We start from the raw sequence: 99,513 nt of genomic DNA, 5'->3' as shown, positions 1-99,513 counted from the left end.
AGTTACGGCGGCCATAGCGGAGGGGAAACGCCCGGTCCCATTCCGAACCCGGAAGCTAAGCCCTCCAGCGCCAATGGTACTGCACCCTAACCAGTGTGGGAGAGTAGGACACCGCCGAACACAATTTGAGAACTGTGGCCCCCGAAGGCAATTCGGGGGCCACAGTCTTTTGTGCGTTCAGCCGTTGTTCGTCCGTGCCTGTTGCGGCTGACAGGACATCAGCCATTGGACGATGTCTGCGGTGAGTGCGCCCGGTGCGTCGAGGTGGATCAGGTGACCGGCGCCGGCGATCTCGGTCAGTGTTGCGCCGGGAATGAGTGCGTGGAGCCGACGGGCCCGGTCGACAGGAATCCAGGTGTCCTCGCGTCCCCAGACGATGTGGGTCGGGATGTCGAGCGTCGGGTAGAGGTGCTCGATGTCGTCGGTGAACTTCTGGTCGGCCTGCGCGATCTGGCGATAGAAGGCGGCTTGTCCGGTCTCGTCGAGCCACGGTGACATCAGCATGTCGAGATCATCTGCCCGTAGTTCGCGGTGGGCGGCGCCGCGAATGTAGGCCTCGAGGGCACCGCGATGGATGGCGGCCGGTAGTGCGGCGAACACGTCGGCGTTGTCGTGCACCAGACTGAAGAAGGGCGAGCCCCAGGGCCTCAGCGCGACGACGTCCACGAGACAGAGTGAGCGATAGTGGGCGCCGTGGAGAAGGGCCGCACGCAAGGCGACGGCTCCACCGATGTCGTGGGCGATGACGTGAGGTCTCTCGAGCTCCCAAGTGTCGAGAAGATGGGCGAAGAGCCGGGCCTGCTCGCCGATATCGACCGGGTGCCCGGGTTCTTTCGACGAGTGTCCGTACCCGGGCATGTCCCACAGGTGCACGGTGAAGCGCGGGGCGCATGCGTCCGCGGTCTCACGCCAGACTGCGGACGACCACGGGGTCCCGTGCAGGAACACCACTGGTTCTCCCGTGCCGAATCGGTCCCAGACCACGGTGCGACCCTCCCACCGTGTCGGTCGCGGCCGAGTGGAATGGGAATGGGGATGGGTGGATGCTTGTGTCGGGTTGTCGGTCACCGGGTCAGTGTCGCAACATCAGCGATCGATGAGCGAGCTCTCGTCGACCAGGGCCGGCGTGTCGCGCCGAAGGGTGCGACCGGCGAAGAAGTCGGGCGATACGGCCCTCATCACGAGCATGAGGATCACGCCGAGTCCGAGGAGCCCGAAACCCATGTAGAAGACGAGGCCGATGCCGAAGATCGACGCGCCACTGCCGTTGTCGGGGTTCATGCTCTCGCGGACGGAGATCACGAAGACCGTGGCGAGCATCAGACCGCCGAGCAGTGGGAACACGAGTTTGAAGACGGTGTTGCGCACGCTGGTGAACAACTCGCGACGGAAGAACCAGACGCAGGCAAACGCGGTGATCCCGTAGTACCAGCAGATCATGATCCCCAGTGCGGCAATGGTGTCCAGGAGTGTGTGCTCCGACAGCAGACTGACGATGGTGTAGAACGCGCCGGTGACGACACCGGCGAGGACAGTGCTGTACGTCGGCACCAGGTATCGCGGGTGCACCGAGGCCAGGCGTTTCGGGAATGCGCCATAGGCTCCCATCGCCAGCATCGTGCGTGCCGCGGGCAGAAAGGTCGTCTGCAGGCTGGCGGCTGACGACGCGAGAATCGCCAGGAACAGCAGAGGTCCCGCCCAGCTCCCCATGACGGGATACGCGAGCGCGCCGAAGACGTTCTCCGAGATCTCGTCGTTGCCGAGCCCGATGCCGGTGTCGCCGACGCCGGCGTACATCATGACCGCCACCGCGACGAGGAGGTAGGTCAGCAGGATCGAGATCACGCACAGCAGACCCGCGCGGCCGGGAACCTTTGTCGGGTCCTTGGATTCCTCGCCCAGCGTGAGGCAGGTGTCCCAGCCCCAGAACGCGAAGATGGATCCGGTGACGCCGATGACGAACGCACCCAGTGCGAGGCCGGTGAACGGATTGAACCAGTCGAGGCTGAAGCTGAGATCCGCGGGAGCGTCCCCGTTCACGGATTCGACGATGGCGGCGATGGCGAACGCGACGAGCACGATCATCTGGAAGCCGACCAGGATGTACTGGACCCGCTCGCTGGTCGTGATGCCGCGGCCCGAGATGTAGGTGGCGACGGCGATGAAGACGAGGGTCGTCACGATGTTGATCGCCTTGTTGTCGGCGAGGTCGGCGATACCGGGGCTGTTGAATACGCGGGCGATGAACAGATAGCAGAACTCGACGGCGATCGCGGCGAGGTTCGACAATACGATGATCGTCGCGAGCACCATGCCCCAGCCACACATCCACCCCACGTACGGTCCGAATGCCTTGGTCGACCACGTGAACGAGGCCCCGCAATCGGGCGCGCGGGAGTTGAGTTCCCGGTAGGCGTAGGCCATCAGGAACATCGGGATGAACCCGGCGATGAAGATCGCCGGCATCTTCAGTCCGACGGCGGCGACGATCAGACCGATGCTGGCCGTCAGGGTGTAACCCGGTGCGACACATGAGATGCCGAGCACGGCACCGGCGAAGGTGCCGACCTTGCCCGACGCGAGTCCCTTGTCGACGAGATCTGACGAACCGCCCTGTGGACCCGGCGTCCCTCCGGCCGGGCCGCTCATGGTTGTGCCTGCCGCGGCACGACGATCATCGGTACGGCCAGGACACGGAGCATCTTCGCTGCCGTCGAACCGAGGAAGAGTTTCCGTGGTGCGGCCAGTCGGCTCGAGCCGACCATGATCACGTCTCCGTCGTGCCAGTCGACGGTCAACACGGCGTCCTCGATGTTGCGGCCCTCGGCGACCGCCGAATCGAGTTCGGTCCCCTCGGGAAGGCGTGACCGGGCCTCGTCCAGGGCTCGCCGCGCCAACTCCACTCCGCGGTCGACGGCCTGCTGCTCTTCCTCGGCCGAGAGCTTGGGCGGCCAGTCGTCGCGCGACACGAGCGACATCAGTCGGAGCGGGATCTTTCCCTGTGCGCTGAGGTCGACAGCGGTGTCCAACAGGATCTCCGCTCCCGGCCGTCGACCGATGGCGGCGGTGATCTCGCGGATCCGCTGGGGACCGGTGCGGCTGAATCCCCGGGGCGCGAGCGCGACGGGGACCGGGGACGAATGCAGGAGATCGTTGACGACCGAACCAAGGGAGTGCCGACCGATGAGGCCACCGCCCGACCCGCCGACGACGAGCATCGTGGAGCCCAGCCGATCGATCTCCTTGAGGATGCCGTCGGCCGAATTCTCGTCGACCGCGACGTGAGTTCGGACGGTCACGTCGTCGGGAACGAGGGCCGCGGCCTGTGCGAGCCATTCCTTGGCGGCCTCGTCGAGGACGTCGGCGTAACTGCCGGTGGCGGCGAACGCCTCCGGCTTGTCCGGAGGGATGACGAGCGAGACGTCGAGCGATGCGTGAAGAGTCCGGGCGAGGCACGCGCCCAGCGCGACCGCATCCTCTCCGCCGGGGGTGGCCAGGTACGCGACCAGCAACCTCATCGTGCACTCCGATCGTGAGCTCTCGGGAAATCAGCAGGTGAACTCACTGTGCGCCGGTCGCCGGGGGCACGCATCCGCCAACATGGCGCACATCCGGTCGGCGAGGTGGACACGGTGGCGTGCTCGTCGGGACGCCCGGACACACCGCCAGCGACGAGCCGGACCCGCTCACGGCAGACCCGGCCCGTCGACATGGGGCTCAGCTGAGGTGGTGGACTTCCTGCAGCCCGTATACCGGGGTCGGGATGCCCTCGTAGCGTGCTTTCAGCTGCAGTGCCAGGTACAGCGAATAGTGCCGCGACTGATGCAGGTTGCCGCCGTGGAACCACAGGCCCGGTTGCCGCGTCGGCTTCCACATGTTGCGCTGCTCGCCCTCCCACGGACCGGGGTCCTTGGTGGTCTCCGAACCGAGGCCCCACACCTTGCCCACACGGTCGGCGACGTCCTGGCCCATCAGATCGGCGGCCCAGCCGTTCATCGATCCGTAGCCCGTCGCGTAGACGACGACGTCGGCCGGCAACTCGGTCCCGTCGGCGAGCACGACGCTGGTCTCGGTGAGGTGATCGACCTGTCCGTGTTCGAGCTTGATGGTGCCGTCGGCGACCAGTTCACAGGCACCGACGTCGATGTAGTAGCCGGAGCCACGGCGCAGGTACTTCATGAACAGTCCCGAATCGTCGTCGCCGAAGTCGAGGTCGAACCCGGCCGCCTCGAGCCGGCTGTAGAACTCCTTGTCCCGTTCGCGGATCTGGTCGTAGAGCGGGATCTGGAACTCGTGCATGATCCGGTACGGCAGCGACGCGAACGTCAGATCGGCCTTCTTGGTCGTCATGCCGGACGCGACGGCCTGCTCGCTGTAGAGCGCGCCGAGCCCGATCTCCATCAGCGAGTCCGACCGCACGATGTGGGTCGACGACCGCTGCACCATCGTGGTGTCGATCCCGTTCTCCACCAGCGCTTTGCAGATGTCATGCGCCGAGTTGTTCGATCCGATGACCACCACCTTGCGGCCCGCGTAGCGATCCGGCCCGGGGTGCTCACTGGAGTGATGCTGATCGCCGGCGAAGATGTCCTGGCCCGGGATCGTCGGCACATTGGCCTTGCCCGACATACCGGTGGCCAGCACCAGTTGTGTCGGGTGCAGGGTCATCGTCTCGCCGTCGCGATCGAGTTCGACGGTCCACTGTCCGAGCGCTTCGTCGTATGTCGCCGAGCGGCAGGTCGTCTTGCTCCAGTATGGGACCTCCATGACCTTGGTGTAGAACTCGAGCCAGTCGCCGATCTTGTCCTTCGGGGCGAACACCGGCCAGTTCTCCGGGAACGGCAGATAGGGCAGGTGGTCGTACCAGACCGGGTCATGCAGGCAGAGGGACTTGTACCGCTTGCGCCACTGATCGCCCGGCCGCTCGTGACGGTCGACGACGATCGACGGCACGCCGAGTTGCCGCAGCCGCGCGCCGAGGGCGATACCGCCCTGGCCTCCTCCGATGACCAGGACGTACGGCTGCCGGGTGCGACCGAGTTCCGCCTCCTCGTCATCGCGCTTCTCCGCCCACGACCGACGGTCGGGATCGGAGCCGTGGACCGCACCGAGCACGCGACCGGGACCGGACGGCTCTTCGTGGCCCTTGAGTTCTTGCAGCGTGGTCAGCAGCGTCCACGCGACGTCGTCGCCGGTCTCGGGGTCGGGCCGCAGCCGCAGATGACCCACGCCGCGACCCGTTGCCGTCTCGAACTCGATGAACGCGGTCACCACACCGTCGTCGTCGGTGGGCGCTTCGCTGGTGCGGAACCCGTGGGGATCGGTGTCGGCCACGCGCTCACCGAGCATGTCGGCGATCTGCTCGCGGCCCTCGACCGTCTTCAGGTTCCACGTGAAGGACACGAGATCCCGCCAGAAGCTGTCGGTGGCGAACATGCCGGTCACGCGGGCGATGTCTCGGTCGGCCAATGCCGCAGAGAAGTCCGCGAGCCAGGCATCCGCCCGGCGCTGCGCATCATCGACGGCCACCTGGGCCGGATCGGTGTCGGTGGGTTCGAGGGTCTGCGTCATGGTCTTCTCCTTGGACGGATGCGGTCATCTCGATGTGAGCCACAGCACACCGTGGAATCATGGTGGTGAGCAAGGGTTGCATCGGGTTGCGGGCACGCGGTGCGTCCCTAGCCCACCGGGGTGCAACCCCGTGCAACCCCCGGATGGTCTTTGCGGCGAACCTGTGATCCGGAGCACAATCGGGGTGTGTCGGTGCCAGAGAACCACGGCGGTCCCGAGCCCGCGATGTCCGCGGGCGACGATCCGCGCCACTACGCCCAGCTGTTGTCCGCCGTCTATGACGCGGCGATGGCGGGGGAGAAGATGCCCGCGCGTCCGCGGTCGGTCATCAGCGAGTCCTGGGACCGGGTGTTGACCGCGGGTGTCGACCCGGACGTCGGTGCGCTCGACGACGGCCTCGACGTGTCCGAACTCGAGGCACGTCGTCTCGACTCGGGGCTGTCGGTGGTCCTGGAGGATCTGACCCGCGGACTGGAGTCGGTGATCGCCGACGGTGACAACATCCTCGTCGTCGCCGACGCGAACGGTCGGGTGCTCTGGCGCAGCGGCGCCCCTCGGGTCCTGCAGCGTGCCGATCGCCTCGGATTCGTCGAAGGAGCGGACTGGGGCGAGAACACGGTCGGTACCAACGCGATCGGGACCGCACTGATGTCGCGGCGGGCGGTCCAGGTGTTCTCCGCCGAGCATTTCGTCCGGACCCACCATTCCTGGACCTGTGCCGGCGCACCCATCCGCGATCCGCGGACCGGCGCGGTGCTCGGTGTCGTCGACGTCAGCGGCCCCGCGGCGACGATCCATCCGACCACGGTCGCGCTTGTCGACGTGGTCGCCAAGCTCGCCGAATCACAGTTGCGCGATCACCATCGGCGGTCGCTCGATCAATTGCGGTCGGTGGCGGCGCCGATGCTCGCCCGACTGGCCGGTCCGGCTCTCGCCGTCGACAACGACGGTTGGGTGGCCGCGCTCGACGGCATCACGCCGCGCACACGGTTGACCCTGCCCCGCCAGACGGCACCCGGGCGCACCATGCTGCACAGCCTCGGTGAATGCGATCTCGAACCCCTGCCGGGTGGCTGGCTGGTGCGCATCGCCGAGGCGGAGTCGCACTCCCCCGGAACCGTCATCGACCTCGATCTCCGCGATCCGCGGAATCCGTCGATCACCGTGTCGGGCGGCGCCGGACGGTGGACGATGCAGCCGTCCCCGCGGCACACGGAGATCCTGACGCTGCTGGCGCGTCACCCGGCCGGCCGGAGCGCGGCCCAGATGTCGGAGCACCTGTTCGGGGTCGGTGATCGGACCATCACCGTGCGTGCCGAGATGTCGCGGTTGCGCAAGCATCTCGGCGGCCTCCTCGCCGCCAACCCCTACCGGTTCGCCGACGGTGTGCAGGTGCACGTCGGTGCCGACTGATCAACCCAGGTCGTCGTCGATCACCTGCGCGGTGCGCTTGCCCATCCGGATGGCACCGTCGACGTGCTGATACCCGGCTCCCGCGATGTCGGAGCAGGAGAAGTGGATCGGCCCGACCGGCGTGCGCTGATCGCGGCCATAGCGATGCAGTCCGCCGAGGTCGAAGCTCGCGGCGTATGCGCCGCGGGTCCATTCCTCTGAGCCCCAATCGGATTCGTAGTACACGACGGGTTCGCCTGCCTTCGGGCCGAGGAACCGCGCGATCGACGCGAGGATGTGTTTGCGGCGCTCGTCGGCGGGCAACTCGAACATGGCGTCGGCCTTCTGGTCGGAGACGAATCCGACGATCGTGCCGCGCTCGTCACCGTGATTGGTGTTGTCGTAGACCTCCTGCACGAGCTCGGACCCGCTGAACCCCGTGCCCGACAAGCCGTCCGCACGCCAGAACGGGGTCTCGTAGACCGCGTGCACCTTGATGACCAACCCCAGCGACTGATGCTGATGCATCTGGTGCTGGCGGCGTGGCAACGGTGGGTCGAACGAGATCCGGCTGTACAGATTGGGCGGCACCGCCAGGATCACCCGCTGCGCATGGCATTCCAGGCCGCCGTCGGCGATGACGGTGACGCCGCCCTCGGGATCCCATCGGACTGTGCGGACCGGCGAGCCGAGGAACACGTCGTCGCCGAGACGCTCGGCCAGGCGCTGCGAGACCTGCTGCATGCCGCCGACGACGCGGCGGTCGAGGATGAAGTCCTCGTCGACGAGGTTGCTGAACGATCCGGCCGATGCGGCCATCAGTACTGCTTGCAGCACCGAGAACGCGTGTGCCGGTTTGGTCAGCATCCCGCCGGCGACGAACAGGCCGATGTTGTCGATGGCCTCGGCGTCGTCGGTGAGCCCTTCGAGCCAGACCCGGAAGGACACGGTGTCCAACTCGGCCGCCCGCGGATGTGCCCACGGCTCCTCGGCGCCGATCTGAGCGGCGAGGTCGTCGATGATCCCGATGAGTCGGTTCATCTCGGCGAGTGTGTGTTCGCCGACGGGGAAGTCGTCACCGTCGTAGACGATCCGCTCACCCGACGGGGTGACGTACACCGAACTGCCCTCGCGGTGGCGCGGGTAGGTCTGCAGACCCAGTTCATCGAGCATCTCGTACAGGCCGGCCTGATCGGGCGAGACCCACTGCCCGCCGATCTCCAGCACGGCACCGTCGATGGTGTCGGTCCAGGTGCGTCCGCCGACGCGGTCGCGGGCCTCGACGACGGCGACGCTGCGGCCCGCGGCGGCGAGGTGGTGGGCGGCGGTCAGGCCCGACGGCCCGGCGCCGACGACGATCACGTCACGATTGATGGTGGTCATGTGGTCTCCTCGAATGCGAGATGTGGTGTGCGACGGCATATGCCGACCGTGCTCCGACGGCGCGGACGGTGGTCAGGCCTGCGCCGCCGGCTCGTTCTGGGTGATGCAGTGGATGCCGCCGCCACGGTCGAAGATCGGACGCGCGTCGATCGCGACGACCGCTCGGCCGGGGTACGCGGCACCGAGGATCTCCGCCGCCTGCGCGTCGTTGCGATCGGCGAAACCGCACGCCACCACGACGCCGTTCGCCACGTAGTGGTTGATGTAGCTGTGGTCGACGAATCCGTCTGCATCGGTGAGGGTCTCGGGTGCGGGGACCTCAACGACCTCGAGGGTCCGCCCATCGCTGTCGGTGGCGCTGCGCAGGATGTCGATGATCTCCTGTGACACGGCATGATCCGGATGCGAGCGGTCGCGCTGTGCATGCACGAGGACCGTGCCCGGCGAGGGAAGGGCCGCGACGATGTCGACGTGTCCGCGGGTTCCGTATCGTTCGGAGTCCCGGGTCAACCCGCGCGGCAGCCAGATCACCGTGTCGGCACCGATCGTGCGACGCAGTTCGGACTCGACATCGGAGCGCGTCATCCGCGGATTGCGTCCCGGATCCCGCTGCACCGTCTCGGTCACCAGGACGGTGCCGGCACCGTCGACCTGGATGCCGCCGCCCTCGTTGACCATCGTCGACGAGATCGGCGTGACGCCCTCCCCGTCGCGGCCGCGGCCCGCATGCGCCAGGACGAGGCGTCCGATGTGTTGATCCCGGTCCCACCTCGCCCAGTCCTGGGCGCCCCAGCCGTTGAAGACCCAGTCCACACCGCCGACACGACCGTCGTCGTCGAGGACGAAGGTGGGGCCGATGTCGCGCATCCAGGCGTCGTTCAGCGGAGCTTCGACGATGTCCACGGATGCGGCCAGATACCGCTTGGCGGCATCGATCTCGTCCGGGTCGACGACGACCACGACCGGCTCGAAGTCGCTGATCGTGTTGGCCACCGCGGCCCACGCCGTGCGTGCCTCGTGGTGCTCCTCGGCCGTGTCGCCGAGAGAGTAACCGGCGCTGGGGAACGCCATCCACGTCCGCAGATGTGGTTCGTGCTCGGCCGGCATCCGCCACGCCATCAGACCCTCCCGGTGGGATTCTCGGTGTCGACCGGCTCGGTCAGGCGTCCGTAGGTGTCCGGGCGGCGCGTGGCCAGGAAGGGGAACAGCGTCAGCCAGTCGCGACGCTGATCGAGGTCGAGATCGGCGATGAGGACCGCGGATTCGTCACGTGGTGCCTGGACCAGGACGCGACCGTAGGGATCCGAGATGAACGACGATCCGTAGAACGTGATCGCGCCTTCGTCGCCATACCGGTTGGGGGCGATCATGAACGTGCCGTTGGCGATCCCGTTGCCGACGATGACCTGCTGCCACAGCGGCTGCGTGTCGAACTCGGGGTGATCGGGTTCGGAACCGATCGCAGTCGGGTAGACGATGATCTCGGCGCCCGCCAGCGAGTACATCCGGGCGACCTCGGGGAACCACTCGTCCCAGCAGGTCGGCATACCGATCCGTGCGCCACCCAGCGCCTCGGGTGTGTGCACCGTGTAGGCCTCCGCGGATGCCGGGCCGCCGCGGAAGTACGTGTCCTCGTAATAGCCCGCGGTCACCGGGATGTGGAGTTTGCGCGTTCGGCCGACGAGGCCGTCGGGTCCGACGAGGATCGCCGTGTTGAATCCGAGGCCGTCGTCGGCGGCACCGGGCGCGTCGTCGGCGGACTGGGCATGTTCGTACAGGGACGCATGTATCAGGATGTCGTGCTTCTTGGCCGCATCGACCGCGAACCGGTGAGTCGGGCCGGACAACAGGTCCTCGGCGTGGGCGCCGGGGTTCTCGCCACCCCGTACGAACGCTGGGTATCGGCTCAGCGTCAGCTCGGGCAGGAACACGACCTGCGCGCCCTGTTCGGCGGCCATCGCGATCCCGTCGGCCAGCTCTGCCTCGAGTGCGCTCGAGTCCTCGTGCCAGCGATGCTGCACCAGGGCGACGCGCAGCGGCGGCCGCGCAGGGACATCGACACGCGCCAACGACGGGGGTGGGGTGAGTGCGGTGATGATGTTCATGGGTTCCATTCTTCTCGGGCAGCTCGTGTCGTGGGGACGATCAGCGCAGTGAGGTCGACGACTCGGCCGTCGTCGACGTCGTGTCGGGCTCCGGCACCGACCGCGGCAGCGTCTCGGACCGGAAGAACTCGGGGCGCAGCGCGCGCAGCACCAGCATGACGACACCACCGAGGATCAGCAGCCCGAACCCGATGTAGAAGACCAGGCCGACACCGAAGATCGATGCGCCGCTGCCGTTGTCGGGGTTCATGCTCTCACCGACCGAGATGACGAAGACGGCGAGCAGGGCGACCCCGCCGAGCATCGGGAACACCAGTCGGAAGATCACGTTGTGCAGGTTCGCGAAGAGCGTGTGGCGGAAATACCACATGCAGGCGAATGCGGTGATGCCGTAGTACCAGCAGATCATGATGCCCAGCGCGGCGATGGTGTCGAGGAGTGTGTGCTCGGACAGCACGGTCACCGCTGTGTAGAAGACCGCCGTCACGATCCCGGCGACGAGGGCCGCGAAGGACGGCGCGAGGAACCGGGGATGGATCTCGGCGAACTTCTTCGGGAAGGCGCCGTAGCTGCCCATGGCGAGCATCGTGCGTGCGACCGGCAGGAAGGTGGTCTGCAGACTGGCGATCGACGACACCAGGATGGCGAGGAACAGCAGGATGCCTCCCCACTTGCCGAGGATCGGTTCGGCGAGCGCGCCGAAGACGTTCTCGGCGTTCTCGGGGTTGCCGAGACCGACGCCGTCGGTGCCGACCCCCGCGTACATCATCGTCGCGACGGCGACGAGAAGGTAGGTCAGCAGGATCGAGACGACGCACAACAGACCGGATCGTCCCGGGGTTCGCTTGGGGTCCTTGCATTCCTCGCCCAGCGTCAGGCATGTGTCCCATCCCCAGAACGCGAAGATCGAACCGGTGAGGCCGACGGCGAACGCGGCGATCGTCAGGCCGGTGAACGGATTGAACCAGTCGATGTCGAACTGCAGGTGGCCGGGTGCCGCGCCGTCGCCGACCCGGACGAGGGCGACGACCGCGAACGTGATCAGCACGATCATCTGAAACGCCACCAGCACGTACTGGATTCGCTCGCTGGTGGTGATCCCGCGCATCGACACCCAGGTGGCGATCGCGAGGAATACCAGGGTGGTGACGATGTTGACGGCCTTGTCGTCGCCGAGTCCGGAGAGCCACGCGGAGTCGAAGGTCCGGCCGAGGATCAGGTAGAAGAACTCGACGCCGACCGCGGCGAGGTTCGAGAGGACGATGATCGTCGCGATGACCATGCCCCACCCGCACATCCATCCGACGTAGGGGCCGAAGGCCTTGGTGGACCACGTGAACGACGCGCCACAGTCCGGGGTGTCGGAGTTCAGTTCGCGATAGGCGTACGCGGTCAGGAACATCGGGATGAAGCCGGCGATCAGGATCGCGGGCATCTTCAGCCCGACGGCCGCGACGATCAGTCCGATCGAGGCGGTGAGCGTGTAACCGGGTGCCACGGTGGAGATCCCGAGGACGGCGCCGGCGACGACGCCGATCTTGTCGGTCGCCAGGCCCTTGCCCGGCTCGGTGCCGGGCGGTTGCGAGGTCACGCCGGTGAGCTCTGCGGTCATGAATACTCCTGTCAGGCTGTCAGGGCGATGTACTTGGTGGTGAGGTACTCGGCGATGCCCTCGCTGCCGCCCTCGCTGCCGAGACCGGATTCCTTGACACCGCCGAACGGGGCGGCGGGGTCGGAGATGATGCCGCGATTGACGCCGACCATGCCGGCGTTCAGCGCCGCCGACACCCGCAGGGTGCGGTCCAGATCGCGGGTGTAGAAGTAGGCCGCGAGTCCGTACGGGGTGTCGTTCGCCGCGGCCACCGCCTCGTCCTCGGTGTCGAATCCGGTGATCACCGCCACCGGACCGAAGATCTCCTCGGCGAGGATGTCCGAGTCGGTGGGCAGGTGGTCGAGCACGGTGGGGGCGTAGAACCATCCATCGCCGGCGATGGCCTTGCCACCGGTGCGCACGACGGCGCCGGACGCGACCGCGTCGTCCACCAGTGCGGCGATGCGGCTCCGCTGCCGCTCGTTGATGAGGGGACCGACCTCGGTGCCGTCCTCCCGGCCCGCGCCCACCCGGAGTGCGTCCATGCGGTCGGCGAGTGCTGCGGTGAACCGCTCGCGGACGGCGTTGTGGACGAGGAAGCGGTTGGCGGCTGTACAGGCCTGGCCGCCGTTGCGCATCTTCGCCGCCAGGGCACCCTCGACCGCGGCGTCGATGTCGGCGTCGTCGAACACGATGAACGGCGCGTTCCCGCCCAGCTCCATCGACGCCTTCATCACGTGGTGGGCGGCCTGCCCCAACAGGATCCGGCCGACCTGGGTGGAGCCGGTGAACGAGATCTTGGCCAGTCGGGAATCCGCCATCAGGGCGCCGATGACGCCGGCCGAGTCGAGCGTGGGCAGCACCGACAGCACACCGTCGGGCAGGCCCGCGTCGCGGAACAGCCGCGCGAGCAGCAGCATGGTCAGCGGGGTGTCCTCGGCCGGTTTGACGATGACGGTGCAGCCGGCGGCGAGGGCGGGCCCGATCTTGCGGGTCCCCATCGCCAGCGGGAAGTTCCACGGCGTGACCGCCAGACACGGCCCGACCGGTTCCTTGGTCACCAGGATGCGTCCGTTCCCGGACGGCGCGGTCGTCGTTCGACCACCGATGCGGACCGCCTCCTCGGCGAACCAGCGCAGGAACTCACCGCCGTAGGCGACCTCACCGCGGGCCTCGGCCAGCGGTTTGCCCATCTCGAGCGTCATCAGCAAGGCGAGTTCATCGGTGTGTTCGACGACGAGTTCCCATGCGCGATAGAGGATCTCCGAGCGCCGACGCGGCGGTGTCGCGGCCCAGCGCGACTGCGCGGCGACGGCCGAATCGAGCGCCTTCGACGCGTCGGCGACACCGGCGTCGGCGACCGAGGTCAGCACTCCTCCGGTGGCCGGATCGGCGACATCGAACCGGGCGCCGGACACGGACGGCAACGCGTGTCCGTCGATCCAGAGGTCGGTCGGAGTGTCTGCGGGGAGGTCGGGGCGGTCGGACATGATGCTCCTCGGTGGGTCGGTGCGCGTGTGGGTCGAGGCGCGCAGTGGCGCGGTGGATCAGTTGCCGGCGGCACGGATCGCGGTCTCGAGCACGTCGAGACCGTCGGCCAACAGGTCGTCGTCAATCACCAGCGGCGGCAACAAGCGGATGACGTTGCCGTGGGTCCCGCAGGTCAGGATGATCACGCCCTCGGCGAGGCAGCGGGCGGCGACCTTCTTCGTGAGGTCGGGATCGGGTTCGGCGGTGCCGGGCCGCACGAGTTCGATGGCGATCATCGCGCCACGACCGCGGACATCGCCGATGACGTCGACCTCGGCGGCGAGCGCGCGAAGGCGTCCGAGCGCGACGTCCCCGATCGCCCGTGCGCGGCCGCGCAGATCCAGTTCGCGCATCGTGTCGAGGGTGGCCAGCGCGGCGGCACACGCGACGGGGTTGCCGCCGTAGGTGCCACCGAGCCCACCGACGTGTACCAGATCCATCAGATCGGCGCGTCCGGTGATCGCCGACAGCGGCATGCCGCCGGCAATGCCCTTCGCCATGGTGATGATGTCCGGCACGACACCCTCATGTTCACAGGCGAACCAGTCGCCGGTACGGGCGAATCCGGTCTGGACCTCATCCGCGATGAACACGACGCCGTTCTCGCGTGCCCATGCGGCGAGGGTCGGCAGGAATCCCGGTGCCGGGACGATGAAGCCGCCCTCACCCTGGATCGGTTCGATGATGATCGCGGCGATGCCGTCGGCGCCGAGCTGCTTCTCCATCGCGGTGATTGCGCGACGGGCCGCCTCGGGGCCGGTCAGTCCGTCGTCATCGCGGAAGGGATAGCTCATCGGCATGCGGTAGATCTCGGGGGCGAACGGACCGAAATCGCGCTTGTACGGCATGTTCTTCGCCGTCAGCGCCATCGTGAGATTCGTTCGGCCGTGGTAGGCGTGGTCGAAGGCGACGACGGCGTTGCGCCCGGTGGCCAGTCGGGCGACCTTGACGGCGTTCTCGACCGCCTCGGCCCCGGAGTTGAACAGGACGGTCCGCTTCTCGTGATCGCCGGGGGTGAGGGCCGAGAGTTGCTCGGCGACCCTGATGTATCCCTCGTAGGGTGTGACCATGAAGCAGGTATGGGTGAAGTGGCCGACCTGGTCGCGGACCGCTTGCGCCACCCGCGGATCCGACGCACCGACGTTGGTGACCGCGATGCCCGAACCCAGGTCGATGAGTGAGTTGCCGTCGACGTCGACGATGACCGCGCCGTCGGCGTCGGCGGCGTACACCGGCACCGACGAGCCGACTCCGGCCGGGATGACCGACGTACGGCGCGCGGCCAGCTCGCTCGATCGCGGGCCGGGCAATTCGGTGACGAGGTGGCGCTTCTGCGGCAGTCGGTAGGTGATGTCGGTCATGGTCGCTCCAAGGTGTTGTGTGCGTCGCTGTCGTCGAGTGTTTCGTGTGTCGTCTCGAGCGGACAGCGACATTTCGGTGTGCTGATCGGCGGAATCGACTCCATTTCGGAGTATTGACGATGGCGCCGGGGTCTGATGCCGGGTCTGATGCGGGTGTCCGCCGTCCGTGGTCAGGCTTCGTCGTCGCGCGGGACGATCACCACCGGGACCGCGAGGCTCCGCAGCATCTTCGCCGCCGTCGAGCCGAGGAAGAGTCGGTGTGGCTGGGCGAGGCGGCTGGAACCGACCATCACGACGTCGCCGTCGTGCCAGGACAGGCCGTCGACCGCCGCCTCCACCGACCGACCCTCGCCGATCTGTACGGTCACCGGGATCGATTCCGGCAGTGCGGATGTCGCCTTCGCCAGCGTTTCGGCCGCGTGGTCGTTCGCACGCCGCCTCCGATCGTCACCCGCGCGCGCTGCGCGGTCGACGGCGACAAGTGACACGAGTCGTAGCCCGACCCCGGAACTCGCTGCGACCCGGACCGCGGCGCCGAGGAGCTCCTCGGAACCGGGCAGGGTGCCGATCGCGCACGTGATCTCGCGGATCCGGTCTGTCGCCGAGTGTCGCGCGCCGCGGGGTGCCAGGACGACCGGAATCGTCGAGGCGTGGAGGATCTCGTTGACGACGGATCCCAGTGAATGGCCACCGGCGATCCCTCCGCCGGAGCCGCCGACGACCATCGCGCAGGCTCCCAGGCGCTGCGCTTGATCCATCAGGCCCTGGGCGGGTGAGTCGTCGACGATGACATGGGGTGTCGCGAAGACGTCCGCGGGCACCAGGTTTATCGCCTCGGCGAGCCATTGTCTGGACTGCTCGAGCAGCACGTCGTCGTAGTTGAGGCCCGGGAGCACGGATGCGGACCGATCGCCCGGGACGACCATGCACAGGTCGAGGTCGGCACCGATGCTGCGCGCCATCCGCACCCCGAGCGACACCGCATCGGCGCCGCCGCTGGTGGCGAGGTAGGCGACGAGCAGGCGCGGGGTGTTCTGCTGCATGGTGTCCTCCCGCATGGCGTCCTCCCGCATGATGTCCTCCACTGTGTGATCGGGGTGGTCCGTCTCTGCGTGAACGACGGACGGGTGACGGCCGGGGCTTGCCGCGGCCGTTCTCACTGTGCTCTCCTGCACACGGCCCCGCATGTGCCGAAACGGCGGTGCGCAGGGCCGTCGATTCGACAGATCGGAGTGGGCGATGGGTGTGCCGGTGCGGTGGCTGCTCGGGCGGCGCGAACTCGGTCTCCGCCGGGTGGCCGGCGACGACGCGGACAGCGCCGAGATCACGTTCGTCGTCACGTCCGAACTCGCCCGGCCCGGCGAGTGGCTGTCCGGCGGCGAGGCGGTGCTCACCACCGGGATCGGCGTGCCCCCCGACGATGACGGCCGACGGCGATACGTGGCGGAGCTCGTCGAATGTGGCGCGGCTGCACTGGGTTTCGGCCTCGGTCTGCGACACGACGAGGTTCCTGTCGCGTTGGTTGAGGCCGCCGAGTACCACGGGTTGACGCTGTTCACGGTGCCGCTGCCGACGCCCTTCGTCGCGGTCGCGAAGACCGTGACCGACCGTCTCGCCGAATTGCAGTACGAGGCGGTGGTGCTGGCCTCGCGCGCGCAGCCGCGGATGACCCGCGCGGCGGTCAGCGGCGGACCGTCCGCGCTGCTGCGCGAGCTGTCCGTGGCCTGCACCGCGGCAGTGGTGCTCCTCGACACCGAGATCCGCGTCGTCGACACCTACCCGGCCGGGCTCGCGACCGAGGTGGTCGCATCGGTCGTCGAGTTGGTGACCCGGGATGCCGAGACCGCCGTGAGCAGCGTCTCCACCGAGGAGGTGGGTGTCGTCGTGACCCAGTCGATCCGGGTGGACAAGCGGGTGCACGGTCACCTCGGTGTGGTGTTCTCGACAGACCCGCGTCCGACCGATCAGGTCCTGATCGGACATGCCAACTCGCTGCTGGCGCTGGATTTCGAGAAGCCGCGCCGACTCCACCTGCAGCAGAGCCGCATTCATTCGGCCGCGCTGCGCATCCTGTTGTCGGGCACGGTGGATCTCGGCATGGCGCGCGACGTCGTCATCGCCGCCGCGGACGAACAGGACGAGGTCCGGGTGCTCACCGTCCTCGATCTACCTCAGGACGTCGAGTCGATCACGTGTGTGCTCGACGACGCACTGGTCGCGGCGGCTCGACCCGTGTTCCTCCTCGAGGACTCCGCGGCGCTGCTCGTCCTGGTGCGTGGTTCGGACACGGTCGAGTTCGCGTCCCGGCTGTTCGAGCCGCTGACCCTGGGACGGCGTCGGGGCCTGCGCATCGGGCTGAGTTCCGCGCATCGCATCGACGATCTTCCCGCGGCCGTCGAGCAGTCGCGGATGGCGGCGGCGTCCGCCGTGCGTCGTGGACATCCCGAGGAGGCGAGTGCTCTGGCCGGTCGCGCTCTGCTGTCCTTTCCCGAATCCCGCCGGGTGCTCGACGGACTCGCCGACATCCTGGTGGCCCCGGTCGTGGAGTACGACACGCAGAACGGCACCGAACTCCTGCCGTCCATCCGTGCGTACCTGGAGGCCAATGGTCAGTGGGAGGCGGCGGCCTCCGCACTCGGGGTTCATCGTCACACCCTGCGCGGACGGATCGCGCGCGCGGAGGAGGTGCTCGGTGTGGATCTCTCGATCGCGCGGGTCCGCGCCGAACTACTGCTGGCGATCATCGCGCGGGCGTGACGGCGCGACGCAGCAGCAGCGCCACCTCGGCGACCGCGACACCGCCTGCCGCGCCGGTCATCCGACCGTCGAGCATGCGCGCGAGGGTGTCGCGGGTCCGCGCCACCGCGGTCGCGTTGACCGACGACCACGTCGCCACGGCGTCGGACACCCGCATGTCGTCGGCGTCCGCGAGTGCCCGGGCGGCCAGGAGGAGGTGCACATCGGCGAGATCGTCGGCGATGATCGCGACCGACAGCGCCTCCCAGTGATCGTGGGTCACGATCGAACCCAGCGACGCGGCGATGGCGCCCAGATGCAGATCATGTCCGACCCGGTGCCACGCCTCGGCCAGACGCGCGGCGTCCACGCCCACGCGCACCGCGAGATCGCTCAGCGCCGGTGCGTGCGCGAGCAATTCGTCGTCGATGTCGGCTGCGAGGATCTCGCGCACTCCGGGGGCGAGCCGGTCGATCTGTCCGGCGACGTCGAGCCCGCCTCCGGTGCCCGCGGACCAATCCTGACGCAGGACCCACCCGGTGGCCTGCTCGACGGCCGAGCGTACGGTGGCCAGCTCCGCGAGCCGGACATCGTGGCCGATGTCGGTGCGTGTGGCGATCCGCTCCCACTCGTCGCGTACCCCGATCAGCGTGGAGGCGAGGGCGTAGGCGCGGACGATCTCGGGTGTGCTCGCGCCGAACCGCTCCTCGGCGCGGTACACGAAGCCTGGACCGACGTGGTCGATCAGGTCGTTCGCCACCGTGACCGCCACGATCTCGGCGGCCACCCGGTGGCGGTGCAGCCCGGAGCCGGCGAGTTCGCGCACCGAGGCGGGGAAATGATCGCCCAGGACCTCGGCGAAGGCAGGGTCGTCGGGGACCGAGGAGGCGAGGAGTTCGTCGCGGACGAGGTTCTTCGACATCGCCAGCAAGACCGCGATCTCCGGCCGCACGAGCCCATGGCCGGCGCGGCCACGCGCCTCGAGTTGCCCCGCGGTCGGCAAGACCTCGGCGACTCGGTCGATCCCGGTGGTCGCCTCGAGGTTCTCGATGAGGCGGGCATGCCGGCCCAGCAGGAACGACGAGTTCGCCTCGGCCAGGGTGAGTGCGAGGGTCTGGCGGTCGCAGTCGGCGAGGACCGCCTCGGCGACGTCGTCGGTGAGTGCGCTGAGGACCGCGGCGCGATCGGCCTCGGCGAGCATCCCGTCTCCGATCGCGACCTCGAGCGCGATCTTGAGATTGACCTCGCGATCCGAGGTCGCGACGCCGGCGGCGTTGTCGATGAAGTCGCCGTTGACCCGGCCTCCCGCGAGGGCGAACTCGACGCGGGCGCGCTGGGTGAGGCCCAGGTTGCCGCCTTCACCGATGGCCGTGGCGCGCAACTCTGTGGCGTTCACCCGGACCGCGTCGTTGGCCGTGTCCTGGGCCTGGGCATGGGATTCGGTGGACGCCTTCACGTAGGTGCCGACTCCGCCGTTGTACAGCAGGTCGACGTCGGCGCGGAGGATCGCCGCGATGAGGTCGTCCGGGGCCATCGCGGTGTCGTCGACACCCAGCAGCGCGCGCACCGCATCCGACAGCGGGATCGACTTGGCGGTGCGGGACCAGACCCCGCCACCGGTCGAGATGAGCGTGCGGTCGTAGTCGTCCCAGCTGCTCGCCGGCATGTGGAACAGGCGCTGCCGCTCGAGGAAGGAGGCCTGTGCGTCCGGCGACGGATCGAGGAAGACGTGGCGGTGGTCGAATGCCGCGACGAGCCGGATGGTCGCTGCGCTGAGCATGCCGTTGCCGAACACATCGCCGGACATGTCGCCGATGCCGACGACGGTGAACTCGTCGGTGGCGACCTCGATCCCGGCCTCGGACAGGTGCCGTCGGACCGCGAGCCACGTCCCCCGGGCGGTGATGCCCATCGCCTTGTGGTCGTAACCGGCCGACCCGCCGGACGCGAACGCGTCGCCGAGCCAGTATTCGCGGCGGACCGCGATCTCGTTGGCCAGGTCGGAGAACCGCGCCGTGCCCTTGTCGGCGGCGACCACCAGATACGGGTCGGGCCCGTCGGTGACGACGGTGTCGTCGGGATGGATCACGGTGTCGCCCTGCAGGTTGTCGGTGACGTCGAGCAGGGCCCCGATGAACTCGACGTAGGACGCGCGGACCGAGTCCGGTGTGACGTCGCCCCCGCGCACGACGAACGCGCCTTTCGCGCCGACCGGAACGATCAGTGCGTTCTCGACCGTCTGCGTCCGCATGAGCCCGAGCACCTCCGTCCGGAAATCGCCGGGCCGCTCGGAATGACGCAATCCACCGCGCGCGATGGTGCCACCGCGCAGATGGCTTCCCTCCACGACGGCCGAGTGCACGAACACCTCGCGAAACGGCGCGGTTGCCGGCGGGCCGGCGACGAGTCGCGGATCGAGTTTCAGTGCGAGCGCGCGGGTATCCGGGACCCCGTCGCGGAACCAGTTGGTGCGCAAGGTGGCCCGGACGATGGCGCGCAGCGTCCGGAACAGGCGATCGGCGTCGAGGGTCACCGCAGCCGCGATCGTTGCGTCGAGCCGCGCCTGCGCGTCGGCGATCCGGACGTCGCGGTCGTCCCCGGAGTGGTCGACACCCTCGGGCCGTAGGCGTGCGTCGAAGAGATCGATGACCTCACGCACGAGCGCGGGAGTCGCCGCGAGCATGTCGACCGTCGCGGCCTGCGTCACGGGCAGCCCACACTGGAACGCGTACCGGCACAGGGCGCGGATGAGGACGACCTCATGGAGGGTCAACCCGGCTGCGACGACCAGCCGGAGGAAGTCGTCGACCTCGACGCGGGCCGAACCGAGCCGGCCGAACGCCTCGGCCACGCGCTCACCGGTCGCTGAGTCCCAGGCGATCGCATCGGACGCCGACAGCACGAGCAGGTGCGTGTCGTGCGGGACGTCGCAGGTGGGTGCGCCGGGACGGACCTCGTGGGAGACGACGATCAGTCCGAAATGGGCGAAGGTCGCGATCAGTGCGGACATCGTCGGGGCATCGTGTGGCCACACGAGGCGGGCGCGCACATGGGTGGCCGCCCGCGAGGCGGGCTCGAAGGTCAGGCACGGGGATGCCGGCGGGATGTCGAGAGCGGCGCAGGCAGGCGGGGCGGGTGAGCGGCGGGTGGTCGAGAGGGGAAGGGACACCGGAGGACTCCTTTGTCGTCGGTGGACGTCTGCGACCACGATGCCGAGCGGCTCGTCCCGTCGACCACCGACGAAACGGTGGTGGGTCACGGGCGGTGTCGCACCACATCGGCAGTTGTCCGCCACGGGGCGTGCGGGGCGCCGAGGACGGGCCGCGTGGCATAGATTCAGAGGCGTGACCACGCATGTCGACGGATATCTGCGCCACATCATGGGCGTCTGCTCAGCGGACTCCTCGGGAGCGGTGGCCGACTACATTCCCGAGTTGGCTTGCGTGGACCCCGACGGGTACGGCCTGTCCATGTGCGTGCACGACGGCAATGTCTACTCCCAGGGCGACAGCGGCGTCACCTTCACGATCCAGTCCATCTCCAAGCCGCTCACGTATGCGCTGGTGCTCAGCCGACTCGGTCCGGCGCAGGTGGACGCGCGGATCGGGGTCGAACCGTCCGGTGAGGCGTTCAACGAGATCAGCGTCGACGCCGAGCGCCGTCCGCGCAATCCGATGATCAACGCCGGGGCCATCATGGCGGCGTCACTGCTGCTGCCGCCGGTCCGCGAGGTCGCGGCGTCGACGGTCGACTCGGTGTTCGGCGAACTCGTCGAGTTCTACTCCGGCTGTGCGGGCCGCTATCTCGAACTCGACGAGGACGTGTACCGCTCGGAGGCACAGACCGGTGCGCGCAACCGTGCGATCGCCTACATGCTCGACAGTTTCGGTGTGGTGGACACCGACCCGGAGTCGGCGCTGGACCTGTATTACCGCCAGTGTTCCCTGCGGGTGACGACCGACGATCTGTCGGTCATCGGCGCAACCATCGCCAACGGCGGCCTCAACCCCCGGACCGGGCGCCAGATCATGACCCAGGAGGTGGCCCAGCGCGTGCTGTCGGTGATGACCACCTGCGGGATGTACGACGGCGCCGGCGACTGGGTGACCTCGGTCGGACTGCCCGCGAAGAGTGGGGTGGGTGGCGGAATACTCGCGGTCCTTCCGGGCCAGCTCGGGATCGGCGTGTATTCGCCCCGACTCGACCGCCACGGCAACAGCGTGCGGGGGATCGACACCTGCCGGCATCTGTCGACCGATCTCGGCCTGCACATGTTCAACCTGACCCGCGAGAGCCGGGTGACGATCCGTGCCACCTATGACATCGGCGAGTTCGAGGTCGGCGAGGACTGGACCGAACGTGAGCGAAGCTACCTGAGGACGTCTCGCGACCGTGTGCGTGTCTACGAGCTGCAGGGCGACCTCACGTTCTCCGGGGCCGAGGCCGCGATGCGACGACTCGAGGACGACATCGACCGCTATGACGTCGCGATCGTCGACATCTCGCGGATCGGGATCGTGGATCCGGTGGCACGGACGATGGTGCTGACCTTCAAACACACCCTCGACGACCGCGGTCAGCGCGGCATGGTGGTCGATCCCGATGGGGTCATGCGCGCGAGTGTGGACCGGCACCGCAATGACCGGGTGATTCCCGACATCGTTGCGCCCGAGGCACTTCGCGGATTCGATCCCACACTGCCGCACGTGCACGCGACGATGGCCGAGGCGCTCACCGACGCCGAGGCCTTCCTGTTGAAACAGCGGTACGGTCCCGACGACGGATTCGACGGGGTGTGATGGTCGGGCTGCGATGGGGTCGGCGTTAAGCTGACCCACGTGCGTCTGGTTATCGCGAGCTGCCAAGTGGACTATGTCGGGCGATTGACCGCACATCTGCCGATGGCGAAACGACTACTGCTGATCAAGTCGGACGGATCGGTGAGCGTGCACGCCGACGATCGTGCGTACAAGCCTCTCAACTGGATGAGCCCGCCGTGCTGGATGGCCGAGTCGGATGTGCCCGACGGTGTCGAGGCCCAGGCCTACTGGGTCGTCACGAACAAGGCGGGCGAGGAACTGCGCATCACGATCGCGTCGATCGAGCACGACTCGGAGCACGAGTTGGGCATCGACCCCGGTCTGGTCAAGGACGGCGTGGAGGCGCACCTGCAGGAACTGCTCGCCGAACATGTCGAGACCCTCGGCCCCGGGCACAGCCTGATCCGCCGCGAGTACATGACGGCCATCGGGCCGGTGGATCTGCTCTGTCGCGACGCCATCGGATCGACTGTGGCGGTGGAGATCAAACGACGCGGGGAGATCGACGGCGTCGAGCAGTTGACCCGCTATCTCGAACTGCTCAATCGCGATCCGATCCTGGCGCCGGTCTCCGGCGTGTTCGCCGCGCAGCAGATCAAACCGCAGGCCCGCACACTGGCGGAAGATCGTGGAATCCGTTGCCTGGTACTGGATTACGACGCCTTGCGCGGTGCGGAGAGCAACGAGTTCCGCCTGTTCTGAGGCGGGATGCCGAGGTCGGGGTAGGTATCAGGGGGCCGGGGTCAGCGCGACGACCGCGATCGTGCGGTGCACCTTGTCCTGGTAGTTCTGGTAGTCGAACACCTCGTCGTTGAGCATCGACCACATCGTCGCGCGTTCGTCGCCGGTCAGTTCGGTTCCGATCACCGGGGTGACCGTCCCGCCGATGTCGACGGTCGCCGGGGCGCCGGCACGCAGATTCAGCCACCATCCGGGCTCCCAGTCGGCGCCGCCGTTCGACGCCACGACGATCCAGCGGTCACCGTCGGATGTGTAGATCAGGGGAGTGGTGCGGGGTTCTCCGCTCCTGCGTCCGGTCGTCGTCAGCAGCAGGAGGTCGGCGCCGCGGAAGCGCCGCGGTCGCAGCCGGGCGATGACCGCATTCATCACGCGGTTGAGCAGCACGAACGCACGCTTCTTCATGGCCGGATCCTAACGAGGCCGACGTCGCGCCGCGCATGAACCAGGGTCAGGTGGTCGTCTTCGCCGGGTCGTCGGCCTCGGCGTCGGACGCGGTGTCCGTCGGGGCCGCGGTGTGGTCGGCGGTGGTGGTGCTGTTCGTGCCGGTGGCGGTGGCGCCGTTGGTCTGACCCGACCGTCTGACCTGTGAGGAGCTCGAGAGCGCGCGGTTGAGCAGCTCGATGTCGTCGTTGTCGGTCAGCTCGGCGAGGTCCTGGTGGCGTTCGGCGAGCTGGGCCGGGACCTTCGCGAGCTGATCGCGGACCTGATTGAGCTGATCGACGACCTGCTTGCGGGCGAGATCGGCCTTGCCGGCCAACTCGCGCGAGCGGGCGAGGCGTTCGGTGGCGATCTCGAGCGCCGTGTCCTTCATCCGTTGTGCCTCGTGGCGGGCACGGTCGCGCTGTGAGGTGATCTCCGCGTCGTGCCGTTCCCGTTCCGCCTGCCGGGCGCGGGTGCTCTGCAACTCGAGTTCGGCGGCTTCACCCTTGGCCTTGGTGACGATCCGTCGGGCCTCGTCGCGGGCGGCGCTCATCGTCTCCTTGTGCTCGGCCTCCATCGCGGCCTTGCGTTCGGCGATCAGCTTGGCGGCCTCCTCGGCCTCTTCCGCCGACTTCGCGGCGAGCGCATCAGCCTTCTCGCGGGCCTTGCGCGACTTCTCCTCCGCGTCGGCGACGAGCTGCTGGGCCTTGGTCTCCGCCGCATCGCGCACCCGCTCGGCGTCGGACTCGGCGTCGTCGCGCAGCGACGCGGCCTCCTGGCGCGCGATCGAGGTGATCTCCGCGGCCTCGGCGGCGGCCTCGGCGCGGATCTCAGACGCCTCGTCGGAGGCGAGCTGCAGCATCCGGCCGAGGCGCTCGCTCATGCCTTGTGCAGTGGTGGGCGGAACCGAGAGCTTGTCGATCTCGCGCCGCAGTTCCTCGATCTCGTCGCGCGCCTGTTCGAGATGTGCGGCGAGCTCGTGGGCGTTGGCGGTCGCCGCGTCACGGTCGGCCGCGAGCACCCGCAACTCCGCATCCATGCGCTGCAGATGCTCGGCGACCTGATCGCGATCGAAGCCGCGCATGACGATGGCGAACGGGAGTTGCCGCGGTGCGGGAGCTGACATGCGGCACAGTCTATCTCAGTCCGTGATGTCAGTGAGCTGGGGAATCCCCCGCAGGCTCGACCAGCTCGAGCAGCACGCCGCCCGCATCTTTCGGATGCACGAAATTGATGCGGGAGTCCGCGGTCCCGCGACGTGGCTGCGGGTAGAGGACGCGGATGCCCGCGTCGGTCAGCCGTGCGGTCACTGCCTCGACGTCGGTGACCCGCACGGCCAGCTGCTGGAGTCCGGGACCGTTGCGGTCGAGGAACTTCGCGATCGTCGAGTCGTCGTTCAGTGGTGCCAGCAGCTGGATCACGGCGCCACCGGTCGCCCCCGCCGAGCGCGGACCGACCATTGCCTCGACCACACCCTGATCGGTGTTGGTCTCCTCGTGCAGGGTCTCGAAGCCCAGATGGTCGAGGTACCACTTCTTCGCGGCGTCGAGATCGGGCACGGCGATGCCGACGTGGTCGACAGCGGTGACGAGGTCGGAGATGACGGCCGTGGCCGACGACGATGCGGCAGGGTCTGATGCTCGGGTGGTCATGCACTAACGGTAGCGTTGGAGGTGTCAGCGCACAGAGCGGGCGCTCGGTCTGCCGCTCCTCACGATGTTGGAGGTCTCCCATGTCCACGTCCACCGAACAGTCGTCGACAGTGATCGTCGCGGGCGCGCGGACCCCCTTCGGGCGTCTGCTCGGGTCGCTGAAGGATTTCAGCGCGGTGGATCTGGGTGCGGTCGCCATCAAGGGTGCGCTCGAGCGTTCCGGGGTGCCCGCGTCGGCGGTGGAGTACGTGATCATGGGCCAGGTGCTGACCGCCGGGGCGGGGCAGATGCCGGCGCGCCAGACCGCGATCAAGGCCGGGATCGGCTGGGATGTGCCGACGTTGACCATCAACAAGATGTGCCTGTCGGGAGTGGACGCGATCGCGCTCGCCGATCAGCTCATCCGCGCCGGTGAGTTCGACTGCGTCGTCGCCGGTGGGCAGGAGTCGATGACCCAGGCGCCGCATCTGCTGCTGGGAAGTCGTGGCGGATTCAAGTACGGCAACACCGAACTCGTCGACCACATGGCCTTCGACGGCTTGTGGGACGCGTTCACCGATCAGCCGATGGGTGCGCTGACCGAGCAGGGCAACGATGTCGACACCAGTGCGCCCGAGGCCGACGTGACCCGCGGTTTCACCCGCGCCGAGCAGGACGAGTTCGCCGCCCGCAGTCATCAGCGCGCGGCGATCGCCTGGAAGAACGGGGTGTTCGCCGACGAGGTGGTGCCGGTGGAGATCCCGCAGCGCAAGGGTGACCCGATCGTCTTCGCCGAGGACGAGGGCGTGCGGGCCGACACCACGGCGGAGTCGCTGTCCGGTCTCCGTCCGGCGTTCCGCAAGGACGGCACGATCACCGCGGGCAACTCGTCGCAGATCTCCGACGGCGCGGCCGCGGTCGTGGTGATGAGCAAGGCCAAGGCCACCGAACTCGGCGTGAGCTGGCTGGCGGAGATCGGCCCCCACGGTGTCGTCGCCGGTCCGGACTCGTCGCTGCAGGCCCAACCCGCCAACGCCATCGTCAAGGCGTGTGACCGCGCCGGCATCTCGCCGACCGACCTCGACCTGATCGAGATCAACGAGGCCTTCGCCGCGGTCGGGCTCGCCTCCGCCAAGCAGCTCGGCGTGGACCCGGAGATCGTGAACGTCAACGGCGGCGCGATCGCCGTCGGCCATCCGATCGGGACCTCGGGAGCTCGTATCGCACTGCATCTGGCGCTCGAGTTGCAGCGTCGTGGTGGCGGTGTCGGTGCGGCCGCGCTGTGCGGGGCCGGCGGACAGGGTGATGCCCTCATCATTCGGGTGCCTGCGAGCTGATTGCGGGTCCGTGGACGGACGTCTCCAGAGGAGACTTCTACTACACCTTGTCGTAGGATCATGTCCGATTCGGCACAATGGAGCTCATGTCGCACCTCTTGGATCTCAGCACCCCTGCCAAACGCTTCCGGTTCGTCGCCGTCCTGGAGGCGATCACCTGGTTGGCGTTGTTGATCGCCATGTTCTTCAAGTGGGTTCTCGGACACACCGAGGCGGTGGCCGTGCCCGGCATGGTGCACGGCATCGTCTTCGTACTGTTCGTCGTGGTGTCGCTGATCACCGCGGTCCAGCTGCGTTGGGGCGTCGTCGTGACGCTGCTGGCGCTGGTGTCCTCGATCCCGCCGTTCGGCACACTCGTCTTCGAGTGGTGGGCCCAGCGCAACGGCCACCTCGCCGAACTCTCCGACGACACGGCCGCACCGCGCGTCGCCGCCTGACGGTGACGCACTGATGATCGTCGCGTTCAGCCTGACACCGTCGGGTGGCGACGCCGTCGACGCCGACGGCGGGATGAACGCTGCGGTGGCGTCGGCCGTCAAGGTGGTCCGCGAGTCCGGACTTCCACACCAGACCACCTCCATGTTCACCTACCTCGAGGGTGAGTGGGACGAGGTCATGTCAGTCGTCAAAGCGGCCACCGACGCCGTCGCCGATCACGCACCGCGGGTCGGGCTCGTGCTCAAGGCCGACATACGGCCCGGCCACCTCGACGAGATGACCGGCAAGGTCGAGCGGATCGACCGGCGCCTCACGTGATGGCCGGCGTGCGGTCGGCCGCGACGGCCGCTCGCCGTGCACGGGTGTCGGTGGCCACGGTCTTCGCGCTGAACGGTTTTCTCGCGGCGATGTGGGTCGCTCACATCCCGGTCGTCACCGAACGGACGGGTATCTCACACGATGCCCTCGGCGGCATGCTGCTGTTACTCGGCGGGTCCGCATTCGTCGGGATGCAGCTGTGCGGTCCGATCATCGACCGGTGGGGATCGCGCCCGACGACCGTTGTCGCGGCCGTCCTGCTCTCGCTGGTGATCCTCGCACCGGTGAGAGCAGCCGGTGCCGGGACCCTGGCGATCGCCCTCGTCGGGTTCGGCTTCGCCAACGGTGCCCTCGACGTCTCGATGAACGCGCAGGCCGTCGCGGTCGAACGCGACTACGGCCGGCCGATCATGTCCTCGTTCCACGGGTTCTTCTCGGTGGGCGGTCTCGTCGGGTCGGGTGTCGTCGCGCTCACCCTGTGGCTGGACGTCCCGGTCCTGGCGACAGTGTCCGTCGCCGGCGGTGTCGGGCTCGTCGTGATCGTCTGCGTCGCCTGGGGCCTCCTGCCTGGCGGGATCCGTGAACCAGTGGAGTCGTCGTCGGTCGAGTCGTCGGCGTCGGACGCCCCGCGGCAGGCGGCGTCACACCGGTGGTGGCACGGCATCGATCGTCGTCGGCTGGTGTTGTTGGCGGCGGTCGCATTCGCGCTGATGCTGGCAGAGGGCACCGCGTACGACTGGAGTGCACTGCACATCGTCGAGACCTTCGGAAGTCCGGAGTCGGTCGGTGCGATCGCCTTCGGTGCGTTCAGCGCCGCGATGACGGTCGCGCGTTTCGGCATCGACCCGGTCGCGGCCGCGATGGGGCCCGTCGCGGTCGTCCGCTACGGGGCGCTGATCGGCATCGTCGGGATGACGCTCGCGGTGGTGGCTCCGGCGGCGTGGGTGGCGATCGTCGGTTGGACGGTGTTCGGGATCGGACTCGCTGGTCTCATCCCGCAGATCTTCACCGCGGCGGGCAACCTCACCACCGAGTCGAGTGGGCGCAGCATCTCGCTCGTCGTCGGTTGTGGCTACCTGGGCATGCTCGCGGGACCGGCCGTCGTCGGCTTCATCAGCAACCGCAGCACTCTGGCGATCGGTCTCGTCGTCGCGATCGGAGCCCTTGTGTTCGCCGCCGCCGCTGCGGGCGTCGTGCGGCGCGGCGACGACGTGACTGCCGATGAGCAGCGAACCGTTCCCCGCCGACGTGACACACTGGAACGGTGACACGACCAACGAATCGGCAGCAGGCGGCGGCCGCCGCTCGGCAACAGGCTGCGGCGGTAGCCATGGCGGGGGCGGTGGACCTGTCGGCCCTCAAGGAACGGGCCGACGCCCAGCGTCAACAGGGACAACGACCGACTCGCCCCCAACCGGAGGCATCACCCGACGGCTCCGCGGGCCCACCGTCGACGGCGGGCCCGGACACCGCGTCCGGAGATGCGGTCATGGACGTCACCGAGGAGACCTTCGAGTCCGAGGTCCTCGTCCGTTCCCAACAGCAATTGGTCCTCGTCGACCTGTGGGCTGAATGGTGCGGCCCGTGCAAACAGTTGTCGCCGGTCCTGGAATCGCTGGCCGCCCGCGCGCAGGGGTCCTGGGTGCTCGCCAAGATCGACGTGGACGCGAACCCCCGTATCGCACAGGCGTTCCGGGTGCAGTCGATCCCGATGGTCGTGGCCATCGCGCAGGGACAGCCCGTCGCGGCGTTCAACGGTGTGCGGTCGGAGGCCGAGATCACCCAGTGGGTCGACGACATCCTCGCCCAGGTCGGCGATGCGCTGCCGGGTATCGCCCCGCAGGGTGAGGCCGAACCCGAGCCCGACGACCCGCGGATGGTGGCCGCCGAGGACAAGCTGAACGGCGGTGACTTCGAAGGCGCCCTCGCCGACTACCGGGCCATCGCGGAGGCGGAGCCCGACAACGTCGAGGCGGCCTCGGCTGCGCGCAATCTCGATTTCGTGCTGCGTGCCCAGGCGCACGATCCGGCCATCGTCGACACGGCGGCCCCGACCGATGTCGACGCTCAGCTGGCGGCCGCCGACGTGTTGCTGCTGGCGCAGCAGCCCGAGCAGGCCTTCGACCGGATCATCGGGGTCGTCAAGGTGACCGCCGGCGACGACCGCACGCGGGCTCGCACCCGGCTGCTCGAGCTGTTCGAGCTGTTCGATCCGGCCGAACCGTTCGTCGTGTCGGCCCGACGCAAGCTCGCGACGGCCCTCTACTGATCTCACCCTCGCCGACCGGGCCCGCGAGTTCGCCGACCGTGCCCCAGAATTCGCTGACCGTGTCCTGTCGCAGAGCGGGCCTCATAATTCGCCGACCGTGCCCCAGAACTCGCCGACCGTGTCCTGAATCTCGCCGACCGTGCCCGGCCGGTGATGGACCAGGCACCGTCGGCGGATTCCGGGTGGTCGGAGACCGGCTCCGGCGACCTGGCCCGGTCTGTCAGATCTCGGTCGGTGCAGTCGGTGCAGTCGGTGCGGTCGGGGACGGTGCGGTCCGGGCCGACGAGATCTCGTCCGCGGTCTCCGCGGATGTCTCGACCGAGGTGGTCGTGCGCGAGGCCGGTGCGAGGAAGATCGCCGAGTTGGCAGGGAGCATGACCTGGGCCGAGGTGGCGCGGCCGTGCCATCCGGGCCCGTCGGCGACGACGCTGCCGAGGTTGCCCTTCCCGGCGCCGCTGTAGGCCGCCGAATCCGTGTTGAGGACCTCGTCCCAGGTGCCCGCCATGGGCAGGCCGATGCGGTAGTCCGAGCGATCGCTGCCCGAGAAATTGAACAGGCAGGCCATCATCGAACCGTCCGAGCCGAATCGCAGGAAGCTGATGACGTTGTTGGCGGTGTCGTTGGCGTCGATCCACGAGTAGCCGTCAGGCGTCGCGTCCTGTGTGTAGAGGGCGGGATGCGCACGATAGACCCGGTTCAGATCGGTGACCAGCGCGGAGATCCCGGAGTGCAGTTCACCCTCCCAGCCCTCCAACTGGAACCAGTCGAGCCCGCGGTTGTCGGCCCATTCACCGGTCTGTCCGAACTCCTGGCCCATGAACAGCAGCTGCTTTCCGGGGTGGGACCACATGTACGCCAACAGGACTCGTACGCCACACGCCTTGGTGAACGAGTCTCCGGGCATACGGCTCCACAGTGTGCCCTTGCCGTGCACGACCTCGTCGTGCGAGATCGGCAGGACGAAGTTCTCGCTCCACGCGTACATCAGCGAGAAGGTGATCTCGTGGTGATGGAAACTGCGATGCACCTGGTCCCGGCCGAGATAGCCCAACGTGTCGTGCATCCACCCCATGTTCCATTTGAAGGTGAATCCGAGGCCGCCGAGATCGGTCATCTGCGTGACCCCCGGCCAGGCGGTCGACTCCTCCGCGATCGTCAGCGCTCCCGGAAAGTGTTTGTGCACAGTCGCATTCGTCTCCTGTAGGAACTGCACCGCCTCGAGGTTCTCGCGTCCGCCGTAGATGTTGGGGCGCCACTGGCCGTCGGGACGGGAGTAGTCCAGGTACAGCATCGAGGCGACGGCGTCGACCCGCAGTCCGTCGATGTGGAACTCATCGAACCAGAACAGGGCGTTGGCGACGAGGAAGTTGCGGACCTCGCGTCGGCCGAAGTTGAAGACATAGGTGCCCCAGTCGAGTTGCTCGCCGCGCATCGGGTCGCCGTCCTCGTAGAGCGGCGTGCCGTCGAAGCGGGCGAGGGCCCAGTCGTCCTTGGGGAAGTGGGCGGGCACCCAGTCGACGATGACGCCGATCCCCAGTGAATGCAGATGGTCGACGAGGTACCGGAAGTCGTCGGGGCCGCCGAATCGCGCGGTCGGGGCGAAGTAGGAGGTCACCTGATAGCCCCACGATCCGCCGAACGGATGCTCGGCGACGGGCAGGAACTCGACGTGGGTGAAGCCCTTCTCCACGAGATAGTCACCGAGCTCGGTGGCCAGTTCTCGGTAGGACAGTCCCGCCCGCCAGGATGCGATGTGGACCTCGTACACGCTGATCGGTTCGTCGACGGGAGTTCCGGCCGCACGTCGGGCGATCCAGTCGTCGTCAGACCATTCGTACTCGGACTCGCTGACGACCGACACCGTCGACGGCGGCACCAGTGTCCGACGGGCCATCGGATCGGCCTTGTCGCGGACGACACCGTCGGCGCCGTGGATGCGGAACTTGTAGGAGGCGCCGTCGCCGACGTCCGGGACGAACACCTCCCACACCCCGCTGCTGCCGATCGACCGCATCGGCGTCTGGCGGCCGGCCCACCCGTCGAAATCACCGATCAGCGCGACGCCGTGGGCGTTCGGTGCCCACACCGAGAACGCCGTACCACGGACCTCGCCGTCGGGCGTGGTGTAGGAGACCACCCGTGCCCCGAGGACATCCCACAGGGACTCGTGACGACCCTCGGAGAACAGATGCACGTCGACCTCACCCAGGCTGGGCAGGAAGCGGTATCCGTCCGCGACGACGTAATCGTCGGTGCCACCCTGCGCATTCGGGTAGGTGACGCGATACCGGTAGTCCATGAGGTCGCTGATCGGCACGGCGGCGACCCAGAGGTCGTCGGTCTGGCGGGTCATCGGGTGATCCTCACCGCCGATCACCGCGACGACCGAGACGGCGTCGGGACGCAATGTGCGCAGGATCGTCCACCCGCCCGGGGCGTCGTGCGCGCCGAGGAAGGCGTGCGGATCGGGGTGGGTCAGACTGAACAGCCGCCGCAGGTCGTGGTCGGAGGCCGATGCTTCGGGACTCTGGCTCGTGGTCACGGGAACCTCACTGCATCCGGTAGGCGAGTCGACGGGCGGTGCTCGGTTCCAGCGGGGGCAGCGACAGGATGTGCGCCACCGCCCTCCAGGGCTCGAGCTGGATGAAATTGGCCTGCCCCCAGTGGAATTCCTGACCCGACACCTCATCACGCACAGTGAAGCGGTCCTGCCAGTCGAATCCCAGACTCGGCAGATCGAGCCACAGAGTGGAGCTCTCCGTGCCGAAGGGATTCAGGTTGATCACGACGATGACCCGATCGCCCGAGACCGGGTCGATCTTCGAATAGGCGATCAGCGCCGGGTTGTCGAGATGATGGAACGTGATGTTCCGCAACTGCTGCAGCGCGGGATGGCGCCGACGGATCGCGTTGAGCGTGGTGATCCACGGTTCGAGTGACTCACCCCGGCTGGTCGCGGCCTTGTAGTCACGTGGGCGGAGTTCGTACTTCTCCGAATTCAGGTACTCCTCGCTCCCCTCGGCGACGGCCACGTGCTCGTAGAGTTCGTACCCGGAGTAGACGCCCCATGACGGGGCGAGCGTCGCCGCCAGGGCGGCCCGCAGGGCGAATATGCCGGGACCACCGTGTTGCAGGCTCTCGTGCAGGATGTCCGGTGTGTTGACGAACAGGTTCGGGCGCGCCTCGTCGGCATGGCCGGCGATCTCGCGTCCGAATTCCTCGAGTTCCCACTTCAGCGTCTTCCAGGTGAAGTACGTGTAGGACTGGGTGAATCCGATCCGGGCGAGCCCGTATAGCCGCGCCGGTCGGGTGAATGCCTCCGACAGGAACAGGATGTCGGGATCGCGCTTCTTCACCTCGTTGATCAGCCACTCCCAGAAGTTGGGCGGCTTGGTGTGCGGATTGTCGACCCGAAAGATCTTGACGCCCAATCCGACCCACTTCAGCACGACCTTCAGCACGGCCCGGTACAGCCCGTTGCGGTCGTTGTCGAAGTTCAGCGGATAGATGTCCTGATACTTCTTCGGCGGGTTCTCGGCGTACGCGATGGTGCCGTCGGGCTGCGTGGTGAACCATTCGGGGTGCTCCCGCGCCCACGGATGATCGGGTGCGCACTGCAGTGCGAGGTCGATGGCGACCTCGAGTCCGAGCTCGGCCGCCCGGGCGATGAAGTAGGAGAAGTCGTCCTCGGTGCCGAGGTCCGGATGGATCGCGTCGTGACCACCTTCATCGGAGCCGATGGCCCACGGGGATCCGACGTCGTCGGGACCCGCGACGAGGGTGTTGTTCGGCCCCTTGCGGTTGACCCGCCCGACCGGGTGGATCGGCGGCAGATAGACGACGTCGAAGCCCATCCCGGCGATCCGGGGGAGGTCGTCGACGGCGGTCAGGAAGGTGCCGTGGACCGGGTGTCCCTCGCCGTCCCACCCGCCGGTGGATCGCGGGAAGAACTCGTACCAGGAGCCGAACAGCGCTCGACGACGATCGACCCAGACACGATAGGACCTCGACTTGGTGACCAGGTCGCGGACGGGATACGCGGCGAGGAGGTCGGCCACTTCGTCGGACAGCGCCAGATTCACCCGGTTCTCCACGCGCCGACGGCGTGCGCGCAGTTGTTCGACGGCCTCGGTGAGCGTCTCGGTGTGTTCGACCGGCACGATCTCGGTGGCGCGCGTGAGCAGTTCCGCGCCGATCTCCAGGTCGTTGGCCAGGTCGACCGCTCCCTGACCGGCGTCGATCTTCTTGATCACGGCCGAACGCCAGGTGGCGTACGGATCGCTCCACGCCTCGATGCGGAAGACCCAGTACCCGACGTCATCGGGGACGAACGCGGCGTTGAACACGTCGGGTTCACCGGCCGGTTCCATCCGGATGTCGAGGGCGGCCCGGTCGGGGCCGTCCACGTGCAGGGTCACCCCGAGCGCGTCATGACCTTCGCGCCAGGCGGTCGTGCTGATCGGGATCAGCTCCCCGACAACGGCTTTGGCCGGCAGTTGCCCGGCAGACACCAGGGGTTGGATATCGTCGATCCCCATCCGCCCGATCACCAGCGGCCTCCTCTGTCCTAGACCTGCGGCCCTGTCCTGCGGGCCCTGTCCTGCGGCTCTTCTGGCGCACGCTCCCGGTGTGGCGTTCCACCCAACCGTGCCACGCTCAACCGTAGGGGATCGCGGCCAGTCTGCCCAACGCAGAACGGACCAGATCACCGTCGGTCGTCCGCCAGAACGGCGGCAGGGACGCGAGCAGATATCCACCGTATCCGGCCGTGGCCAGTCGGGAGTCCAGAACGGCGACGACACCCCGGTCGTCGGTGGATCGCAGCAGGCGACCCGCACCCTGTGCCAACAGCAGCGCCGCGTGATTGGCGGCGACGGTCAGGAATCCGTTGCCCCCGCGGGCCTCGACAGCCCGCTGACGTGCGGTCAGCAGCGGGTCGTCGGGGCGTGGGAAGGGGATGCGATCGATCACCACGAGGCTGCACGACGGCCCGGGCACATCGACGCCCTGCCACAGCGACAGCGTGCCGAACAGGCAGGTCTGCGGGTCCTCGGCGAATCGGCGCACCAACGCGGAGGTCGTGTCGTCGCCCTGGCACAGCACCGGGTGATCGCTGCGCTCGCGGATGGCCTCGGCGGCCTCGCGCGCCGCGCGCATCGACGAGAACAGACCGAGGGTCCGGCCGTCGGCGGCCGCCATGAGTTGGGCGAGTTCGTCGAGCGTCTGCTCGGCGATCGCGTCCCGGCCGGGGCGGGGCAGGTGCCGGGCGACGTAGAGGATCGCGGCCTTCGGGTAGTCGAAGGGCGAACCGGCGTCGAGTCCGGACCATCGCGGGGGAGCGTTGTCCCTCGGTGCGGCCTTGCCGACGGCGGTGGCCTCGATCTCCGGTGCGGGTGGACGCTCGGTCGCCGGGTCGGCACCGTCGGTGTCGCGGCGTCCGGCCGCCGGAAGTCCCCACGTCGCGGCCAACGCGTCGAAGTTCCCGCCGACGGTGAGGGTCGCCGAGGTGAGTATCACCGTCGAGTTCGCGAACAGCGAGGCGCGCAGCAGACCACCGACCGACAGTGGCGCGATCCGCACCACCGCGCGAGTGTCGTTGCCCGCCTTCTCGTGCGCGACCCACACCACGTCGTGCCGCTTGGCCGGGTCGGGGGTGTCGAAGGCGCCGAGGAGGCGGACGACGGTGTCGTGCGTCTCCTCGAGCGAGGTGAGGGCAGCGCTACGGGCCGCCGCCGAGTCGTCGGAGGCGCCGGGCATCCGAACCGGGCCGATCTCGTTGCGGGCCAGCCACAACCGGTCGCGCAGACTCGCCAACGCCTCTGCCATGCCGGACGGCAGGCGTGTCCATTCCCGGCCGGGGAGCTCCGACAACACCGCGTCGAGGTTCTCGCCTGCTCCCAGCAGTGCGTCGGTGGTCTCCTCGTCGAGGAGCTTGCCGCAGCGTCGGGCGACGAGTGTGATGCCCGGACCGGACAATTCGGCGGTGGAGACCGAGGTGATGCGGTCGACGAGCTCGTGGGCCTCGTCGATCATCACCACGTCGTGTTCGGGCAGGATGCTCGCGGGGCTCATCGCGTCGATCGCCAGCAGGGCGTGGTTGGTGACGATCACGTCGACCTTGCCGGCGGCGCGCCGCGAACGCTCGGCGAAGCAGTCTTCCGAATAGCTGCAGTTGGCTGCGCCGAGGCATTCTCGGGCGGTCACGCTGACCTGTCGCCAGGAACGATCCGACACCCCGGGGGACAGGTCGTCGCGGTCGCCGGTCTCGGTCTCCGAGGTCCACTCCCGTAGTCGTGTCACCTCCCGTCCGGTACGTGACAACTCGAATGCGTCGAACAGCTCGGTGGCCGGTTCCTCGGCCGTCCCGCTGTGGATCTTGTTGAGGCACAGATAGTTGCCGCGACCCTTGAGGATGGCGAAGGTGGGCTCGCGGTGCAGCGGGCCTGCGAGGGCTCCGGCCAGCCGTGGCAGATCACGCTCGATGAGCTGACGCTGCAGGGCGATCGTCGCGGTGGAGACCACCACGGTCCGTCCCGACTCGACGGCATGGCGGATGGCCGGCACGAGGTAGGCCAACGATTTGCCGGTGCCGGTGCCGGCCTGGACCGCCAGGTGTTCGCCGGTGTCGATGGCGTGGGCGACGGCCGACGCCATGCGCACCTGGCCATCGCGCCGGCGGCCGCCGAGAGCGGTGACCGCGGCATCGAGGAGCGCGGTCACCGGTGGGGTGGAGGTCATTCGGTCCGGGCGGATCCGTTGTAGAGGAGGTCGCCGACGAGATCGACACCGGCCGCGCGCATCGCCGACAACGCTGTCGACGCGGTGTCGGCGGAGACCGCTGCGGTGAAGTTCAGGAGTACCCGCGTGGTGAAACCCTCCTGCGCCGCGTCCACCGCGGTGGCACGCACACAGTGGTCGGTGGCGATACCGACGATGTCGACCCGGCTGATCCCATGCGCCCGAAGCCAATCCGCGAGCGGCACATCGTCTTCGGTCGCCCCTTCGAAGCCGGAGTATGCGGCGCTGTACTGGCCCTTGGAGAAGATCGCCTGTGCGGCCGACGCATCGAACGAGGGGTGGAACCACACGCCGTCGGTGTCCACCCGGCAGTGCGGTGGCCACGAGTCGACGTAGTCGGGTTGGTCGGAGAAGTGCGCGCCCGGATCGATGTGGTAATCGCGCGTGGCGACGACGGTGCGGTAGTCGCCGACGATGCTCTCGATCGCCGCGGCCACGGCGGCCCCGCCATTCACACCGAGGGCGCCGCCTTCGCAGAAGTCGTTCTGCACGTCGACGACGACAAGGGCCAGATCCTTGGGCTTGCTGCTCATCTGCTGCCTATCCGAGGACGAATCGGGTGGGGACTGCGGGATCGCCGTGCGACAGGCCGAGACCCTCCCACGGGAGGCTCACCAGCGCGTCGGCGAGGTGGCTTCGGCCGTCGGCGAGGGAGGGGAGACCATCGACCGGAGAACCGTCACGGACGAGGGGGATCTGCAGCGGCCGTACGTTCAGGCCGTCGACCGCGGGCGTGTCGTCGGCGGCGCGGTGGACAATCTCCTCGACGATCGTTCCCGATGCGCGTGCGGACCGGACCGCGGTCTTCGCGCCGCCGCGGGATTCCTTGTGGCTGGCGCGTTTGGCGACCGGTCGTCCGTCGACCTCCACCAGCTTGTAGACCATGCCCGCGGTGGGAGCTCCGCTGCCGGTGACCAGTGATGTCCCCACGCCGTAGGTGTCGACGGGTTCGGCACGCAGCGAGGCGATCGCGTATTCGTCGAGGTCGCCGGACACGACGATGCTGGTGGATGTCGCGCCCAGATCGTCGAGCTGATCGCGCACCTTGCGGGCAAGGACACCGAGATCGCCGGAATCGATACGCACACCCCCGAGGTCGGTGCCGGCGACCTCGATCGCGTTGCGAACACCCTGGGTGATGTCGTAGGTGTCCACGAGCAGGGTGGTCCCGACGCCGAGCGCCTCGATCTGCGCTGCGAACGCGGCCTTCTCGTCGGGGCCGTCGGGACCGGTGAACCCGAGGGTGAACGCATGCGCGGCCGTGCCCGCACTGGGTACGCCGTAGGTCCGCGCGGCTTCCAGGTTGGAGGTCGCGGCCACTCCCGCCAGATAGGCGGCGCGAGCGCTCGAGACCGCTGCGCGTTCATGGGTCCGGCGCGATCCCATCTCGATGATCGGGCGCGACCCGGCCGCGCTCACCATCCGGGCGGCCGCGGACGCGATCGCGCTGTCGTGGTTGAGGATCGAGAGGATCAGGGTCTCGAGGAGCACGCCCTCGGCGAAACTGGCGCGCACGGTGAGGATCGGCGAGCCGGGGAAATACAGCTCGCCCTCTCGGTAGCCGTCGATGTCGCCGGAGAACCGGTACTCCCGCAGCCAGTTCACCGTGTCGTCGTCGAGGAAGCGGCTCACGACCTCGAGTTCCGCGTCGCCGAACCGGAAGTCGGCCAGCTCGTCGAGCACGCGCCCGGTGCCCGCCACGACGCCGTAGCGCCGCCCGTCGGGCAGCCTGCGGGCGAACACCTCGAAGACGCACGGTCGGTGCGCAACCGGATGCCGCAATGCTGCCGAGACCATGGTCAGTTCGTACTGATCGGTCAGCAGCGCGGTGTTGTCGATGGTCACAATCGCTTACCCTTGGTCGTATGGCGCCTGACGTAACTCGTGCGCACGAGGCTACCTTCCCGGGCGAACGGAGCGACGGGACAATCCACAGGGAGCGGTGCGACCCGAGAATCCACAGGCTGCGGATCGACGCGACTGTCCGCGGCGAGCAGACCGACGCTCCGGGGCCCCGTGGCACCGCGGTCGCCGAACCCGGCGTGGCAGAGGGTGCGACCGCACTCGACCGCCCCTGGGTGACCATCGTCTGGGACGATCCCGTGAACCTGATGCGCTACGTGACGTTCGTGTTCCAGAAGGTGTTCGGCTACTCGGAGTCGCGCGCGAATCAACTCATGATGCAGGTGCACACCGAGGGCAAGGCCGTCGTCTCGGCCGGGGACCGTGACAAGGTCGAATCGGACGTGCGCAAGCTCCATGCCGCCGGACTCTGGGCCACCATGCAACGGGACACCTGATCGGAGAATCTGACACCACCGTGCGTACCTGGAAACGCAAGGGCCGTGGCGCCGCGACGCGCATCTGCTCGCATCTCGATGTGCACGAGGCCGAACTGCTCGCCTCGATGGTCACCTCGATGCGGGAGTTGCTCACCGAACGGGAGGCGTCGGCGCCACGCGACGAACTGTCCGCGGTCACCGGGATCACGACCGGCCACACCGCCGCGCCGACCGATGTCACCCTGGGCCGACTGCTGCCGGACTTCCATCGTCCGGATCAGGACCATGAGCTCACCACCGACGTCGTCAACGGTGACATCAACGGCGCATTGCGCAGCATGCACGAACCGCACATCATCGACGCCAAGATGTCGGCTGCGCAGGTGGTTCTCGACACCCTTCCCGACGGGGGCGGCGACCTCGCGCTCACCGAGGCGCAGGCGATGGAGTGGCTGACGGCGCTCAACGACGTCCGGCTCGCACTCGGGGCGATGCTCGGAATCTCCGAGGACACGCCCGACTCGCTGCCGCCCGACCATCCGCATGCCGCCCATCTGGACGTCTACCACTGGCTGACGGTCATGCAGGAACTGCTCGTCGAATCATTGATGTGATGGGGAGGATCGCGAGTCCGGGAGACCGGATCACCGACGTCGCCGGCATCCTGGTCGGCCATCACGAACGCATCGACGACGACGCCGTGGTGGCCTCACCGGACGGGACGCAGCCGGGTCGCGGCTGGGCCACCGGGACCACCGTGGTGCGGATCGACGCGCCGGATGCGGTCTGTGCGGTCGATGTCCGCGGCGGCGGCCCGGGTACCCGCGAGACCGATCTCCTCGACCCGGTGAACACCGTGCAGACCGCCCACGCGATCGTCCTCTCCGGCGGAAGCGCCTACGGTCTCGCGGCCGCCGACGGCGTGATGCTCGGACTGGAGGCCGGGGGCATCGGGCTGCCGATGGATGATCGCGGTCACGTGGTGCCGATCGTGCCGGGTGCGGTCATCTTCGATCTGCCGGTGGGTGCGTGGGATCACCGGCCCGATGCCGGGTTCGGCCGCGCGGCGTTGGCGGCGGTGACCGCCGACGTCGAGGTCGGCAGTGTCGGCGCGGGTGCGGGGGCACGCGCAGGCGCCGTCAAGGGGGGCGTCGGGACCGCGTCGGTCACGCTGACCGACGGCCCGGCCGCCGGTGTCACGGTGGGTGCTCTGATGGTCGCGAACCCGGTGGGCTCGGTGATCGATCCGTCGACCGGATTGCCTTGGGGTGCAACGTCATCGGACATCGACCACTTCGGGCTGGGTGTGCCCGCCGCCGACGAGGTGGCACGGTACGCGGAGCTGACCGCGAAACAGACCGTCCTCAACACCACGATCGGCGTCGTGGCCACCGATGCCGTCCTCGACGCGGCGTCCACACGCCGGGTCGCGATGGCCGGCCACGACGGCCTCGCCCGAGCCATCGACCCCGCCCATTCGCCGCTCGACGGCGACACCGTCTTCGCGGTGTCCACCCGCACGACCCGTCCCGAGCAGCCGCCGGTGCCGGGCGGGATGAACCCCGACGTCGCCTTGCTCGCGGAGGTCTCCCGCGTCGCCGCGGTCGTGGTGCAACGCGCGATCGTCGGGGCGGTTCTCGCCGCGACACCGGTCGCAGGAGTCCCGACGTATGCCGACATCGTGCCGTCGGCGTGGCGCGGATACCGTGGGCCGGCGGAATAGCGGCGCCGACGTCGACGTTGCTCACAGCTGATGTCAGAGGCAGTTGATGTCGGAGGAGGAGTGGGAGTGCTGACGATCAGCGAGGAGCTGGTGGACGCGATGGTGGCGCACGCACGCGCCGACCATCCGGACGAGGCCTGCGGGATCATCGCGGGGGCGGAGGGTTCCGACGTCCCGGAGCGCTTCATCGCGATGATCAACGCCGAGCGTTCACCCACCTTCTATCGCTTCGACTCGACCGAGCAGCTCAAGGTGTGGCGGGAGATGGACCGCCTCGACGAGGAACCGGTGGTGATCTACCACTCCCACACCGCGACCGAGGCCTACCCCAGCCGCACCGACGTCTCCTACGCGAGTGAACCGAACGCCCACTACGTCCTGGTGTCCACCCGTGACGCCGACCACGCCGAGATCCGCAGCTATCGCATCGTCGATGGCGTGGTGACCGAAGAACCCATCGAGATCAGGAGCTGACCACCATGGCGGTAACCGTGTCCATCCCGACCATCCTGCGTACCCACACCGGGGGCGAGAAGCGCGTCGAGGCCAGCGGCGCCACGTTGTCGGAGATCATCGACAGCCTCGAGGCGGCCAATCCGGGCATCAAGGAGCGCCTGGTCGCCGCTGATCCGGATGGCGCCGTCAAGCTCCACCGGTTCGTCAACATCTACGTCAACGACGAGGACGTCCGCTTCTCCGGTGGACTCGACACCTCCGTCGACGACGGCGACGACGTCACGATCCTGCCCGCCGTCGCAGGAGGCTAGGCCTCGGTGGCCCGCTACACATCCCTCATCGACTCGGTCGGACACACGCCGCTGATCGGCCTGCAACGACTCTCACCGCGGTGGGACGACACCGACGACGGTCCCCACGTCCGGTTGTGGGCCAAGCTCGAGGACCGCAACCCGACCGGCTCGATCAAGGACCGTCCGGCCCTGAGGATGATCGAGCAGGCCGAGCGTGACGGGCTGCTGCAGCAGGGGTCGATCATCCTCGAGCCGACCAGCGGCAACACCGGTATCTCGCTGGCCATGGCCGCCAAGCTCAAGGGCTATCAGCTCATCTGCGTCATGCCGGAGAACACCTCTCAGGAGCGTCGGTCGCTGCTGACGATGTTCGGTGCGCAGGTGATCTCCTCGCCCGCGGCCGGCGGGTCGAACACCGCCGTCGCCATGGCGAAGGAACTCGCTGCCGAGCACCCCGACTGGGTGATGCTCTACCAGTACGGCAACGAGGCGAACATGCTCGCCCACTACGAGGGCACCGGCCCCGAACTCTTCGCCGACCTCCCCGAGATCACCCACTTCGTCGCCGGCCTCGGCACCACCGGCACGTTGATGGGTGTCGGCCGTTACCTGCGTGAGCAGAATCCCGACATCGAGATCGTCGCCGCCGAGCCACGCTACGGCGACGAGGTCTACGGACTGCGCAACATCGACGAGGGATTCGTCCCCGAGCTCTACGACGACTCGGTCCTCACCCGACGGTTCTCCGTGCAGGGTGTCGACGCCGTGGCCCGGGTCCGCGAGCTCATCGACACCGAGGGCATCTTCGCCGGGATCTCGACCGGCGCCATCCTGCAGGCCGCCCGGGGCGTCGGCCGGGGCGCACTGAAGAAGGGAGAGCGCGCCGACATCGGTCTCGTGATCCCCGACGCCGGGTGGAAGTATCTGAGCACCGGAGCCTACGAAGGTAGCCTGGAGCAGGCAGAGGAGGCACTCGAAGGCCAGCTCTGGGCGTGAGGTCCGCCGGTCGATCAGCGACGAGCGAGTCGGCGAGCCCGACGCCTATCGACACCCACCGACAGGAAAACCGATGACCGTGAACCCGACGCCCCCGGGATCGGGCACCGCACCGAAGGGTCCGCGGCCGCTCTGGCAGCGATCGGCGCTCATCATGGCCGCGATCGCCGCTCTGCTGTTCGTCATCGAGGGCATCGACGCCGCGACGAACTACCGGCTCGACGACGCGGGCATCGAACCGCGGCAGGTCGACGGCCTCGACGGGATCCTGTGGGCGCCGTTCCTGCACGCCGACTGGCAACACCTGTTCGCCAACCTCATACCGGGACTGGTGCTCGGATTCCTGCTGCTCATGTCGAAGCGGTTCATCATCGTGACGGCGATCGTGTGGGTCGTCTCGGGGCTCGGCGTGTGGCTGTTCGCGCCGCCGTACAGCGTCACCGTCGGTGCGTCCGGCATCATCTTCGGCTGGCTCACCTACCTGCTGATCCGCGGACTGTTCAACCGCGACGTCTGGCAGATCCTCGGCGGTGTCGTGCTGTTCCTGATCTACGGTTCGGTGCTGTGGGGTGTGCTGCCCACCGACTCCGGCGTGTCCTGGCAGGGGCACCTGTTCGGCGCGATCGGCGGTGTCCTGGCCGCCTGGTACCTCGCCGACCGTGACCGTCGCCGGGCTCGTAAAGCCGGGACCCCGCAGCCGTACCCGGGGGTGCGGTCATAGCCGAGCAGACTGCGCCCATCGGCATCTTCGATTCGGGTGTGGGCGGATTGACGGTGGCGCGCGCGATCATCGACCTCCTGCCCGACGAGGACATCGTCTACATCGGCGACACCGCGAACGGTCCCTATGGCCCGCTGGCGATCCCGGACATCCGACGACACGCCCTCGCCATCGGCGACGACCTCGCCGACCGCGGTGTGAAAGCGATCGTCATCGCGTGCAACACAGCGTCGGCCGCGTGTCTGCGCGACGCTCGTGAACGCTATGCGCCCATCCCGGTCGTCGAGGTCATCCTGCCGGCGGTGCGTCGCGCGGTGGTCGCCACGAAGACCAACCGCATCGGCGTGATCGGCACGCAGGCCACGATCGCCTCACGGGCATATCAGGATTCGTTCGCAGCCGCCCGCGACGCCGAGATCACCGCCGTCGCATGCCCACGCTTCGTCGACTTCGTCGAACGCGGCATGACCAGCGGTCGCCAGATCCTCGGGCTCGCACAGGGATACCTCGAACCGCTGCAGGAGGCCGACGTCGACACGGTGGTGCTGGGGTGCACGCACTACCCGTTGTTGTCCGGCGTGATCCAGCTCGCGATGGGCGACGAGGTGACCCTGGTGTCCAGCGCCGACGAGACCGCCAAGGACCTGTTCCGGGTACTGACCCAACTCGATCTCCTGCACCCGCACTCCGACCGCGCGGCAGTCCGCGAGTTCCGTTCCACCGGGGATCCCGAGTTCTTCGCGCGTCTGTCGACCCGATTCCTGGGCCCGGCGATCGGTCAGGTCCAACACCTCTGAGCGTCGCAACCATCGTTGGACAGTTGTGACCTACATGCGGACTCGTCCTCAGGCGGGCATGGCACAGTAGGGCCTATGCGTCTCTCCGTCCTCGGATGTGCCGGAAGTGTGGGTGGACCGGACGCTGCCTGCTCCGGGTACCTGCTGTCCGTCGAGGGTGAGAGACCCGTGCTGATCGACTGCGGTCCGGGCGTCCTGTCCGAACTGCAGCGTGAGGTGGATCCCGTCGACGTCGACGTGGTGCTGTCACATCTGCATGCCGATCACTGCCTGGACATACCCGCCATGCTGGTCTGGCGCCGCTATGCGCCGCGACCGGCCACCGATCGTGCGCGTCTCTACGGCCCACCCGGGACCGCGCTGCGGATCGGCGCCGCCTCTGCCGAGATCCCCGGAGACGTCGACGACATCTCCGACACGTTCGACTGCCAGGAGTGGAAGGACGGGGTGGAGGTCGCCATCGCCGGGATGTCGATCACCCCCTATCGGGTCAATCACCCGCCGGAGACGTACGGCCTCCGCATCACCGGGCCCGGAGGACAGGTCATCGCCTACAGCGGTGACACCGCGATGTGCGACGAGGTCGTCGATGTCGCCGACGGCGCCGACATCTTCCTGTGCGAGGCGACCTGGACGCACGCGCCCGACGAGCGGCCCCCGAACCTGCATCTGTCGGGATACGAGGCCGGGCAGATCGCGACGAAGGCCGGTGTGCGGTCCCTCGCGCTCACCCACCTCGCGCCGTGGTTCGATGCCGAGACGATCCTCGCCGAGGCGCGGTCCACCTTCGCCGGTCCGGTCGACCTCGTCCGGCCCGGTCAGGTCTTCGACCTCGTGCCGTGAGACCGACCCGATCGGCCGTCGGCGGCGATCGTTAGAGTTGGGGCCGTGACGACACGAGCTGACGGCAGGGCCGACGACGAACTCCGACCGATCACCTTCACCCGAGGGTTCACGAGTCATCCGGCCGGCTCGGTGCTGGTCGAATTCGGTGGGACGCGCGTGATGTGCACGGCAAGCGTGACCGAGGGCGTCCCGCCGTGGCGGCGCGGTTCCGGGCTCGGCTGGCTGACCGCCGAATACGCGATGCTGCCGTCGTCGACGCACGAGCGATCCCGCCGCGAGTCGGTGAAGGGCAAGGTCGGTGGGCGAACGCACGAGATCAGCCGTCTCGTCGGCCGGTCGCTGCGGGCCTGCATCGATCTGGGCGCGCTGGGCGAGAACACGGTCGCGGTCGACTGCGATGTCCTGCAGGCCGACGGCGGCACCCGGACGGCCGCCATCACCGGTGCGTACGTCGCCCTCGCCGACGCCGTGACGTGGCTGAAGGCTGCGGGCCGCCTCAGCGATCCGCAGCCACTGTCGTGCATGATCGCCGCCGTGAGCGTCGGCGTCGTCGACGGTCGGGTGCGACTCGATCTCCCCTACGAGGAGGACTCGCGGGCCGAGGTCGACATGAATGTGGTGGCCACCGACGCCGGCACGCTCGTCGAGGTGCAGGGCACGGGCGAGGGCGCGACGTTCCCGCGCGCCACCCTCGACAAGCTCCTCGACGTCGCCATGATCGGCACCGAGAAGCTCTTCGCCGCGCAGCGTGAGGTGCTGGCGGCGCCGTATCCCGGCGACTTGCCGAACCAGGCCTGATGGCGACGGTGCTGGTCGCCAGCCGCAACGCGAAGAAGCTCGCGGAGCTGCGCCGGGTGCTCGACGCGGCGGGCATCACCGGCGTCGACGTCGTCGGACTCGACGCCGTGCCGGAGTATCCGGAGGAGCCGGAGACCGGCGCGACGTTCGAGGACAATGCACTCATCAAGGCCGTCGCCGGTGCTCGTGCCACCGGATTGCCTTGTCTGGCAGACGATTCCGGTATCGCTGTGGACGCGCTGAACGGGATGCCCGGCGTCTTGTCGGCCCGCTGGAGCGGACGACACGGCGACGACGCGGCCAACAACTATCTCTTGCTCGCACAGATCGGTGACGTTCCCGACGAGCGCCGGGGCGGTGCCTTTGTCTCGGCGTGTGCGCTGGTCCTGCCGTCGGGCGGCCAGACCGTGGTGCGCGGCGAATGGCGCGGGACCATCGTGCGCGCGCCTCGCGGCGACAACGGATTCGGCTATGACCCGCTCTTCGTCCCCGACGACGCCTCGGCCGGTGGACGCTCGGCCGCGGAATTGTCGGCGCCGGAGAAGGATGCGATCAGTCACCGGGGTAAGGCGCTGGCCCAGTTGGTTCCGGCGCTACGCGAGCTCGCCGGCTGACCGCGTCGAATTCGTGACCGCGTCGAGTCCGTGGTGCACGGTCAGCATGGCCTCGACCGAGTCGGGCCAGCGGTAACGACTGGCCCGTCGTCGTGCGGCCCTCTCGCGTTCGCTCCTGGGCAGTTCCAAGACCTGTTCGATCGCATCGGCGAAGGCGGCACCCGAATTCGCCGCCAGCGCACCACATGTCGCGTCGACCATCCCTGCGACCGCGGACGACCGCGACCCCACGACCGGGGTTCCGGATGCCAACGACTCGAGTGCGGAGAGACAGAACGTCTCGTGCGGGCCCGGTGCCAACGAGATCTCGGTCGTCGCCAGCAGCGCGGCAACGTGCTGTCGGTCGGCGAGGTGTCCGAGGAACGTGACCGGCAGTCCCTGCGCGGACCGCTCGAGTGCCGGTCGGCGGGGGCCGTCGCCGGCGACGACGAGGTGGACCCGCCGGCGATCGGCGTGGAGTCGGGCGACCGCCTCGATACTCCGGTCGGCCCGCTTCTCCGGCGACAGCCGTCCGCAGTGGGTGATCAGCGTCGTCGTGTCGTCGGCGAACCGCGCACCGACGGCGGGGTCGGCATGCCGGGGATCGAAGACCTCGAGATCGACGCCCAGCGGGGCATGCGCGACGTTCGTCGCACCGATCCGATCGAACTCGGCGGCAGCGAAATCCGTGGTGCACACCACGGTGTCGAACGACACCGCCGTGCGCCGGTTCGCCTCGTCGGCCATCGCCCGCGCGATGGGTCGCGGCATCGCCATCGACAGCAGCCGGTCGAGTCGCTCGTGCGAAACCATCGTCGAACGGATACCGCGCCGATGCGCCCACCGACCGAAGCGGCGGAGCGTCAATCGGTCCGACACCTCGAGCGCATCGGGACGCAGGTGGCGGAGGATGCCGGCCACACGACGGGCGGGCGCGACGCGGTACCCACCGGAGAAGGGGAGGCGGCCGGCGGCGACCTCGATCCGGTGGACGCCGTTGGGCATCGTCTCGGCATGGTCGGTCGCTCCCGGCACCACCAGGACGACCTCGTGGCCCGCGGCGACATAGCCGGCGCCCCAGCGGTCGACGGCGGTGCGGAGCCCGCCGGACCGCGCCCCGTAGAAGTTCGCGAGCTGCACGATTCGCACGGCTCAGTCTTGTCCACGGCTCGTGAATCGACGCCGACGACGACGTCACAGAGAAGCGATCAGTGGGTGAACATCACCCGCGGTACGGTACGTCGAGCGGACGGCGTCAGAGGTTGTACTGCGCCTTCACTTCCTTGGTGCGGATGTGCTCGAACCAGAAGGACAGGAACGGGATCGTGCCGGCAATGCAGGTCAGGATGATCTTGCCGAGCGGCCAGCGCACCTTGATGGCGAGGTCGATGGTGAGGATCAGGTAGACGAAGTAGACCCAGCCGTGCACGATCGGGACGAAGTCGAGTGCGTCGACATCGAAGCCGTACTTGAGGACGAGTTCGGCGACGAGCAGCAGCAGCCACAGACCGGTGATCCAGGCCAGAATCCGATACCGCAGCAGGGCACCGCGCACCTTCTCCACGGGGGTGCCGGTCTCGGTGCTGCTGGTCGTCTCGGTCACCTGCGTTGTTCCTCACTGCTCGGTTGTGATGCGTCGGACCGACGGAGGTCGGCCAGATAGGAGTTGTAGTCGGCGAGCGCCGAATCGTCGTCGGGGGAGGTGGTCGACCGCAGCGACGACGCGCTCGGTGTGGTGGGCCGATCCGGCAGGATGCCCGCGGGGATCTCGGTGGCGCCCTTGGACTCGGTCAGTTTGGCCTGTTCGTCAGGATTGCTCTCCAGCACGACGAACCGTCGGTATGCCCAGATCACGGCGACGGCGAACGCGGGCCACTGCAGCGCGTAGCCGAGGTTCTGCGCGGTCCCGGCCGAGGATTCGTAGACGTCCCACTGCCACCATGCGAGCGCGAGGCACGCCGCCGCCGCCACGACCACCAGAGCGATCAGCGCCGGACGGCGCCGACTGCCGCGGGCGGACGAACCAGAGTGCATACCCTCGACGGTACCTGGCCAGCGATGATCGGCTCGCGGGCGGTACGCTGGCCCGGGCGCCGGTGTGGCCGGCGACACGCGCGAGTGGCGGAATTGGCAGACGCGCTGGATTTAGGTTCCAGTGTCCTAGGACGTGGGGGTTCAAGTCCCCCCTCGCGCACCATGATGAGTCCGCGGCCCGGCCTCGTGCCCCTCCGCAACACGAACCTCGACGCCCGAGTCGTCGACGGTCGGTTCGTGTCGGGGTGGGTCAGTGCGGCACGACGGGTCCGAACAGGGCTCGCGCGTTGTCGACGACCACACGCCGCCAGGGTCCGGGTGCCGTCTCGGGCCACTGTTCGTCGAGGACGGACGCCAACATCGCGACGGCCGCCGCGGGTGTGAAGCAGTGGTCGCTTCCGTAGAGCAGGTGGCCGGTCCCGAATCGTCGGGTGAAGGTGGATCAGACGGCCGCGCCGACTGTGGCGAATCGGTCCGTGTGTTCAGCCTCGAGCTGCTCCTCGAGCTCTTCCAGGGTGGTGCCCTTGGTCTCCGGGACCGCACGGAACACGAAGAGCCAGGATGCGATGTTGACGATGACGAACAGTCCGAACGTGCCGGTCGACCCCAGGGCGGAGTTGAGCAGGGGGAAGACGAACGAGATCAGGGCATTGGTGCACCAGAGAACGAAAACCGCGATACCCATGGCGAATCCGCGCACGCTGAGCGGGAAGATCTCCGAGAGCAGCAGCCACACGCAGGTGCCGATGAACATCTGCACGAATGCCACGAAGACGATCATGCAGGCGAGGATCACGTAGCTGCGGACGGTGGACTCGGGGAGCAGGAACGTCACCGCGAGTGCGGCCTGCGATGCTGCGACGCCGGCGAAACCGGTCAGCAGCATCGTCCGGCGTTCGACGTAACCGAGCAGCACGATGCCGATGATGGTGGTCACGACGGACGTCACGCCGACGGCGATCGTGGCCACCAGTGCGGCGCTGACACCGAGGCCGCTCTCTTCGAGAATGGTGGGGGCGTAGTAGTTGACGGTGTTGATCCCGGTGGCCTGCTGCACGATTGCGAGGCCGCAGCCGATGAGCACGATCCGTCGGATCCAGGGCACATCACGGATGACCGACAGCGGTGTGCGGGTCGTGGAGAGCATGTGATGGGTGTGGTCGACGATGATCGCGTACTCCGCCTCGGCCTCCGACGGCCTCCGGCTCATCCCGAGGACCGACCGCGCCTCGCCCATGCGGCCCTTGAGTGCATACCAGCGGGGTGAGTCCGGCAGGAACAGCATGCCGACGAGCAGTGTGATCGCCGGGATCGACGCGACGGCGAGCATGATGCGCCAGACGTGCGGGTCCTTGACCACGTGGTCGAGCAGTGCGTTGATCGCGAACGCCAGCATCTGACCGGTGACGATCATCAGTTCGTTGATGGTGACCATCCGTCCGCGTCGATCCGCGGGTGCCATCTCGGCCAGGTACAGGGGGCAGGTGACCGCTGCTGCGCCGACACCGAAACCCAGGATGATGCGGGCGATGACCATGGCCGCGACCGACGGCGCCAACGCGCAGGCCAGGGCCCCGACGAGGAAGATCGCGCCGCAGAGGAGAAGTGTGCGCTTGCGGCCCAGTCGGTCGGCGATGCGACCGCCGAAGAGGGCCCCGAACGCGGCGCCCGGGAAGAGGAGCGAACTGACGACGAGGGCCTCGGTGAACGAGGTCAGTGCCAGGTCGTCCTTCATGTAGAGCAGTGCGCCCGAGATGACGCCGGTGTCGTAACCGAACAGCAGGCCCCCGAGGGTTGCGATGACGGTCAATTTGGTCAGGAAGCGCCCGCTGGACGCGGTCTCTGCCGTGGTGGACATGGGGAAACACCTCTGTTCGGTCGGTGGCCGCGAGCTGTTTCGGATTCGCGAACCGCTTCGAGCTAACGCGCGTTAGTAACGCGCGTAAGCTCTATCATGAGTGGCCTGGGTCACTGTGTCAACCGTCACCATCGTGGAGGAGTCGTAGTGCCGCCGAGAGCAGGGGAGAATCGCGGAGCCGACCGCGGATCACGCCGTCCGACCATGGCCGATGTGGCTGCGCAGGCGGGTGTCTCCCGCACATTGGTGTCGTTCGTCTTGGACGGAAAGCCCGGGGCGAGCGAGGAGACGCGTCGCCGGGTTCTGAGTATCGCCGACGAACTGGGATATCGGCCAGACGCGGCGGCGCGGCTTCTCGCGCTGGGGAAGAGCCGGACACTCGGCGTCCTCATCGACGTGTCACAGCTGTTCGAGGCCGAACTCGTCACGAACATCTACCCCGCGGCCGAGAAACTCGGCTACGACGTCCTGCTGACCGCGAATCTCCCGGGACGCGCGGAACCGTCGGCCATCGACGCCCTGCTCGACCATCGTTGTGGCGCGGTGATCCTCCTCGGCCCGACGTCGTCGCCCGGGGACATCGCGGCGCTGGCCGGACGTGCGCCGCTGGTCGTGGTCGGCCGTCGACTGCCCGGGGATCTGATCGGCGAGCGGCTTGCCACCGTCCGGACCAACGACACGAAGGGCATGCGACAGGCCGTCGACTATCTCGTCGAACTCGGTCACCGCGACATCCTGCACGTCGACGGCGGCAGCGATCCCGCGTCAGGGGACCGCCGCACCGCGTATCGCTCGGCGATGCGCGCCCATGGGCTCGGCGATCACGCGCACGTTGTCCGGGGGGCGCACAACGAAGCCGCGGGAGCGGACGCCGCCCATGTCATCCTCGGCCAGAAGTCCTTGCCCACAGCCATTCTCGCGGGAAACGATCGCTGCGCCCTCGGACTCCTGGACGTGTTCACCCGCGAGGGAATCGACATACCCGGTGAGATCTCCCTGATGGGTTACGACGACAGCCGCTTGTCCGACAATCCACGCATCGACCTGACGACGGTCCACCAGGACGCACACGGTCTCGCCGAGCGCTCGGTCGAAGTGGCGGTCGACCTCCTCACCGAGGCGCATGCAGTCGACACCGACGTGGTCCTCGAGCCGACGCTCAAGGTACGCGGGACCACGGCGCGGCCGACGCGCTGAGTGTCCCGGTGGGAGGTGTCCTCGGGTGGAGGTCGGGGTCATTCGCCGGCGAACACGATCCCGATCTGTGCGCGCATGCGATCCATGATCTCCAGGGTCGCGATGACATCGGCGGACGGATGAATGTCCGAATCAATTGCGCCATCGACGATTCGCCGCGCGGCATCCACCGCGGAGAAGTGCAGTCCGTCGGTGTGTGCCGCCGTCTCCTCGGCGTGCTCGAGTGGGTCGCCGTTGCGTGGTACGAGCCGGAACGGCCCGGGTTGATAGAACGGTCCGGGCACCTGCAGGTACCCGCTCTCACCCGCCACGAACGCCGTCGTCGGAGTGTTCGCCAGGATCGTCGTGTTCAGGATCGACTGGCCGCCGCCGACATGCCCCAGTACGGCCGAGATCTGGCCGTTCAGCTCGTCATTCGCCGGTCGACCCATCGCCGACACGGTGTCCACGTCGCCGAGTACCCATCGGGCGAAGGCGACCGGGTAGGTACCCAGATCGAGCATCGGCCCGCCCGCGAGTGCAGGGTCGTAGATCCGGTGATCGGTGGTGAAGTACTCGCCGTGGTCGGCGGCGACCGCCTGAATCGTACCGAGCATCCCGTCGTCGAGGATCTGGCGGATCACGTCGAACTTGGGTAGGAATCGGGTCCACATCGCCTCACCGGCAAACAGGCCGGCATGCTGTGCCGCCGTGACGATCTCGCCTGCCTGTCCCGCGTTCACGCCCATCGGCTTCTCGATCAGGACGTGCTTGCCGGCCGCGATGGCGTCGAGGGCGCACCGGTGGTGCTGGGGGTGCGGGGTGCTGATGTACACGATGTCCACCGTCGGGTCCGACAGCAATGCGTCGTATCCGCTGTGCGCAGTGGGAACACCCATTCGCCGGGCGAACTCGTCGGCGCGCCCGGATGACCGCGAACCGACGGCAGCGACCTGCTGGGTCGTGTGCTCGTGCAGCGCGGTCACGAACCGCTCGGCGATCCAGCCGGGACCCATGACCCCCCACCGCAGCGCCGGTGCGGTCGTCGGATCCTGGGTACGCGGTGCGGGTAGTCGTGAGATCACCTGTCAGCTCCGGTATTTGGTGACATAGTCGGTCATGGTGGCCAGTTGGTACCGGGAGACCTCGGGGGCGTTCTCGTTCTCGGCGAAGACGCTGGAGACCATGACGGAGTCGTCGCGGTCGTAGAAGCCGATCTGGCCGAGGGTGGAGAAGAACTCGTCCCAGTCGACGTCGCCGTCGCCGATCTTGAGGTGCTGGTGCACGCGAACGGCGTTGCCCGGGGGATTGGTGATGTACCGCAACCCGTGCGATGCGTGGTGATCCATCGTGTCGGCCACGTGGACGAGCCGGAGCATGTCGCCCGCGGTGGTCATGATCTCGCGCATGTTGCCGCCCATGTGGAATGAGTGGCAGGCGACGAAGGCGAGTCCGATGTTCGGCGAGTTGATCCCGCGGATCATCCGGATCGCGGCGAGTCCGTCCTCGACGAAGTCGTCAGGATGCGGATCGATGCGGACGTCGATTCCTTCGCGCTCGATGATCGGGACGAGTTCCTCCATGGACCGATAGAAAGCGCGCTCGGACTCCTCGGGCTTCTCGGGGCGACCGGAGAACTCGGTGTTCATCACGCTGACACCGAGGTCGACGGTGATCTGGATGGCACGCTTCCAGTACCGGACTGCGGCTTCACGGGCGTCCTCGTCGGGGCCGGACCAGCGCAGCACGGGCAAGACCGAGGCGATCCCGACGCCGGCGTCGGCGCACGCGGTGCGGAACCTGGCGACGAGCGCGTCGTCGGCCTTGGGGTGATTGAAGAACGGGATCATGTCCACGTGTGGGGTGAGTTGCAGGTACTCGTACCCGAGATCGGCGACGACGCCGGGTAACTCGAGCAGTGAATGACTGTGATGGAACGGGGTGGGGTCGAGCGCGACCTTCATGGGGTTCTCCTCGGTGGGCCGGGACGTGCGGTCAGCGGAAGCGGACGGACGGCACGCCACACGAGCCCAGGTACTTCTGGGTGCGTTGGGCGATGGGCAACGGCGCATCCGGCGAGCACGGGTACATGTCCTGTTCGACGATCGCGAAGATGTCGATGTCCAACTCGGCCACCGCATCGAGCAGCGGCGGCATCTCCGGGATGCCGCGCGGCGGCTCGGTCATGGCGCCGAGGCGGACGGCCTCGCCGAAGGGCAGGTCGTCGGCGGCCACCTTCGCGCGGACGGCCTCGTCGACCTGCTTGAGGTGCAGGTACCCGATCCGCTCCGGATGCGCTCGGATGATGGCGAGATTGTCTCCGCCGCAGTAGCTCACGTGGCCGGTGTCCAGGCAGAGGTTCACGAACTCGCCGTCGGTGTTCTCCAGGAACCGATAGATGTTCTCTTCGGTGTCCACGTGGCTGTCCGCATGCGGATGGTATTGCGCACGCACGCCGTACTTCTCGAACATCGCCTTGCCGAGCTCGTTCATGCCACGGGTCTTCGCGAGCCACTGGTCGTCGGTGAGGTTGCGGTCCTCGAGGACCTCACCGGTCGCCGGGTCACGCCACATCTCCGGGATCACCACCACATGCTTGCCACCCACGGCGGCGGTCAGTTTGGCGACGTCCTCGATCTGGGTCCAGACCGCATCCCACGAATCGTCCTGGTGGAGATGCTCGAACACGGTGCCGGCCGACAATTTCAGGCCGCGCTCGCCGAGTTCGTCGAGGAGCTGGGCCGGGTCGGTGGGCAGGTAACCATATGGACCGAGTTCGATCCACTCGTATCCGGACGCGGCGACCTCGTCGAGGAACCGGGTGTAGGGGGTCTGCTGCGGGTCGTCCGGGAACCAGACGCCCCAGGAATCGGGTGCGGAGCCGACGATGATGCTGCTCATGGGTGAATCCCTTTCGTGTGGGTACGACGAGTACGTGTCGGTGAGAACGTGGTGGAGAGGTCGTGTCGGAGAGGCCGTGTCGGCGAGGGTCAGAGGGCGGGGGCCGGCACCGGGTAGACGATCGGTTCGAGTTCGCCGGACCGCAGGGACCGCGTGGCCGCCTCGGCGATCGCCTGGGCTTTGAGTGCCTCGGGCAAGGTGGGCCCGATCGGTGCGCCGGTCTCCAGTGCCGAGACGAAGTGGTCGAGAGCCGCCCGGTAGGTCGGCGCGACACGCTCGAACCAGCCGGGGTGCAATCCGTCACCGACGACCTGGCCCGCCCGGTATCGGGTGACGGCGCCGGCCTGGTGCCGCCCGGCCTCCACGAGACCGTCCGATCCGAGCACCTCGATGCGTTCGTCGTAGCCGTAGCCGATGCGGCGTGCGCTGTCGATCTGCACGAGCGCGCCGCTGGGCATTCGCAGCGCGACGACCGAGGTGTCCACGTCTCCGAGTTCGATCATCCGTGGATCGGTGAAGACCGACCCGGCCGCGAACACCGACACGGGGTCCTCTCCGGTGATCCACCGCGCGAGGTCGAAGAAGTGCACGGTCTGATCGCGCATCTGGCCGCCCGAGACAGCGATGTAGTCGAGAGGGGGGAGTGCAGGTCCGCGTGTCGTCATCTGCACGAGCTCGACTCCGCCGATCTCGCCGGATCCCACCGTGCGTGCCACCTCGGCGTAGTCGCGGTCGAAACGCCGGTTGAAGTCGACCATCATCGGCAGGCCCGTGTGGCCCACCTCGCCGACGACCTCGACGGCGTGATCGAGGTCGAGATCGATCGGCTTCTCGCACAGTGTCGCCAGGCCGGCCGCCGCGGCCCGGCGCAGGTGGGCCGCGTGGGTGTCGGTGGACGACGCGATCAGGACCGCGTCCAGGCCCGACGAGTCGAACGCGTCGTCGGGACCCAGTGGGCGGGTGGCATGTCGCGACGCGAGTTCGGTGGCGCGGGATCCGTCGACGTCGTGGATGCCGACGAGGTCGACATCCGGGTGCGCCGCGAGGTTCGCGGCATGCACCGAGCCGATGAACCCTGCACCGACCAACGCCATGCGGATCATGTGCATCTGCTCCTGTCCTGTCGGGAACCGGCGATGTGTGGGACAATATGGGACCGGTCCCAGTCACCATACGTGGTCCAGATCACCAGAGCAATAGGATGTGCGGTTGTGAGTGTCGACGATGCGCCCGCGGGCGGCGCGAGCGGAAACCTCGGCGGGCGACGAGCTGCGACGATCCGTGACGTCGCGGCCCACGCCGGCGTCTCCAAGTCCGTGGTCTCGCGCGTCCTGCGCGACGAACCCAACGTCAGCGACGAGCGCCGCACGCGTGTCCGCGCCGCGATGGCCGAACTCGGCTATCGACCGAATTCCATCGCGCGCGGGCTGTCGCAGGCTCGCAGTGGGACGGTCGGCGTCGTGATCAACGATCTGCGCAATCCGTGGTACGTCGATCTTCTCGAGGGCCTCGCCACCACCTTCGACGCGGTCGACATCGCACCGATCCTCGTCGACAGTCGTCTCGACCATCAGGTCGGCCGGGACACCGTCGAGACGATGCTGTCGCGCCAGGTGGACGGGCTCGTGGTCGTCGGCACGACCGATGCCCGTGTCGACGTCGAACGCGCGGCCCGGTCGATCCCGGTGGTGCTCGCCGGCACCCTCGAACCCGATCTGCCGACGATCGACATCGCCGTCGACGACGACGTGGTCGGAGCGCGGATCGCCACCGAACACCTTCTGGCACTGGGGCATCGGCGGCTGGCGCACATCCAGGGGCCGGGGATGGTGGGTCGGCTCCGACGGCAGGGGTTCGAGGAGACCATTGCCGCGTCGGGTCTGCCGGTCGAGTCGATCGCGATCGAATACGGCGGTACCACCGAGGACGGCGGGTACGCCGCGACGGCACGACTTCTCGATGCCGCTGCACCGCCGACCGCAATCCTTGCCTTCAACGACATGGCGAGTCTGGGGGCCATGTCGGCCGCCGACGATCGGGGCATCTCGATCCCCGGGAATCTGTCGCTGATCGGCTACGACGACACGCAACTGGCGAGTCTGCGGCACATCTCGCTGACATCGGTCGACAACGGAAACTTCACCGTGGGTGCCCAGGCCGCGAAGTTCGTCCTGCAGCGCATGGAGCGATTGACCGCCCCGCAGCGGGTGTATCGGCACACCCCCGAACTGGTGGTCCGGCGGACGACTGCGGCACCCCGATGATCATCGTCGTCGAGGTGCCGCGGCGCCGGGTTGCCTCATGACGAGAACTCCCGGCGAGGTCGGTTCGGATCAGCCGCGGGCGGCCAGGGCGAGAGCCACCAGGGCCGGCTGACCGAACAGCCGGACGAAGCGCTTGCGGTCGGTGTCGAGACCGAAGGCGTCGATCTTGCTGCGGTATTGGTGGATGTTGCCCGGGAACACCGCGACGAAGAAGGCCGCGGCAGCCGCACCTGTCGTCCGTCGGTGCTCGGGCAGCGCCACGAGGGCGAGTCCCAGCCCGATCTCGGCGACGCCGGAGGCCAGGACGGTGGCGTCCGGCGACAGCGGGACGAAATCCGGGACCTGTGCCTGGAACTCCTTGCGCTGGAAGGTCATGTGACCGATCCCGGCGGTGGTCAGGATGCCGCCGAGGGCGAGGCGGGCAAGCCGTCGGGGGCGGGACTGGGTATCAGTGGTGCGGGCGAATGCCGTCGGGGCCATGAATGTCCTCACTGTGGAACGGGCGGAATGATCGGCTCGATCGATGTCCTCAGTCGTCGGCGAGGGTGAGCGTGACGTCGATGTTGCCGCGGGTGGCATTCGAATAGGGGCAGACCTCATGGGCCTTGTCCACCAGCGACTTCGCGGTGGCGTCGTCGACGGCCGGCAGGGTCACCTCGAGCTCGACCGCGAGACCGAAGCCGCCGTTGTCGGTCGAACCCAACGACACCCGCGCTCCGACGGCGGAGTCGGTGACGTCGGCGCCCGCCTGTCCGGCCACCAGGCGCAGGGCGCTGTGGAAGCAGGCCGCGTAGCCGGCCGCGAACAGCTGCTCAGGATTGGTGCCCACCCCGGAGCCGCCGAGTTCCTTCGGCATGTCCAGATCCAGATCGATCTTTCCGTCGGACGTGCGTGCGTGGCCGTTGCGGCCGTCGCCGGTCGCCAGGGCCTCTGCGGTGTAGATGGCTTTCATGATCGGGTTCCTTTCGATGGGGCGGGTGCGTCGAGGTGGCGACGCAGCTCGTCGGTGAGGTCGTGCAGGGTGGTGCGCAACGCGATGAGTGAGGCGGGATCGAACGAGGCACGCTCGTCGTTCTCGGTCTCGGGGCCGGGCGCATCCGGCTCCTCGGCGGCGGCATCGGCGATCGCCGCGGTCAACGATTCGTAGACACAGTCCGCCCGTCCGCCCAGGGCGATGCCCTCGGGCGTCAACGCGACCGTGACCGAACGCTCGTCGGTGTCGGATCGCACTCGCGTGAGATATCCGAGTGCCTCGAGTCGTCGCAGCAGCGGCGACACCGTTCCGGAGTCCAGGTGTAGTCGGCGACACAGCCTGCCGACCGTGATGTCGCCCTCTTCCCAGAGCACCAGCATCGCGAGGTACTGCGGATAGGTGAGCCCCAGATCGCGCAGACCCGGACGCTGCGCCGCGATCACCGCGCGGGAGGCGGTGTACAGGGCGAAGCAGAGCTGGTCGTCGAGCCGAACGGAGGTCACGACGACCACCATAGCGCACATTGGTTGTGCACAACATTGTTGCGCAACAGATAACCCGATCCGAGGGGTGTTCGTCAACCAGAGTTGACGAAGGCGAGGCCGATGGGCACCCTGGAACCATGAGAACCGGATTCGACGACGACGGCACGCCGATCGACGAGCTGGCCAGGATCGCGGCGAGGCGCCGCGACCTCGCCCGTGACGAAGAGGTGGCTGTGCGGCGGGCACGTCATGCGGGCTTGTCCTGGGCGGAGATCGGTACGTTGCTCGGAGTGTCCAAGCAGGCGATGCACAAGAAGTATCGGAAGGTCGGATGACCGCCGGGACGCCGTTGTCCGACGAGAGGATCGTCGATGCTCTGGGTGCGGACCTCCGGGCCGCGGGATACACGACCGACGGCGTCGCCGGACTCCTCGGCGAGGACGCCAACGAGGCTCTCGGCCGCGGCGTGTGGTGGCCGGCGATGCACTCGACGAGGACGGCGGAGACTGATCGAACCGCGCTGGCCACCATCGTGCGGCTGTTCCTCCTGGGCTCCGACGAGTCGGTTTCCGCTGTCACGCAAGCGTTCCCGACGGCAGGGCCGGACGTTCTGACAGCGCACGGGGTCCTCGAGTCGGTCGACGGACACCTCCGGGCGGCCCTCGACATCCGGCCGCACGCCGACGACGTCGGCGAGTACCTGGTCGTGTCCGATCAGGACGCCGTGATGCGATCAGGCCCCGTCGACCGCGAGCACGTGCTCGGCATCGGGGGTGCGTCGGTGTCGTTGGCGCGCGCCGTCATCCGATCACCCGTCCGGCGGGCGCTCGACATCGGAACCGGTTGCGGTATCCAGGCTCTGCATCTCGACGCACACTCTGACGAGATCGTCGCCACCGATACCAACCCGCGGGCGTTGTCGCTGGCGGCGGCCACCGCGCGACTGAACGGCATGCACTGGGATCTGCGCGCGGGCAGCCTGTTCGAGCCGGTGGCCGGGGAGAGATTCGACCTCATCGTGTCGAATCCGCCGTTCGTCGTCGGCGCCGGTGCGCAGGACTACATCTACCGTGACTCCGGGATGGTGGGCGACAGCTTGTGCGCCGATCTGATCCGAGCACTCCCGGATCATCTGGAACCCGGTGGCACCGCTCAGATCCTGGCGAACTGGATCGTCCCCACCGAGTCCGATTGGCGTGACCGTGTTCGGGGGTGGCTGGCGGGCACCGACCTCGATGCGTGGGTGGTGCAACGCGAGCTCGCCGATCCCATCAGCTACATCTCGCTGTGGTTGTCCGACGCCGGTGAGTCCGCCGATGCCGCTGCCGACCGCGGCGCCCAATGGCTCGACTGGTTCGCCGACCAGGGGGTCGCCGGGATCGGTATGGGTCTGATGACGTTGCGCCGCAAGGAGTCCGGAGACCGAGGCAGAGACCCCGATCAGGTGATCGAGGAGATCGTCGGCGCAGGCGAGGAGGTCACCGGACCGGAGGCGCAGGCATTTCTCGCGCGCCGGCATTATCTGCGGTCACGGTCCGACTCCGATCTCCTGGGTGTTCGGTTGGCGACGTCCCCGGTGTTCCTCGAGGAGCAGTCGCTGCCGGGTGAGGACGGATGGCAACACCTGGCGGCGACGGTGCGCCGCCCCGGCGGTCCGGGCGCCGTCCTCGGGGTGGACGAGGTGTCGCGGGCCCTGCTGGCGGGATGCCGAGGACAGGTCCCCCTCGGCGCACTCATCGAGTTGCTCGCCGGCTTCCACGGGGTGGATCCCGATGCGCTTGCGCAGGCGGCGATGCCCGTGGTGCGCGAGGCCATCGGTCGTGGAATCCTGTTCGAGGCGAGCTGAATCGGGGGGTCTCGATACGCGTCGGGCTCGCTTCGCTCGCTCGTCGCTACTCGACCGGCGGTGGGGGGCGGGCTCGCTTCGCTCGCTCGTCGCTACTCGACCGGCGGTGGGGGTTGGGCTCGCTCGTTCGGCGCTACTTGACCTACGGTGCGGGTCGCGGTTCAGCGGTGGGGGCGCCGACCGAAGGTGGCGTCGAGCGCCGACCGCAGGTCGTGCTCGAGGTCGTCGGGATCCTCGAGACCGACCGAGAAGCGCAGGTGGCCGTATCGTCGGAACTCCTCGGGGTAGGCGGCCACGCGCGGACCGTCGGTGCCGACATGCACGATCAGCGACTCGTCGTGTCCCAGGGATACGGCGGAGGTGATCACCCGCAGGTTCGAGACGAACCGATTCTGGTCGGCCGGTGTGCCACGGACGGCGAACGCCATCATCCCGCCGAATCCGCGCCCACCGAATTGTCGTGTGGCGAGGTCGTGTTGGGGATGGGTGGGCAGGCCCGGGTACGCGACGAAGGCGATCCGGTCGTCGTCGGCGAGCATCGCGGCCAGGCGCTGCGCCGACGACTGATGCGCCGCCAGACGCAAGGGCAGTGTGATCGCGCCGCGCGAGATGAGCCATGCGTTGAACGGCGAGATCACTCCGCCGACGTCCACCATCGCCTCGGCGCGGATCGGTTCGATGAGCTCGCGCCGGCCGATGACCGCTCCACCCATGGCATCGCCGTGGCCGTTGATGTACTTCGTCAGCGAGTGGGCGACCAGATCGGCGCCGTCGGTCAGCGGCCGATACAGGGGAGGTGGAGTGAAGGTCGAGTCCACCACCAGCAACGCGCCCTTGTCGTGCGCGATGTCGGCGAGCGCGGCGATGTCGGCGACCTTCGTGGTCGGATTGGCGACGGCCTCGGTCACGACGAGCCGGGTCGTCGGCCGGATCGCCGCCCGCACCGCGTCGTGATCGGTGACGTCGACGAAGGTCGCCTCGATGCCGTACTTGCGGGGGAGCAGCGTGGACCAGAGCTTGTAGGTGGCCTCATAGGTCGTGTCGGACACCACGACATGGTCACCGGCGGACACGTGCGTGAAGAAGATCGCGTGGAGCGCGGCGACGCCGGAGGCGAGTGCCACCGCCTCCTCACCGCGGTCGAGCGCGGCGAGCTTGTCCTGCAAGGCGATCTGGTTGGCACCCGAATTGCGCGAATAGAAGAGACGGTCGGTGCCCGACCAGTCCATCGTCGACGGATCGTCGGGGAGGTGATACGAGTTGGCCATCGTGATCGGTGTCCTGATGGCCCCGGACTCGGACACCGAGTTGCCGGCGTGCACGCAGAGGGTGCGATCACCGACCGTCCGCGGATCGACCGGATAGGGACCTGCGGTCATGGCACTCCCACGGTCGTGACATCGGATGAGCGAGTCCGGGGCGGATCGATCGGCTCGGCGAGCTGCCGGGCGACCGGAGGCGGCCGTCGACGCATCGCGGCGAGGTGCTCGGCGGTGATGATCGGGAGGCGGTGGAGTTTGTCGACGCCGTAGGCCGCGCGGAACTCCGACCACGCCCAACACAGTCCGAACACCACGACGACGACGCAGGCATTGGTCATCGACCCCCACGGCCGATGGGCGATGTGAATGGGCACGATCACCAGCGCGATCGCCTGCAGAACATACGAATCGAGACTCCGGGTGCCGGTCATGACCAGCGGCCGCAACCAATCCTTGTGCCACCAACGCAGCAGCGCACGGAAGATGCCGTACACCGCCGGTATCGCCAGCCAGGCGCCGATCACGCGTGCCGGTCGGAAGTCGAGTTTGTCCGCGACAGCGGGTTCGATGTGTGTCCACGGTCCGGTGTCGACCGTGAAGTGCAGGAACAGCGCGACTCCGACGGCGACGGCGACGATCGCCGGCAGGGTGCGGTCGATGCGGTCGGCGACGTTCCAGTCCCGCCACTTCCATCCGATCACCACCGCGGGTACGAACATGATCTGCCAGGCCGCCCAATTCTGGATACGCGGACCGGCCATGTAGGCGGTCAGATAGAACCAGTCGGGGGACCACACGACAGAGATCACATAGAGGGCGAGCGACGCCATGAGGATCGCCGCCCACCAGCCACGCATGAGCACGGGGAACAGCAAATACGCCGATGCCATCAGCACCATGTAGAGCAACAGGATGTTTCCGCCACTGGGCAGATAGCGCATGGTGAACGCGAGCTCGAGGCCTTGCGACCAGCCGTCGATGGGGAGCAGCAGGGTCAGCCAGCGATGACCCTCGACGGCTGCGGCGACTGCGACGAGGGCGATGGTCAACTGGCAGACATAGAGGACGATCAGCCGGCGGGTGAGTCGCCGATAGGCGTACCCGAGCGAGTGGCGTTCGATCCAGCGGCGGTAGACGAGGCCCAGCACCAGACCCGACAGCAGTACGAAAGCCGACATGCCGTCCACGTAGGGATAGGCGTGGGTCGGCGACGCGATGAGGGTGCCATCGGCGAAATGCAGCGAGATCATGCTCCAGATCGCGAGTCCCCGTGTCGCGTCGATGGCGAGATCTCGGTTCATCGCATGTCACCCTACCCAGCGGTCAGGATGCGAGCCGAACAGCCGCGCGCACATCACGCCGACATGCCTCCGCCCGGCACCGCGACGAATCGTGGTGCCGGGCGGAGGCGGGTGACTCAGGTGTAGAGATCGGCGATGGCGCGATTGTGCGCGTCGTGGATGACGTTGCGCTTCAACTTCAGCGTCGGGGTCAGTTCGCCGGACTCGATGGTGAAGTCGGTGTCGAGGATGGCGAACTTCTTGATCGCCTCCGCGTTGGACACCTTGGTGTTCGCCTCCTTCACGGCGGCGTCGATCTCCGCATTGAGGTCGGCATTGCCGGCGAGATCGGCGAGCGACGTGTCGGCGGGGAGTCCGTGACGGTCGAGCCAGCCAGGCACGGCCTCGACGTCGAGGGTGATCAGGGCCGCGATGAACGGCTTGTTGTCGCCGACGACGAGGCACTGGCTCACCATCGGGTGTGCCCGGATGGTGTCCTCGAGCTGTGCGGGGGACACGTTCTTTCCGCCGGCGGTGACGATCAGTTCCTTCTTGCGGCCGGTGATGAAGAGATAGCCGTCGTCGAGGCGACCGATGTCGCCGGTGTGGAACCACCCGTCGATGATCGCCTCACCGGTGGCCTTCTCGTTCTTCCAGTAGCCGCCGAACACCACGGGGCCCTGCAACAGCACCTCACCGTCGTCGGCGATCGCGACCGTGACGCCCGGGACCGGCCGGCCGACCGATCCGACCTTCTGGTGCTCCTCGTTGTTCGCGGTGACCGCCGCCGTGGTCTCCGACAGGCCGTAACCCTCGTAGACCGGGATGCCGACGCCGCGGAAGAAGTGGCCCAGGCGCGCACCCAGGGGAGCGCCGCCGGAGATGGCGCCTTCACACTGTCCACCGAGCGCCGCACGGAGCTTGCCGTAGACGAGTCGGTCGAACAGGGCGTGCTTGAGCTTGAGTCCGAGTCCCGCCCCGCCGGTCTCGAGGGCCTTGCTGTACTCGATCGCGGTGTCGGCGGCACGATCGAAGATGCTGCCCTTGCCGCCGTCGTAGGCCTTCTGCTTGGCGGAGTTGTAGACCTTCTCGAACACACGAGGCACCGACAGCACATAGTTCGGCTTGAACGTTCCGAGATCCTCGATCAGATTCGGGATGTCGTTGGTGTGTCCGAGGATGACGCCGTTCTCGACGCATCCGACGGCGACCACGCGGGCGAACACATGCGCGAGCGGGAGGAAGAGCAGGGTGGACTTGCCCTCGACGAGACCTGCGCCGACGGCGTCGCGGGTCGCGGCACACTCGGCCAGGAAGTTGGCGTGGGTGAGGACGACCCCCTTGGGCCGTCCGGTGGTCCCGGAGGTGTAAATCAGGGTCGCCGCGTCGGACGACAGTGCGTTCGCATGCCGCTCGTCGAGTTCGGCGTCGGCGATCTCGGCGCCCCGCTTGGTGATCGTCGCGAGCGCCTGCTCGTCGATGATCAGCGTCTCGCGCAGGTCGGGGGCCTCCTCGATGACGCCGAGGTGTTTGGTGTGGTGCGCCTGCTGCTCCACGAACAGCAGAGCGGTACCGGAATCCTCGAGGATCCACTTGACCTGATCGGGTGCCGACGTCTCGTAGATCGCGACCGTCGTGGCGCCCGCGCGCCAGATCGCATAGTCGAGGACGGTCCACTCGTAGCGGGTCGACGACAGGATCGCGACGCGCTCACCAGGTTTCACACCCGAGGCGATCAGGCCCTTGGCGACGGCGTCGACCTCGTCGACGAACTGCTTGGCGGTCACGTTGATCCACTGGTTGCCCGAACGTTTCCGGAACAACGGCATCGTCGGCCGCTCGGCCCGATACCGGAGGATGCTGTCGACGGTCGTCGCCTTGTCCTCGATGGACAGATTCGACGGAGTGGAATACTGCTCCATGGCGGCCTCCCCTAGCGCGCAAATACGGTCATAACGGACACGGGCGAGCCCGTGTGTGCTCCGTCTCATCACTGTTAAGTGTCACTGACAGTACCAGTGTTGGTGTCGGCGATCACAGATCGGCGATCCTGCTGTGACCGGGCACGATCGGGGACGCGGGTCACCACGAGGTCACGGCCGTCGCCGACGATTGTCCACAGCACCGGTCGGCCGATTAGAGTTGGCCTGATGAATGGGACTGCGCATGACAGATCCGGGCATGACTGACCCGGCCGACGAACTCTCCGGCTCCGACGGCCAGATCGACTCGTTCGACGACCTCGACATCGCTCCTCGGGTACGCCAGGCCATCGCCGACGTCGGATACGAGTCCCCGTCGCCGATCCAGGCCGCGACGATCCCGCCGCTGATGGCCGGTCGCGACGTCGTCGGCCTCGCCCAGACCGGCACCGGCAAGACCGCTGCCTTCGCGGTGCCGATCCTGTCCCGGATCGATCCGGCGGTCCGTCACCCGCAGGCCCTCGTCCTGGCGCCCACCCGTGAACTCGCATTGCAGGTGGCCGAGGCGTTCGGTCGCTATTCGTCCCATATGCCCGAGGTCCGGGTGCTGCCGATCTATGGCGGCCAGAGCTACGGCGTGCAGCTCGCCGGACTCCGGCGTGGAGCCCAGGTCATCGTCGGCACGCCGGGGCGTGTCATCGACCATCTGGACAAGGGGACCCTCGACATCTCGCAGCTGGACCATCTGGTCCTCGACGAGGCGGACGAGATGCTCACGATGGGTTTCGCCGAGGACGTGGAGCGGATTCTCGCCGAGACCCCGGACAGCAAGCAGGTCGCGCTCTTCTCGGCGACCATGCCCAGCGCGATCCGTCGACTCGCGCAGCGCTACCTGCACGATCCGCAGGAGATCACCGTCAAGGCCAAGACGGCGACGGCGCAGAACATCACCCAGCGCTATCTGCAGGTGTCCCACCAGCGCAAACTCGATGCACTCACTCGGTTCCTCGAGGTCGAGACGTTCGACGCGATGATCGTGTTCGTGCGGACGAAGTCGGCGACCGAGGAACTGGCGGAGAAGTTGCGGTCGCGTGGATTCTCCGCCGTCGCGATCAACGGCGACATGGCTCAGGCGCAGCGCGAGCGGACCATCAATCAGCTCAAGAACGGTCAGATCGACATCCTGGTGGCGACCGACGTCGCGGCCCGCGGACTCGACGTCGACCGCATCTCGCATGTCGTCAACTACGACATCCCGCACGACACCGAGAGCTATGTGCACCGCATCGGACGCACCGGGCGCGCGGGCCGGTCGGGCAACGCGCTGCTGTTCGTGTCTCCCCGTGAGCGTCATCTGCTGCGGGCGATCGAGCGGGCGACGCGCTCGACCCTGACCGAGATCGGTCTGCCCAGCGTCGAGGACGTGAACGCACAGCGCGTGGCGCGTTTCGCCGACTCGATCACCGAGAACCTCGGCTCCGATCACCTCGACATGTTCCGTCAGCTCGTGGAGAACTACGCCCGCGACAAGGACGTCGCGATGGCCGACATCGCCGCCGCGCTGGCGCTCGAGACCCGCGACGGCGGCTTCCTGATGGCCCCCGACCCGCCCGAGGGTGAGCGTGGTGAGCGCCGCGAACGCAGTCCACGTCGTTCGTCCGGCGGACAGTTCGCGACCTACCGGATCGCGGTGGGCCGCAAGCACAAGGTGTCGCCCGGAGCGATCGTCGGTGCGATCGCGAACGAGGGCGGCCTCACTCGTGGCGACTTCGGCAACATCAGCATCCGCGACGATTTCTCCCTGGTGGAGTTGCCCGAGAACCTCGACAACGAGACGTTGTCCTCCTTGCGGCACACGAAGATCGGCCGGAACCCCATCGACATCAAGAAGGACCACGGCCCACCCCGCACGCGCGGCGGTGCCAAGCGTGGCGGTGGCCACGGTCGCGACGGCCACGGCAAGCGCTCCGACAGCTGGGGCAAGCGGTCGAATCCGCGTGTCGCCGGCCGCGGACGCGGCTGAGCAGGTCCCGCGCACGACCTGACCGACCAGCCCGCCGGAATCGATCCGCGGGCTGGTCGTCTGTCGTCGGAATGCGTCGTCGGCGGACCCGATCGTTTCTGTGAGGGCCATGTGAGGTTGGGGAGACCGTGGTGCAAAACTTGCCGGTTCGAGATATTTCCGTAACCTTTTGGTGTGGGGGAACGACAGAGTTCATGGGTGACGGATGGCCGTCGCCGACCCCGCTGACCACGAAAAGCCGTGTGTCAGAACAGATTCGAACGAGAACAACAGGAATGGTGAGTCACCAGTGTCAGTGGTGAATTCGATTACAGCAGCCGACGCGAAGACCCATTGCGAGCACGATCACGCGGTGATCGTCGATGCGCGCCCCCAGGTGATGCGTCACCAGGGCTCGCTGCCCGGGGCCGTGGTGGTGGAGCCGAACGACGTGCGCGAGCGATTCACGCCGACGCCGTCGGGCACGTTTCCCGTGGTGCGCGATCCGGACACCGAGATCGCCGTCGTATCGGTCAGCTCACAGGCGCCCGCCATCGCCGAACAGATCGCCCGACTCGGTTACACCAACGTGCACTACGTCGACGGCGGCTACCGCGCGATGAGCACCCAGTACCGGACCTGATCCGCGCATCGGATTCGGTTGGTAGCGTTTTTCACGTATCCACGCCAGTGAATCCTGCCGACGACGCCGGAGGACGGCGGACGGAGGAGGGATCGAGTGGGCATGTCCGACGGGAGTGACACGCAGCGGAGCGATCAGGTCCTCCGACTGCTCGGCTACCTTCGTGAGTTGGTCCGGTCCCGCTCGGAGATCGTCAACGACGTCGAACGCCACCCGGGTGTCGTCTGGATCGGCAGATCCACCGACATCCCCGTCCGCGCCTCGGCCGGTGCCGGACAACCCGTCATCGAACTCGACCCCGATGCCGACGGCCACGCGTCGGTGGCGCAACTGCTCGACGAGTTGCACGAGAGTCCCGAAACGCTCGACTTGGTGGTCGCCAACGCCCTGATCACGGTCCGCGACGCCGACGACGACGGCGACACCCGCATCCGTGATCACCTCGTCACCCAGCAGGTGATCGCAGACCGCGACGACGAGACCGGCCGCATCCGGATCTCACTCGGCACCGGTTCGGTGCCGATGGTCCACGACACCTATCTCCTCGCGCCGATCGAGGGCATCGACCTGTCGGACGCGATGCCCGCTCGCGGTCGGATCGCCGATCTCGTCAACCCACTGGGCGGCCGGTTCCCCGAACTGGTCGACTCCTGGCGTCAGCAGATCTCCGTCGACAGCGACACGGTCAGCCTGGCCGTCGACAATCGGCCGGCGCTGGTCCTGCGTCGCCGCGGCGTGACCGCCGCACTGTCCTTCTACGACGCGATCCTGGCCGAGGTGCGGGCACATCCCGACGATCTCCCGATCGGTCTCGCCCAGCTCGTCGCTCCGATCGAGGCGCCCGAGCGTCTGGCCGCGCTGGCCCGGGCGGACGTGATGTCGCCCGACGACCTGGTCCGCGACGCGCTGTATCCACTGCCCGCCAACGTCGAACAACGTGACGTCCTTGCGCAACTCGGCGTCGACAGCGGGGTCGTCGTCGAGGGACCGCCGGGCACCGGCAAGACCCACACCATCGCCAATCTCACCGCAGCCCTGCTCGCCAAGGGACAGCGTGTCCTGGTGACCAGCGAGAAGGCCCACGCGCTGACGGTGATCCGCGACATGCTGCCCACCGAACTGCGCGAGCTGGCGGTGTCGATCGCCGACGTCGGGCGTGACGACGCCGACGCAACGGTCTCCGGTGTCGAGGCGATCGCCGAGAAGAAGGCGGCCCACCAGCCGCGCGTCGTCGAGGCGGAGATCGCCGATCTCCTCGACAAGCGCGAGCAGGCGACCTGGAAACGTGAGCGAGTACTCCGCGAGCTCTGGAGCGCACGGGAGTCGGAGACCGAGGTCCACGAGTGGGTGGCCGGGGACTACCGCGGGACGGCCGCCGACGTGGTCCGCCAGTGCGCAGCGGACGCGCCCGAGCACGACTGGCTGCCCGGACCACTCGACGGGGTGGCGCCGCCGCTGGACGCCGACGAGTTCGTCCGGCTCCTCGATCTGCTCCGAACCACCGACCATCCCCGCTCGCGTCTGGGCCAACGTCTCCCTGATCTCGCCGATCACCTCCCCGACACCGCCGCGCTCGAGAGCATCTGCGAACGAATCGCGCAGCGTCCCACCGAGCCCATGGTCGGCAGCGGATCGTTGCTGTCGATCCTGGCGGGCGTCGACAGTGCGCGTCTCGTGCGCATCAAGGAGGTGTGTGAACGTCTGGCCGTGGCGTCGGCGGAGGTCGCGGGATTCCCGGCGACCGTGGTCGACATGGCCGACCGACTCCTGGACGGCCAGGCCCAGCATCTGTGGTCGCGGGTGATCGGGCTGTCGCCGATCATCGCCGAGGCGGCCGAGCGGGATCGGACGATCGGTGCTCACGTCGTCACCGCAGACGGAGCCGGGCCGGGGGACAGCGAGGTGTTCACCGCGGCGGCCGATCATCTCGCGTCCGGCGGACGATGGCGGGGACGACTCCTGCGTTCACCCGAGCAGCGCGCGGTCGAGGACTCCGTCGTCGCGGCCACCGTCGATGGGCGGGTCCCCGCCGACGAGCGATCGCTGCGTCTGGTGGCCGACCACCTCGCGGTCATCGAGGCAGTCGGTCAGGTGCAGCGCGTCCTTGCCGATCTGCATGTCCCGGTGGACAACTCGGGGTCTCGGTCGACCCAGTTGAACACGCTCGTCCGGCTGGACAACCAGCTGGCATGGATCTCCGAGCTCCTGTCCGGACGTGATCAGTTGGTCCGCGAACTCGAGGCCATCAGCCCCGGCGGACCGCGCCCCCGCAGCGTGGCCGAGGTGTCGGCGGTGGCATTCCAGGCGGGGGAGATCGCGTCGACCAACGATGCGGTGATCGCCGAGCACGAGCTCGCCGCGTGTTCCTACCGTCTGTCCGCCGAGGTCGAGCAGGGGCCTTCGCCGGAAGGTGATGCCCTCGTGGCCGCCCTGGCGAATGCGGATGCGACGGCGATCGCGTCCGCCCGGCGCCGCTGGAACACCGCGCGCGAGGAGTTGCAGTCACAGACCGCCCTGGATCTGCTGTCGCTGCGTCTTCGGGGCAAGGCGCCGGAGTTCTACGCGCTGCTCACGGAGACGGCCGACGATCCGGCGTGGGATGTGCGGCTGCGTGACGTCGCCGCCGCATGGGCATGGCGTCGGGCCCAGACCTGGGCGGAGGACCGCAGCGATCCCACGCTGGAGACGCGCCTGCAGGCCGAACTCGACGAGTACGAGGCGGACATCGCGCAGTTCACGGCCCGGCTGACCGCGGCACGTGCGTGGCGGGCGTGCCTGGATCGGATGAGTGTCGCGCAGGTACAGGCGCTGCAGTCCTATCGCGACCACATGATCAACCTCGGCAAGGGATCGGGCAAGCACGCCCACCGGTTCCGCGCTGCGGCGCGCGACGCGATGGAACAGGCGCAGAGTGCGGTCCCGGCCTGGATCATGTCGATCAGTCAGGTCGCCGAGACCGTCGACCCGCAGCGGGACGCGTTCGACGTGGTGATCGTCGACGAGGCCAGCCAAGCCGACATCACCAGTTCGTTCCTGCTCTGGCTGGCTCCGCGGGTGATCGTCGTCGGCGACGACCGGCAGTGCGCTCCGAGCGGGCTGTCGGGCACCACACTCGACGACGCCTTCGCCAAACTCGACTCCCACCTGCCGGATCTGCCGAATTACCTGCGCGACGGGCTGACTCCTCGATCGAGCCTGTTCTCGTTGTTGCGCAGCCGGTTCGGGCATCTGATCCGTCTGCGTGAGCACTTCCGGTCGATGCCCGAGATCATCGAGTTCTCCTCGCGCCAGTTCTATTCGGGCGCGCCGCTGATCCCGGTACGGCAGTTCGGTGCCGACCGGTTGCCACCGCTGCGTTCGACGTCGGTCGACGACGGCGTCGCGAGTGGGCAGGGTGCCGCGGTGGTCAACGAGAACGAGGCGGCCCGGATCGTCGAGGCGGTGACCGCCTGTCTGCGTGATCCGGCGTACGACGGACTGGATTTCGGCATCATCGCGCTGCAGGGGACCCGGCAGGTCGACGAGATCACCCGTCGGTTGCGGGCGGTGATCGATGACGACGAATGGCGGGCGCGTCGTATCCGCGTGGGGACGCCCCCGGATTTCCAGGGCGACGAACGCCGCGTGATCCTGCTGTCAATGGTGGTCTCGGATCCGTCCGCGATCGCCCCGCTCACGCGGGCGGAGTCCCAGCGCCGGATGAACGTGGCGGCGTCGCGGGCCATGGATCAACTGTGGCTGTTCCACTCGATCGACCTCGACCGGCTCAAGCCGAACGACCTGCGGTACTCACTGGTCGGCTACGTCGAGTCGAATCAGGGACCGACGATTGCGCCGATGCCGGCCGATGTCTCCGATCATCAACGCCGACAGCCGTTCTCGAGCCTGTTCGAACAGCGCGTGTTCAACCGACTGGCGCAGCGCGGATATCACGTCGTGCCGTCGGTGACCGTCAACAACAGGGTCATCGACCTGGTCGTGACCGGTTCGGACGCCCGGATGGCCGTCGAGTGCGACGGTGACTCGTTCCGGACGACGGGGGAGCAGGCACGCTCCGACATGGAACGCGAGCGTGAGTTGCGGCGGTGCGGCTGGGAGTTCTGGCGCGTCCGGGAATCGGAGTTCGAACTCGATCCCGAGCGGGCGCTCGACGGCCTGTGGGAGGCACTCGACCGGCGGGGCGTCAAACCCGGCTCGGTGACGCAGGCCCCGTCCACGGGCGAAGCCGGGTCCGGATGGGAACCGATCGATCTGACCGCGGGGGAGTAGACGCATCAACCGCGGCGCGGGGAGGTCGGGGCCCGGGTAGAGCGCGGGGAGGTCGATGCCCGGGTGTCGCGCTGGTGCCTAGCCGGACTCGACCGCGTCGAGAAGCGCGGGAAGGCCGACCGCGGCGGTGGTACGCACGGAGTGCGTCGCCACCGGCGTGAGTGCGGATGGCTCCGGATTCACCTCGATGACGGGGATGCCTGCAGCGCGGGCGCGCTCGGGCAACGCCGCCGCCGGGTGCACCACGCCACTGGTCCCCACCACGATCACCACATCGCAGGCGCGAAAAGCATTGTCCGCGCGCGACATCGCGTCCTGCGGCAGGTGTTCGCCGAACCACACCACCCCGGGCCGTACCGCGGACAGACAGACCGGGCACGACGGCGGTTCCACCCGGACCTGGTGCACCGCACGCTCGGGTTCGGCATCGGTTCCGTGATACGGCCGCCCGCAATTGCTGCAGCGGGGCGCGAAGAGACTCCCGTGCAGGTGGCTGATCACGTCACTGCCGGCGCGCTCGTGGAGATCGTCGACATTCTGGGTGACGACCATGACTGTCCGGTCGCGCCCGAGGTCGGCGACCGCACGATGACCTGGATTCGGCCGGGCCTCGCGCACCAGCCGGGCCCGCCACTGATACCAGGCCCAGACCAGATCGGGGTCCTCGCGCCATGCCTCGGGGGTCGCGAGTCGAGCGGGGTCGAATCGTTCCCAGAGCCCGGTCTCGGCGTCCCGGAACGTGGCGATCCCGCTCTCCGCCGACATCCCGGCCCCGGTGAACACGGTGATCCATTCGGCTTCCCGGACCAGCTCGACCGCCGCTGCGGGCAGGTCGACGTGATCCGGGATCTCCGTCTCGTCCCGAGCGGTCACCGGTCGCCCGCCGATCGGTCGCCCGCCGATCGGTCGTCGGCCGCTTGATCGTCGGCTGTGTGATCGCCCGCCGGACCCTCGCCGGGCCGGGGTGGCTCCGCGAGCGCGGCACGCAGGATCTGCGCCGTCTCGTCGGGGTCGGGATCGCGCCGGACGACCAGGCCTTTCGCGAAGCTGAGTTTGTCTCCGTCATGTCGTGGCACCACGTGAAGGTGCGTGTGGAACACGGTCTGAAACGCGGCTCTGCCGTCGTTGATCACGAGGTTCACGCCGTCGGCGGCGATGGCGCCCGACTTCATCGCGGCCGCGATGCGCTGGCCGGCCGCCATCAGGCCGGCGCCGAGATGGGGCGGCAGATCGGCGAGACCGGATGAGTGTCGACGCGGGACGAGCAGGGTGTGCCCGCGGGTGACCGGGCGGATGTCCAGGAAGCCGATCACGTCGTCGTCGCGGTAGATGGTCCGCGACGGCGCGATCCCCTCGACGATGTCGCAGAACACGCACGATGTCATGCCGCCCCACCTTACTTTTCGCGGGTCGTCCGACGTCACGCGGTGGTGCGCCACGACCGCCTCACCAGGAGTGCACCATGTCACATAACGATTGCATAACGGTCGAAAACACCTGCTCGGGACCCCGATCGAGCGCTCGGGCACCGCCCGTCAACTGGGGGTATGACGAGCAGTCGGGCAGGGCGTTCGGTGAACACCTGTGTTACTCGCGGGGTTACCCACGGGTATACCGACTAGTCACAACGGAACATGAGGAAAGCCTCATTTTCATGTGCCATCATGGTGTCACGTTCACGCCGACGATGACTCACGGCCGAGTCTCGCGAGCCGCCGAAACCCTTGTGCGGCAGGCGTGTTCAAACAGTGTGCCAGAGAGCGCCGCACTGGGACCGCAACCACCCGACGACCGACATCGCTCAAGTGTGTGGCGTGCCTGCTGCCCGCACCACGACGCCAGCCCCCACGACCCGCGACACGACGAGCCCCTCCCGCCGTGTCGAGACCAGAGGAGAACCCGTGACCGTCGACCACCACCGCTCAGGAGCACAGGGCGCCGCTCGCGCGGAGCGTCCCACGACCACTCTGATCGACCGTCTCGCCGACGGCGAGCCGTATGCCATCAGCTTCGGCGGTCAGGGATCACCGTGGCTGCCCACGTTGGCCGAGCTGGTCGTCGACGCCGACCTCGAGCACCGGATCGCCAAGATCGTCGAGGCGGCCGAGCGGATCATCGATCCTGTCGCCGACCGCATCACGATCGCCGTCGCGGACGGCTTCCACCCCCTGACCTGGGTGCGCGCGCTCGACGCCGAGGAGTCGGTGCCCAGCGACACCGAGCTCGCCGACTTCACGCTGTCCGGCCCGGGTGTGTTGCTGACCCAGCTCGCGGCCATCGAGGCGCTGAAGAAGCAGGGCCTCGACACCACCACGATCGCGCCGACCGCGGTCATCGGTCATTCGCAGGGATCGATCGCCACCCATGCCATCGGCGCCGAGGGGCACGTCGCCGAGTCCGGTCAGGGTCTGCTGCTGGCGATCGCGCATCTCATCGGTGCCGCCGGCACCGTCGTCGCGCGTCGCCGTGGACTCTCCACCACGGGTGACGGCACCCCCATGCTGGCCGTCAGCGGAGCCACCCCGGCGCGCATCGCCGAGATCCTGGCCCAGTACCGCGAGGGACTCAGCTCGTCGGATCTGGCCACCGCGCCGGTCATCTCGATCACCAACGGACGCCGCTCGGTCGCGCTGTCGGGTGCGCCGCGCCATCTGGCCGCCTTCGCCGCACTGTGCGAGCGGATCGCCGATGCCGAGGCCGACGATCGCAAGCGCAAGCTCACCGGCGGGGCGCCGTTCGCCCCCAAGTTCGATCACCTCAACGTGAGCGTTGCGTTCCACCACCCGGCCATGGCCGAGGCCGTCGAGCTCGTCGGGCAGTGGGCCGACGAGTGCGCGATCGACCGCGACACCGCGGTCGCCCACGCGCGCGCCATCCTGGTCGACACCGTCGACTGGGTGGCGACCGTCGACGGGGTGGTCGACTCGGGCGCCAGGTGGATTCTGGACTTCGGTCCCGGCGATCTCGCCACCCGTCTGACCTCCTCGCTCGTCCGTGGTCAGGGCGTCGGCCTGGTGTCCGCCGCCCTGCGCGTCGGCCAGCGAAACCTGTTCAGCCCCGGCGGTATCCCGGAGGTCGCCCGCCCGTGGACGCAGTTCGCGCCGCAACTCGTCGAACTCCCAGACGGCCGCCGCGTCGTCGACACCGCCTTCACCCGTCTGACCGGCCGCTCACCGATGCTGCTGGCAGGCATGACCCCGACCACCGTCGACCCGGCCATCGTCGCCGCGGCCGCCAACGCCGGTCACTGGGCCGAACTCGCCGGCGGCGGACAGGTCACCGAACAGATCTTCGCCGACAATGTCGAAAGGCTCACCGATCTCCTCGACGACGGCCGTCAGGCCCAGTTCAACGCACTGTTCCTCGACCCGTACCTGTGGAAGCTGCAGCTCGGCGGCAAGCGACTCGTACAGAAGGCGCGTGCTCAGGGCGCCCCGATCGACGGTGTCGTCGTGTCGGCCGGTATCCCCGAGCTCGAGGACGCGGTGGCGCTGGTCGATGAATTCGTCGAGGCGGGACTGCGTTTCGTCGCCTTCAAGCCGGGTACCGTCGAGCAGATCCGCGCCGTGGTGCGGATCGCCGCGGAGGTCCCGCATCACCCCGTCATCGTGCAGATCGAGGGTGGGCGCGCCGGTGGCCACCACTCGTGGGAGGACCTCGACGACCTGCTGATCGCGACATACGGCGAGTTGCGTGCGCGCAATAACGTCGTCATCTGCGTCGGCGGTGGCATCGGCACCCCCGAGCGCGCCAGCGAGTACCTGACGGGCGCATGGTCGGCGGGATACGGATACCCGTCGATGCCGCTCGACGGCATCCTGGTCGGCACGGCCGCGATGGCGGCCAAGGAGGCGACCACCGCCCCCGAGGTCAAACAGCTGCTCGTCGACACCGTCGGCTGCGACGACTGGATCGGTGCCGGACACGCCACCGCCGGAATGGCCTCCGGGCGCAGCCAGCTCGGTGCCGACATCCACGAGATCGACAACACCGCGTCGCGGTGCGGCCGGATCCTCGACGAGGTCGCCGGTGACGGCGATGCGGTCGCCGAGCGCCGCGACGAGATCATCGCCGCCATGGCCGACACCGCGAAGCCGTACTTCGGCGACGTGGCGACCATGACCTACCGCGCATGGCTCGATCGCTATGCCACGCTCGCCGTGGGCGACGGACGGTCGGATCAGTTGCCGTGGGCCGACATCACCTGGCAGCAGCGCTTCGTCGACATGCTGCAGCGCACCGAGGCCCGGATGAGCCCGGTCGACTCCGGCCCCATCCCGACGATGTTCGGCGAGCTGGGAAGCACCGATGATCCGCACTCGGCGATCGACGCCCTCGGCAGCGTCTACCCCGAGATCGAGTCCGATGTGCTGCACCCCGCCGACGTCTCGTTCTTCCTCGAGCTCTGCCGCACGCCGGGCAAGCCGGTCAACTTCGTGCCGATCATCGACAAGGACGTCCGGCGCTGGTGGCGCAGCGACTCGCTGTGGCAGGCCCACGATGCGCGGTACCCGGCCGACGCCGTCTGCGTGATCCCCGGACCGGTCGCGGTCGCGGGCATCACCCGCGTCGACGAGCCGGTCGGTGAACTGCTCGACCGGTTCGAGGCCCGCGTCGTCAGTGATCTCGAGGGCGCCGGCACCGAGTCGGTCGCCGTCGACACCCGCAAGCGCGCCGGTCTGGTCGCCGGTGACGGCACCATCGTCGCCGTCCTGGAAGCCGACGACGTCGACTGGGTCGGCCGAATGGTTCCCAATCCGATCGCTTTGCTCGGTGATCGCGATCGCTGGGAACTCGTCGACCCGAACCGTGCCGAGCACGAGCCGACCGGTTCGGTGCTGGAGCGCGTATCCGACGACCGCTTCGATCTGATCTCACCGATCTCCGGTGCGTCGGTGCGTATCCCGCTGCACGTGGACGCCACCCTGCTCGATGGCGGCAACCCCCGCGTCGGGATCGACGAGGCCGCCCAGGCCATGCGCGAGATCCTGACGGTGGCCGCCGGTGGCGGACTCGCCGAGGTCACCGACGGTGCCTCGACCACGACCGTGGCCTGGGATCCGGACAGCGTCGCCGATCATGCCGCCGTCACCGGTTACACCATGCCGGCACACCTGCGCCCGACCACCCCGACCGAACCGTTCGGCTTCGCCGTGCCCGACACACTCGTCGGCGCCTCGTGGCCGAGCGTCTTCAGCGTGATCGGTTCTGCCCGCACGGATTCCGGCGCTCCCGTCGTCGAGGGTCTCCTGGACCTCGTCCACCTCGACCACGCGGTCGAGCTGGTCGGCGAGATCCCCTCCGTCGCCACCGAACTGACGGTCACCGCCCGTACCGGCACCGTCCACGACACCGAGGTCGGACGTGTCGTCGAGGTGAGCATCGAGGTCGCCGGACCCGACGGTGTCATCGCGACGATGCAGGAACGCTTCGCCATCCGTGGACGTCTGGGTGCCGAGCAGCTGTCCGATCCGGCGCGCGCCGGCGGGGCGGCGACCGGCGAGCAGTCGGCGACCCGCAAGCTCCTCCGGTCGGCCACCGTGACCGCGCCGAGCCGGATGAACGGCTTCGCCGCGGTCTCCGGGGACCGCAACCCGATCCACACCGACACCACCGCGGCCCGGCTGGCCGGTCTCGGCGATCCGATCGTGCACGGCATGTGGCTGTCGGCCGCCGCCCAGCAGGTGGTCACCGCGACCGACAGCAAGAACCCGGTCCCGTCGGCACGGCCGCTGATCGGCTGGACCGCGCGGTACCTCGGCATGGTCCGCACCGGCGACGCCGTCACGATCCGGGTCGACCGGGTCGGGCTCGACGCCGGACGTGAGGTCGTCGAGGTCTCCGCCAAGGTCGGCGACGACCTGGTCATGAGCGCGACCGGCCTGCTGGCCGCTCCCCGGACCGTCTATGCCTTCCCGGGGCAGGGCATCCAGAGCAAGGGGATGGGTCTCGACGCCCGCTCCCGCTCGAAGGCCGCCCGCGAGATCTGGGACCGCGCCGACAAGCACACCCGCGCCGCACTGGGCTTCTCGATCCTCGCCGTCGTCCGCGACAACCCGACGACCCTCGTCGCCAACGGCACCACGTACAACCATCCCGATGGCGTGCTGTACCTGACGCAGTTCACCCAGGTCGCGATGGCGACCCTGGGTGTCGCGCAGATCGCCGAGCTGAAGGAATCGGGTGGCTTCGTCGACGGCGCCATCACGTGTGGTCACTCCGTCGGTGAGTACAACGCACTGGCCGCCTGTGCCGGCGTCCTGCCGCTGGAGGCCGTCCTCGAGGTCGTCTTCCAGCGCGGCGAGGCGATGCACCATCTCGTCCCCCGAGATGAGCTGGGCCGCAGCGACTATCGCATGGCCGCCATCCGCCCGAGCCAGTTCGGACTGGCCGACGGTGACGTCACGGAGTTCGTCGCCGAGGTCGGTGCCTCCGTCGGCGAGTTCCTCGAGGTCGTCAACCTGAACCTGCTCGGCTCGCAGTACGCGATCGCGGGTACGGTCCGCGGCCTCGAGCATCTGGAGGACGAGATCGAGCGCCGCCGTACCGAGTTCGGCGGGAAGCGGTCCTTCATCCTGGTCCCGGGAATCGACGTGCCGTTCCACTCGACCGTCCTGCGTGCCGGCGTCCCCGAATTCCGGGCCAAGCTGGGTGAACTCCTGCCGGAGCACATCGACCCGGCGATCCTGGTCGGCCACTACATCCCCAACCTGGTGCCGCGGCTGTTCACCCTCGAGCGGTCCTTCGTCGAGGAGATCGCGGCGCTCGTGCCGTCCGATCCGCTGAACGAGGTTCTCGCGGACTGGGATTCGTGGGAGGCCAACCCGAGTGGCCTGGTTCGTGTGGTGCTGATCGAGCTGCTGGCCTGGCAGTTCGCCAGCCCGGTCCGCTGGATCGAGACCCAGGAACTGCTGTTCGCCGGACCCGAGCGTGACGGCCTGGGTGTGCAGCGATTCGTCGAGATCGGCCTGAAGGGTGCACCCACCCTCGCCGGCCTCGCGTCGAACACCCTCAAGCTCGACGACTACGCCTCGGCGACCACCGAGGTCGCCAACGTGGAGCGGGACTCCGACCTGATCCTGGCCAAGGACTCGGGTCCCGAGCCCGAGGACGAGGCCGACGACACACCGGCACCCGCCGCAGAGACAGCGGACTCGGCCGCCGCCCCGGCCCCGGCGGCCCCGGCCGCAGCGCCCGCTCCGGCACCGGCGGCCGGCGGCCCGCGGCCGGACGACATCGCATTCGGTCCGTCTGACGCGGTCAAGTCCGTGATCGCGCTGTGGACGAAGATGCGCACCGATCAGATCGGTTCCGCCGACACCATCGAGGCCCTGTGCGATGGCGTGTCGTCGCGCCGCAACCAGCTGCTGCTGGACATCGGCGGCGAGCTCGGACTGGGCGCGATCGACGGTGCGGCCGAAGCCGACATGAATGCGCTGTCCTCGACGGTCGAGACGCTGGCGCGTGGCTACCGTCCGCTGGGCCCCGTGCTCACCGACGCCGTCGGCGACCAGGTCCGCAAGGTGCTCGGTCCGGTCGGCAAGCGCCAGTCCTACATCGGCGATCGCGTCTCGAACGTCTGGCAGCTGGGCCCCGGGTGGGGACTGCATGCCACCGTGGCGGTCGCGCTGGGCACCCGCGAGGGTGCCAGCGTCCGCGGCGAGGACCTCGGGAACCTGCTCGACGGCCCCCTGGCCAACGCCGACGCCCTCGACGCCCTGATCGATCGCGCCGTCACCGCGGTCGGCTCCGCCCGGGGCATCTCGGTCGCGAAGCCGGCCGCCGAGGGTGGCGGTGGAGCGACGGTCGACGCCGCCGCACTCGGTGAGTTCACCGAGCAGATCACCGGCCGTTCCGGTGCGCTGGCCTCGGCCGCCTACACCGTGCTGGAGAAGCTCGGCCTGGCCGACGTCGCCGACACCGCCGAGGTCGTCGAGGACCCGAACGCGGTCATCGCCGAACGCGTCAGCGCGGAACTCGGTTCGGACTGGGCGCGCACCGTCGCGCCGGCTTTCGACGCGGCCAAGATCGTCCTCGTCGACGACCGCTGGGCGACCAGCCGGGAGGACCTCGTCCGCATCTGGCTCACCGACGAGCACGACCTCGACGGCGACTTCGAGCGTGTCGTCGCCCGGTTCGACGGCGCGGGCCACACCGTCGCGCAGCATGCGACCTGGTGGCAGGGCAAGGCTCTGGCAGCCGGAAATTCGGTCCACGCACGGGTTTTCGCGGGCATCGCGCATGCCGCGGAGCAGCCCGGGGTGGGGCAGTGGTCCGACGAGATCGCGGTCGTCACCGGTGCGGGCAAGGGATCGATCGCCTCGGGCGTGATCGCCGGACTGCTGGCCGGCGGCGCGACCGTGATCGCGACGACCTCACGTCTGGACTCCGCCAAGCTCGCGTTCTACAAGAAGCTGTACCGCGAGAACGCGCGATTCGACGCGGCGCTCTGGGTGGCTCCGGCGAACATGGCGTCCTACACCGATGTCGACGACCTGGTCGAGTGGATCGGCGCCGAGCAGACCGAGAACCTCGGTGGCACGACGTCGGTGATCAAGCCGGCGATGAAGCCGACCCTGCTGTTCCCGTTCGCCGCGCCGCGCGTCGCCGGTGACCTCACCGACGCCGGTGGCCGTGCCGAACTGGAGATGAAGGTCCTGCTCTGGTCGGTCGAGCGGATGATCGCCGGCCTGGGCGAACTGCACGCCGATCATGACATCGCCGCCCGCGTCCATGTGGTGCTGCCCGGTTCCCCGAACCGCGGCATGTTCGGCGGGGACGGCGCATACGGCGAGAGCAAGGCCTCGCTCGATGCACTCGTGACCCGCTGGGCCGCTGAGGATTCCTGGAATCAGAAGACCACCATCGCGCACGCGCTCATCGGTTGGGTGCGTGGCACCGGGCTGATGGGCCACAACGACGGCATGGTCGACGCCGTCGAGGCGGCCGGTGTCCGGACCTGGAGCACCGAGGAGATGGCCGCCAACCTGCTCGGCCTGTGCACACCGGATCACCGTGCGCATGCCCGCAGCCAGGCGATCGTCGCCGACTTCACCGGTGGCCTCGATCCGTCGATCGACCTCAAGGCGTTGGCCGGGGCCGCGGCAGACACCGCGTCGTCGGACGCCGAGGACAGCGAGGAGGCGGCGCCGACCGTGGCCGCACTGCCCGCACCCGCGCGCGCGGCGACAGGGATGACCCCGCAGTGGCCGTCCATCGACGCCCGGCCGGAGGATCTCGTCGTCATCGTCGGCGCCGGTGAGCTCGGGCCGTACGGCTCGTCGCGAACCCGCCTCGAGATGGAGGTGCACGAGAAGCTGTCGGCCGCAGGTGTCGTCGAGCTCGCGTGGAACACCGGGCTGATCCACTGGGACACCGCGCCCAAGCCGGGTTGGTACGACACCGAGTCGGGAGATCCGGTGCCGGAGAGCGAGATCGCCGAGCGCTATCACGACGAGGTCGTCTCGCGATGCGGTATCCGTCGCTACGCCGACGAGGGTGCGATGGTCGACAACACGTCGCCGCTGCTCACCTCGGTGTTCCTCGACGAGGACCTCACCTTCACGGTGAGCTCCGAGGCCGAGGCGCGGGCCTTCGCATCGGCGAACCCGGAGAAGACCCGGGTTGCGGAGAACGCGGAGACCGGCGACTGGCAGGTCACCCGCCTGGCCGGCACGGAGATCCGTGTGCCGCGGCAGTTCTCGCTGTCGCGCACCGTCGGCGGCCAGATCCCGACCGGCTTCGACCCGACCCGCTGGGGCGTCACGCCCGACATGGCCGAGTCGATCGACCGTGTCGCGCTGTGGAACCTGGTGGCGACCGTCGATGCGTTCCTGTCGTCGGGCTTCACCCCGTCCGAACTCATGCGGTGGGTGCACCCCGGTCTGGTGGCCAACACGCAGGGCACCGGTATGGGCGGCATGACGTCGATGCGCGAGCTGTACATCAACACGCTGCTCGGTGAGTCCAAGGCGAACGACATCCTGCAGGAAGCACTGCCGAATATCGTTGCGGCGCATGTCGTCCAGTCCTACGTCGGCAGCTACGGCGCGATGATCCACCCGGTGGCGGCGTGCGCTACGGCGGCCGTCTCGGTCGAGGAGGGTGTGGACAAGATCCGTCTCGGCAAGGCTCTGTTCGCGGTGGCCGGCGGCTTCGACGATCTCGGTATCGAGGGCATCGTCGGATTCGGCGACATGTCCGCGACCGCGGAGTCGGCGAAGATGTCGGCCCGCGGGATCGACGAGCGTCGGTTCTCGCGCGCCAACGACCGTCGTCGCGGCGGGTTCGTCGAATCCGCAGGCGGTGGGACGATCCTGCTCGCCCGCGGTGACGTCGCAGCGCAGATGGGCCTGCCCGTGCTCGGTGTGGTGGCCTGGGCGCAGAGCTTCGGTGACGGCGTGCACACGTCGATCCCGGCCCCCGGCTTGGGAGCGCTGGGTGCCGCACGCGGCAACGACGCCTCGCCGCTGGCACTGTCGCTCAGCGCACTCGGCGTCAGCGCCGACGACGTCGCCGTGATCTCCAAGCACGACACGTCCACGCGTGCCAACGATCCCAACGAGTCCGAACTGCACGAGCGGATCGCCTCGGCGATCGGCCGCGGCGACGGAGCGCCGCTGTTCGTGGTGTCGCAGAAGTCGCTCACCGGACATGCCAAGGGTGGTGCCGCCGCCTTCCAGCTGATCGGCCTCTGCCAGTTGCTGCGCGACGGGGTCATCCCGCCGAACCGCAGCCTCGACTGTGTCGACGAGCAGATGCGCGACTACCCGCACCTGGTGTGGCCGCGGGAGACACTCGACCTCGGCGAGCGGTTCCCGCTCAAGGCCGGAATGCTGACCAGCCTCGGCTTCGGTCACGTGTCCGGGCTCATCGCGGTCGTGCATCCGGAGGCCTTCGTGGCGACGCTCGACGCCGAGCAGGCCCCGGAATACCGCCGCATGTCCGCAGAGCGCTCACGCAAGGGCAATCATCGTCTCCTGGAGGCGATGTGCGGTGTCGAGCCGGCCTACCAGCGGCCGCCGAACCGTCGCTTCGACGCAGCCGTCGACGAGCACGACGCCGAGGCCGAGCTGCTGCTCGATCCGTCGGTGCGTCTCGCCGAGGCCGGCAACTACGGCCGCTCCGGCGGGTCGGAGTGAGCCCGGAGTCAGCCGGGTCGATGAGCGTTCTCGGTGTGGGGATCGACATCGTGTCGATCCCGGAGTTCGGCGAGCAGCTCAAGCAGCCGGGCACGACGTTCGGGGACCGTTTCACGGTCCGCGAGCGTCGTGACGCGGCGGCCGGCACCGGCGACGAGGCCCGGCACCTTGCGGCGCGGTGGGCGGCGAAGGAGGCCGTGGTCAAAGCGTGGTCGGTCAGCCGGTTCTCGCGATCGCCGCTGCTGCCGTTGATCCGCCACAGCGACATCGAGGTGGTCACCGACAACTGGGGCCGTCCGGCGATCCGCCTCGGCGGCGAGATCGGAGAACTTCTCACCGACACCCGGGTGCACGTCTCCCTGACCCACGACGGCGACACCGCGGCTGCGGTCGCGATCCTCGAAGGAGTCTGACGCCGGGACCCGATCGACGAGAAACAGGGCACGGTGGGCGAATCGAATTCGCCTACCGTGCCCTGTTTTTCGCTCATCGTGCCTGGTTGTCGCGGATCGTGTTCAAGCACCGCGGCGGCGGTCGTCGGCCGGCATACCTCACGCCTCGGCGGTGGTCTCCTCGAGCAGGAGATAGCCGGCCAGCATGCGTTTGAGTTCGGCGACGGTCAGCTCGTGGTCGTGGCCGTCCTGCACCGAGAAGCTCAGAACCGAGTACGCGGTGTGGACGAGTACCTGCGACATCATCTCCCGGCGCGTGCGCTGGGTCGGTGTCAGCGGGGCGAGGATGCGGGCGACCTGCTCGGCGAGCATGCGCTCGTTCAGCGATGCCGTGGCCCGCGTGGCCGGTGTGGACTGGACGGCCAGCCAGACCGCGCGGCGCGATGGATCGTCGCGCCAGAGCGCGGCGAGGTGATCGAGGAACTTCTCCAGCAGATGCGGCCATTCGAGCGACGGGATCTCCGAGGCGAAGGCGGTCAATTCCTCACGGACGTCCACGGTGTCCATGCGATCGAGTTCGCACACGATGACGTACTTGTTCGCGAAGTACTGGTACAGAGTGCCGATCGGGACCTCGGCGCGGGAGGCGATCTCCTCGCACGTGAGCGACTCGAAGCCGACCTCGATGAGCAGCTCCCGCGCCGACGACAACATCGCGGAGAACTTCTTCTTGCTGCGCTCCTGCGTCGGCCGCTTGCGAGGGACCAGCGGCTCGGCGACTGACGTGGACATGGTGGTCGTCGGCGGATGTCAGACGGACAGGTCTCGACGAAGCTTTGCGACGTGCCCGGTGGCGCGCACGTTGTACTGGGCCACCTCGATCGTTCCGTCCTCGCCGACGAGGAACGTCGACCGGATCACGCCCGTGACGGTCTTGCCATACATCTTCTTCTCGCCGAACGCGCCCCATTCGGTCAGTACCGTCTTGTCCGGGTCGGACAACAGCGGAAAGGTCAGGCCCTCGTTCTCGACGAAGGTCGCGAGCTTGGCCGGCTTGTCGGGGGAGATGCCGACGACGTCGATCCCCGCGTCCCCGAGTTCGGCGAGATTGTCGCGGAAATCACAGGCCTGCTTGGTGCACCCGGGGGTCGAGGCCGCCGGGTAGAAGTAGACGATGACCTTGCGGCCTGCGTAATCGGACAGGGAAACCGGCTTGTCCTGGGCGTCGGGAAGAGTGAACGCGGGAGCCTTGTCCCCGACGGACAACCTCGTGGTCGCTGACATACCGCCAGGCTAGTCGATCGGGTCAGGGGGCAGTTCTGCCCGGGCACGTACGGAATGTCGGGAAGGTGACGTTCGCCCGCGCCCGACGACGACACCGAACGTGCTGCACACGCGGGTGAACACGGCTGTATGCCGTAGTCTCGAATGGTCGATCACGGGCGTCGGGGCGCTCGGGCGGCACTGTGGCGTCGGACCCGATCCACCGACATCACGGCGCCGACACCACCACGACGCCGACATCACGAACGACGCCGACAACACTTGGGAGGAATCACGTGGCCGGGGATACCGAACGTATCGAGCAGGACATCGCGCAGGCGCGTGAAGACCTGGCCAAGACCCTTGACGCGCTGGCCGACCGCGCGAACCCGCAGCGGCTCGCCGACGATGCCAAGAACAAGGCACTTGCGACCCTGAGTCTCCCGGCCGTGCGGTACGCGCTCGCCGGTGTGGGTGTGCTGGTCGCGGTCGTGGTGGTCCGGAAGATCGCCCGTTGAGATCCGCTCCACAGACGGCCGCGGCGCTGTCCGGCCGCCGCCGGGTGATGGGCGCGGCGCTCGTGGGGCTGACGGTCGCCGCGCTCGCCGGGTGTTCCACCGCGCCCGAGTACCCGGACACCATCACCGACGCGCAGAGCCTGGATTCGCTGGCGCAGCCGACCATCTCGGTGACGGGATGGCGGGACACGCCGATGAACGACAAGGCGGTCGGTGTGATGCCCGGTGCGCCGATCACGGTGACCGCCCACGACGGCAACCTCTCGTCGGTGGTGGTCTCCGGACCGGACGGACGCGTGGCAGGCAAGGTCTCCTCCGACGGCGCCCGATGGGTGTCGAGTGACCCATTGGACTTCGGGGCCGACTACACGCTGACCGCGACCGCCCGCGGCATCGACGGTCAGGGCGCGCGGAAGATCGGTTTCACCACGGCGTCGGCCGGCTCGTTGGCCGACGCCTCGACGGTCACCTCCGACGGCGAGACCGTCGGCATCGGCCAGCCGGTGGCGATCAACTTCGACACCCCGATCACCGACAAGCGCAACGCGCAGAACGCGATCAAGGTGACCACCGACCCGCCCGTCGAGGGTGCCTTCTACTGGCTCAACGACAGCATGGTGCGGTGGCGGCCGCAGCACTTCTGGAAGCCCGGGACGAAGGTGCACGTGGCGGTCAAGACCAAGGGCATCGACCTCGGCGACGGCGTCTTCGGTGACAACAACATGTCCTCCGACTTCACCGTCGGACGCAGCTTCGTCGCCGTCGCCGACGACAAGACGAAGCAGATCACCATCTCGGTGAACGGCAAGGTCGTCAAGACGATGCCGACGTCGATGGGCAAGGATTCGACACCGACCAACAACGGCACCTACATCGTCGCCGAACGTGAACCGAGCGTGATCATGGACTCGTCGACCTACGGTGTCCCGGTCAACTCGCCGGAGGGATACAAGGAGACCGTCTACGACGCGACCCGAATCTCGTTCAGCGGCATCTATGTCCACGCCGCACCGTGGTCGCTCGGCGATCAGGGCGTCGACGACGTCAGCAACGGTTGCCTCAACGTGAGCACGGAGAACGCCGAGTGGTTCCTGAACCACTCGCTGCGCGGAGATGTCGTGATCGCGAAAAACACTGTCGGTCCGCCGCTTCCGGGTGACGACGGCCTCGGCGACTGGAACGTCCCGTGGTCGGTGTGGAAGAAGGGCAACGCCTGAGCGCGACCTGATCGACCCGGTGCGCAGGGCCGCGCGAACAGGCGATTTCACTTCTGTCGCCGCGACATGTAAGGTTCCTTCTCGCACCGGCAAGCGCCATTAGCTCAATTGGCAGAGCAGCTGACTCTTAATCAGCGGGTTCGGGGTTCGAGTCCCTGATGGCGCACCACCACACAAAGACGCCCCGCACGACGCGGGGCGTCTTTCGTGTCGATCGGGGAGTCCACGCTGATCGGGTTCGGGCGGCGGTATTCGTCGACAGGCCGGGGTACTCGGACAAACCGGTCGCGAAATGTCTCGTACACTAGTGGCCGAACCGTGCAACCGGGGGAAACGTCGTCGCTGACGTCGCGCGGGTCGATGGTCGGTGCTTACTAGGTTGGAGGGTCATGGGGATCGGTCGTACCCACACAGGGGGTCGTTCGCCGCTCGCGCTCGTCGGCATTCTCGTCGCGGTCGTCGCAATGGTGTCGGCATGTTCACAAGAGCCGAAGTACTCGTCGGATGTGCAGAGTTCCAGCCTGATCGACGACATGCTGAAGCCCGGCGTCGCGATCACCGAGTGGTCGGACAAGCCGCTCGCCGATCAGGCGGTGGGGGTCCAGCCGGGCGCTCCGATCACGGTCGCCGCCCGCGAGGGCTCGATCACCGACGTGCGCATCCCGAAGGCCGACGGCTCGCCCGTGAAGGGCACGTTGTCCGAGGACGGCACGACGTGGACCAGTGCGGAACCGCTGGGCTACAACCGCACCTACACCCTGCAGGCCGACGCGGTGGGCATCGGAGGCAAGAGCACCAAGCGTGTCTCGTTCACCACGCAGGCACCGAACAACCTGACGCAGGCCTACCTCACACCGTCGCCCAACGAGACCGTCGGTGTCGGGCAGCCCGTCGCGGTGAAGTTCGACGAGCCCATCCCGAACAAGAAGGCCGCTCAGCAGGCCATCAAGATCACCACCGATCCGCCGACCGAGGGCGCCTTCTACTGGATCAGCGAATCGGAAGTGCGCTGGCGTCCGCAGGAGTACTGGAAGCCCGGCACCAAGGTCAACGTCGCCGTCAACACCTACGGCATCAACCTCGGCGACGGGCTGTTCGGTCAGGAGAACGTCAAGACCAACTTCCGCATCGGGCGCTCGATGATCATCACCGCCGACGACAACACCAAGCAGGTCGTGTTCAACCAGGGCGGCAAGGTGATCCGCACGATGCCGACCTCGATGGGCAAGTCGGGCGACGAGACCGACAACGGCGTGTACCTGGTGTCGGACAAGCACGATCACATCATCATGGACTCCTCGACCTACGGCGTGCCGATCACCTCGTCGAACGGCTACCGCACCCCGGTCGACTATGCGACGCGGATGTCCTACAGCGGCATCTTCTTCCACTCGGCACCCTGGTCTGTCTGGGCGCAGGGCAACACCAACACCAGTCATGGCTGCCTGAACCTCAGTCCCGACAACGCGCTGTGGGTCATGAAGAACACGCTGCGCGGTGACCCGGTGGTCGTGAAGAACACCTCGGGGGGCGTCCTGTCGGGTACCGACGGACTCGGCGACTGGAACGTCCCGTGGAGCGTGTGGTCGAAAGGCAATGCCTGACCCGTCCGTCGCGACATGAGCACACGACCATGAACGCACGACGACCCTTGCTGGACCGATCGGACCGGCAGGGTCGTCGGCGTCTCGCCCCGACCGATCCGGTGGATCGCCGGCCGCAGGCTCGTGCTGATGATGCCACCGGCCACTGTTACGATCGCCGGTGACAGCAACGCCGACGACAAGGGTGCACACGACATGGCCGACCGCTCCTCCTGGGAAACCGATGACCTGACCGCCTTGCGCGATCTCGCTCGCAGCTTCTGCGAGAAGGAGATCAAGCCCAACATCGAGAAGTTCATCGAGCAGCACCACGTCGATCGCGACCTGTGGAACAAGGCCGGAGATCTCGGTCTGCTCTGCATGTCGATCCCCGAGGAGTACGGCGGCGGAGGTGGGACCTTCGCGCATGAGGCCGTGCTGATCGAGGAGCAGGCTCGCATCGCCGATTCGTCGTGGGGTGCAAGCCTGCACAACGGCATCGTCGCGCACTACCTTCTCGCCTACGGGTCCGAGGAGCAGAAGAAGACCTGGCTGCCCAAGATGGCGAGCGGCGAAGTGGTCGGCGCGATCGCGATGACCGAGCCCGGCACCGGCTCGGATCTGCAGAACGTCAAGACCAAGGCGATCCAGCAGGGCGATGACTACGTCATCGACGGCTCGAAGACCTTCATCACCAACGGCGGTCAGGCCGACCTGATCATCGTCGTGGCCAAGACCGACGTCAGCGAGGGCGCCAAGGGCATCTCCCTGATCCTCGTCGAGGCCGACCGCGACGGATTCCGGCGTGGACGTGTCCTGGACAAGGTGGGGCAGCGCGGACAGGACACCTCAGAGCTGTTCTTCGACGGAGTGCGCGTACCGACGTCGAACCTGCTCGGCGTCGAGGAGGGGCAGGGTTTCGTCCAGCTGATGCAGCAGCTTCCCCAGGAACGCCTCATCATCGCGGTGGCGTCGGTGGCCGGAATGGAGGCCGCGGTCGCGCAGACCATCGAATACACCAAGGACCGCACCGCCTTCGGACGGCCGATCTTCGGATTCCAGAACACCAAGTTCAAACTCGCCGAGGCCGCCACCGAGACCCGGATCGCGCGCGTGTTCGTCGATGACTGCATCACCAAGCACCTCGACGGTGCCCTCGACATCCCGACGGTCGCGATGGCCAAGTGGTGGACGAGTGACCGGGCGATGGTCGTCGCCGACGAATGCCTTCAGCTCTTCGGCGGGTACGGGTACATGAACGAGTACCCGATCGCCCGGATGTGGGCGGACAACCGCGTGCAGAAGATCTACGCCGGCACCAACGAGATCATGAAGGAGATCATCGCTCGCTCGCTGTGAGTTGCCATCAGCCCGGTAGTCCGAGCACCGAGATGCCGTCGCGGTACATGGCCCACTGCTCTCGCTTGTCCAGTACCGGCCAGACGTTCTGCACATAGCCGTTGAGGGTGGCCATCGCCCCGACCACCGGGACGCCCGCGGTGATGAAGTCGACGACTCCACGCCGGATGTGGTTGGGGTCGGTGACGATCACGGCACTGCCGGCGCCGATCCGGCGCATCAGCGCTGCCGACTGCACCGCGTTGCCTGCCGTGGAGGTGGCGCGGTGCTCGGCGTGCACGCGGGATGCCGGCAGGCCGTGCCGGATCAGCCAGGCGCGCATCGCGGCCGCCTCGGTGATCCCGCGCTTCGGGTTCCCACCCGTCACGATCACCGGGGAGCCGGGCGCCATGAACGCCTGGCCGAGACCGGTGGTGAGTCGACCGATCAACTCGGGGCGCATCGCCCCGTCCGGTAGGAGTCCGTACCCCAGGATGAGCACGGCGGTTCGGGGACCGATGATGGCCGGCAACGGGTTCGGCGGGGTCAGCGACTGGGAGAGGATCGCGTTGAGCAATGTGTCCACGCGACCGCGCTTTCCGGCGTCGATCGCCCCCAGGCGCGCGAGCGAGTCGTTCTTGGTGATCAGGTCGTAGCCGTAGTCGGCGTAGATGGCGCGTAGTGCCAGCGCGTTGGTGTCGCGGGGATTCGTGCGCAGCGCGGTGTTGAGATGGCCGATCGCGACGTAGGGGTTGCCGGCGTTGAACGCGGTCGCGGCCCGTTTGAAGTCGGCGGTCGGAGCGGCATGGGCAGGTGCCGCGACGGACAGGCCGCCGGCGATCGCGACGGTCATCACGAGGGTGCCGATCGTGCGCAGAAGTGTCTTCATTGTGACAACAGTAAACAGATGTGGCTGAAGTGAAAGATGAGTTTACGGTATCGCTATCGCTTCGTAGCGAGCTCGAGAGGTCATCCCGGTGATACATTCCTCCTGATCACACCGAGGGGATGCCCGACATGACCGTGCGTACCGCACGTACTGCATGCTGGATGGCAGTCTGCGCTGCGGCGACCGCGGCCTGTCTGGCGGGCGTGATCAGTCCGGTGGCCACCGCCGCGCCGAGGCCGTTGCCCAGCTCGGGGTGCGTCCAGGACCTCCCGCCCACGCCGTCCACGAAACCGTTCGACCCGCGTGATCTGATTCCTCGGCTGCCCGACCGCATCGGCATCCCGCTGCCGTACCCGCGGATCCTTCCGGTGCCCGAACCGGAGTCGCGGGAGACCCCGCCGGTGCGCATCCCTTCCCAGCCGCCGCCGAAGAATCCGTGCACGGACCCGTGTCCGGACATCACCGATCCGCCGAAGCCGAAGGCCGACCGCCCGGCGCTGTCTATCGAGTTCCCCAAGATCACTCTCGATCCGGCGCCGAAGGACATCCCGGTCCCGGTGCCGAACCCGAACCCGGCGCCCATCCCGCCGCCGCCGCCCGCCGTCGATCCGGGCAGCGAACGTGCGCCCGTGACGATGAAGCCGCGCCCACCCCGCGTGCGCGACGTCGACCTCGTGTCCACGCTGACCGGCAAGGGGTCGACGAGCCGGACCGACAAGCGGTGGCAGATCAACGGCACCGACCTCGGCATCATGTGGGAGTCGCGCCCGGGCCAGATAGCCGTTGCGTTCGGCGACACCTTCGGCCGCGGCTTCCGCCCGCCGGGCGCCAACGGACGGGATTGGCGGAGCAACGTTCTGGGCTTTAGCTCGGACCGGAAACTCGACGACGGCATGTCGATCGACACGATGGTCCAGGACAGCCGATGCCATGCGGCGCAGGTGCTGAGCGCGCGACACATCGACCGCTATGAGATGACCACCATCCCGACCTCGGGCTTCGCGATCGGGGAGCGGCAGTACATGAGCTACATGTCGGTGCGCACCTGGGGGCCGATCCCCGGCGTGTGGCTGACCAACTACGGCGGTCTGGCCTACTCCGACGATCACGGTTCGACGTGGACCAAGGACCCGCATGCTCGCTGGGACAACGTCTTCGGGACCAGCCAGTTCCAGGTGTCGTCGATGGTCCCGCAGGGCGACTTTGTCTACATGTTCGGGACGCCCAACTCACGCATCGGATCGGTCGGGCTGGCCCGGGTGCGGTCGGAAAAGGTGCTCAACAAGACCGCCTATCAGTACTGGCGTGACGGGCGATGGGTGCCGGCGCGTGACGGCAACGTGGCGTCACCGTTGTTCTTCGGCCCCGCCGGTGAGCTGTCGGCGCGTTACGACACCGCCTCGGGGCGTTGGCAACTCAGTTATCTGGACGCCGTGCGCGGATCGATCGTGTTGCGTACTGCCCGGACGCCTCAGGGGGTGTGGTCCGAACCCACGGAGCTGGTGCACTCCGCGCGCTACGCCCAGCTGTACGGCGGGTTTCTGCACCCCTGGTCGAGTGGTCGGGAGCTGTACTTCACGATGTCGACGTGGACCGAGTACAACGTGTCGCTGATGCGCGCCACCATCGGGTGACGCGCATCAGCGAGGCCTGCGACTACGGCGTGTTGATCCAGGTCAGGATTGCCTGTCCGGCCTGAGGGTCGCCGTTGTTGATGCCGACGGCGGCGCCGATGGCCGCGCCGACCCCGGCGCCCCAGATGCAGCCGACGATGACCAGGCAGCCGACGATGAGCCCGACGATCGCGCCGACCGCGGTGGCGACGCCGCCGCCCCGATTCCAGCCGTTGTTGATGTGCCAGATCATCTTCTGGTAGGCACGGTCCTTCTTGGCCGACACAGGATGCACACCGGCCGCAACGGCCGCTCGTGTCTGCGGGGTGATCACCGGGGTGAACGTGGCCGACGTGCGGTCCGCACTGACGTTCGCGCGCAACGGGACCACGGCGCCACCCATCGGGATCGCCAGCGCCACTCGGTCGATCGTGCGTCCGTTCGGATCTACGACGGTGAGTTCGTCGCCGGCGGGAGTGGGGACGAACGTCGCGTTGCGCAGGACCGAGGTGATCGATCCGCCGTCGGCGCCGGCCGACGTGAGGTGCGACGGGACACCCGCGGCGGGCGCGCCGTGGGCGGTTGCCGTGGCGACGACGGTGAGTGTGGATGCGGCGATGGCGACGATGGCCAGAAAGACGAGCCTGACGAGTTTCATGCGAATCCGATTCGTGTGGTGGACGATGCGGGGCCGGTGAATGACCGGGTGGGTCGACCCCGGGGTCAGCTTATCGCGGGCCCGGACATTTCCGACAGCACAGCGGTGTCGGTATCGGAGTGTTCATCCGACGGCGAAGGTGGCAGTGGTGCCGGTGAACGGCCGTGTGGTCCCGTCCGGCCTGCGGATGTCGCCGTGGTAGCGGATGCGGAATCGGCCGGAGGTGCCCGACGGCGTCGTCCACTCGATCCGAACCACCGAGGCTTCTGCCTGACCCGCCGGTCTCCGCCAGCGAAGTTCGGTCTCCCAGTCGTTGTCGGTCGCGATCGTCGACCAGGTGGTGCCGGAGCGGCGCTGCACCTCCAGATAGGTACCACCGGTGTGGAAGTCGTTGGTGGGGTGGGCGCCGACGAACTCGGCGGCCACCACCGCACCGGCGTGATTCCGGCCGGCCGGCTGCTGCAGGACGTCACCGAACCGGCGACCCGCCACCGGACGGTCGGTGGGAACCGGCGGCAGGAGGTCGGGCTGGAATCCGGACTTGTCGAGCGGGGCCGGCCCCCGGGGCACCCGCGTACCGGCCGCCATCGCGGCCGCGAGGGCGTGGAACTCCTGCATGTACGCCGACAACGTCCACCGCCCGTATTGGGTCTCGCCACCCTCGTACTGCTGGGCGTCGTACTCCTCGGGGGTCGTGACGTACTGCGTGTACGCATTCGAATACCCCTGCACGAGCACGGTGTCCGCCGACACCTTGAGCGCGTCCGCGACCACCCGGCGCAGCCGAAGACCCGCGACGATGGTCACCTCGGCCGGGACCGCGACGAGGACGAGCTCACCGATCCGCATGATCTGCAGCGGCACCACATGCGGGATCCACGGCGCGGGCGGCAGGAGGCCGAGCGGGAAGAGGACCAGCTTGGGCGCCTGCATGTCGCGGATCCAGGGCGACACCGGCGGACGGCGATCGCCGCCGAACGCGGTCACCACCGGATTCGTCATGCCCTCCGTCAGGAACGGGAGCTGCGACTTCCAGTTGTCCTCGGTGCTGGTCGCCGCTGCCGCCGCGCCCATCATCGCCGGGGTCGTCGACACCCGTTTGCCTTCCGGCGTGTAGATGCCGTCGATCGACACCGCGGACATATCGACATAGCGCACGATGGAATCGACGCCGCCGCGTGTCATGGGCCGCGCACCGTCGAAAGCGGCTCGGCCTGCGCGGTATTGACGTTCACCGATGATCTCGCAGTTGCGCTTGTTGTCGTCGGTCGGCCCGCCCGGGTGCATCTTCACCAGATCGAGGTTGGGCGTCATGTCGCCGCTGTTGGTCTGTGGGAAAGCGGCGACGAAGCCGGGCCGGGTGCTCTCCCAGCGATAGCTGGCGTACCCCTTGTTGTCCCCGGCGATGAGTCGATTGCGATCGGTGAGTGAGGTGCCGTGGGTCGAGAACCACGTGATGGCACCGACATCGGTGTCACCCTGGCGCAGACGCAGCACGGTGACGCCCGGATCGATCGCCCCCGGGAACTCTCTGCGCTCCGAACCAGGATTGAGGTCGAAGGCCACCTTCGACCGATTCCGGCTCGCATCGTGCAATTCGCCACGGCCGAGTGCGATGCTGCCCGGGGCGAGATTCTCGTGCGCACGCACGATGGCGGTGAAGATCCCCTCGAGCTCGGCAGCATACGAGTTCTTCTTGAACCCGTACGCCGCCAGCGAGTAGGCGAAGTCCCACGCCGTCCCGCCGCAGGACGCGTGGGTGTGCGTGGCGTTCAGATTGACGTTGCGCTCGGAATAGAGATCGCCGAAACGCGCTCGCAGACGGGGCATCAGACCGATGTGATGCGACTGGAACAGGCAGGCGATGTCGCTGGTCACGAAGACCACACGATGCCCGGTGGACCGGTCGACCACGATGTAGGCACGCGCCCAGCACCTCTGCAGCAGGCCTTCGGCGACCTGGTCGGCGTCGGAGTACCCCATCATGCCCTGACCGGCGATCGCGCCGGTCATGTCGGCGATCCCGCACCCGACGAGATAGTCGGTCGATCCCGCCGGCGCCGCCGCGTCCACCGCGTTCGGCGCCGCATGCGCGACCGGCTGACCGGTCACGAGTGCGACGCCGCCCCCGACGGCGGTTGCGGCGGCCCCGGCGAGAAGCTGTCGGCGACTCACGTCCATGGTCGTTCCCCCTTGTGCTCGAACCTTTTCCGATGAATCGCGGTGCCCGCGCACGTAGACGTCACCGATGATCAGTGGTGGTGTCGACGTGACCGAGCATGAGCGTCACCGTCGCCTCGGCGATCCGGTCACAGATGCCACGGTCGCGCGTGTTCAGATAGGCGAGTGTGATGCCGTCGGTCGCGGCCACGACCAGGGGCGCCAGCTCTGCGGTGGGCCGGTCCCATCGCACGCCCGCCTGGTCGGCCGCGACGTCGAGACCGTCGGCAATCGCGTCGTAGTACCGCTGATACATGTTCGCGCCGAGCTCGGCGAGGCCGCTCGTCTGACGCGCGTATTGATTCAGCGAGATCATCGCCTGCTCCCGCCCTGGATCGGCGACAACACCATCGATGTACCCGGAGAGGCTCTCCTGCAACATGATCCGGATGCCGCCGGGTCCGCGCTCGGCCCCTGCGGCCGCGGCCCCCAGTGCCGTGGCGATGACGGCCAACTCGGTGTCGGTGCCCCGCGTCACCAGTGCGGCGAGCAGGTCGTCGCGGGAGGCGAAGACGTAGTGGAATGTCGACAGCGTCACTCCGGCCTCGGCGCTGATGGCCCGAGTCGTCGCCCCGTCCACCCCTCGGCTCGCGATGACGCGAAAGGCGGACTCGAGCAACAGTTCCCGACGTTTCTCGACCGGCATTCTGGCCACGGGGGGCTCCTTGGATCGCGGACCGGACCGGCCGGTTGGGAGTGGTCGGGTCGATGGGTACGCGCTCAGCGCAGTGCGGTGAGCACCTCGCGCGCGGCACGCTGACCGGACCGGACGGCGCCGTCCATGTAACCGGTCCAGTAGTCGGCGGTCTCGGTGCCGGCCCAGTGGATGGGGCCCACCGGTTCGCGCAGCGCCGGGCCGTATCGGGTGAGGGTTCCAGGTGAACTGACGGCGACGGGGCCTCCGCGTGACCATTCCTCGAGGTCCCATTTGAAGATCCCGTAGTCGAGCAGGTCGCGCGCCTCGGGGCCGAAGTAGTCGACGAAGTTGGCGACACATTCGCGGACGATCTGGCTCTCGGGTGCCTTGTCGAGGCGCCGCATCGCATCGGCCGAGATGAATCCCATCAGGATGTGGCGATTGTCGGCGTAGCTCTCGAAGGTCACGTCGATCGGCCGGCCGTTGCCGAAGACCTGACCGGAGAAGCCCTTGTCGCGCCAGAACGGACGCCGGTACACGGCGGCGAACTTGCTGACCGCACCCATGTGGTACCCGCGGGTCAGGCCGACCCGCGCAGCGGGCAGGCCCGGCGAGTACCGGATCTGGCCGCTGATGGCCGGCGACATCGCGACGATCACCTTGCGGGCGCGGAAGATCCCGCGATCGGTGTGCACCGACGCGATCGGACCGGTGTGGTCGACGGTTCGGACCGGGGCGTTGTACACGACACGCGAACCGAGCGCGGCCGCCATGCGCAACGGGATCAGCGCCGCACCACCCTCGAAGAGGCTCTCCTGCGCGCCGCCGTCCGTGCTGAGCAACCGGATGATGGTGCCGGGATTGTTCTCGTCGCCGGAGGCGGCGATGTAGTTGATGAAGTACAGCGCCGACACCTCATCGGGCCGGACGGACAGTGGTGCCGACATGGCGACGCTCGTGAGCATCCGCGCGGTCGGATCCGAGGTCACCTCGTCGGTGTACTGCTTCCAGGTGATCGAGTCGAGCCGGCGTGCGTCGGGGTGGCGCCAGGGTTCGCCGACGGGGAACGGGACCAGCGCCTCGGCCTGTGCACGCGCGAGCGCGGGAAGCGCCTGCAGCGTGGAGAATTCGGCGGGCAGTGGCAGCGCTGCCGGCATCCGCGTGCCGGTGTCGGTGTTCCAGAAGACGCTGTCGCCCTGGTTGTAGGTCCGGATGGTGCGTACGTCGTGTTCGCGGGCCAACGCGGCGATGTGGGTCTGGGTGGGACCGATGAACTCCGCTCCGGCGTCGAGCGTTGCACCGACCCGTGGCGTGGAGATGTTGTGTACGCGACCGCCGGCGCGTTCGCGCGCCTCCAGCACGATGACGGATGCCCCGGACGCGACCAGCGATTTCGCTGCCGCCAGCCCGGACAGCCCGCCCCCGACGACGATCGCGTCGACGACACCGGCGGGCGCGGCTTCGGCGTGTCCGGCGCCGCGCACCGCTCCCGCCGTGATCGCGAGTCCGGCCGCGCCGAGGGTTCCCCCCATGAACGCCCGACGTGAAACCCCTTGACCCATAGACGTTCCCGTTCTCTGACGGCTGTCGTTCCCCCGAAGTGACATAGGAGGACGATAGCGCTCACATGTTTAGGTCACTTGACCTGAAGTAACGGCAGGGTAACAGGTGAACGTGGTCCGCGTCACGCGGTGGCGGAAGATCGGTGCTGCATCACGTGGTGATGCGCAGATGCGAGATCCACCTCGGGAGCCGAGGTGGATCAGGGGAGGGGCGCCGACGGAGGCGACGCGAGGCGCCCGCCGATCGAGATCATTTGTGCTTCTTGATGACCTTCTCGACCTCGTCGGCATCGATGTTCTTCGCGACGAGTTTGCCGTTCTTGGCCTTGCGCACGGAGTACAGTCCGTCCTTCTTCGCGTGTGCGACGTGCAGTCCGGCCTTCTTGGCGGCCTTGTTCAGATCCTCGAGCATGCGCGGGATCGTACGGGACGGACATGAACAGCCGATGTCGCATGGCCCGGGTGGTGTGCGCGCACGATGGTCAGCCTGCGAGGAGCTCGCGGGTGCGTGCGATCAGGGCGTCGATCGCTGCGGCAGGAGTGGCGAACGAGGTCACGAAACGCGCGACGCCGGGCTCCGGGTGACTGTCGTAGAAGACGAAGCCGTCATCGCGGAGTCCCGACATCACTGCGTCGGGCAGCCGGCAGAACACGATGTTGGCCCCGCCACTGCCCTGCACTTCGACGCCCGGGGTGGCGCGAAGCCCCGCGTCGAGTCTGCGGGCCATGTCGTTGGCGTGACGTGCGTTGCGCAGCCAGAGGTCGTCGGTGAGGTAGGCGTCGAGTTGGGCCGACTGGAATCGCATCTTGGAGGTGAGTTGCCCGGCGCGCTTCACACGGAAGGCGAGTTCGGTGCCGAGTGTGCGGTCGAACGACACCACCGCGTCGGTGGTGAGGCCACCGTTCTTGGTGATGCCGAACGACAGGATGTCGACGCCCGCTCGCCAGGTCATCTCGGCGGGTGTGGTGTTCAGGGAGACAAGGGCATTGGTGAATCGGGCACCATCAAGATGCACGCGCAGTCCGGCCCCGTGGGCGATGGCGGTCAACTCCCGGATCTCGTCGAGTGTGTAGACCGAGCCGGTCTCGGTGGCCTGGGTGATGCTCAGGACCTGAGGCTGCGTGCTGTGGACGACTCCGGCTCCCGCGCGAGCGGCGTGGGCGAGTGCCGCGGGATCGATCTTGCCGTCGGGGCCGTCGAGTGGGATCAGCTTGCCGCCGGCGGTGAAGAACTCCGGGGCGCCGCACTCGTCGTAGAAGACATGGCTGTCGCGATGGCACAGCACCGAGCCCCACGGTGACAGGAGGGCGGCCAGGGCGAGCCCGTTGGCGGCCGAGCCGGTCGACACACAGTGGACGTCGGCGTCATGCCCGAAGACCTCGACGACCCGGGCGCGTGCGGCCGCGGTGACCGGGTCATCGCCGTAACCGACGTGCCCATCCGCGGACACTCGCGCTATCGCGTCGATGATCTCCGGCGAGGCCCCGACAGCGTTGTCGCTCGCGAACGTCCGATCGAGCGGGTGGCCGGCAGGTACATCGACCGTTGCAGACATGCCGCCCAGTGTAGGTGGGCGACGACGCGTCAGAGGGCGCCGGAGATGTCCCCGGCGGCGAGCAGGGCAACGAGTGTCGGGACGACGTGGGTCGGCGCGACGACGTACTCGTTGCGTCCGCTCTTGGTCACGATCGAGGCTGCAGTGAGCGTTTTCAGGTGGTGATAGAGCTGTCCCGACGTCCCGAAGTCCCCGGTCTCCTGGAGTTCGGCGACCGACGCGCCGCCGCGCAGCAGGACCCGGACGATGGACAGGCGCACCGGATGGCCGAGAGCGGCAAACACCGTGGCCAGGCCCGCGGTCGGCAGCCCGATCGTGGACTCCGCGTCGTAACGGATGTCCCACTGCACCGGACCGCCGAGGTCGACCGAGCCCGTGTAGCCGACGGTTCCGGCCCGACTCGACCCCACGCCGTTGCCGGCCGTGGTCGGCGGTTCCGGTGGGCCGGCCGTGGTCGGCGGTTCCGGTGGGCCGGCGGCATCGTCATGGTCCGCAACCCCGGCGATGTGCTCGAGGCGTTCGATCCGCTCGGTGAGGTCGCGCAACCGGGACTCGGTGTCGCTCATGTCGCGCAGGCCAGTGCTCGGGCGAACGCGGGTTCGGTGAGCGCTCGCAGCAACATCTCCTGATGGGCGAAATCGTTGTGAGCGGCGTCGGCTGCCGACAGATTCCGAACCATCACCGTCCCGACGCCGGTCCGGCCGTCGGCGCCGCGGTACTCGAACACGTCGGTCAGCACGCCGGGCAGGCTCCCGCCCTTGAACCCGAGCGTCGAGCCGTTCGGCTGCTTTCCCTGGTATTCGAGGATGTCGCGCGCAATGGGTGCGCCGGGGCCGAAGGTTCCGTCGGCGAGGGCGCCGATGAGGGCGGACAGCGCGCGCGGTGTCGCGCGGATGGGCGAATCGCTCTGCGGGGCGGTCAGATCGGCGGTACGCAGTTCGTCGAGCCGGGCCCTGGCGTAGTCGACATCGGTGGTGTATCGCTGCGCCGCGCGGTCGCGGTCGGCGGGTGTCCGCAGGGTGGGGTCGACGGTGCCCAGGTACATGCCGAGGAGGCTGGGCGCGTCGTCGCCGATCCCGTAGCGCTGCATGATCGCTGCCAGGGTGTCGTCGCCGAGCCGGTCGCGGAACAGATCCGGTGCCGCCGAGTCGGAGAAGCGGATCATGACGTCGGCCAGTTGCCGATACGACACGAGCCGATCGGGCTGCGTGGCGACGCCGTTGCGTTCGGGAATGCCGAGGTACGCCAGCGAACGACGGTGTGCACCACCGTCGATGGGGAAGTACCACCTCTCCCAGTCGCCGACCGTCACCGTGTCGTCGGGCCGGATTCGCTGTGCGGCAACAGCGTCGGCGTAGGCGGCGAGATGGACCAGCTTGATGGCCGACGCGGTGGGGAAGTGTTCGTCCGCGTTGTGGTCGATCACCGTCCCGTCAGTGGCGGTCACACTCATCCCGACGTCGTCGGGGTGGCCTGCGATGTAGCCGAGCCATCCGTCGGCGGTACCGACGTCGGCGGGCGGGGTCGGTGCGCAGTGCCCGGTCACGCCATGCGACGACGACACGCTCTCATCCGTGGCCGTGGCACACCCGCCGACGAGGACCCCGATCAGTGCTGCGGCGGCAAGTTCCTTGCGCACGATCCCATACCTCCGTAGTTACGTAATAACGAAACTATCGAACGAGAGGCCGGTGGCACAAGGGTCCTCGGTCCGGGAAACGGCAACTGCCCCCACCTGCGATGCAGGTGGGGGCAGTTGCGGTCGGGGTGGATGACGGGACTCGAACCCGCGACAGCCAGGATCACAACCTGGTGCTCTACCAACTGAACTACATCCACCATCGGCGTCCGATACCCAGGATCTCTCACCGGGTCCCAGAGCCAGAGTCATACTCTAGCGGGTCGGGTGCTCCGAACTCCAATCGGTTACGGTCTGGCGTGTTCAGGCAGGTCCGAGGTCTGTGACGATGGTGGTGAGGTCGTCGATGTCGGGCCCCGGCGCGGCGACGAAGGCTGCCGCGCGGTAGTACTTCAGCTCGCGGATCGACTCGCGGATGTCGGCCAG

At 68.1% G+C, this 99,513-nt stretch carries 81 protein-coding genes, 3 tRNA genes, 1 rRNA gene and 1 pseudogene (1 of these 86 only partly in view); 37 read left to right on the top strand and 49 right to left on the bottom strand.

The window, feature by feature from the left end; all coding sequences use genetic code 11:
- Positions 1-3: 3 nt before the first annotated feature.
- Positions 4-120 (top strand): 5S ribosomal RNA (rrf, locus tag EEB19_RS05725).
- A 57-nt stretch (positions 121-177) separates the two neighbouring features.
- On the opposite strand, the gene EEB19_RS05720 is transcribed toward rrf, so the two are convergent.
- The 4 genes from EEB19_RS05720 to EEB19_RS05705 form a co-directional block, all read right to left on the bottom strand.
- The gene (locus tag EEB19_RS05720; RefSeq protein ID WP_262365458.1) at positions 178-984 is read right to left on the bottom strand and encodes an alpha/beta fold hydrolase; all 807 of its coding nucleotides are present in this window, start codon (positions 982-984) and stop codon (positions 178-180) included.
- A gap of 102 nt (positions 985-1,086) precedes the next feature.
- A complete protein-coding gene (locus EEB19_RS05715; protein ID WP_187583991.1) occupies positions 1,087-2,649 on the bottom strand; it encodes an APC family permease in 1,563 nt (520 codons plus the stop codon).
- Positions 2,646-3,518, bottom strand: coding sequence for a universal stress protein (locus EEB19_RS05710; protein ID WP_187583989.1), 873 nt, complete (start codon positions 3,516-3,518; stop codon positions 2,646-2,648). Before EEB19_RS05710 ends, EEB19_RS05715 begins: the two co-directional genes overlap by 4 nt.
- Positions 3,519-3,717: 199 nt before the next feature.
- Entirely contained in the window at positions 3,718-5,571 is a 1,854-nt protein-coding gene (locus EEB19_RS05705) for an NAD(P)/FAD-dependent oxidoreductase (protein ID WP_187583987.1), read from the bottom strand.
- A gap of 225 nt (positions 5,572-5,796) precedes the next feature.
- Here EEB19_RS05705 and EEB19_RS05700 point away from each other — a divergent pair, with 225 nt between their 5' ends.
- The gene (locus EEB19_RS05700) at positions 5,797-6,984 is read left to right on the top strand and encodes a GAF domain-containing protein (protein WP_187584070.1); all 1,188 of its coding nucleotides are present in this window, start codon (positions 5,797-5,799) and stop codon (positions 6,982-6,984) included.
- On the opposite strand, the gene EEB19_RS05695 is transcribed toward EEB19_RS05700, so the two are convergent.
- From EEB19_RS05695 to EEB19_RS05665, 7 genes are all read right to left on the bottom strand, one after another.
- On the bottom strand, positions 6,985-8,385 hold the full coding sequence (locus EEB19_RS05695) for an NAD(P)/FAD-dependent oxidoreductase (protein WP_187583985.1): 1,401 nt from the start codon (positions 8,383-8,385) through the stop codon (positions 6,985-6,987).
- A 33-nt stretch (positions 8,386-8,418) separates the two neighbouring features.
- Positions 8,419-9,465, bottom strand: coding sequence for an agmatine/peptidylarginine deiminase (locus tag EEB19_RS05690; protein WP_187583983.1), 1,047 nt, complete (start codon positions 9,463-9,465; stop codon positions 8,419-8,421).
- Positions 9,465-10,451, bottom strand: coding sequence for a nitrilase-related carbon-nitrogen hydrolase (locus tag EEB19_RS05685; RefSeq protein ID WP_187583981.1), 987 nt, complete (start codon positions 10,449-10,451; stop codon positions 9,465-9,467). The genes EEB19_RS05690 and EEB19_RS05685 overlap by 1 nt, the downstream gene beginning before the upstream one ends.
- Before the next feature lie 40 nt (positions 10,452-10,491).
- Complete coding sequence (locus EEB19_RS05680; RefSeq protein ID WP_187583979.1) at positions 10,492-12,063, bottom strand: APC family permease; 1,572 nt, start codon at positions 12,061-12,063, stop codon at positions 10,492-10,494.
- An 11-nt stretch (positions 12,064-12,074) separates the two neighbouring features.
- Positions 12,075-13,532, bottom strand: coding sequence for an NAD-dependent succinate-semialdehyde dehydrogenase (locus tag EEB19_RS05675; RefSeq protein WP_187583977.1), 1,458 nt, complete (start codon positions 13,530-13,532; stop codon positions 12,075-12,077).
- Positions 13,533-13,589: 57 nt separating this feature from the next.
- Positions 13,590-14,933, bottom strand: a complete 1,344-nt coding sequence (gabT, locus tag EEB19_RS05670) for a 4-aminobutyrate--2-oxoglutarate transaminase (RefSeq protein WP_187583975.1) — start codon at positions 14,931-14,933, stop codon at positions 13,590-13,592.
- A gap of 170 nt (positions 14,934-15,103) precedes the next feature.
- Positions 15,104-16,006 (bottom strand): universal stress protein, encoded by a 903-nt coding sequence (locus EEB19_RS05665; RefSeq protein ID WP_262365457.1) that lies wholly within the window; start codon positions 16,004-16,006, stop codon positions 15,104-15,106.
- 166 nt (positions 16,007-16,172) lie between these two features.
- On the opposite strand from EEB19_RS05665, the gene EEB19_RS05660 reads away from it, so the two are divergent.
- On the top strand, positions 16,173-17,690 hold the full coding sequence (locus tag EEB19_RS05660) for a PucR family transcriptional regulator (RefSeq protein WP_187583973.1): 1,518 nt from the start codon (positions 16,173-16,175) through the stop codon (positions 17,688-17,690).
- Here EEB19_RS05660 and EEB19_RS05655 read toward each other — a convergent pair.
- Entirely contained in the window at positions 17,674-20,838 is a 3,165-nt protein-coding gene (locus EEB19_RS05655) for an NAD-glutamate dehydrogenase domain-containing protein (RefSeq protein ID WP_187583971.1), read from the bottom strand. The genes EEB19_RS05660 and EEB19_RS05655 overlap by 17 nt on opposite strands.
- Before the next feature lie 175 nt (positions 20,839-21,013).
- On the opposite strand from EEB19_RS05655, the gene glsA reads away from it, so the two are divergent.
- On the top strand, positions 21,014-22,468 hold the full coding sequence (gene glsA / locus EEB19_RS05650; RefSeq protein ID WP_187583969.1) for a glutaminase A: 1,455 nt from the start codon (positions 21,014-21,016) through the stop codon (positions 22,466-22,468).
- A 39-nt stretch (positions 22,469-22,507) separates the two neighbouring features.
- Positions 22,508-23,191: an endonuclease NucS gene (gene nucS, locus EEB19_RS05645; protein ID WP_187583967.1), complete on the top strand. Its 684-nt coding sequence runs from the start codon at positions 22,508-22,510 to the stop codon at positions 23,189-23,191.
- 27 nt (positions 23,192-23,218) lie between these two features.
- On the opposite strand, the gene EEB19_RS05640 is transcribed toward nucS, so the two are convergent.
- Genes EEB19_RS05640 through mce form a run of 3 tightly spaced genes read right to left on the bottom strand, consistent with a single transcriptional unit; the run spans position 23,219 to position 25,302 of the window.
- Positions 23,219-23,632, bottom strand: coding sequence for a nitroreductase/quinone reductase family protein (locus EEB19_RS05640; protein WP_187583965.1), 414 nt, complete (start codon positions 23,630-23,632; stop codon positions 23,219-23,221).
- Between the two features lie 46 nt (positions 23,633-23,678).
- Positions 23,679-24,776: a hypothetical protein gene (locus tag EEB19_RS05635; RefSeq protein WP_262365456.1), complete on the bottom strand. Its 1,098-nt coding sequence runs from the start codon at positions 24,774-24,776 to the stop codon at positions 23,679-23,681.
- A 28-nt stretch (positions 24,777-24,804) separates the two neighbouring features.
- Complete coding sequence (gene mce / locus EEB19_RS05630) at positions 24,805-25,302, bottom strand: methylmalonyl-CoA epimerase (RefSeq protein WP_187583963.1); 498 nt, start codon at positions 25,300-25,302, stop codon at positions 24,805-24,807.
- Positions 25,303-25,382: 80 nt separating this feature from the next.
- Here mce and EEB19_RS05625 point away from each other — a divergent pair, with 80 nt between their 5' ends.
- The 5 genes from EEB19_RS05625 to EEB19_RS05605 all read left to right on the top strand — a co-directional run bounded on the left by EEB19_RS05625 (position 25,383) and on the right by EEB19_RS05605 (position 29,643).
- On the top strand, positions 25,383-26,618 hold the full coding sequence (locus EEB19_RS05625) for an acetyl-CoA C-acetyltransferase (protein WP_187583961.1): 1,236 nt from the start codon (positions 25,383-25,385) through the stop codon (positions 26,616-26,618).
- A 77-nt stretch (positions 26,619-26,695) separates the two neighbouring features.
- Positions 26,696-27,055, top strand: a complete 360-nt coding sequence (locus tag EEB19_RS05620; RefSeq protein WP_187583959.1) for a DUF3817 domain-containing protein — start codon at positions 26,696-26,698, stop codon at positions 27,053-27,055.
- A gap of 13 nt (positions 27,056-27,068) precedes the next feature.
- Entirely contained in the window at positions 27,069-27,374 is a 306-nt protein-coding gene (locus tag EEB19_RS05615; protein ID WP_187583958.1) for a thiamine-binding protein, read from the top strand.
- A complete protein-coding gene (locus EEB19_RS05610) occupies positions 27,374-28,642 on the top strand; it encodes an MFS transporter (protein ID WP_187583956.1) in 1,269 nt (422 codons plus the stop codon). The genes EEB19_RS05615 and EEB19_RS05610 overlap by 1 nt, the downstream gene beginning before the upstream one ends.
- Positions 28,643-28,704: 62 nt before the next feature.
- On the top strand, positions 28,705-29,643 hold the full coding sequence (locus tag EEB19_RS05605) for a tetratricopeptide repeat protein (protein WP_187584066.1): 939 nt from the start codon (positions 28,705-28,707) through the stop codon (positions 29,641-29,643).
- A gap of 220 nt (positions 29,644-29,863) precedes the next feature.
- On the opposite strand, the gene glgB is transcribed toward EEB19_RS05605, so the two are convergent.
- The 5 genes from glgB to EEB19_RS05580 all read right to left on the bottom strand — a co-directional run bounded on the left by glgB (position 29,864) and on the right by EEB19_RS05580 (position 38,286).
- Positions 29,864-32,185, bottom strand: coding sequence for a 1,4-alpha-glucan branching protein GlgB (gene glgB / locus EEB19_RS05600; protein ID WP_262365455.1), 2,322 nt, complete (start codon positions 32,183-32,185; stop codon positions 29,864-29,866).
- A gap of 7 nt (positions 32,186-32,192) precedes the next feature.
- Entirely contained in the window at positions 32,193-34,193 is a 2,001-nt protein-coding gene (locus EEB19_RS05595) for a maltotransferase domain-containing protein (protein ID WP_262365454.1), read from the bottom strand.
- Positions 34,194-34,299: 106 nt separating this feature from the next.
- Positions 34,300-36,381, bottom strand: coding sequence for an ATP-dependent DNA helicase (locus EEB19_RS05590; RefSeq protein ID WP_187583952.1), 2,082 nt, complete (start codon positions 36,379-36,381; stop codon positions 34,300-34,302).
- A complete protein-coding gene (locus EEB19_RS05585) occupies positions 36,378-36,974 on the bottom strand; it encodes an isochorismatase family protein (RefSeq protein ID WP_187583950.1) in 597 nt (198 codons plus the stop codon). Before EEB19_RS05585 ends, EEB19_RS05590 begins: the two co-directional genes overlap by 4 nt.
- A 7-nt stretch (positions 36,975-36,981) precedes the next feature.
- Positions 36,982-38,286 (bottom strand): nicotinate phosphoribosyltransferase, encoded by a 1,305-nt coding sequence (locus EEB19_RS05580; RefSeq protein ID WP_187583948.1) that lies wholly within the window; start codon positions 38,284-38,286, stop codon positions 36,982-36,984.
- Between the two features lie 125 nt (positions 38,287-38,411).
- On the opposite strand from EEB19_RS05580, the gene clpS reads away from it, so the two are divergent.
- From clpS to EEB19_RS05525, 11 genes are all read left to right on the top strand, one after another.
- Positions 38,412-38,741: an ATP-dependent Clp protease adapter ClpS gene (gene clpS / locus EEB19_RS05575; RefSeq protein ID WP_187584064.1), complete on the top strand. Its 330-nt coding sequence runs from the start codon at positions 38,412-38,414 to the stop codon at positions 38,739-38,741.
- Positions 38,742-38,761: 20 nt separating this feature from the next.
- Positions 38,762-39,337, top strand: a complete 576-nt coding sequence (locus EEB19_RS05570) for a DUF2017 domain-containing protein (RefSeq protein WP_187583946.1) — start codon at positions 38,762-38,764, stop codon at positions 39,335-39,337.
- On the top strand, positions 39,337-40,446 hold the full coding sequence (locus tag EEB19_RS05565; protein WP_187583944.1) for a P1 family peptidase: 1,110 nt from the start codon (positions 39,337-39,339) through the stop codon (positions 40,444-40,446). Before EEB19_RS05570 ends, EEB19_RS05565 begins: the two co-directional genes overlap by 1 nt.
- A gap of 66 nt (positions 40,447-40,512) precedes the next feature.
- Positions 40,513-40,920: a M67 family metallopeptidase gene (locus tag EEB19_RS05560; RefSeq protein WP_316245460.1), complete on the top strand. Its 408-nt coding sequence runs from the start codon at positions 40,513-40,515 to the stop codon at positions 40,918-40,920.
- A gap of 5 nt (positions 40,921-40,925) precedes the next feature.
- Positions 40,926-41,213, top strand: coding sequence for a MoaD/ThiS family protein (locus tag EEB19_RS05555; RefSeq protein ID WP_187583940.1), 288 nt, complete (start codon positions 40,926-40,928; stop codon positions 41,211-41,213).
- A 6-nt stretch (positions 41,214-41,219) separates the two neighbouring features.
- The gene (locus tag EEB19_RS05550) at positions 41,220-42,191 is read left to right on the top strand and encodes a PLP-dependent cysteine synthase family protein (protein WP_187583938.1); all 972 of its coding nucleotides are present in this window, start codon (positions 41,220-41,222) and stop codon (positions 42,189-42,191) included.
- Positions 42,192-42,264: 73 nt separating this feature from the next.
- A complete protein-coding gene (locus EEB19_RS05545) occupies positions 42,265-42,912 on the top strand; it encodes a rhomboid family intramembrane serine protease (protein ID WP_187583936.1) in 648 nt (215 codons plus the stop codon).
- Positions 42,909-43,709: a glutamate racemase gene (gene murI, locus EEB19_RS05540; protein WP_187584062.1), complete on the top strand. Its 801-nt coding sequence runs from the start codon at positions 42,909-42,911 to the stop codon at positions 43,707-43,709. Before EEB19_RS05545 ends, murI begins: the two co-directional genes overlap by 4 nt.
- A gap of 75 nt (positions 43,710-43,784) precedes the next feature.
- Positions 43,785-44,552 (top strand): cyclic nucleotide-degrading phosphodiesterase, encoded by a 768-nt coding sequence (locus EEB19_RS05535; RefSeq protein WP_187583933.1) that lies wholly within the window; start codon positions 43,785-43,787, stop codon positions 44,550-44,552.
- Between the two features lie 45 nt (positions 44,553-44,597).
- The gene (gene rph / locus EEB19_RS05530) at positions 44,598-45,353 is read left to right on the top strand and encodes a ribonuclease PH (RefSeq protein ID WP_187583931.1); all 756 of its coding nucleotides are present in this window, start codon (positions 44,598-44,600) and stop codon (positions 45,351-45,353) included.
- Positions 45,353-45,967: a non-canonical purine NTP pyrophosphatase gene (locus EEB19_RS05525; protein WP_187583929.1), complete on the top strand. Its 615-nt coding sequence runs from the start codon at positions 45,353-45,355 to the stop codon at positions 45,965-45,967. Before rph ends, EEB19_RS05525 begins: the two co-directional genes overlap by 1 nt.
- Here EEB19_RS05525 and EEB19_RS05520 read toward each other — a convergent pair.
- The 3 genes from EEB19_RS05520 to EEB19_RS05510 all read right to left on the bottom strand — a co-directional run bounded on the left by EEB19_RS05520 (position 45,947) and on the right by EEB19_RS05510 (position 47,980).
- Positions 45,947-47,095, bottom strand: a complete 1,149-nt coding sequence (locus EEB19_RS05520) for a glycosyltransferase (protein ID WP_187583927.1) — start codon at positions 47,093-47,095, stop codon at positions 45,947-45,949. The two genes, EEB19_RS05525 and EEB19_RS05520, sit on opposite strands and share 21 nt — an antisense overlap.
- Positions 47,096-47,201: 106 nt before the next feature.
- Positions 47,202-47,549, bottom strand: coding sequence for a DUF3817 domain-containing protein (locus EEB19_RS05515; RefSeq protein WP_187583925.1), 348 nt, complete (start codon positions 47,547-47,549; stop codon positions 47,202-47,204).
- The gene (locus EEB19_RS05510) at positions 47,546-47,980 is read right to left on the bottom strand and encodes a transcriptional regulator (protein WP_187583923.1); all 435 of its coding nucleotides are present in this window, start codon (positions 47,978-47,980) and stop codon (positions 47,546-47,548) included. Before EEB19_RS05510 ends, EEB19_RS05515 begins: the two co-directional genes overlap by 4 nt.
- A gap of 78 nt (positions 47,981-48,058) precedes the next feature.
- Between EEB19_RS05510 and EEB19_RS05505 the strand changes: the two genes are divergently transcribed.
- A tRNA-Leu gene (locus EEB19_RS05505) sits at positions 48,059-48,143 on the top strand.
- 279 nt (positions 48,144-48,422) lie between these two features.
- Here the strand turns inward: EEB19_RS05505 and EEB19_RS05500 are convergent.
- On the bottom strand, positions 48,423-49,838 hold the full coding sequence (locus EEB19_RS05500; RefSeq protein ID WP_187583921.1) for a sugar porter family MFS transporter: 1,416 nt from the start codon (positions 49,836-49,838) through the stop codon (positions 48,423-48,425).
- A gap of 204 nt (positions 49,839-50,042) precedes the next feature.
- On the opposite strand from EEB19_RS05500, the gene EEB19_RS05495 reads away from it, so the two are divergent.
- Positions 50,043-51,035, top strand: coding sequence for a LacI family DNA-binding transcriptional regulator (locus EEB19_RS05495; protein ID WP_187583919.1), 993 nt, complete (start codon positions 50,043-50,045; stop codon positions 51,033-51,035).
- 38 nt (positions 51,036-51,073) lie between these two features.
- Here EEB19_RS05495 and EEB19_RS05490 read toward each other — a convergent pair whose 3' ends face one another.
- The 4 genes from EEB19_RS05490 to EEB19_RS05475 all read right to left on the bottom strand — a co-directional run bounded on the left by EEB19_RS05490 (position 51,074) and on the right by EEB19_RS05475 (position 55,024).
- Positions 51,074-52,099, bottom strand: coding sequence for a Gfo/Idh/MocA family protein (locus EEB19_RS05490; protein ID WP_187583917.1), 1,026 nt, complete (start codon positions 52,097-52,099; stop codon positions 51,074-51,076).
- A gap of 3 nt (positions 52,100-52,102) precedes the next feature.
- Entirely contained in the window at positions 52,103-52,978 is an 876-nt protein-coding gene (locus EEB19_RS05485; RefSeq protein ID WP_187583915.1) for a sugar phosphate isomerase/epimerase family protein, read from the bottom strand.
- 31 nt (positions 52,979-53,009) lie between these two features.
- The gene (locus tag EEB19_RS05480; protein WP_187583913.1) at positions 53,010-53,915 is read right to left on the bottom strand and encodes a sugar phosphate isomerase/epimerase; all 906 of its coding nucleotides are present in this window, start codon (positions 53,913-53,915) and stop codon (positions 53,010-53,012) included.
- A gap of 89 nt (positions 53,916-54,004) precedes the next feature.
- A complete protein-coding gene (locus EEB19_RS05475) occupies positions 54,005-55,024 on the bottom strand; it encodes a Gfo/Idh/MocA family oxidoreductase (protein WP_262365453.1) in 1,020 nt (339 codons plus the stop codon).
- Between the two features lie 102 nt (positions 55,025-55,126).
- On the opposite strand from EEB19_RS05475, the gene EEB19_RS05470 reads away from it, so the two are divergent.
- Complete coding sequence (locus EEB19_RS05470; RefSeq protein WP_262365452.1) at positions 55,127-56,179, top strand: LacI family DNA-binding transcriptional regulator; 1,053 nt, start codon at positions 55,127-55,129, stop codon at positions 56,177-56,179.
- A gap of 69 nt (positions 56,180-56,248) precedes the next feature.
- Here EEB19_RS05470 and EEB19_RS05465 read toward each other — a convergent pair whose 3' ends face one another.
- The 3 genes from EEB19_RS05465 to EEB19_RS05455 are packed head-to-tail and all read right to left on the bottom strand — an operon-like array spanning position 56,249 to position 57,655.
- Entirely contained in the window at positions 56,249-56,659 is a 411-nt protein-coding gene (locus tag EEB19_RS05465; RefSeq protein ID WP_187583909.1) for a hypothetical protein, read from the bottom strand.
- 49 nt (positions 56,660-56,708) lie between these two features.
- Positions 56,709-57,131 carry an organic hydroperoxide resistance protein gene (locus EEB19_RS05460; protein WP_187583907.1) on the bottom strand — a complete coding sequence of 141 codons (423 nt, stop codon included), beginning with the start codon at positions 57,129-57,131 and terminating at the stop codon, positions 56,709-56,711.
- Positions 57,128-57,655 (bottom strand): MarR family winged helix-turn-helix transcriptional regulator, encoded by a 528-nt coding sequence (locus EEB19_RS05455; RefSeq protein WP_187583905.1) that lies wholly within the window; start codon positions 57,653-57,655, stop codon positions 57,128-57,130. Before EEB19_RS05455 ends, EEB19_RS05460 begins: the two co-directional genes overlap by 4 nt.
- A gap of 119 nt (positions 57,656-57,774) precedes the next feature.
- Between EEB19_RS05455 and EEB19_RS05450 the strand changes: the two genes are divergently transcribed.
- Both EEB19_RS05450 and EEB19_RS05445 read left to right on the top strand, forming a co-directional pair.
- Positions 57,775-57,972, top strand: coding sequence for a hypothetical protein (locus EEB19_RS05450; protein ID WP_187583903.1), 198 nt, complete (start codon positions 57,775-57,777; stop codon positions 57,970-57,972).
- Positions 57,969-59,483, top strand: coding sequence for a methyltransferase (locus tag EEB19_RS05445; RefSeq protein WP_187583902.1), 1,515 nt, complete (start codon positions 57,969-57,971; stop codon positions 59,481-59,483). The genes EEB19_RS05450 and EEB19_RS05445 overlap by 4 nt, the downstream gene beginning before the upstream one ends.
- A gap of 161 nt (positions 59,484-59,644) precedes the next feature.
- Here EEB19_RS05445 and EEB19_RS05440 read toward each other — a convergent pair whose 3' ends face one another.
- The 3 genes from EEB19_RS05440 to EEB19_RS05430 all read right to left on the bottom strand — a co-directional run bounded on the left by EEB19_RS05440 (position 59,645) and on the right by EEB19_RS05430 (position 63,947).
- Positions 59,645-60,862: a PLP-dependent aspartate aminotransferase family protein gene (locus EEB19_RS05440; protein WP_187583900.1), complete on the bottom strand. Its 1,218-nt coding sequence runs from the start codon at positions 60,860-60,862 to the stop codon at positions 59,645-59,647.
- A complete protein-coding gene (gene opgC / locus EEB19_RS05435; RefSeq protein ID WP_187583898.1) occupies positions 60,859-62,046 on the bottom strand; it encodes an OpgC domain-containing protein in 1,188 nt (395 codons plus the stop codon). The genes EEB19_RS05440 and opgC overlap by 4 nt, the downstream gene beginning before the upstream one ends.
- Positions 62,047-62,162: 116 nt before the next feature.
- Complete coding sequence (locus tag EEB19_RS05430) at positions 62,163-63,947, bottom strand: long-chain fatty acid--CoA ligase (protein WP_187583896.1); 1,785 nt, start codon at positions 63,945-63,947, stop codon at positions 62,163-62,165.
- Between the two features lie 259 nt (positions 63,948-64,206).
- On the opposite strand from EEB19_RS05430, the gene EEB19_RS05425 reads away from it, so the two are divergent.
- The 3 genes from EEB19_RS05425 (at position 64,207) to EEB19_RS05415 (ending at position 70,861) form a co-directional block, all read left to right on the top strand.
- Complete coding sequence (locus EEB19_RS05425; RefSeq protein ID WP_187583894.1) at positions 64,207-65,970, top strand: DEAD/DEAH box helicase; 1,764 nt, start codon at positions 64,207-64,209, stop codon at positions 65,968-65,970.
- 289 nt (positions 65,971-66,259) lie between these two features.
- Positions 66,260-66,592 (top strand): rhodanese-like domain-containing protein, encoded by a 333-nt coding sequence (locus EEB19_RS05420; RefSeq protein ID WP_187584058.1) that lies wholly within the window; start codon positions 66,260-66,262, stop codon positions 66,590-66,592.
- Positions 66,593-66,694: 102 nt separating this feature from the next.
- Entirely contained in the window at positions 66,695-70,861 is a 4,167-nt protein-coding gene (locus EEB19_RS05415) for an AAA domain-containing protein (RefSeq protein WP_187583892.1), read from the top strand.
- 78 nt (positions 70,862-70,939) lie between these two features.
- Here the strand turns inward: EEB19_RS05415 and EEB19_RS05410 are convergent, their stop codons facing one another.
- Both EEB19_RS05410 and EEB19_RS05405 read right to left on the bottom strand, forming a co-directional pair.
- A complete protein-coding gene (locus EEB19_RS05410; RefSeq protein WP_316245459.1) occupies positions 70,940-71,734 on the bottom strand; it encodes an NAD-dependent deacylase in 795 nt (264 codons plus the stop codon).
- Positions 71,735-71,835: 101 nt separating this feature from the next.
- Positions 71,836-72,246: pseudogene (locus EEB19_RS05405) on the bottom strand (HIT family protein); the annotation flags it as partial.
- A 516-nt stretch (positions 72,247-72,762) separates the two neighbouring features.
- Between EEB19_RS05405 and EEB19_RS05400 the strand changes: the two are divergent.
- Positions 72,763-82,002 (top strand): type I polyketide synthase, encoded by a 9,240-nt coding sequence (locus EEB19_RS05400; protein WP_187583888.1) that lies wholly within the window; start codon positions 72,763-72,765, stop codon positions 82,000-82,002.
- A 20-nt stretch (positions 82,003-82,022) separates the two neighbouring features.
- Positions 82,023-82,415, top strand: coding sequence for a holo-ACP synthase (locus EEB19_RS05395; protein WP_187583886.1), 393 nt, complete (start codon positions 82,023-82,025; stop codon positions 82,413-82,415).
- Between the two features lie 138 nt (positions 82,416-82,553).
- On the opposite strand, the gene EEB19_RS05390 is transcribed toward EEB19_RS05395, so the two are convergent.
- Both EEB19_RS05390 and bcp read right to left on the bottom strand, forming a co-directional pair.
- Positions 82,554-83,186: a TetR family transcriptional regulator gene (locus EEB19_RS05390; protein ID WP_187583884.1), complete on the bottom strand. Its 633-nt coding sequence runs from the start codon at positions 83,184-83,186 to the stop codon at positions 82,554-82,556.
- Between the two features lie 18 nt (positions 83,187-83,204).
- Positions 83,205-83,678, bottom strand: coding sequence for a thioredoxin-dependent thiol peroxidase (bcp, locus tag EEB19_RS05385; RefSeq protein ID WP_187583882.1), 474 nt, complete (start codon positions 83,676-83,678; stop codon positions 83,205-83,207).
- A 275-nt stretch (positions 83,679-83,953) separates the two neighbouring features.
- On the opposite strand from bcp, the gene EEB19_RS05380 reads away from it, so the two are divergent.
- The 5 genes from EEB19_RS05380 to EEB19_RS05360 all read left to right on the top strand — a co-directional run bounded on the left by EEB19_RS05380 (position 83,954) and on the right by EEB19_RS05360 (position 88,334).
- Positions 83,954-84,175: a DUF3618 domain-containing protein gene (locus tag EEB19_RS05380; RefSeq protein WP_187583880.1), complete on the top strand. Its 222-nt coding sequence runs from the start codon at positions 83,954-83,956 to the stop codon at positions 84,173-84,175.
- 47 nt (positions 84,176-84,222) lie between these two features.
- Positions 84,223-85,392 carry an Ig-like domain-containing protein gene (locus tag EEB19_RS05375; RefSeq protein WP_187584055.1) on the top strand — a complete coding sequence of 390 codons (1,170 nt, stop codon included), beginning with the start codon at positions 84,223-84,225 and terminating at the stop codon, positions 85,390-85,392.
- A gap of 93 nt (positions 85,393-85,485) precedes the next feature.
- A tRNA-Lys gene (locus EEB19_RS05370) sits at positions 85,486-85,561 on the top strand.
- A gap of 220 nt (positions 85,562-85,781) precedes the next feature.
- Positions 85,782-86,996 (top strand): Ig-like domain-containing protein, encoded by a 1,215-nt coding sequence (locus EEB19_RS05365; protein WP_187583878.1) that lies wholly within the window; start codon positions 85,782-85,784, stop codon positions 86,994-86,996.
- A gap of 195 nt (positions 86,997-87,191) precedes the next feature.
- Positions 87,192-88,334 (top strand): acyl-CoA dehydrogenase family protein, encoded by a 1,143-nt coding sequence (locus tag EEB19_RS05360; RefSeq protein WP_187584053.1) that lies wholly within the window; start codon positions 87,192-87,194, stop codon positions 88,332-88,334.
- A gap of 7 nt (positions 88,335-88,341) precedes the next feature.
- On the opposite strand, the gene EEB19_RS05355 is transcribed toward EEB19_RS05360, so the two are convergent.
- Positions 88,342-89,202: a YdcF family protein gene (locus tag EEB19_RS05355; RefSeq protein WP_262365449.1), complete on the bottom strand. Its 861-nt coding sequence runs from the start codon at positions 89,200-89,202 to the stop codon at positions 88,342-88,344.
- A gap of 128 nt (positions 89,203-89,330) precedes the next feature.
- On the opposite strand from EEB19_RS05355, the gene EEB19_RS05350 reads away from it, so the two are divergent.
- Positions 89,331-90,836 (top strand): DUF4185 domain-containing protein, encoded by a 1,506-nt coding sequence (locus EEB19_RS05350; RefSeq protein WP_262365448.1) that lies wholly within the window; start codon positions 89,331-89,333, stop codon positions 90,834-90,836.
- Between the two features lie 22 nt (positions 90,837-90,858).
- Here EEB19_RS05350 and EEB19_RS05345 read toward each other — a convergent pair whose 3' ends face one another.
- From EEB19_RS05345 to orn, 10 genes are all read right to left on the bottom strand, one after another.
- A complete protein-coding gene (locus EEB19_RS05345; protein WP_187583876.1) occupies positions 90,859-91,473 on the bottom strand; it encodes a hypothetical protein in 615 nt (204 codons plus the stop codon).
- Between the two features lie 123 nt (positions 91,474-91,596).
- Positions 91,597-93,654, bottom strand: coding sequence for a neutral/alkaline ceramidase (locus EEB19_RS05340; protein ID WP_187583874.1), 2,058 nt, complete (start codon positions 93,652-93,654; stop codon positions 91,597-91,599).
- A 61-nt stretch (positions 93,655-93,715) separates the two neighbouring features.
- On the bottom strand, positions 93,716-94,339 hold the full coding sequence (locus EEB19_RS05335) for a TetR/AcrR family transcriptional regulator (protein ID WP_187584047.1): 624 nt from the start codon (positions 94,337-94,339) through the stop codon (positions 93,716-93,718).
- A gap of 74 nt (positions 94,340-94,413) precedes the next feature.
- The gene (locus EEB19_RS05330; protein WP_187583872.1) at positions 94,414-95,892 is read right to left on the bottom strand and encodes an FAD-dependent oxidoreductase; all 1,479 of its coding nucleotides are present in this window, start codon (positions 95,890-95,892) and stop codon (positions 94,414-94,416) included.
- A gap of 250 nt (positions 95,893-96,142) precedes the next feature.
- Positions 96,143-96,304, bottom strand: coding sequence for a hypothetical protein (locus EEB19_RS05325; RefSeq protein ID WP_187583870.1), 162 nt, complete (start codon positions 96,302-96,304; stop codon positions 96,143-96,145).
- Positions 96,305-96,374: 70 nt separating this feature from the next.
- Positions 96,375-97,448, bottom strand: a complete 1,074-nt coding sequence (locus EEB19_RS05320; protein WP_187583868.1) for a low specificity L-threonine aldolase — start codon at positions 97,446-97,448, stop codon at positions 96,375-96,377.
- Positions 97,449-97,477: 29 nt separating this feature from the next.
- A complete protein-coding gene (locus EEB19_RS05315; RefSeq protein ID WP_187583866.1) occupies positions 97,478-98,014 on the bottom strand; it encodes a helix-turn-helix transcriptional regulator in 537 nt (178 codons plus the stop codon).
- Positions 98,011-99,087, bottom strand: coding sequence for a serine hydrolase (locus EEB19_RS05310; RefSeq protein ID WP_187583864.1), 1,077 nt, complete (start codon positions 99,085-99,087; stop codon positions 98,011-98,013). Before EEB19_RS05310 ends, EEB19_RS05315 begins: the two co-directional genes overlap by 4 nt.
- A 127-nt stretch (positions 99,088-99,214) precedes the next feature.
- Positions 99,215-99,287: transfer RNA gene (locus EEB19_RS05305), tRNA-His, on the bottom strand.
- Between the two features lie 103 nt (positions 99,288-99,390).
- Positions 99,391-99,513, bottom strand: partial view of an oligoribonuclease gene (gene orn, locus EEB19_RS05300; RefSeq protein ID WP_187583862.1) — the 3' end only. The gene runs 477 nt beyond the window's last position; the window shows 123 of its 600 coding nt (coding positions 478-600); its start codon lies off the right edge, out of view; it ends in the stop codon at positions 99,391-99,393.

This window comes from Gordonia sp. OPL2 (assembly GCF_003797825.1).
Classification (GTDB): domain Bacteria; phylum Actinomycetota; class Actinomycetes; order Mycobacteriales; family Mycobacteriaceae; genus Gordonia.
This window is presented reverse-complemented; position numbering and strand designations above follow the sequence as displayed.

Bases quoted from the DNA above. Each gene is read 5' to 3' on its own strand.
- EEB19_RS05715 (WP_187583991.1), bottom strand. From the start codon at position 2,649: ATGAGCGGCCCGGCCGGAGGGACGCCGGGTCCACAGGGCGGTTCGTCA.
- EEB19_RS05710 (WP_187583989.1), bottom strand. From the start codon at position 3,518: ATGAGGTTGCTGGTCGCGTACCTGGCCACCCCCGGCGGAGAGGATGCG.
- EEB19_RS05705 (WP_187583987.1), bottom strand. From the start codon at position 5,571: ATGACGCAGACCCTCGAACCCACCGACACCGATCCGGCCCAGGTGGCC.
- EEB19_RS05700 (WP_187584070.1), top strand. From the start codon at position 5,797: ATGTCCGCGGGCGACGATCCGCGCCACTACGCCCAGCTGTTGTCCGCC.
- EEB19_RS05695 (WP_187583985.1), bottom strand. From the start codon at position 8,385: ATGCCGTCGCACACCACATCTCGCATTCGAGGAGACCACATGACCACC.
- EEB19_RS05690 (WP_187583983.1), bottom strand. From the start codon at position 9,465: ATGGCGTGGCGGATGCCGGCCGAGCACGAACCACATCTGCGGACGTGG.
- EEB19_RS05685 (WP_187583981.1), bottom strand. From the start codon at position 10,451: ATGAACATCATCACCGCACTCACCCCACCCCCGTCGTTGGCGCGTGTC.
- EEB19_RS05680 (WP_187583979.1), bottom strand. From the start codon at position 12,063: ATGACCGCAGAGCTCACCGGCGTGACCTCGCAACCGCCCGGCACCGAG.
- EEB19_RS05675 (WP_187583977.1), bottom strand. From the start codon at position 13,532: ATGTCCGACCGCCCCGACCTCCCCGCAGACACTCCGACCGACCTCTGG.
- gabT (WP_187583975.1), bottom strand. From the start codon at position 14,933: ATGACCGACATCACCTACCGACTGCCGCAGAAGCGCCACCTCGTCACC.
- EEB19_RS05665 (WP_262365457.1), bottom strand. From the start codon at position 16,006: ATGCGGGAGGACGCCATGCGGGAGGACACCATGCAGCAGAACACCCCG.
- EEB19_RS05660 (WP_187583973.1), top strand. From the start codon at position 16,173: ATGGGTGTGCCGGTGCGGTGGCTGCTCGGGCGGCGCGAACTCGGTCTC.
- EEB19_RS05640 (WP_187583965.1), bottom strand. From the start codon at position 23,632: ATGAAGAAGCGTGCGTTCGTGCTGCTCAACCGCGTGATGAATGCGGTC.
- EEB19_RS05635 (WP_262365456.1), bottom strand. From the start codon at position 24,776: ATGTCAGCTCCCGCACCGCGGCAACTCCCGTTCGCCATCGTCATGCGC.
- mce (WP_187583963.1), bottom strand. From the start codon at position 25,302: ATGACCACCCGAGCATCAGACCCTGCCGCATCGTCGTCGGCCACGGCC.
- EEB19_RS05625 (WP_187583961.1), top strand. From the start codon at position 25,383: ATGTCCACGTCCACCGAACAGTCGTCGACAGTGATCGTCGCGGGCGCG.
- EEB19_RS05620 (WP_187583959.1), top strand. From the start codon at position 26,696: ATGGAGCTCATGTCGCACCTCTTGGATCTCAGCACCCCTGCCAAACGC.
- EEB19_RS05615 (WP_187583958.1), top strand. From the start codon at position 27,069: ATGATCGTCGCGTTCAGCCTGACACCGTCGGGTGGCGACGCCGTCGAC.
- EEB19_RS05610 (WP_187583956.1), top strand. From the start codon at position 27,374: ATGGCCGGCGTGCGGTCGGCCGCGACGGCCGCTCGCCGTGCACGGGTG.
- EEB19_RS05605 (WP_187584066.1), top strand. From the start codon at position 28,705: ATGGCGGGGGCGGTGGACCTGTCGGCCCTCAAGGAACGGGCCGACGCC.
- EEB19_RS05590 (WP_187583952.1), bottom strand. From the start codon at position 36,381: ATGACCTCCACCCCACCGGTGACCGCGCTCCTCGATGCCGCGGTCACC.
- EEB19_RS05585 (WP_187583950.1), bottom strand. From the start codon at position 36,974: ATGAGCAGCAAGCCCAAGGATCTGGCCCTTGTCGTCGTCGACGTGCAG.
- EEB19_RS05565 (WP_187583944.1), top strand. From the start codon at position 39,337: ATGGGGAGGATCGCGAGTCCGGGAGACCGGATCACCGACGTCGCCGGC.
- EEB19_RS05555 (WP_187583940.1), top strand. From the start codon at position 40,926: ATGGCGGTAACCGTGTCCATCCCGACCATCCTGCGTACCCACACCGGG.
- EEB19_RS05545 (WP_187583936.1), top strand. From the start codon at position 42,265: ATGACCGTGAACCCGACGCCCCCGGGATCGGGCACCGCACCGAAGGGT.
- EEB19_RS05535 (WP_187583933.1), top strand. From the start codon at position 43,785: ATGCGTCTCTCCGTCCTCGGATGTGCCGGAAGTGTGGGTGGACCGGAC.
- EEB19_RS05525 (WP_187583929.1), top strand. From the start codon at position 45,353: ATGGCGACGGTGCTGGTCGCCAGCCGCAACGCGAAGAAGCTCGCGGAG.
- EEB19_RS05510 (WP_187583923.1), bottom strand. From the start codon at position 47,980: ATGCACTCTGGTTCGTCCGCCCGCGGCAGTCGGCGCCGTCCGGCGCTG.
- EEB19_RS05500 (WP_187583921.1), bottom strand. From the start codon at position 49,838: ATGTCCACCACGGCAGAGACCGCGTCCAGCGGGCGCTTCCTGACCAAA.
- EEB19_RS05495 (WP_187583919.1), top strand. From the start codon at position 50,043: ATGGCCGATGTGGCTGCGCAGGCGGGTGTCTCCCGCACATTGGTGTCG.
- EEB19_RS05485 (WP_187583915.1), bottom strand. From the start codon at position 52,978: ATGAAGGTCGCGCTCGACCCCACCCCGTTCCATCACAGTCATTCACTG.
- EEB19_RS05480 (WP_187583913.1), bottom strand. From the start codon at position 53,915: ATGAGCAGCATCATCGTCGGCTCCGCACCCGATTCCTGGGGCGTCTGG.
- EEB19_RS05475 (WP_262365453.1), bottom strand. From the start codon at position 55,024: ATGCACATGATCCGCATGGCGTTGGTCGGTGCAGGGTTCATCGGCTCG.
- EEB19_RS05465 (WP_187583909.1), bottom strand. From the start codon at position 56,659: ATGGCCCCGACGGCATTCGCCCGCACCACTGATACCCAGTCCCGCCCC.
- EEB19_RS05460 (WP_187583907.1), bottom strand. From the start codon at position 57,131: ATGAAAGCCATCTACACCGCAGAGGCCCTGGCGACCGGCGACGGCCGC.
- EEB19_RS05450 (WP_187583903.1), top strand. From the start codon at position 57,775: ATGAGAACCGGATTCGACGACGACGGCACGCCGATCGACGAGCTGGCC.
- EEB19_RS05445 (WP_187583902.1), top strand. From the start codon at position 57,969: ATGACCGCCGGGACGCCGTTGTCCGACGAGAGGATCGTCGATGCTCTG.
- EEB19_RS05440 (WP_187583900.1), bottom strand. From the start codon at position 60,862: ATGACCGCAGGTCCCTATCCGGTCGATCCGCGGACGGTCGGTGATCGC.
- opgC (WP_187583898.1), bottom strand. From the start codon at position 62,046: ATGAACCGAGATCTCGCCATCGACGCGACACGGGGACTCGCGATCTGG.
- EEB19_RS05430 (WP_187583896.1), bottom strand. From the start codon at position 63,947: ATGGAGCAGTATTCCACTCCGTCGAATCTGTCCATCGAGGACAAGGCG.
- EEB19_RS05425 (WP_187583894.1), top strand. From the start codon at position 64,207: ATGACTGACCCGGCCGACGAACTCTCCGGCTCCGACGGCCAGATCGAC.
- EEB19_RS05415 (WP_187583892.1), top strand. From the start codon at position 66,695: ATGTCCGACGGGAGTGACACGCAGCGGAGCGATCAGGTCCTCCGACTG.
- EEB19_RS05395 (WP_187583886.1), top strand. From the start codon at position 82,023: ATGAGCGTTCTCGGTGTGGGGATCGACATCGTGTCGATCCCGGAGTTC.
- EEB19_RS05390 (WP_187583884.1), bottom strand. From the start codon at position 83,186: ATGTCCACGTCAGTCGCCGAGCCGCTGGTCCCTCGCAAGCGGCCGACG.
- bcp (WP_187583882.1), bottom strand. From the start codon at position 83,678: ATGTCAGCGACCACGAGGTTGTCCGTCGGGGACAAGGCTCCCGCGTTC.
- EEB19_RS05375 (WP_187584055.1), top strand. From the start codon at position 84,223: ATGGGCGCGGCGCTCGTGGGGCTGACGGTCGCCGCGCTCGCCGGGTGT.
- EEB19_RS05365 (WP_187583878.1), top strand. From the start codon at position 85,782: ATGGGGATCGGTCGTACCCACACAGGGGGTCGTTCGCCGCTCGCGCTC.
- EEB19_RS05360 (WP_187584053.1), top strand. From the start codon at position 87,192: ATGGCCGACCGCTCCTCCTGGGAAACCGATGACCTGACCGCCTTGCGC.
- EEB19_RS05355 (WP_262365449.1), bottom strand. From the start codon at position 89,202: ATGAAGACACTTCTGCGCACGATCGGCACCCTCGTGATGACCGTCGCG.
- EEB19_RS05350 (WP_262365448.1), top strand. From the start codon at position 89,331: ATGACCGTGCGTACCGCACGTACTGCATGCTGGATGGCAGTCTGCGCT.
- EEB19_RS05345 (WP_187583876.1), bottom strand. From the start codon at position 91,473: ATGAAACTCGTCAGGCTCGTCTTTCTGGCCATCGTCGCCATCGCCGCA.
- EEB19_RS05340 (WP_187583874.1), bottom strand. From the start codon at position 93,654: ATGGACGTGAGTCGCCGACAGCTTCTCGCCGGGGCCGCCGCAACCGCC.
- EEB19_RS05335 (WP_187584047.1), bottom strand. From the start codon at position 94,339: ATGCCGGTCGAGAAACGTCGGGAACTGTTGCTCGAGTCCGCCTTTCGC.
- EEB19_RS05330 (WP_187583872.1), bottom strand. From the start codon at position 95,892: ATGGGTCAAGGGGTTTCACGTCGGGCGTTCATGGGGGGAACCCTCGGC.
- EEB19_RS05325 (WP_187583870.1), bottom strand. From the start codon at position 96,304: ATGCTCGAGGATCTGAACAAGGCCGCCAAGAAGGCCGGACTGCACGTC.
- EEB19_RS05320 (WP_187583868.1), bottom strand. From the start codon at position 97,448: ATGTCTGCAACGGTCGATGTACCTGCCGGCCACCCGCTCGATCGGACG.
- EEB19_RS05315 (WP_187583866.1), bottom strand. From the start codon at position 98,014: ATGAGCGACACCGAGTCCCGGTTGCGCGACCTCACCGAGCGGATCGAA.